Raw genomic sequence first — 115343 nt, 5'->3', positions numbered from 1 at the left:
CGACGGCCGCCTGCTGTTCGGCCCCCAGGGCGAAGAACTGAAAGTCTTCAACACCCTGGACGGCCACGGTCTGAAAAAGCTGGCCGCCAGCGGCGTGACCCTGGCCATCATCACCGGGCGCAACTCCCCCATGGTGGCCAAACGCGCGGCAGACCTGGGCATTGAACATGTCATCCAGGGTCGCGAAGACAAAGGGGTGGCACTGGAAGCGCTGGCTGAATCACTGAGCATCGCCGCCCATGAAACCGGTTATGCCGGCGACGACGAACCCGATGTGAGCGCCCTGCTCTGGGCCCGGCTCAGCTTTGCCCCGGCCAACGCCCACGACTGCGCCAAGACCGCCGCCGATCACGTTACCGAACGCCGCGGTGGTGAAGGCGCAGTACGGGAAATCTGCGATGCCATTCTCGCCCTGCGGAGCCAGGCATGAAACGACAGGGACTACTCAGCGCCACCGGCATTCTGATGCTGGGGCTGGTCATGCTGATGACGCTCCACGAGTGGGACAGCACCCTGCCCGGCCAGGACAACGCCGTAATGATGGCGCCGGCCATTATTGCCGACGACGTGACCGCCCGCGCCTTCAGCGAAAAAGACGGCACCCTGCAATATCACCTGACCGCCGACAACCTGGTGCAGTTTGACCACAATCCCCTCACCGAAATGGAAGCGCCGGTGCTGGTCATGGCGAACGACAAGGGCAGCTGGACCATCACCAGCGAGCAAGGCACCGTGGAAGACAATGGCGACCTGATCACTTTTCTCGGCAAGGTCAATGTGGACAACCCCACCCAGAAAGTGAACCTGGACACCGACGAACTGCGCTTCAACAGCGACACCAATATCGCCACCACCCCCGGCGATGTGGAAATGACATTCGACTCCGGCCAGACTCGTGCCGGCGCCCTGGAAGCCGATCTCGACAAGGGCATTCTGAACCTGAAACAAGGAGTAAAGAGTGAGTTTGAAGCACCGGCTTCATAGCACCCGCCGCCTCGCCGCACTGGCATTGCTGGCGACATTGCCCCTGGCCGTTCAGGCCGCCCCCATGGAAGGCCCCATCCAGGTCACGGCAGACAGTGGCCGCTTCGAACAGGATGCGGGCAGCGGCCTGTACCGGGGCAACGTGGAACTGATTCAGGGCAAGCGCAAACTGTTTGCTGACGAAATGCGCCTGTTCACCAAAAATGGCGACCTGGTCCGGGTGGAAGCCACCGGCTCCCCCGTGCGCATGGAGGAAGGCGAGGGGCTGAATGCCCACGCCGAAAACCTGGTATACGACATTAACGCGCGCACTCTGGTCCTCACCGGCGACGCTTACATCGAGCATCAGGGCAATACATTTGAAGGCGCCAAGGTGGAATACAGCCTGGACTCCAAACGTGTGGACGCCAGCAGTGAAGGCGACCAGCGCGTTCGCCTGGTGATCCCGGCCGAGAATCAGACCAACGCCACCCGCAACGACGACGATGCTGCCGGTGACGAAGACACCAGCAACTCAAACGACACCCCCGGTGACGGTAACGACACCGCCTCACCCGACGCGGAGCCCAGCACACCATGAGCCACTTACGCGCCCACCACCTGGCAAAAAGCTACAAGGGCCGCCGGGTCATCGAGGATGTCTCCCTGGACGTGGAAGCCGGCCAGATTGTCGGCCTGCTGGGCCCCAACGGCGCCGGCAAGACCACCTGCTTCTACATGATTGTCGGGCTGGTGGAAGCCGATGCCGGCCGCATTGAGATCAATGACAGCGACATCACCCACCTGCCCATGCACGGTCGCGCCCAGCGCGGGATTGGCTACCTGCCCCAGGAGGCCAGCATCTTCCGTCGCCTGACGGTGGAAGAGAACATCATGGCGATTCTGGAAACCCGCAAGGAGCTGAGCAAGGCAGAGCGCCACGAGCGCATGGAGAGCCTGCTCAAGGAATTCCACATCGGCCACATTCGCGATTCGCTGGGGATGAGCCTGTCCGGCGGCGAGCGGCGCCGGGCGGAGATTGCCCGTGGCCTGGCCACCGACCCGGACTTTATCCTGCTGGACGAACCCTTCGCCGGGGTGGATCCGATCTCGGTGAACGACATCAAGGGCATTATCCGCCACCTGAAAGACCGCGGCATTGGCGTCCTGATCACTGACCACAATGTGCGTGAAACGCTGGATATCTGCGACACCGCCTATATCGTCAGCGCCGGCCACATCATTGCCTCCGGCGATGCGGACATCATCCTCGCCAACCAGCAGGTGCGGGATGTGTACCTGGGCGCCGACTTCAGGCTCTAAACAGACTGCCAGCGACGCCGTGAAAGCACGGACCGGCCTGAAAGCAAGGCAGCCGCGCCCAATGCCTGGACGCGGCTGCCTGCTGGCACACTCCCATTGCTGCTCGCCTCGCCACCAACGGCCCACTATCTACCGCCAACGTCACTCACCTAGCACACAAAGGCCAGTGGCACAATTCTTGCTTGTTGTGTGATCAGCTTGGTATTCTCGTGTTTTGGGGATCCGCAGAATACCGAGCAGTATGAAGCCCACACTACAACTACAAATTGGCCAGCAGCTCACCATGACGCCGCAGCTGCAGCAGGCCATCCGCCTCTTGCAGCTGTCCACGCTGGACCTGCGCCAGGAAATCCAGCAGGCCGTGGAGAGCAACCCTCTACTGGAACTGGCCGACGATTTCGGTGACGACAGCCTGCCCGAACATGACGAAGAACGTCAGGACGAGGAGCTGGACACCGAGCGTGACGACGCCCTGGAAGAACTGGTGCAGGACGAACCCGGCGCAGAAACCGAGTGGGACGATGTCTATTCCGGCCAGACCAGCAGCGCCACCGCCTCCCTCCCCGACGATGCAGACGAATGGCAGCAACGCCACGCGGTCTCCGGCAATCTTCAGGACCACCTGCTCTGGCAGCTGAATCTGACGCCCATGAGCGATGTGGACCGCATTATCGCCATGACAATCATTGAATCCCTGGACGACCGCGGCTACATCACCGTGCCCCTGGATGACATCGTCGACATGGTGAACGCCCAGCCGGAGCTGCTCACCGAAGGCGATGAACTGGAGCGCGACGAAGTGCTTGCCGTGCAGCACCGTCTGCAGCAATTCGACCCCGTCGGCGTAGCCAGCATTGATCTGGCGGACTGCCTGGGCGTGCAACTGCGCCAACTGCCCGCCGATACCGCCCTGCGCGACGAAGCCTGCGCCCTGCTGGCTCATCTGGACCTGCTGGAAAAACATGACTACGCCGCCCTGCGTCGCACCCTGCAGACCAGCGAAGACGTCCTGCTGGAGGCCCTGTCCCTGCTACGCACCCTGGACCCGGCCCCCGGCGAGCAGATCGGCGAGCCCCAGGTGGACTACGCCGTTCCCGACGTGATCGTCCGTCAGCATCAGGGCCGCTGGCAGGTCAGCCTCAACGACGACGTGCTCCCCCGGGTCAACCTGCAGCAGCAATACGCCAACATCGCCCGCAACACCAGCGGCGAAGACGGCCAATATCTGCGCAATTGCGTTCAGGAAGCCAAATGGTTCATCAAGAGCCTGCAGAGCCGCCACGACACCCTGCTCAAGGTAGCCACCCGTATTGTCGATGTGCAGCAGGGGTTCTTCGATTATGGCGATGAGGCCATGAAACCCCTGGTTCTGGCGGATATTGCCGATGCCGTTGAGATGCACGAATCGACCATCAGTCGGGTCACCAACCAGAAATACATGATGACACCCCGCGGTGTCTTTGAGCTGAAATATTTCTTTTCCAGTCACGTGAGAACAGACGGCGGCGGTGAGTGTTCCTCCACCGCTATTCGTGCCATTATTAAGAAGCTGGTCGCTGCCGAGAATCCCCGCAAGCCGCTCAGCGATAACAAGCTGGCCAGCTTGCTGAATGAGCAGGGAATCAATGTAGCGCGCCGGACCGTCGCCAAATACAGAGAGGCGATGCGAATACCGTCTTCCAGCGCCCGCAAGCGTTTGGTGTAGGGCGCCAGGACGGATCCCAAACAGGTAAAGGAGCCAGCCATGCAAATTAATATCAGCGGTCATCACCTGGATATTACCGATGCCTTGCGTGCCTATGTGGGTGATAAGTTCTCCCGCCTGGAGCGCCACTTCGATCAAATTACCAGCGTCCAGGTCATTCTCTCTCCGGAACCGAAAACCCATAAAGCTGAATCCACAATCCATATTTCCGGGGCCGATGTCTTCGCCACCGCTGAGGCCGGAGACATGTATGCAGCGATCGACAAGCTGACGGACAAGCTGGACCGCCAGATTCTCAAACACAAGGAAAAGGCCGTCAGCCACAAGCACGGTCACTAACCCAAAGCGACAATTATGCGAGTTCGCGAACTACTGACTCTGGCCCGCACCCATCATGGCGTGCAGGCCAGCAGCAAGAAACAACTGCTGGATCAGGTTGCACAGCTGGCCGCGGCCAGCTGTGACAGCCTCAATGAACAGGAGGTCTTCGATGCTTTGGTCGCCCGGGAAAAACTGGGTTCCACAGGCATTGGTGAAGGCATTGCCATTCCCCACTGCCGGCTCGGACATTGCCAGCAAGCAGTAGGCCTGTTGTTGAAACTGGAAAGCCCCATCGATTTCGACGCCGTTGACGGGCACCCCGTGGACCTGGTGTTTGTATTGCTGGTCCCCCAGGACAACCCGGAACAGCACCTCAAGACACTCAGCCACCTGGCATCCCTGTTCAACGACGACAGCTACCGTGCGGAACTGCGCCACAGCACCGATAACCAACACCTCTATCAAACGGCCGTAGAGTCCGAAGCGGAGTTGCGACTGGCATCATGAAGGAACGCAACAAGCTTTCACGCATCATGCAACACGCCCCAAACGCCCCCTTGTCTATCGATCTTGCGTGCCAGCGTGCTACGTGTGGCGTGCCAGCGGTGCAATCATGAAACTCACCATTATTAGTGGCCGCTCCGGGTCCGGGAAAACCACCGCGCTGCAAGCGCTGGAGGACCAGGGATTTTATTGTGTCGACAACCTGCCCGCCGGCATGCTGCCGACACTGGCGAAACAGCTCAGCGAGGGCGAGCCCCCGATTGAGCGGGTCGCTGTGGGCATTGATGCCCGCAACCTCCCCGCCCAGCTACTGGCTTTCGACAACATCCTTGAAGCCTTGAACGAACAACAGGTGGGCAGTGAAATCATCTACCTGGACGCGGATGACCACACCCTGCAGACCCGCTTCAGCGCCACCCGTCGCCGTCACCCGCTGGGCACCGGCGAGCGCTCACTGGCCGACGCCATCGGCCATGAACGGGAACTGCTGGCCAACATCCGCCAGCGCGCCGATCTGGTCATCGACAGTAGCAACCACGACGTGCACACCCTGCGCAACCTGATGCGCGAACGGGTGGCTCGCCGTGAAGCCGCCCTGTCGCTACAGCTGGAATCCTTCGGCTTCAAGAATGGCCTGCCCACCGACGCGGACCTGGTGTTCGACGTACGGGTATTGCCCAACCCGCACTGGCATGCAGACCTGCGCCCCTTTACCGGCAAGGATGACTGCATCATCGATTTCCTCAGCCAGCATCAGGCCAGTCACGACATGCTCAAGGACATCGGCGATTTCGTGGCGCGCTGGTTACCGGCGTTTGCCCACAGCGATCGCAGCTACGTGACAGTCGCCATCGGCTGTACCGGCGGGCGCCATCGCTCAGTCTTTATCACCGAACAGCTGGCATGGACTCTGCGCGCCAAAGGCATTGCCCTTCAGGTTCGCCACCGGGAACTGCCCAGAGAGCAATAACGCGGCCATGACCTGACACCCGGCCTTTTCCCTTTCAGATCACTTCTGACCACAAGACACCCGATGATTGAAAAGAAGCTCGACGTAATCAACAAACTCGGCCTGCATGCCCGCGCGGCCGCCAAAGTGGTCAGCGTGGCCTCCCGCTACGACAGCCGCATTCTGGTCCTGCACAAGAGCCAGACCATCGACGCAAAAAGCATCATGGGCCTGCTCATGCTTGGCGCAGCGAAAGGCAGTAGCGTCACTTTTCAGGTGGAAGGGGAAGACGAACAACACGCCATGGACGAATTGGAAGACCTGTTCGCCCGCTGTTTCGACGAAGGCGAGTAGCCTTCTAATCACCGGGAAATTTACCACTCTTTACCGCCATCCCACCGGCGACGCTTCGGCCTTCACACCGCCTCGTGTAAACTCTCTTCCAGCAAGGAGGAGCCATGCCCGCTGATAGCAGCCGTAGCCAACAGCATTTAAAAGCCATTAACCGCGCCCTGGCCAGCGGTACCTATACCCAGGTACGTCAGCTGATCAACAATTTGCCCGGCGCGGAAGCGGCGCATTTACTGGAATCCTCCCCGCCACGGGAACGGGAAATTCTCTGGCAGTTGCTGCATAAAGACCAGGAATCCGAAGTCCTGCAATACCTGGGCGAAGAGGTCCGGGTCGAACTGCTGCGTAACCTGTCCACCGACGAACTGGTCTCGCTGGTCGAAGAACTGGACACGGATGACCTGGCGGATTTGCTGCAAGAGCTGCCGGACCATGTCACCTCCCAGGTGATGGCCAGCCTGGACGAACAGAACCGCGAACGGCTGGAGCATGTGCTCAGCTACCCGGAAGACACCGCCGGCGGCCTGATGAATACGGACGTGATCACCGTGCGCCCGGAGATCACCTTCGAAGTTGTTCAACGCTACCTGCGTCGCCGCGGCGAAATTCCTCGCACCACGGATAACCTGGCCGTAGTGAACCGGAAAAACCAGTTCATCGGCCTGCTGCCACTGACCAAGGTACTGATCAGCGACCCGGGCACCACCGTGCGCGAAGCCATGATCACCGACACGGAATCCATTACTGCCACCCTGCCCGCCCACGAAGTGGCAAAGATCTTCGAACGCCACGATTTGGTAACCGCCCCGGTGGTGGATGAAGACGGCATGCTGGTGGGCCGGATCACCATTGATGACGTGGTTGACGTAATCCGCGAAGAAGCGGATCACTCACTGATGAGCATGGCCGGTCTGGATGAAGACGAAGATACCTTCGGCTCCGTGTGGCAAACCGCTCGCCGCCGGGCCCTGTGGCTGGGCATCAACCTGCTGACCGCGCTCGCCGCCTCGGCCGTCATCGGCCTGTTTGAAGCCACCCTGGAAAAAGTCGTGGCGCTGGCCATCCTGATGCCCATCGTGGCCAGCATGGGCGGTATCGCCGGCAGCCAGACACTGACCCTGGTGATCCGCGCCATGGCGCTGGGCCAGATCCAGTCCAACAACACCCGCTACCTACTGTTCAAGGAACTGTCCGTGGGTGCGATCAATGGCCTGCTATGGGCAACCGTGATCGGCATTACCGCCGGGCTGTGGTTCAACGACCCCAACCTCGGACTGGTCATCGCCGCCGCCATGGTGATCAACCTGGTGATGGCCGCCAGCGCCGGTGCTCTGCTACCTATCACCATGAAACGTCTCGGCATCGATCCGGCCCTGGCCGGGTCCGTGGTGCTGACCACCATTACCGATATTGTCGGCTTCTTTGCCTTCCTCGGCCTGGCCACGGTGCTGTATGCACACCTCCTCACCTGAGCCGCGATGGTGATAACTTGCAGCATGCTGCTGCCGCAGCGCGGCATAAAAAAGGTTCATCGCGGAATTGAGTAATCAGCCGGCTTCAGAACTTGTCTCATTATCCCGCCTTGGCTAGCCGCTGGACGCCAGATGCCAGACGACGGACGCTTGCATTCAAAACCTGAACACCTTGGCCGCGATGCTCTCTGCGCAAAATGCATTACCCGATTACGACCTTAATGATGGCCCTGAAACCCCCACAATAACGACAGCCGCTCAGGCCAGGGGTTTTACGTCAGGCATTCGGCGTCAAGCGTTTGGCAAAGTGCCGGGCATTCGCGATAACCCAATTAAACGTTGAGAAGCGTGTTCTTCACTCCAGTCCGCGAAGAACCATAAAAAAAGGCGCCGTACCCGGCGCCTTTTTTTATCACTGCATCATTGCCCGTCGCGCTTATTCCACAAACAGCTGCTTGAACGATACGTAGTAGGCACCGGCCAGAATCGGCATCACGAACAACCACCCCAACAGGAGCGGAATCGCTGCTACCACCAGGATCAGGGAGATCACCAGGGTATAAACGATGAAGGGAATAATATTTTTCAGGCAGGCATCCAGGCTCAGCTTCATGGCGTCGACCACCCCTTTTTGCCCCAGAAAGATCAGCGGCACGACGAAGTAAAACAGGAACATGAAGACAAACATGGCTACCGTGGCCAACAGGCCAAGCACCACGATGGCCGCAGTACCGCCGTCACGGCCGAGCAGGAAAAACAGGCCACCCAATACGACGCCCGCCACCAACAGCACCACCAACTGCGCCACTGCGGTCATGATCAGTGGACTGGTACGGTCAGAAAACCCGGCGAACAGATCCGAGAAATCAGAACGGTTTTCCGTATCGATACGATGAAAGATTTTCACAATGCCCGCGTACAGCAGCGGTGTCAGCAGTATCTGGGCAATCGCACCCAGAAGCGGAATGATCTGCAAGGCAGAAGTGATCAGCACAGTCACTACCAGCGCGCCCAATACCACACCCCAATGCCCGCTGAGCATGCCATGGCCTTTGCCAATCCAGCCCATGGCATCACCCACGCTAATTTTGCGTGGCGCGATGATGGTGAACTCATTGGCGCTGGCTGGCGCCGCATTGGCCACATCCGATTGCGGCTGTTGATACGGATTCATATCACTCATTAGCTGGTTCCTTCCCTTTCCCAAGTCAAAAAAATAATCGAATCACACCGGAGGCCATTACCGGCCGGCAATCTTAATGGGCGACAACAGCAGGGACCCACAGGCAATATTCCCGCGGTAATCCACATCCGTGCCACTACCCTGAATCCCCAGCAGCATCTCCCCCAGGTGACCGGCAATAGTAAACTCTTGCAAGGCACCTTGTATGACACCGTTCTCAAACCAGAAACCGCTTGCTCCCCGGGAGTAATCTCCGGTGACCAAATTGATGCCCTGCCCCATGACCTCAGTGATCAGAATCCCCTTCGGCACCTTGGCCATCAGCTCCGCCAGCGAATCACCGGTATCAGTAATACGCACATTGCGAACACCGCCACCATTGCCGGTGGGCGCCATCTCCAAACGCCGGCTGGCGTACAGGCCCAGCGCATACTGTTTCAGCACACCGTCTTCCACAAACGCCTGAGCCCGGGTGGGCAAGCCGTCACCATCGAAAGGCGCCGACGCGTTGCCCGCTGCCAGGTGCGGATTTTCCGTGAGCTGAAACCCGGCCGGTAACACCGCCTTGCCCAGGCAGTCCTGCAGAAAAGAGCTACGGCGATACAGTGCTCCGCCGCTGATCGCAGAAACCAAATGTCCCAACAGACCCGACGCCACTTCCGGGGCGAAGATCACCGGCAGCTCACCGGTTTCCGGCACCTCAGCACCCAACCGGGCCAGGGCGCGCTCACGGGCCTGCTCCCCCACGGCTTCGGCAGACGCCAGACGATCTCCCACACGCCCACCGTCATACCAGTAATCGCGCTGCATGCCGGCCTCATCTTCCGCCACCACACTGCACACACGGCTGTGATGGGTGCCACGGTAGCCATGCAAAAACCCTTCCGAGGTGGCATACACCCGCAGGCTGGCACCGCTGTTAACGGAGGCACCTTCGGAATTGACGATACGCGCATCGTCACGGGCCACGGTTTCACAGCGCAATGCCTGCTCAATGGCAGACTGGGTATCCATGGCCCAGGGGTGATACAGGTCCAGGTCTGTCACTTCCCTTGCCAGATCAGCCGCTGGCGCCAGCCCCGCATAACGGTCTTCTTCGGTGTAACCGGCAATAGCCGTGGCAGCAGCCAGGGTGGCGCGCAAACTGTCCCGGTTATCATCGGAACTACTGGCGTGACCTTTACGCTGCCCCTTGTACACGGTCACCGACACACCCCGGTCACGGTGAAATTCCACTGTTTCCACTTCGCCCTGCCGCACGTTGACCGAATAGCCCTGGGACAGGCTTACTCCCACTTCCGCCGCATCAGCGCCCTGCCGTTTGGCCTCTTCTATCAGCCAGGCAGCCGTATCTTTGGCCTGTTGTAACTGCGTATTGTCGAGTTCGGCTGTCGTTGGGGAGGAATCAGACATAAAATAGCGGTTCCATTGATGGGTATTAAACAGTTATGACCGAGTATAGCGACGACCAGATCACCAGCAAGGGCCAGCAAAAGCGCGAAGACAATGCCTTGCAAGAGCTGGGTCTGTTACTGATGGACATGAAACAGGTGGAGCGCGAGCGCCTGCCCCTGCGTGACGATCTGCAATACGCGCTGGTTGAAGCCACACGCATCACCAGCCACGAGGCACGCCGCCGCCACGCCCAATACATCGGCCGGCTCATTCGCGAAACCAACAGCGAACAGATCATTCAGGCGCTGGAGCAACTCAATGATCCGTTTCGCCAGCAGCGTCTCAGCAACTGGGTGGAGCAGATTGTAATCTGCGAACAGCCCAAAGATGCGGAAAACACCGTGCAACAAATTCTGGAATTCTTTCCCCACGGTGACCGCCAGCAGCTGCGCAACCTGACGCGCAATGCACTGAAGGCCCGGGTGAAAGATCCCGCCGACGCGCCCCCCGCGGAAAAGGAAAAATTCAAACGCGAGCGCCGCAAGCTAATCAATTACCTGAACCAGCTGGACAAGACGGCACCGCTGTACTGACATCGGCGCGTTGCCCAAAGCCATATCAAGGCCGTCCCGGAACCACCAGGGCGGCTTTATCCGCTTGCCACCAGCGTAAAAAACGCCCGCCCACGGATTTCTGTGGCTGCGAATGGGCGTCACCCTCGATGCCCTGTTCTTTCTCCATCAGCGACACTTTTTCGTTGGCTGCTTCGAACCAGGCTTGCGGATCATTGACCCCGGCGGCCATCACCTCGCCATACAACGCCTTGCTGAACCAGGTCCGTTCGGAATCATCGCCACAACCGAACGAGGTGCGATCTGCCGCCGCAGAGGAAAACACCACTCGCTCCGGCGTCGCCAGGCCTTCCACCCACTTGCCCGAATAACAGGCCGACACAATCACCCACTGATGCCGGGCAGACAATCCATTCAACCATTGCTTGCCATCGGCCACGGTGAGGTTGTTGAGCTTCAGGCTTTTGTCATCCAGCAGCAGATCACCGTCGGGAGAGCCATGGCTGACAAAATGCACCAGCAATAAATCTTCCTCAGGGTCCAGCAAGGCATCCAGCGCCTTGAGACTTTCCTGCACACTGGTACGGGTGGCCAGCGGCAACTCATCGCTGCCACCATTGATCAGGCGTACATGGCGGCGCTTCAAATCAAACACCGAGCCCAACCGTTCAGCCACCCAGTCCACCTCACGGGCAAACACCGCTTCGGTGCCATCACCGCCGACTACCAGCAAATAGACATCGCGCACACCGGGTCGCTGGGGTGCCAACGAGGACAATACCGACTGCAATCGGCTGGATTCGGTATACAGCCGCGCCTCCATGGCCGCCGCCTGCTGCTGCTTGCGCTGTCGCCAGGCTTTTTCACTGGGGTAGTAATCGCCCCGTACAAAAAAGCCCTTTTCCACCACGGGCTCGCCCTCATCACGGGGCCGCGTGCGCGTCCCCGGGCCTTCCGCGTGGCCGTTTTCAAACGTGGCGCGGATCACCACGCCGTCCGGACGGGTCAACTCCCCTTTGCCTTCAAAGGTGAAGAAATCGAACTCGCCCTGATAGTGGTAACCCTCTTCGTTACGGTAAGTCCCCTTGACCATGTAACCCTCGGCAAAGGTGCCTTCAAACTGTTCTGCTGATGCGGTGACCCAGAGCCCTTGTCCGTGCGGTTGAAAATCACGGAATTCCCCCTGATAGGAATTATCGTCCAGATACGCCACCGAGCCTTTGGTCAGCTCCCCATTGGTGAACTGCCCCTGATAGGACGCATCCGGGCAGGTATAACTCCCTTCACCATTGAGGACACCATTCACAAAGTGGCCTTCCTGCACACAACCATCCCGGCCTTCCAGGCGCCCCTCACCGGTCATCAAGCCTTCCTGGAATTCTCCCTCGTAATGCCGACCGTCCGGCCAGGTCAGGCTCCCCTGACCGTGGAACAGGTTATCTTCTGTGTCGCCGTCATACACGGCGCCATCAGGCATGCGCACATCCGCCGGCAATTGCACCGGCTCACAGCCAGACAGCAGTCCCAGCAATACCAACAGACACAGGTTTCTCATAAGCGACAGGCTTTCATTAGCCCACTGGCAGCTTGAACTGAGCCAGCTGGGACGAGGTACGGCGCAGGTGAGTGCATAACAGGCGGGCGATATTTTCCATCACCAGACTCACCGCATGGGGGCTGCGTTTTCGCAACTGCTCGATACCCTTGCGGGTCAGCACAATCAGGGTAGCGTCTTCCGCAGCGCGCACGGTTGCCGAACGGGGCTCGTGGTCCACCAGCGCCATTTCGCCCATGGAATCACCAGGGCGCAGATGCGCAATCACGACTTCGCCACCGCCGTCATTATCCTTGACGATATCCAGGCAACCGCGCACCACAAAGCAGACAAAATCACTGCGGTCGCCTTCCCGGCAGACCACGTCGCCCACCGGCACCCGGTTCACGAACACCAGCTTTTCCAGCACCGCCAGCTCCTCATCACTGAGGCCGGCAAACAGGCGCATGCGCGACAGAATATCCAGAACCTGGGACATCAGGCGGTGCCTCCCACGGTGAGCGCATCCACGCGCAGGGTCGGCTGGCCCACGCCCACCGGCACGGATTGGCCATCCTTGCCACACACGCCGATGCCCGAATCCAGCGCCAGGTCATTACCCACCATGGAAATGCCACGCATGACTTCCGCGCCGCTGCCAATCAGGGTGGCACCTTTTACCGGACAGACAATCTTGCCCTTCTCCACCAGGTACGCTTCGCTGGTAGAAAAGACAAAACGGCCAGACGTGATGTCGACCTGGCCGCCGGCAAAGTTCACCGCATAGATGCCACGATCCAGGCTGGCAATAATATCCTGCGGATCGCTCTCGCCCGGCAGCATGTAGGTATTGGTCATACGTGGCATGGGCAGGTGCGCATAGGATTCACGGCGACCATTGCCGGTGGGGGCAACCCCCATCAGGCGCGCATTGGTCTTGTCCTGCATGTACCCCACCAGCTTGCCGTTCTCGATCAGGGTATTGCAGGCAGAAGGCGTACCTTCGTCGTCCACACTCAGGGAACCCCGGCGATCCATCAGGGTGCCGTCATCCACAACCGAGCACAGTGGCGAGGCCACCAGTTCGCCCATTTTCTTGGCGAACATGGAGGTTCCCTTGCGATTGAAGTCCCCCTCCAGGCCATGGCCCACCGCCTCATGCAACAGCACGCCGGGCCAGCCGGGGCCCAGCACCACCGGCATGGTCCCTGCCGGTGCCGCTTCGGCCTCCAGATTCAGCAAGGCACCGCGTACCGCCTCGCGGGTCCAGGTTTCGATGCGCTCTTCCTGCAGCAGCCAGTCATAGGCCACGCGGCCACCGCCGCCAGCACTGCCCCGCTCACGGCGGCCTGCCCGCTCGGCAATCACACTCACATTGCAGCGAATCAACGGGCGCACATCCGCCGCCAGGGTGCCGTCACTGGCCACCACCATCACCACATCCTGTTCTGCACTGAGGCTGGCGGTGACTTCGACAATGGCCGGGTCCAGGGAGCGGGCCATGGCATCAATACGCTGCAACAGTGCGACTTTTTCCTGGGCGGGCCAGCCCAGCAAAGGGTCGATGGCGGTGTAACGGGCGGTTGCGGCGCGGCTGGCCAGTTGGATCTGCCGATCCTGCCCCTGGCGGGTAATCGCCCGCGCGGCGCCGCTGGCCTGCTGCAATGCCGCCAGAGTGATGTCGTCGCTGTAAGCAAAGCCGGTCTTGTCGCCCTGCACGATACGCACACCGGCGCCGCGCTCGGTATTGAAACTGGCATCACGAACAATGCCATCCTCCAGCACCCAGGCCTCATGGCGGCTGTGCTGAAAATAGATATCGGCGTAATCCGCCTGCCCGGTCAGTTTGCCATTCAGCAGTGACGCCAGTTGCGGGGTGTGCAGATTGGCCGGAGCCAACAGCACGGATTCGGCAATAGAAAGAGCGTCATCAGTTTGCGTCATAAGGACCTTCAATACGTAATCGTTGATGCTGCTGTACAGGCATTCGCTGGCGAAGCTCGTCCATGGTAGCAAGGTCCAGCGGCGCCACAAGCGCGCCGGGCTCATTCTCCAGACTTGCCACCACGTCCCCCCAGGGGGACACCAGCATGGAGTGGCCGTAACTGGCACGACGCGGGCCATGTTGTCCGCATTGGTTGGCACCCAGCACATAACAACCGGTCTGCACCGCAGTAGCACGCAGCAGCAGCTCCCAATGGGCGGCACCGGTCACGGCGGTAAACGCCGAGGGATAGACCAACAACTGGGCGCCGGCACTCACCAGGCGCTGGGCAAGGGCCGGAAAGCGCAGGTCATAGCAGATGGCCATGCCCACCTGCACACCCGCCAGGGGCACGGTGACGATGGTTTCACCGGGCTCAAAAAGATCCGACTCCCGGTATTGGCCCTGGGCGTCCTGCACCTGAGCGTCAAACAAATGCAGCTTGTCATAACGGCCAACGATCTCGCCATCCGCCGTTACCGCCAGGGAGCGCGTGCGTACCCGTGGAGCGGGCACAGGCTCACCGTCCGGGCGATGCAACGACGGCACACTACCACCAATGATGGCCATGCCCAGCCGGGACGCCTGCTCACAGAGCCACTGCTCCAGCATGGTGTATTCTGCCGCCAGCACCCGGTAATCACCGCCGTAGCCCGCAAAATTTTCCGGCAACACCGCCAGGCTGGCGCCCTTGTCCCGGGCCGCCTGCAACAGCTCGGCAGCCAGCTCCAGGTTGGCCTGCGGCGTTTTACCGCTGGTCATCTGTATTGCGGCAACCTGTGCCGCTGCGTTAGGCACCGTCATTCGAAAATCCCTTCGGTTTCAGACACTTTCGGGTTCGACCAACTGCCGCTCACGCGATATTCCATGGTCGCAGTCTTGTCCAGTTTATCGCCCCAGATGCGCTCCACCACAAAGATACCGGCACAGGCGGCAGGCCCGGCCAGACACCCGGCATACAGGTTGCTGGACAGGGGTAACGTGACTTCCATCTGATGGTTCAGGGTTTCTTTTTCAAGGTCGATGGCCCCTTTCACACGAATGGCGGCCGAGGGTGAATCAATGGCCAGATTGCTGGTGGACACCTGGGGGCCGTCGATGGCGAAGTCCCCGCTGATGCTGTCGCAACTCAGCCCCTTCTTGTACAGGTCGGAGAAATCCAGCCGCAATCGGCGCTGAATGGTGCCCAGATTGAGGATACCCAAAAGCCGCAAAAACGAGGTCTTGGTGTCGGTATCGGGAATCCGGCATTCACCGATATCCACCCGCGCCTGACCATCCAGAGCAAGGTAATCCGGCGCCAGCGGCCACTGCGGCCAGCCCAGCGACACCTTGGCACTGGCGTCATCGGATTCAATCATTTCCGGCAGCCCCCAGGCACTCAGGGAACGCCCCAGATTATCGGACGCCAGCGATCCATTGAAGCGGGTGTACTGATTGCCGCTGTCTTCTGTCCAGTCCACCGTGCCCTGTATCCGGCTGGCCCGCCAGCGGCCCTGCAGATTGTTGATGCGCACCCCTTGCGCCGTGGGACGCAGGTCCGCCTGCCATTCACCGAAGTCTTCACCGTTGATACGCAGGTTGGCCAGGCGGGCATCCACGGCAGGCAGACTCATCGGCGACAGCGGCGCCCCGGATTTCGGATCCGCACTTTCCGGCAAGGTCAGATTCATCCGCGATACGGATAAATTCAGGGGCGCGTCTCCCCGGGCCGAAAACCCTTCTGGAATAGTCATGGACCCGGCCACGGACGGACTGCTCAGGGCCAGGTCCCAACCTTTGCCGCGGGGCAGCACCGACAGGCTCGCTCCGGGCACATCCACGCCGAACAAATCCAGCGTGGCTACCTGCACATTTACCTTGTTCAGCCCGCCTTGCTGGCCGCCATTACCGCCACCATCCGACGCATTGCTCTCCATGGCCGGCGCCAGCTGGTCGCTGACAAAATCGATCCAGGGTTCCACGCTGGCGCGGGCCAGGCGCCCATGCACATCGATGCCAGACGCGGGAATGCGCGGCGTCCCAGCCCCCAATCGAAGGTCGCCCCGCACCGTTTCACCCAACGCAAAGGCGCCGCGCACGACATCGCCATACTGCAGCCCCAGTCGCTGGCCATTGCCGGTAAGGTCCAGCGTCAGCGCCCGGGTCTGCGCCGCACTTTTGCCCAGAGGCGCTGGCGCCTTCACTGTCACGCCCTTGAGGGAGGAGGTCGCGTGCAGGGCAAAGGGCGTGCCCTGCCAGGGCACCTGAATGGTCAGCGCCAACGGCAACGAACCACTGGCCGGGGCCAACCAGTTGAAACCCAGCCACTCACGCACCGACTTCACTGGCACCGCCCCCTCCAGGGCGAGGGTGCTCTTGCCCGCGTCGGTGGTCCATTTGCCGGTCACCTTGCCACCCAGCGTGGAGGCGCTGAGCTGCGACATCTGCAACCCGTCGCGCAGATGGAAATACACCGGCGCCTGCACCTCAGTCAGCAGCAGGTTGCGTTCCGTATTTTCCACCCGGCCATCGGCCACGGACGCATCCACGATCACCATGGGCGCGCCTTCACCTTTCTTGAGCGGGATATTCAACGTCAGCTGCCCCCCCATGGTGCCGGACTGATAGCGCCAGTCTTTCACCTCGTCGGGCAACTGTTCTGTCAGCGGGGTGTCCTGAAACACCGTATCCAGGTCACTGAGCGGGCCGTGAACCTTACCGGTGACAATCACGCGGGGGCCGGTCTCATCATCAAACGCCGGCACGTCCACGTGCACATCCGCCACCTGGCTATTGAGCAAATTTCCCCTGCTGGCCACCCCCTGCACTTCCCGGCCATTAATCCACACATCCGCGTTAACCCCAGTGGCCTGCGGCCAGTCAGGCAGAAACGACAGGCGCACGTCCTCGCCCTGATAACGCATCTGGAAAGTCCGGTCCTGCTGCCGGCTTTTATCGATTTTCACCGGCCCTTGATAGAGCAGCTGGCCCCGCTGCAAATGACCATCGCCGATGGCCTGTCCCAGCCAGCCGGACAGGCCATCGGGCAACCGCTTCAGCGGAATGTAGTGGTTGGCACGGGCACCGTTGCCATCGTAAATCTCTGCCGCCAGACGCAGCTCGGGCACCTGCTCCGGGCGCACGGTCACCGCAACCATGGCCTCACCGTGGGCATCCGGGTTTACCACGCGCAGGCGGCTGGAGCGCACCGTGAGCGCATCGCCCTGGCGCTGCCAGCCAAACACCCCGGCCATCTGTCCACCCAGTTCGTGGTCATACAGGCGCGGCAGACGCAGCGCCAGATCATCGCTGTACAGATGCGCCAGCCCCGCATCCGGCGACCCTGCAATCCACCCGTTCAGACCTTTGACGCCGGGAATTCGGTCGTCCGCCTGGCTGGCCAGGCCGGCAAAGCGCACCTGAAACTGCTCCAGATCCCGCGCGTGGCCACTCAGGTACACCCCCTCCACCACACCGCGCGGGGACAACACCGACAATTGCTGACGCACTTTGTCGGCGGGCGCCGGCAGGCTGAATGGCCAGCTCTGGAATTGCTGGCTGATGGCATGCACGGGCAGTTCATTGGCGCGCAGCTGCCACTGGCGCAGTTCGCCCCGGGCCTCCCAGCGCAACGCCATGTCACCCAGCGTGAGCGGGCCGGAGGGTGTCTTGCCGGACAGATTGGACAACGACAGGGTGGCCTCATCATCCTCACGCAGCAGCGATGCGCGCAGGGACAAACCGGTTAACGGCCAGGCCGTATCTGCCTCGGTAAGCGTCAACGTGGGCACATCAACCTGCAGCTGGCCGCTGATCGGCTCACCGCCTTCCAGGGTGCCCCACAGCGCCACGGAGGCATCCAGCGAGCCAAGGTCCAACGGCATTTTGTCTATATCGGGCAACCATTCGTGCAGGCGCTTGCCCTCGAAGCGGGTATAGATATCCGCATCCACCTCATCCAGCGCGTAGGCATCATCGTGCAGGTGTATTTTTGCCAGCAGGGAAAGAGGCCGGTCCCGGGCTTCCACACGCACCGCCAGCCGGTGTTCGCCACCCGTGTTGGTCATGGTGGCATCCAGCTGCGATGCCGCCAGCGGTGGCATGCCCGGCCATTCCAGGGACAAGCGGGCATCGCTGATCGACAACAATTGCTGGCGGTAAAACAACTTGAGGATACGCTCCAGCGGCGGCCGGGATTCAGGGTCACTCTGGCCGAGCACATCCAGGCCACGCAGACGAATCTTGCCGTCTTCACCGCGCACCAGATTCAAATCCACCCCGCGCACACTGAATTCCTCAAGCACCAGGTCCCGGTGCCACAGGGAGCGAAACACATCAATGCTGAGCACCACTTCATCCAGCACCAATGGCGACTCCCCTTCCGGGGCGGGCAGGCGAATCTGGCGGGCCACGAACTGGGGCACCAGGCCGGACATGGTGCCGTTCAATTCGGCGATGGTCAGCGGGGTCTGAATGCGTTCTTCGAAGAGATGCTCAAGGCGCTCACGGTAATCCGGCACCAGCAACATCAGCTGACGGCCTACCACCACATAGGCAGCCATCAGCAATAAAATGATCGCGGCTGCCCACCACAGGGAAGGAAGCAGTCGGCGCCAGCGTGAAGTGTGGGTCGATGCCATAAGTCAGTCGACTTGCCAGTAAGGAATGTCGGCCCATTCAAGCAACGCCACCGTTTGCTCCAGGGGCAGGCCAACCACTCCACTGTAACTGCCAGACAACGATGCCACCAGTGCGCCGCCCAGCCCCTGAATGCCGTAACTGCCCGCCTTGTCGCGTCCTTCACCTGTGGCCACATAGGCCTGCAGGCGCGCGGAATCCAGTGGCCGGAAGTGCACGGTAGTCACCGAATGGCGCACGGCTTGCCGACCCTCAAGGCAAAGACAAACCGCCGAGATGACCTGATGGGACTGTCCGCTCAGCTGCGCCAGCATCGCCAGGGCATCGGCATCATCGGCAGGCTTGCCCAGAATACGCTCCCCCAACACCACCGCCGTATCTGCACCCAGTACAGCACCCGGCAACGGCATGCGGGTCAGACCCACGGCCGCCTTTTCGCTGGCCATACGCTGCACATAGTCCAGCGGCACCTCACCGGGACGGGGCGTTTCATCGATGGCCGGAGCGGGCAACACCGTAAAGGGAACGGCAATCTGCTGGAGCAATTCCGCCCGGCGGGGAGAGCCGGAGGCAAGGTAAAGAATCATAGAATTAGTTGCTAGTTGATAATGGACAATTGATAGCTGCGCGACCCAGTGATGCCGAGAACTGAAAAATTGAAGCCGCGCCCAAAGTAATCCGGGGTTTCGCTGTCAACGATCAATTATCAACTGCGAACGACGCTTTTATCGTACTAGAAATCGCAACTGAACCCAGCGTAACGCCGCACATACCGGACGCCACAACAGCGCGCTGGTCACAGAAGAGTAGAGAATGGTGTAAGGCGGGTACAGGGTACGTCCCACGGATTCCTGCACCAGAAACGCCAGCAGGCTCACCGTGCCCACCAGCAGGAAGACCACCGCACACTGCTGTAGCGCGGTGAATACGCGCATACGCTTGTAAGCCGCCAGCATCACGAAGGCGCCCAGCGCCGTGGCCAGCCCCCACTGCCCCAGCGTGGTGCCCACCAGCACGTCGTGATAGAGCCCCACAAAAAAGCCCCACAACACACCAATGCGATGCGGCAGGGACAGCACCCAGTACACCAGCACCAACAGCATCCATTCCGGGCGCACCCAATCAATGCTCGCCGGCAGCGGGATCACTTCCAGCAGTGCCGCCAGCAACAGGGTGACGATGATAACGCCGGTGCCGGCGGGACGATCACTGATCATTGTCGGCCTCCGCAGGGGTGGGCGCACGTACCGGGGTTTGCGTGGGCTGCACCAGCAACACATGGCTGGCACGATCCAGCTGCGCAGTGGGGCGAGCAGCAATATGCGCGAAGGGGGTGCCCGCCTGATGATTCACCGAGGTGACGCTGGCCACCGGATAGCCGCGGGGGTATAGCTGGCCGAGCCCCGTGCTGACCAGCAGATCGCCTTCCTGGATATCTGCCGTGTCGGGCACATACAACAATTTCAAACCGCTGGATTGCCCCACCCCGGCCAATACGGCGCGCACCCCATTACGGTTTACCTGCACGCTCATGGCGTGGCTGGCATCGGTGATCAGCAACACCCGGGAACTGAGCGGGCCGGCATCCACCACCTGGCCAATCAGGCCCTGGGAATCGAGCACCGCCTGCCCCCGGGAAACATTGTCTCCCGCCCCTTTGTTGATAACGATTTCCTGCCGGTTAGGATCAGGGTCCACACCGATGATTTCCGCCACCAGCACATTGGCATCCAGATCCGCCGAGGAATTGAGCAGCTCACGCAACCGCACATTCTCGGCTTCCAGCACGGCCAGACGCTGCACCTTCTGCTCCAGAATCAACGCCTGGCGTTGCAAGCGGCGGTTTTCGTCAAGCAGGGTGCCGCGACTTTGGGTCTGTTCGGACAGCCACTCACCACTGTCCACCGGCAAGTGGGCAAGATAATGAATGGGCGCCGTCAGGTAGCCCAGTGCATGGCGCACGGGCGCAGCCCAGGGGGTACGCTGGTCCAGCACCATCATGACGACAGCCAGGACCAACGCGATAATGAGTCGGTAGGAGGGTTTGGCCGGGGCCACCATGGGAGTTAACCCATGGCCAGCATGTCAAAGCCCTGGCTGTCCATCAGCTCCAGCGCCTTGCCGCCACCTCGGGCCACACAGGTCAAAGGATCATCGGCAACAATCACCGGCAGGCCGGTTTCTTCCGACAGCAAACGGTCGATATCGCGCAACAGGGCGCCACCACCCGTGATCACCAGGCCGCGCTCGGCAATATCCGAGGCCAGTTCCGGCGGGGAGGCTTCCAAAGCATTTTTCACCGCATTGACGATGGCCGCCAGCGGTTCTTTCAGCGCTTCCAGAATTTCTTCGGAGTTCAGGGTAAAGCTGCGCGGCACCCCTTCGGCCAGATTCCGGCCACGCACATCAATTTCACGGATTTCAGCACCCGGGTAGGCAGTACCGATTTCGTGCTTGATACGTTCAGCGGTGGATTCACCGATCAGCGAGCCATATTCCTTGCGCACGAACGCCACGATCGCTTCGTCGAAGCGGTCGCCACCAATACGTACGGATTCGGAATACACCACACCATTCAGGGAAATCAGGGCGATTTCCGTGGTACCACCACCGATATCCACCACCATGGAACCGCGGGCTTCTTCCACCGGCAGGCCGGCACCGATGGCAGCGGCCATCGGCTCTTCAATCAGATACACATCACGGGCTCCGGCCCCATAGGCGGAATCCTGAATGGCGCGGCGCTCCACCTGGGTGGACTTGCACGGCACACACACCAGCACCCGGGGTGCAGGCGGGAAAAACCCGGTGTCGTGCACTTTCTTGATGAAGTACTGCAGCATCTTCTCGGTCACATCGAAATCGGCGATCACGCCGTCTTTCATGGGCCGGATAGCGGTAATGTTGCCGGGGGTACGGCCCAACATGCGCTTGGCATCCGCGCCAACGGCCGCCACACTTTTCTGGGCGCCATGGTGACGAATGGCAACCACGGAGGGCTCATCCAGCACGATGCCGCGGCCGCGTACGTAAATAAGGGTGTTTGCGGTCCCCAAATCGATGGACAAATCGGTGGAGAACATCCCCCGAATACGCTTGATCATGGACATCCTAGCCAGTTTCCTGAACTTTTCGCGAAAAAACGATGCCTGGCGGGAAAAAGCCGGGCATCTCATAAGATGGCGCAACTCTAGCAACGGCAGGGGCATTGGGCAAGCTGGCGTGCTCTGCGGACAGTGGCCCCGGACGGGCGGTCTATGGTACTTTTTGCGCCTTTCAAGTCCCTTACCTCCCCTCCGCCAGCCTTCGGCGCAGGGTGCCTACGGAAAGAACCCCGGAGAGAACCATGGCCATTGATTCCAAGGTGGTTGCCCAGGTAGCCCATCTGGCGCGCCTGAAAGTGGACCCCCAGGACAGCGACGCCCTGTCCAACCGCCTGAATGACATCCTCGCAATGGTGGACCAGCTGCAACAGGCCGACGTGGACGGCGTGGCCCCCCTAGCCCACCCGCTGGACGTCACCCAGCCCCTGCGCGAGGACGTGGTCACCGAGCCCAATATCCGCGACAAGGCACTGGAAATAGCCCCGGCAGCCGAAGATGGCTGCTTCCTGGTTCCCCGGGTCATCGAATAACGACGACCGCATAAAGGCGACTGACTGACCATGCATACCAAGACCCTGACCGAACTCAAGGCTGGCCTGGCCAACCGGGACTTTTCCTCCCGGGAGTTGACCGAGCACTTTCTGGCCCGCATCCAGCAATACGACGGCGACCTCAACAGCTTTGTTACCGTCACCGACGTCCAAGCGCTGGCCCAGGCCGATGCCGCCGACGCAGCCATTGCCGCTGGCAAGGCCGGCTTGCTCACCGGCCTGCCCATCGCCCACAAGGACATTTTCTGCACCGAGGGCGTACGCACCAGCTGCGGCTCAAAAATGCTGGACAACTTTATTGCCCCCTACACCGCCACCGTGGTGGAAAAAATGGCCGCCGAAGGCGCTGTCATGCTGGGCAAGACCAACATGGACGAGTTCGCCATGGGCTCCTCCAATGAAACCAGCTACTACGGCCCGGTGAAGAACCCGTGGGATCTGGAGCGAGTTCCCGGCGGCTCCTCCGGCGGCGCCGCTGCCTGCCTGGGCGCCCGCCTGGCCCCTGGCGCCACCGGCACCGACACCGGCGGCTCTATCCGCCAGCCCGCTGCCCTGAACAACATTACCGGCCTCAAGCCCACCTACGGGCGGGTGTCCCGCTGGGGCATGATTGCCTTTGCATCCAGCCTGGATCAGGCCGGCCCCATGGCCCAGAGCGCCGAAGACTGCGCTCTCATGCTGCAAGCCATGGCGGGGCACGATCATCGCGACTCCACCAGCCTCAACGAAAAGGTGGGCGATTACCTGGCCGCCCTGAAAGATGACATCAGCGGCCTGACCATCGGCATCCCGGAAGAATTTTTCCCGGACACCCTGGATGGCGCCATCGCCGATAACAGCCGTGACGCCATTCGCGAACTGGAAAAACTCGGCGCCAAGGTAGTGTCCGTATCCCTGCCCAGCATCAAGCTGTCGGTGCCGGCCTACTATGTGATTGCCCCGGCGGAAGCCAGCGCCAACCTGAGCCGCTTTGATGGCGTGCGTTTCGGCCATCGCTGTGACGACCCACAAGACCTGGAAGACCTGTACAAACGCTCCCGTTCCGAAGGATTTGGCGATGAAGTAAAGCGCCGCATCCTGGTCGGCGCCTACGCCTTGTCCGCCGGTTACTACGACGCCTACTACCGCCGCGCCCAGCAAGTCCGTCGCCTGATCCGCGACGACTTCGCCCGCGCCTTTGAAAAAGTGGACGTACTGATGGGCCCTACGGCGCCGGAAACCGCCTTCAAACTCGGCGCCAAAAAGGACGATCCGGTCAGCATGTACATGGCTGACGTTTTCACCATTGGCGTTAACCTTGCCGGTTTGCCAGCGCTGTCCATGCCCACCGGCTTTATCAACGGCCTGCCCACCGGCACCCAGATCATCGGCAATTATTTCCGTGAAGGGCAGATTCTCAACGTGGCCCACAAATATCAGCAGGCCACTGACTGGCACAAGCAAGCGCCAGCGTTTGGAGGTGCACAATGAGTTGGGAAGTGGTTATCGGTCTGGAAGTGCACGTCCAGCTCAACACCGTCAGCAAACTGTTCTCCGGCAGCAAGCTGTCCACCGGTGCAGAACCGAACACCCAGGCCTCACTGGTTGATCTGGGCCTGCCTGGCACCCTGCCAGTGGTAAACCGGGAAGCGGTACGCAAGGCCGCCCTGTTCGGCCTGGCCATCAATGCCGACATTTGCCGCCACAGTGTTTTTGAACGAAAAAATTATTTTTATCCGGACCTGCCCAAGGGCTACCAGACCACGCAACTGGCCGAGCCGGTTGTCGGCGCTGGCGAAGTCGAAATCCAGCTGGCCCCGAAGGGCAACAAAGGTGGAGAGGGCGAGAAAAAAATCGTTCGCATCCATCATGCCCATCTGGAAGAAGATGCCGGCAAGTCTTTACACGAAGACTTTCATGGCATGACCGGCATCGACCTGAACCGCGCCGGCACCCCGCTGATTGAAATCGTCAGTGAGCCAGACATGGCCAACGCCGAAGAAGCCGTGGCCTTTGCCCGCAAGTTGCACGCCATCGTCACCTCCATCGGCATCTGCGATGGCGACATGTCCCAGGGCAACATGCGCTTCGATGTGAACATTTCCGTTCGCAAACCCGGAGAGCCACTGGGCACCCGCACCGAAACCAAAAACCTTAACTCTTTCCGCTTCATGGAAAAGGCCATCGCCCTTGAAGTAGAACGGCAGATTGACGTTCTGGAAGATGGCGGTGAAATCGTTCAGGAAACCCGCCTGTACAATGGCGACACGCACACCGCCCGCTCCATGCGCAGCAAGGAAGACGCCAACGACTACCGTTACTTCCCCTGCCCGGACCTGTTGCCCGTCGCAATTACCGATGCCGACATCGAAGAGCTGAAAGCTGCCATGCCAGAGCTGCCGGATTCTCGCAAGGCACGCTTCATCAACGACTATCAGCTGTCAGAGTACGATGCAGACCTGCTGTCCGGCTCCATCGCCACTGCCGCGTTCTTCGAAGCAGCAGCCAAAGCCGGCGGTGACGCCAAGCTGGCCGCCAACTGGGTCATGGGTGAACTGGCCGCCAAACTGAACGCCGAAGAAAAAGATATTGCCGACAGCCCGGTTAGCGCCGAACAGCTGGGCCAGCTGATTGCTCGACTGAAAGACGGCACCATCAGTTCGAAAATTGCCAAGCAGGTGTTCGAGGCCTGCTGGGCAGGCGAAGGCAACCCGGACGACATCATTGAAGCCAAGGGCCTCAAACAGATGAGCGACACCGGCGAACTGGAAAAAATTGTCGATGACATCATCGCCAACAACGCCAGCCAGGTGGACGATTACCGCAACTCTGACGACGCCAAGAAAAAGAAAAAAATCGGCTTCTTTGTGGGCCAGGCCATGAAGGCCACACAGGGCAAAGCCAACCCACAACAACTGAACAAACTGTTGCAGGAGAAACTGCAATGAGCCTGATCCATGACCGGGTAAAACTGGAAAAGAAAGACGGCATTGCCTACGTCACCCTGAGCCGGGCCGATAAATATAACGGCCTGGATTTCCCGATGATGGAAGGGCTGGTGGAAACCGCCCGCCTGATTCGCAAGGACCGTGAATTACGCGCCGTGATTCTTCAGGGCGACGGCAAGGCATTCTGTGCCGGGCTGGATTTCGGCACCGTCATGAAACAGCCGGTAAAACTGCTGCGCAGTTTCACCAAATACGGCATCAAGAAAACCAATCTTTTTCAGGAAGTGTGTTGGTGCTGGCGCGAACTGCCCATCCCGGTGATCGCCGTGCTGCACGGCTACTGCTACGGTGGCGGCATGCAGATTGCGCTGGCAGCGGATTTTCGCATCACCACCCCGGACTGCGAAATGTCCATCATGGAAATCAAGTGGGGCATGATTCCCGACATGACAGGCACCGTGACCCTGCGTGAACTGGTGCCCATGGACGTGGCCAAGGAATTGACCATGACCGGGCGTTTGTTCACCGGTGACGAAGCCAAAACCATGAACCTGGTCACCCGCGTGGCAGCCGATCCCCTGGAAGAAGCTGAAAAACTGGCACAGGCGATCAAGACCCGCTCACCGGATGCCATCAGCGCCAGCAAGGCCCTGTTTCAGCAAAGCTGGAACGTGCCGGAAGCCCAGGCTTTCGACGTGGAAAGCAAACTGCAATTCAAAATGCTGCGCAGCAAAAACCAGCGCCGCGCCATGCAGGCCAACATGAAAAAAGAAGCGCCAACATTCGGCCCTCGCGAACGGGATTACTGAACCGATTCGCACACACCGGGGCGCCTTGCCCCGGTGTCTTTCCCTCCTCATCGATCTGCCAAGCGAGTCCTGTTTCCTCTCGGGATCTTGCGGCATACTCAATGCAGAAACCGACCATTATTGAGGCAGCGTATGATTTCTGTAGCCGAAGCCAGCGGCGGCTTTTCCGCCCTGACCCGCCTGTACAAACGTCTCGTCAACGAACTGATCGGTCAGCTACCGCTGCAGCCACAAACCCTGCCCCTGGCGCCCACGGACGATGCCTTGAAATACGGCATGTGTCGCGACACCACCTATGTGGTGAAAGGCGGCATGCTGGGTATGCGCTGTCAGGACCGCAAGCTGTTCACCTGGGACGAGGGCGACCTGATTCTCCCCGACGCCGGCAACGATGAAATTACCTATTACGCAGAAAGCTCCGTGCTGCTGGCCGCCTACCCCACCGTCGAACTGGTGGATGCGGTTCTCGCCGACGAACAGATGGCACGGCTGTGGACCCGGATTCTTACCACCCAGCAAGGCATGCTGACACGGCTTCTCGCCGCCCATGTTCCCGAAGAGCACCACACCACACCGGGTTTCGCCTATTTTGAGCCCGGCAATATCATCATTCACCAGGGCGAACCCGCCGACTATGTCTTCAGCCTGTTCGAAGGTGAAGCGGATGTGCTGGTGGATAATGTGGTCGTCGGTCATGTCAGCGAAGGAGAAGTGCTCGGCGCCATCGCCCTGCTCACGCATTCACCACGCAGCGCCACGGTGCGGGCAAAATCACGCTGCTCGGTGGTCAAGGTTCCCAAGCACCAGTTCAAGAACCTGATCCGGACCAACCCCGGCATGATCCACAGCCTGCTGACAGACATGGCCCGGCAGGTAAAATCATTGAATGGTCAGGTGGTGGAATTGTCGGCCTGATCCGGCGACGTTCGCCTCCAGGCCCGAAAGCGCAACCTCAGCAACCCCCAGGGAGGGCGGCTCACCATGAAACATCTCATCGGATGGGCGTTTCTGATTGTGGTCATTGTTCTGGTTCTGATTGGCGTCATGGCGGAAGACCCGCCGATCATGGCCGAAGGCATGCAGGACACGCCGGCCGCCACGGACAATCAGCCCGGCAACTGACGCGCCGTGCAAACCGGGCATTGAGGATCGCGGGGAATCGCCACCTGGCGCCAACCCAACGTCCGGCCGTCGAACAAATGCAGCACCGATGCCACCGACGCACCGGACAGCGTTCGTATGGCAGCCAGAGCCTGCAAGGTTCCCACCACACCGACCACCGGCCCGAGAATCCCCGCCTCGCTACAGGCCAGATCACCGTCCGTGCCGTCCCCGTACACACAGGCGTAGCAGGGGCTGTCCGCGGCGCGCAAATCAAACACTGCCAACTGGCCATCCATGCGAATAGCGGCGCCACTGACCAGAGGCTTGGCATGGGCCACACAGGCACGGTTGATGGCCTGTCGAGTGACGAAGTTATCGGTGCAATCGAGTACCAGGGTCGCCTCCGCGACGGCGGCGTCCAGCCAGGCATCATCCACGCGCACCACCGCCGAGCGCACGTCCACATCCGCGTTCAATAGTTGCAGCTGATCTCGTAGCGCCTCAGCCTTGGGCTGGCGGACCTGGTCACCGCGAAACGCCACCTGCCGGTGCAGGTTGCTCAGCTCCACCCGGTCGTCATCCGCCAGCACCAGCTGCCCGACACCGGCGCCCGCCAGATATAACGCCGCCGGATTGGCCAGACCACCACAACCGACGATCAATACCCGGGCGGCTGCCAGCGCCTCCTGCCCGTCCAGATCCAGTTCATCCACCATCAATTGGCGGCTGTAGCGATTGAGTTGCTCGTCGTTAAACATGAAAAGACTCGCTGCATGCAACACGCTTCACGCTGACACGCAAAGCCGGTCTATGAAAGTGACGGCAAAAGCCTGAAGATCGCAAGCAGGCTTTCGCCTACACCGGGTGCTGCCCAAAGGTGACCCGGTCGTTGCCACCCAGATCCTGCGCCGTACCCACCTGCACGAAGCCGGCCTGCGTCAACAGGGTACGCACGGCCTCACCCTGCTCAAAGCCATGCTCCAGCAACAGCCAACCGCCGGCAACCAGTTTGCCGGCGGCTTGCTGAGTAATGGCAGCCAGATCCGCCAACCCGTTATTGGGCGCAACCAGTGCCGAGCGGGGCTCGAAACGCACATCCCCTTCATCCAGATGATGGTCGCTTTCCTCGATATAGGGCGGGTTGCTGACGATCAAATCAAACGGCCCCGGGCAGGGCGACAGCCAGCTGCCCTGCAGACAGGTCACCGCGGCCCCCAGCCGATGAGCGTTGTCAGCGGCCACCTGCAAGGCGGCCTCACTCAGATCCACCAGGGTGACATGCCAATCCGGCCGCGCCAGCGCCAGGGAAACGCCGATGGCTCCGGTCCCCGTGCCCAGATCCACCACCCGCGCCTCGGCGGGCACATCCAGCGACAGGGCTTTTTCCACCAGGGTTTCCGTATCCGGGCGGGGAATCAGGGTATCGGCGGTCACCCGAAACAGGTGGCCAAAAAACTCCCGCTCGCCGATCAAATGCGCCACCGGCTCGCCCGCCACCCGGTGGCCCAGCAAGGACGTAAAGTCGGCCTGCTGCGCAGTGCTCAGTTCGCGTTCGGGCCAGGTAAAGAGATAGCTGCGCGGCTTGCCCAGCACGTGGCAAAGCAGCAACTCCGCATCCAGTGCGGCGCTCGGCGAGTCGCTCAACCGGCTACGCGCATCGCGCAGGGCCGCGTCAATGCGCATGGTGATCAGCTCTCGCCCAGCGCGGCCAGCTGATCGGCCTGGTACTCCGCCAGCAAGGCACCCAGCAATTCATCCATGTCCCCCTCCATCAGCTCGCCCAGGCGATACAGGGTCAGGTTGATGCGGTGGTCGGACACCCGGCCCTGCGGGTAATTGTAGGTCCGGATGCGCTCGGAACGGTCACCGGAGCCCACCAGGGACTTGCGCTCCGCCGCCTGCTCCGCGTGGGCCGCGTTCTGCTGGGCATCATAGAGTTTGGCACTGAGCAGGCTCATGGCGCGGGCCTTGTTCTTGTGCTGGCTGCGCTCGTCCTGACATTCCACCACCACACCGGTGGGCAAGTGCGTAATACGCACCGCGGAATCGGTGGTGTTAACGTGCTGCCCCCCGGCGCCGGAGGAGCGATAGGTATCGATACGCAGGTCTTCGTTGCGAATGGTGATATCGCCCAACTGCTCGGCTTCCGCCATGATCGCCACCGTACAGGCGGAGGTATGGATACGCCCCTGGGATTCCGTGGCCGGCACCCGCTGCACCCGGTGGGCACCAGATTCAAATTTCATGCGCGAATAGACGCCATCACCGATCACCCGTGCGATCACCTCCTTGTACCCGCCGTGCTCGCCCTCACTGGCGCTGACCATCTCCACTTTCCAGCCACGCTGATCGGCGTACTTGGAATACATGCGGAACAGATCGCCGGCAAAAATGGCCGCCTCGTCGCCACCGGTGCCAGCGCGGACTTCGAGGAATACGTTGGCACCGTCGCGGGGGTCTTTCGGCAGCATCAGTTTCTGCAATTCTTCGGCAAGCTCCTCCATGCGCGCCTGGGCATCACGGGCTTCTTCCGCGCCCATTTCGCGCATATCCGGATCGCTGTCGTCCTGCATGGCCCTGGCCGCGTCCAGGTTATCCGCAGCCTGCAGATACGCCTGATAGCATTTCACCACCGGATCGATTTCCGCGTACTCCCGGGACAAATCACGAAACTGGTTCTGATTGCCGATCACATCCGGGTCAGACAGCAACCCCGCCAGTTCTTCGAACCGGTCTGCGAGCTTGTCCAGCTTGCCTTGCAATGACGCTTTCATAGAGTCCTCTAAAGCACAGCGCTTTATTCAGGGGTGTATTCGGGTGAGCTATTCGTTTTCTTCGGACGAGGAACCCGGATTTTCGAGCAGCAGCTCGCGGGCCAGCAACAGGGCTTCGGCGCGACCATCTGCCGCCATTTTTCGCAAGGTCACACTGGGCGTATGCAGCCACTTGTTCACCAGCGAATGCTGAAACTTGCGCAGCACCTGTTCCGCATCGCCACCATTGCGTAACTGCTGAAGGGCTTTTTCCAGTTCACTCTCCGCCATGCTGGTGCGTTGCTCACGGTAGTCGCGCAACACCTTGACGGCATCCTGCTCACGACGCTGACGGCGATGCCGCACAATGGCATCACGGATCAATTCCGAGGCTTCCTGGGCCGCCTGCTGACGGGCACGGACATTTTCCTGAATGGCTTCCTGCAGGTGATCCACCGTGTACAGGTAAACGTCGTCCAGCTCACCCACCTCCGGTTCGATATCCCGAGGCACGGCGATATCCACCATGAACATGGGCCGGTGGCGACGTTTTTTCAGGGCCCGCTCTACCATGCCCTTACCCAGAATCGGCAACGGGGCGGCAGTACAGGAAATCAGGATATCGGCACTTTCCAGCGCCACCGGCAATTCTTCCAAGCTGATGCCCCGGCCGCCCACGGCCGCTGCCAGCTCGCTCGCCCGTTCCTGGGTGCGGTTGGCAATGGTAATTTCCTGCACCTGTTGCTCGCCCAGGTGACGGGCCACCAGCTCGATCATTTCACCGGCACCAATCAACAACGCCCGGCTTTTTTTCAGGTCCGCAAAAATGTGGCGCGCAAATGAAACCGCCGCATAGGCCACCGATACCGGGTTAGCACCGATGCCGGTTTCCGTGCGAATGCGTTTGGCCACCGAAAAGACTTCCTGGAACAGGCGCGACAGTTCGCCATTGAGCAGGCCTGCCTCGTGGGCACGGGCATAGGCTTCACGCATCTGCCCCAGGATCTGGGGCTCGCCCAGCACCAGCGAATCCAGGCCGCCCGCCACCCGCATCATGTGCTCCAGCGCCTGCTCCCCGGAGTGCTGATACAGCACCGTGGACAACCGCTCGGCGGACAGGTTACGGCTCGAGGCCAGCCATTGGGTAAAATTCGGGGAGACGTCGTCGGTGAGGCAATACAGCTCGGTGCGATTACAGGTAGACAGCAAGGCAGCCTCCCGCACACCGGGCATCTCACGCAAACTGGCCAGCGCCGCTTCCGCCTGCTGCGTTGAAAACGCCAGACGTTCGCGTAACTCCACATCCGCGGTGGTGTGATTGACGCCAACAGCGACTAGATTCATACATTCCTGTGCGCGACAGTGACAGCGGGCGATCGTGGCCAGCCCGAAAACCCCGAAAAAGCCGGGGCGCAAGGGTGTGGCATTTTGCGCGAAAGCGCCTGCCAAAACAATGTCGGCCCGGAGAGCAAACCGTTATGGTAGCGCACACCACTTCACGGTTTGGGCAATGGCCAATCGCTGTGCCATGATAGCCCAAACAGAAAACAGGCATACCGACCTTAATGACCCGTTACGCGATTCTGCCGCTCTGCGGCGCACTCCTGATCCACGGCTGCGCCAGCCAGACCCCAGCTCCTGAGCCCACCCCGGAACCCACGGTGCCGGTGGCCAGCGCCCCGAATTATGACAGCGAGACCCTGTCCGACCTGCTCGTGGCAGAAGTGGCAGCCCAGCGCCAATCCCTGGGCGTGACCCTTGGCTACTACAGCCGGGCAGCGGAAAGCACCCGTGACCCGGCCGTCATCAGCCAGGCCGCCCGGCTGGCCCACTATCTGGAAGATCCCCAGCAAGCCCTGGCCATGAGCGAACTCTGGCTGGACACCACGCCGGACAGCGAGGACGCCCTGCAAGTGGCCATCCTCTCGGAGATTCGTCTGGGCAACACTTCAGCGGCCACCCGACATCTGGACCAGTTACTGAGCGCCCATGGCGAAGACGCCCTGGGTCGTCTGGTCAACCAGGCACGCGGCCTGGACGAGCAAGGCAACCTGCAACTGGTCGAGGCCCTGGCCCAGCTCACCGACAGCTATCCGGATCAGGCACCTCTCTGGTACGCCCGCGCCCTGTGGCTTGAACACGAAAAACAGCCCGAACCGGCCCTGGACGCCACCGAGCGCACACTCAAATTAATGCCCCGCCATGAAGATGCCCTGCTCCTCAAGGCGCAGCTGCTCTACGAAACCGGCGAGCCCCAAAAAGCCCTGCGCCACCTGAAAAAGCTGGTCCGCAAATACCCGCAAGCGCGCCGCCCCCGCATCGCCTACGTTCGCATGCTGCTGGCCACCGGCCAGCTGGAAGAGGCTGGCGAGCAACTCACCATCATGGCAGAGCAAAACCCTCAGGATCTGGACCTGCGCTTCTCGCTGGCCCTGCTTGCCCTGGAGGCTGGCGCCAGCGATGCCGCGCAGACCCAGCTTAACGTCCTGCTCGCACAGAACTATCGCCCCGACGATATTCATCTGTACCTGGCCCAGGCCGCCGAGCAGAAGATGGACACAGACAGCGCCATCGACCATTACCTGAAAGTCGGTGGCCCCCAGGCCATCCGCGCGCGAGTGCAAGCCGCCCGCCTGCTGTACCAGCAAGGTAATGCCGGCCAGGCCCACGCCCTGATGCAGGATCTGGCCCAGCAACAACCGGAACTGCAGGACAGCCTGACCATCACCGAAGCAGAAATGCGCAGCAGCAACGGCGACCCTCAAGGCGCCATCGCCCTGATCAACGACGCACTGCGTGACCAGCCCGACAATACCGAGCTGCTCTACAGCCGTGCCATGACCGCCGAAAAGGTGGGCGACCTGGCACAGCTGGAAAAGGACCTGAAGCGCATCATCACCCTGAACCCGGACGATGCCAGCGCCCTCAATGCCTTGGGGTATACCCTGGGCAACCGGACCGATCGTCTGGACGAAGCCTATCAATACGTCTCCCGGGCACTGGAGCTGCGCCCCGACGACCCGGCCATTCTCGATTCCATGGGCTGGGTACTGTACCAGCGCGGCGAGCCGGAAGCCGCCCGGGACTATCTGCGCCGGGCCTATGAAAAATTCCCCGACCCGGAAGTCGCCGCTCACTATGGTGAAGTCCTGTGGGTTCTGGGCGCCCAGAACCAGGCCCGCCAGGTCTGGCGCGACACCCTGGAAAGCGACCCGGACGCCCCCCACATCCGCGAAGTCATGGAAAAACTCGGAGCCCGCCTGTGACCCTGAGCCTTACCCGCCTTATTGGCCTGGCGCTGATAGCCCTGGCATTAAGCGCCTGCCAGCTACGCCCCACCACGACCGCCCAGTTCGAACACCCCGGCCAGATCCAGCAATGGCAGATAAGCGGCAAGCTCGGCTACCGCACCGCCAACGACGGCGGCAGCGCCACCTTTGACTGGCGCCAACAACCCCAGCGGGGCGATATTCATTTTTCCGGACCACTGGGCTTTGGCAGCGCAGACCTCCATTGGGATAGCGGCCGCGCGGAACTGGTCACCACCAAGGAAACCTACCAGGCCCGCAGCCCCGGCGAACTGGCCTGGCACCTCACCGGCTTCTGGCTGCCCGTGTCTGCCCTGCAATACTGGGCTCGTGGCCTGCCCTGGCCCGGCGCACCAGCGGATGCCGAATACGATGACCAGCAACGCCTGATTTCACTGGAGCAACTGGGCTGGTCGCTCAGCTTCGATCGCTACGCGCCCATCGCCGGCGTCGCCCTGCCCTACCGCATCAAGGCCCAGCAGAACAGCAACCGTTTCACCCTGCTGATCAAGGACTGGCAACCCGGCAGCAGCGCCCCGTGACCCGACCAACACCCGCCCCGGCACTGACACTGCCGGCCCCGGCCAAGCTCAACCTGTTCCTGCACATCACTGGCCGCCGCGATGATGGCTACCATCAACTGCAGACCGTGTTCGCCCTGCTCGACCATGGCGACACCCTGGCATTCTCCCCGGCAGACGCCCTGTCGCTGCAATGCCACACGGAAAACAACCAGGACGCCCTCCCCACGGATGACAGCAACCTGATTCTGCAAGCCGCCAGAGCACTGCAGGCGCACACCGGCAGCAACAAGGGGGCGGCGATCACCCTGACCAAGCGCCTGCCACTGGGTGGCGGCGTAGGTGGCGGGTCCTCCGACGCCGCCACCGCCCTGCTGGGTCTGAACCAACTCTGGGAGCTGGGCCTGACACTGCCGGAGCTGGCCGATATCGGTCTGGCGCTGGGCGCCGATGTGCCCGTCTTTGTGTTGGGGCACAGCGCCTGGGCAGAAGGTGTCGGCGAACAAATTTCCCCCGTCACACTACCAAATGACGCTTTTTTGGTCGTTCACCCCGGAATTCATGTATCAACTGCTCGAATTTTCGGCGACCGGCAATTGACAAGGGATACACCCATCAGTAAATTACCGGCCTCGCTTGAGGCGGTGCTGACCCGCGACTTTCACAACGACTGTGAAGCGGTGGCAACCCGGCACTTTCCGGAAATCGGAAAAACGCTGGACTGGCTCAAGCAACATACGGGCAATGCTCGTATGACCGGCACAGGCGCTTGCTGTTTTTCCCGCCTGACCGGATTGCAACAGGGGCAGCAATTGCTGCAACAGTTGCCACAACACTGGACAGGTTTCGTCGCTCGAAGCTGTAATACTTCTCCTCTCCACCAGATTCTGGGAGAGACACTGGCGAAGTTTCGAGAGACAAAGAATTCAGGCAAACCCGCTTAAGCGGGCCTGAGACCGAGTGTTGGGGTATAGCCAAGTTGGTAAGGCAGCGGGTTTTGATCCCGTTATTCCCAGGTTCGAGTCCTGGTACCCCAGCCATTTTCTTCTGAGGAACCTCTTACCCTTCCCCTTAGCGGTTCCCAAATTCACGACGCAAGACCCCAGGGGGCGCCAGTGTCCAAGCTCGTCGTTTTCACCGGTAACGCAAATCCCGAATTGGCCAAAGCCATGGTCAACAACCTGAACCTGCCGATCGGCAATGCCGATGTGGGCACGTTCAGCGATGGCGAAGTTGCCGTGGAAATCCAGGAAAACGTGCGCGGCAAAGACGTCTTTATCGTGCAATCCACCTGCAACCCGACCAACAACAACCTGATGGAACTGCTGGTCATGGCCGACGCCCTGCGTCGCTCCTCCGCAGGCCGCATCACCGCTGTTGTCCCCTACTTTGGTTATGCCCGCCAGGATCGCCGCGTGCGCTCCGCCCGTGTGCCGATTACCGCCAAAGTGGTCGCCGACATGATCACCGCCGTTGGTATTGATCGCGTGGTTACCGTGGATCTTCACGCCGACCAGATTCAGGGCTTCTTCGATATCCCGGTAGACAACGTCTACGCCACCCCGCTGATCGTGGCGGACATCGAACGCCAGAACCATGACGACCTGATGGTGGTCTCCCCGGACGTGGGCGGTGTAGTCCGTGCCCGCGCCCTGGCCAAGCAGCTCAATGACGCCGACCTGGCCATCATCGACAAGCGCCGCCCCAAGGCCAATGTGTCCCAGGTGATGCATATCATCGGTGAAGTGGAAGGCCGCACCTGCGTACTGGTGGACGACATGGTCGATACCGCCGGCACCCTGTGCAAAGCCGCCCAGGCCCTGAAAGACCACGGCGCCGCCAAGGTGATTGCCTACATCACCCACCCGATCCTGTCCGGCCCGGCCATCGACAATATTGCCAGCAGCGCCCTGGACGAACTGGTTGTCACCGACACCATCCCCCTGTCCGAAGCCGGCCGCGCCTGCGCCAACATCCGCGTCCTCAGCCTGGCCCCCATGCTGGCCGAGACGGTACGCCGGGTGAACAACGAAGAGTCCCTGAGCGCCATGTTCGACCGGCTGGAGCTGGTATAGAACGCCTGACGCCAGATGCTCGACGCCTGACGCTGAAACCCGCTCTTCGAGCGGGTTTTTGCTTTTTAGCGCGTCCGTCATCAGGCATCTGGCGTCTGGCGTGCTTTTCATGCATAATCGCGCCCCCGCGGAATCCTCCGTGGCTTTATCAACCTCTCTGGCCGACCTGGTCGCGGGAAGCCCGAGAGCATACTGGAGACAGACCATGTCCAATGAATTCCTGCTGAATGCAGAAAGCCGCAGCGATACAGGGAAAGGTGCGAGCCGCCGCCTGCGTCGTCTGCAAGAACGTGTTCCCGGCATCCTCTACGGTGGCGAAGCCGAGCCGCAGATGATCAGCGTTGAACTGCGCGAGCTGAAAAAAGCCCTGGAAAACGAAGCGTTCTACAGCCACATCCTGACCCTGAAGCTGGACGGTGCCAGTGTACAGGCCGTACTGCGTGACATGCAGCGTCATCCTGCCAAGGGCCACCCGCTGCACGTGGATCTGCTGCGCGTCGACAAGACCCACAAGATCACCATGAACGTTCCCCTGCACTTCATCAACGAAGAAAGCTCTATCGGCGTGAAGAAGCAAGGCGGCGAGATTCAGCACAACTACGCGGAAGTGGAAGTGAGCTGTCTGCCCCAGCACCTGCCAGAGTTCATCGAAGTGGACATGGCTAACGCTGAGCTGGAGACCGTTATTCACCTGTCCGATCTGAAACTGCCGAAAGGCGTGGAACTGACCCAGCTTGCTCTGGGCGACGACCACGACCAGCCGGTAGCTGCGGTTCACCAGCCGAAAGTCCGTGCGTCCGCTGATGACGATGCCGACGAAGCGGCAGGCGAAGAAGCCTCAGGCGAGGAATAAGACGCACCGTGGCGGAACCTGTTCGACTGATCGTGGGCCTGGGCAATCCGGGCCGCGAATACGAAGACACCCGCCACAATGCCGGCGTCTGGTATGTAGACGCCCTGGCCCGACGCCAGGGCGTCTTCCTTACCGAAGACAAGAAATATTTCGGCCTCACCGCCACCTTCTCCTTTGAAGGCGAAACGATCCGCCTGCTGGTTCCGACCACCTTCATGAACCGCAGTGGTCAGGCAACCGCCGCACTGGCAAATTTCTTCAAGATTCCCGTTACGCAGATGCTGATTGCTCACGACGAGCTCGACCTGCCCCCCGGCTGTGCCCGCTTCAAGCAAGGCGGCGGCCACGGAGGCCACAATGGTCTGCGCGACATCATCAGCCGACATGGCAACAGCCGCGACTTTTACCGGCTACGCCTGGGCATCGGCCACCCCGGCTCTGCAGACCGGGTTACCCCCCACGTGCTGAACAAACCCTCCAAAGCCGACCGGGACCTGATCGATCGCGCCATCGATGAAGCCGCCCACTACACCGCCGACATGCTCCGCGGCGACCTGAACGGCGCCATGAACCACCTCAACGGCTTTAAAGCGTAAGATCAGCCACACGCACGCGACAACGCGAGAGCCGCTTTCTTTGATTTAAAGCAACGAGCCGCGCCCTGACCATGAGAGCGACCTCATGGCGTACACGCCTCCTCCATAGCGGCGGCGCGTTGTAGCTTGTCGCTTGCCGCTCATGTAGCATTGCGGCCTCGAAAAATGGAGGTCTGTCATGGGTTTCAAATGCGGTATCGTCGGTCTGCCCAACGTGGGCAAATCCACCCTGTTCAACGCGCTGACCAAAGCGGGTATTGATGCCGAGAACTTCCCGTTCTGCACCATTGAACCCAACACCGGCGTGGTACCGGTGCCAGACCCGCGTCTGGACAAACTCTCCGCCATCGTCAGCCCGGAGCGGGTGATGCCCGCCACCATGGAATTCGTTGACATTGCCGGCCTGGTCGCTGGCGCCTCCAAAGGCGAAGGGCTGGGCAACAAATTCCTGGCCAACATCCGTGAAACCGACGCCATCGCTCACGTGGTGCGCTGCTTCGACGATGAAAACGTGATCCACGTATCCGGCAAGGTATCCCCGCTGGACGATATCGCCGTGATCAACACCGAGCTGGCCCTGGCCGACCTGGACACGGTAGAAAAAGCCCACCTGCGCGCCACCAAGGCCGCCAAGGGCCAGGACAAGGACGCCAAAGGCCTGCTGCCGGTACTGGACAAGGTACTGCCCGCCCTGAACGAAGGCGACCCGGCCCGTTCCGTGGAGCTCACTGACGATGAGCGCAAGGCAATTAAAAGCCTCAACCTGCTGACCCTGAAACCCACCATGTATATTGCCAACGTGGACGAAGGTGGCTTTGAGGACAACGCCCTGCTGGACGCTGTGCGCGAGCTGGCCGAGAAAGAAAATTCCTCCGTGGTGCCGATCTGCGCCAAGATTGAATCGGAAATTGCTGAGCTGGACGACGAAGAAAAAGCCGACTTCCTCGCTGACCTTGGCATGGAAGAACCGGGCCTGAACCGGGTGATTCGTGCCGGCTTTGACTTGCTCGGCCTGCAGACCTACTTCACCGCCGGCGTTAAGGAAGTGCGCGCCTGGACTGTTCGGGTTGGCGCCACCGCCCCCCAGGCTGCCGGCGTGATTCATACGGATTTCGAGAAAGGTTTCATTCGTGCCGAAGTCACCGGCTACGATGATTACATCGACAACAACGGCGAGCAGGGTGCCAAGGAAGCCGGCAAGTGGCGCCTGGAAGGCAAGGAATACATCGTCAAGGATGGCGACGTGGTGCATTTCCGTTTCAACGTATAAGAACGCTGCACGCACCACGCTTCATGCAACACGCGAACAAAAAAAAGCCGCCCTTCCAGGGCGGCCTTTTTATTTAGCTATTAATTATTAACTGTTAACTATTCATTGCCCTTTTAGTCCGTACCGCCCGCATTCACCGGCTCGAAGTCTTCATCCTTCAGCTCCGGCAGCTTCTCATCGCAACCCTGAATGCCCTGCTTTTTCAGGTTGGTGCAGACCCGATCCAGCTTGTTGTCCACCGCGTGCATGTGATCCAGCAACAGGTGAATCGCTTCCGCCACCGGGTCAGGCATGTCGTTACTGACACCATAGGCCTGGAAGCCGATCTTCTCGGCCATTTCCTGGCGAGTCTTTTCTTTCTCGGTCAACGGATGGCTAATCACCCGGCCCGGGATACCGACCACTGTCGCCCCTTCCGGCACCTCCTTGGTAACCACAGAATTGGAGCCAATCTTGGCATTCTTGTGCACCGTAAACGGCCCCAGCACCTTGGCTCCTGCACCAACCACCACACCGTCTTCCAGGGTCGGGTGGCGCTTGCCCTTGCTCCAGCTGGTGCCACCCAGGGTAACGCCGTGATACAAGGTCACGTCATCACCGATTTCTGCGGTTTCACCGATCACCACCCCCATACCGTGATCGATAAAGAAACGACGGCCAATTTTGGCACCGGGATGAATTTCGATACCGGTGAGCCAGCGCGAAAACGTGGATAACAACCGTGCCAGTTGCTTGAAGTTGCGCGTCCATAGCCCATGGGCCAACCGATGGAAAAGCACTGCGTGCAAACCGGGATAGTTGAGCAACACTTCCAGCGTATTGCGGGCCGCCGGGTCCCGGTGAAAGACCGAACGGATGTCCTCGCGCACTTGATCAAACATAACTACCTCAACATCGAAGCCTTGGGCCTGGGCCCGTTAGGATGACGCCAATAACCGTTTGTTACGGCACATCAGCCATCATCTCGCGGCATTTTTTTCTCCAACGCCACCAATACGCCCCGCAAAATGCTCATTTCCATTTTGTCCGGTCGGGCGCGCATAAACAAACGGCGCATGCGCGTCATCACCTGCCCGGGCTGCTCCGGATTCAGGAATCCACTCTGCGCCATCACCTTTTCCAGGTGGTCCAGAAACCCCGATACCGCTTCGTTGGTGGCCGGCGGCTCATCCCAGAACATTTCCGGCAACGGCATGACCTCGCGACGGGAACGGGATTCCTGCAGCTCAAAGTCGTCCCCCAACAACGCCAGGCGCAGCTCGTAACTGATTAATTGGACCGCCGACGCCACATTCAAGACCCCATACTCCGGGTTGGTGGGCACGCTCACATGAAGATTGCAGCGGCGCAGCTCGTCGTTGGTCAGCCCCCGGTCCTCACGGCCGAACAACACCGCGATGCGGGTATTCTGCGGCGCATTGGCCAGATCGTGAGACAACTGAGCCGCCAACTGGCGTGGTGTCAGGCAAGGCCACGGAATGCGCCGCTGACGGGCGCTGGTGCCAATCACCAGAGTGGCGCCTTCCAGGGCCTCGTCCACGCTGTTGCATACCTGTGCAGCCTCCAGCACATCGCCGGCACCGGAGGCGCGCGCCGTCGCCTCCACACTGGGGTAGGCCTGCGGCTGCACCAGACGCAGATCCGACAGGCCCATGGTTTTCATGGCCCGGGCAGCCGCGCCGATATTGCCGGGGTGGGAGGTTTCCACCATCACAATGCGCACATTTTCCAACATGGGAGGCCTCTCGTTAAAAAAGGCGCTAATCTTAACACGGCGGCTGCCCTGATCGCGCGGGCTCTGCTACAATCCGCGCCCCGGAACGGGAACCCCGAGTTTCCCTGCCCCGCGCTCTTTAACACTGTTACGCCACACGCCATATTGAGGATAGATGCCATGCATGCGCCGCAAGTGAATATCGCCCTGCGAGCCGCCCGTCAGGCGGGAAATCTGATTCGCAGAGCTGCTGAAAGCAGTGATCCCGTGTCTGTCACGAAAAAGGGCATGAACGACTTCGTCACCGAAGTGGATCGCGCTGCAGAAGCGCGCATCATCGATGTGATTCGCAAGGCCTACCCGGACCACAGCATTCTGGCTGAAGAATCCGGTATGCTCGAAGGCAGTGGCGACGGTAAAGACTACCAGTGGATCATCGACCCACTGGACGGCACTACCAACTTCATCCATGGCTTCCCCCAGTACTGCGTCTCCATTGCCCTCAAATTCAAAGGCAAAATCGAGCATGCAGTCATTTACGATCCCAACCGCGACGAAGAATTCACCGCCAGCCGTGGCCGTGGCGCTGCCCTCAATGGCCGCCGCATTCGCTGCACCAACCGGGCTAGCCTGGAAGGCTGCCTGATTGGCACCGGCTTCCCGTTCCGCAAGGACCAGGCCCCGCATATGGACGCCTACCTGGGCATGTTCGCGGATATCGCGGCCTCCACCGCCGGCCTGCGTCGCCCCGGTTCCGCAGCCCTGGACCTGGCCTGGCTGGCCGCCGGCCGGCTGGACGGCTTCTTTGAATTCGGCCTGGCAGAGTGGGACATGGCCGCAGGCGTACTGCTGATTACCGAAGCCGGCGGCCTGGTTGGCGACCTGAGCGGTGGCCACAAGTACCTGGAAAGCGGCGGTATCGTCGCCGGCAGCCCGAAAGTCTTTAAGGGCTTGCTGCAAAAAATCAAACCTCATCTGAACGACAGCCTGAAGCGCTAACCCCCGCACAGCCTCACCTTCCCCCTTCCTCCCGCTGCGGAGGAAGGTTTTTTCCTGCCTGTCCCCTCACCCCGTTTTGTAAAAACTCCTTAGACTTCAATACGAAAGTGCTGTCTGTGGCATGGACATCTCGGCACGCTTTGCTAGCGTGTCAGGTATAACGGTTCAGCAAGGAGACGCTTCATGGCAACGGTTTCTCTCACGGACAGCACCCTGTTCCGCCAACAGTGCTACATCGATGGTCAGTGGTGTGATGCTGACGACGGCGCCACCTTTGCGGTCGACAACCCGGCAAACGGCGAAGACATCGGCACCTCGCCCCGCATGGGCGAAGCCGAAACCCGCCGCGCCATCGACGCCGCCCACCAGGCTTTTCCCGGCTGGCGCGACAAGACCGCCGCCGAACGGGCCAACCTGCTGATGGCCTGGCACGACCTGATGATGGAGCACCAGGAAGACCTGGGCCGCCTGATGACGCTGGAACAGGGCAAGCCCCTGCCCGAGGCCAAAGGGGAAATCGCTTACTCTGCCTCTTTCCTGAAATGGTTTGCCGAAGAAGCGCGCCGGGCCTATGGCGACACCATTCCCGCGTCCAAACCCGGCCAGCAGATCGTGGTGATCAAACAACCCATCGGGGTCACCGCCGCGATCACGCCCTGGAACTTTCCCTCCTCGATGATTACCCGCAAAGCCGGGGCGGCCCTGGCCGCAGGCTGCACCATGGTGGTCAAACCCGCCAGCGCCACCCCGTACTCCGCACTGGCGCTGGCCGAACTTGCCGACCGCGCCGGCATTCCTGCGGGGGTTTTCAACGTTATCACCGGCAGCGCCGGCGCCATCTCCACGGCAATCACCGACTCCCCCAAGGTTCGCAAACTGAGCTTCACCGGCTCCACCGAAGTGGGCAGCCAGCTGATGGCCCAGTGCGCCAAACACATCCAGAAGGTCTCACTGGAACTGGGCGGCAACGCCCCCTTTCTGGTGTTCGACGATGCCAACCTGGATAAAGCCGTGGAAGGCGCCATGGCCAGCAAGTTTCGCAACACCGGCCAGACCTGCGTGTGCGTGAACCGTTTCCTGGTACAGGAAAGCATCCACGATGCCTTTGTGGAGAAATTCAAGGTTGCCATCGAAGCCATGAAAGTAGGCGATGGCTTTGAAGAAGGCGTTTCCCAGGCTGCCCTTATCAACCGGGGCGCCTCCGATAAAGTCATGGAGCATCTGGAAGATGCACTGGGCAAGGGCGCCCGGGTCATCACCGGGGGCCAGCGCCACGAACGGGGCGGCAGCTTCGTTCAGCCCACGCTGATCACCGGCGTTTCCACCGATGCCCAACTCTGCCAGGACGAAACCTTCGGGCCGCTGGCGGCCATCATTCCCTTTAAAACCGAAGAAGACGCCATCCGCATTGCCAACGACACCCCTTACGGGCTGGCAGCATACTTCTACAGCGACAATATCCACCGCTGCTGGCGCGTGGCAGAAGCACTGGAAAGCGGCATGGTCGGCGTCAACGAAGGGTTGATTTCCAATGCCACCGCACCATTTGGCGGGGTCAAGGAATCCGGCCTGGGCCGCGAAGGCTCCCACCAGGGCATGGAAGAGTATCTGGAAACGAAATATCTGTGCATGGGAAGTTGAAACCAGGAGCGAGTTGAAAGTTAAAAGTTGAAAGTCGCGACAGAGTATCGAGCACGCGAAGCATCGGTGCCCGCCTGCACAGACCAAGCTGCGCGAAGATCAACAGGCCGAGAACACAATTACTGTTCTCCGCGTTTTAACTTTCAACTTTAAACTCGCAACTCGGAGTTAAGGATGACGAAACGGCTAAACATCGCCCTGCTCCCCGGCGACGGCATCGGCCCTGAAGTCATGGCCGTGGCCGAACAAGCGTTAACACTGCTGATTGACCGCTTTCAGTTGCCGCTGTCCTGTCACTCTTTCCCCTGGCCGTCTCACGCCTGGCACCAGCAACACGGGCAGATGATGCCGGATGATGGCGTCGACCAGCTACGCGCCTTTGATGCCATTTTGTTGGGGGCCCTGGGCGACCCGGGGCCACTGGATGATCCGGACCGTTTTGTGCTGCCCGACAGCATTTCTCTCTCGCCGCTGCTGGCACTGCGCAAACAACTGGACCTGTGGGCCTGTGAGCGGCCAGCCCGCTGGCAGCCCGGCGCGCCCCAATACCTCAGCGATCCACGCGCCAACGATGTGGACATGCTGGTGATTCGCGAAAACAGCGAAGGTGAATACAGCAACCAGGGCGGTCGCCTGCGAGCCGGCACGCCCCACGAAGTGGCCACGCAGGTGGAGGTATTTACCGCCTCCGCCACTGAGCGTTTGATTCGTCATGCCTTTGAGCGCGCCCGCCAGCGGGCCACCCAACGTCATCGGCCGCGCCAGTTCAAGAACGAAAAAGCCTCACAGGTCTGCCTGATCACCAAACGCAACGCCCAGCCCTTCTGGGGCGACCTGTACACCGAAACCTTTCTGCGCCTGGCCCAGGAGTATCCGGATGTGGACACCCACCACGAACTGGTGGATGCGGCCTGCATGAAATTTGTCCAGTGCCCCTGGCGTTTCGATGTGGTGGTGGCCAGCAACCTGCACGGCGACATTCTCACCGACCTGGCGGCGGTGCTCTGCGGCGGCCCCGGACTCGCCCCCTCCGCCAACCTGAATCCGGCCGACAACAATATTCCCGCGTTATTCGAACCGGTCCACGGCAGCGCACCGGACATTGCCGGGCAGAATCTGGCCGACCCCCGCGCCACCCTGCTCAGCCTGGCCATGACCCTGGAATGGCTCGCCCCCCACCACCCGGCCCTGGGCAATGCGGCACAACATCTGCATGACACGGTAACGGCGGACCTGGCCAAGGGAAATGACCCCACACTGACCAACGGGGCCCAGGCCACCGGCACCCGGGAAACAGGACAACGGCTTTACGCATTGCTGGCTCCGTAACACGGGCCGGTAACGTCATAGCACCGGCGGGGCGTATTTTCATCCCGCTGGCATCAGACAACGACGGCAATGAGCGATGAGAAAGGAGGCACCATGAGTCATTTGTCCCCCTTACTGGTTCAGTCCAGCGGGATTTGCGCAGAGCGCGGCGAAGGTAGCTGGCTCTATGATGAAAAAGGCAACCGCTGGCTGGACTTCACCTCCGGCATCGGCGTGACCTCCACCGGCCACTGTCACCCCAAAGTGGTCGCCGCCACGCAGGCTCAGGTCGCCAAGCTGGTTCACGCCCAGTACGCCACCGTCACTCACCCCAACATGCTGGCCCTCACCGACCGGCTCTACGAACACCTGCCCAAAGGGCTTGATGCGGTGGCCTTTTCCAACTCCGGCAGCGAGTCTGTGGAAGCGGCCATTCGCCTGGCGCGCCAGGCCACCGGCCGCACCAATCTCATCGCCTTTCGCGGTGGCTTCCACGGCCGCACCCTGGCCGCGGCCTCGCTGACCACGTCCACCAGCAAGGTACGTACCGGCTGGCAGCCGCTGATGGCCGGGGTCAGCATTGCCCCGTTCCCGCACGCTTATCGCTATAAGCAGGACATGGATCAGTGTGTCACCGACTGCCTCAACGAGCTGGACCATATCTTCGCCACCGAGTGCAACCCGGCCGACACCGCCGCCATGATTATCGAACCGGTGCAGGGCGAGTACGGCTATTACCCCGCCTCGGCCGCCTTCATGAAAGGCCTGCGCGAACGCTGCGACAAGCACGGCATCCTGCTCATTGCCGATGAAATCCAGGCCGGTTTTGGCCGCACCGGCAAGTTCTGGAGCCACGAACATTTCGATGTAAAACCCGACATCATCGTCACTGCCAAGGGGCTGGCCAGCGGCTATCCACTCTCCGCCATCGCCGCCAGCCGCGACCTGATGACCCACGGCTACCCCGGTTCCCAGGGCGGCACCTATGGCGCCAATGCGGTGGCCTGCGCCGCCGCACTGGCCACCCTGGACGTTATTGAGGAAGAGCAGCTGGTGCCCCGCGCCGACAAGCTCGGCCAGCAGCTACTCACTCACTTGCAGGGCCTGCAAAAACAGCATGACTGCATTGATGAAATTCGCGGCATGGGGCTCATGCTGGGCTTGGAAATTGTCAGTGCCTCACACACCCCCGATGGCGACCGCGCCGGCAAGCTGCTCAAGCATTGCGAAAATAACGGCATGCTGATGTTGCGCTGCGGCACCCAGGGCCAGGTGGTACGCTGGTTGCCACCGCTCACCGTCACCGAAGCGGAAATCGAAAAAGCGGTAGAACTGTTTGATGCCGCACTGAAAGAAACATGAGTTAAAAGATGAAAGTTAAAAGTTTAAACGCGATCCCGGCATAGGGTTAACAGGCCCCTATGAAGCCGCGCGTGTACTTTGAATATACGCGGGCAAGGCTTTTGTCTTACGACAAGCTACCCCGGATCTTTCAACTTTGAACTTTTCACTTTCAACTCAAAAGGAGATTCGATGACCGACACCACCATCACCGTCCTGCTGGCCGAAGACGAACCGTCCCTGCCGGGCCTGGACTCCCTCAGCGACCACGCCCGGGTGCGGGAAGTGCGCACACCTGATGCACTCCGGGCCGCGCTGCCGGACACCCAGGTACTGGTGGTCACCGATTTCCGCACCGACCTGCTGGAGGAAGTGTGGCCGGATAACTGCCCGGTGCGCTGGGTCCATGCCACCAGTGCCGGCGTGGATGCGCTGATGATCGACCCGATCAAACACAGTGACATCGTGGTCACCAACGCCCGCGGCATTTTCGATCGCGGCATCGCCGAATACGTGCTGGGCGCCCTGCTGATGTTCGCCAAGGACACGCTCGGCAACCTGGCACTGAAAGAACAGCACCGCTGGCAACACCGTGAAACCCGCATGCTGCGCGGCGCCAATGCACTTATCGTGGGCGCCGGCTCTATTGGCCGGGAAGTCGCCACGGTGCTCGGCGCCATGGGCATGAACGTGATCGGCACCGCCCGCCATGCACGCCAGGACAGCGCCTTTGATCGGGTCCACCGACAGCAGGATCTGCCTGCCCTGCTCGGTGACGCGGACTATGTGGTGATCACCGCACCGCTGACACCGGACACCGACGGCCTCTTCGACGCCGCCACCTTCCGGCAGATGAAGCCCGGCGCGGCTCTCGTCAACGTCGGTCGCGGCCCCATCGTGCGCACCGACGCCCTGCTGCAAGCCCTGCAACGCGGCCGGCTGGCCGGGGCAGCACTGGATGTGTTTGAAGCGGAACCCCTGCCCGCCGACCACCCACTATGGAATCACCCCAAGGTGATGATCTCGGCGCATATGGCCGGGGACTTCATTGGCTGGCGCCAGGCGCTGGGCCAGCAATTTGTCGATAACTTCCACCGCTGGCGCCGGGGTCAGCCACTGGACAACCCCGTCAGCAAGGAACACGGCTATGTAACCAATCGGTGAGCCCGCCGCGACGGGCCACCCCAGGAGGATCGTCGATGAGTAAGGAATTACTGACCATGAGCGCCCAGGCGCTGAAAGCCGCTTACCAGACCGGCGCCCTGTCACCCGTGGAGGTGTGCAACACCCTGCTGGATCATGTTGAGCGCCATGATGAGGCGCTCAACGCCTGGTGTCTGATCGACCGTGATACCACCCTGCAATGGGCTCGCGAAGCCGAACAGCGATACCAGAACGGCAACGCCGACGGCCTGCTTGACGGGGTGCCGGTTGCGGTCAAAGACGTCTTCCTTACCCCCATGTGGCCCACCCTGAAAGGGTCGAAAACCATCGATCCCGCCAGCACCCTGGAAAAACGCTCCCCGGCCGTCGCCGCACTGGAACGCCACGGTTATGTGCCGCTGGGCAAGACCACCACCCCCGAGTTTGGCTGGAAAGGGATTACCGACAGCCCCCTGTGTGGCCCCACCAACAACCCCTGGGACCCGAGCAAAACTGCCGGGGGCAGCAGTGGCGGCAGCGCGGCCGCCGTATCCGCCGGCATGGCGCCCATGGCACTGGGCACCGACGCGGGCGGCTCCATCCGTATTCCCGCCGGCTTCTGCGGCATCGTCGGCCACAAGCCCACATTCAGCGAAGTCCCCCACTGGCCCGCCAGCCCCTTCGGCACCCTGGCCCACGCCGGCCCCATGACCCGCACCGTGGCTGACGCCGCGCTGATGATGACCGTCATGAGCGAAGCCGATGCCCGCGACAGTCTGGCCGCGCCACGCCGCGGCATTGATTATGTAGCCGCCCTGCAACAGCCCATCAAAGGTCTGCGTATCGCCTTGAGCACCACTCTGGGTTATGCCGACGTGAACCCGGAAATCGAAAAAGCCACCCGTGAGGCCGCCCGAGTTTTCGAATCACTGGGCGCCACTGTCAGCGAAGTCGACCCGGGCTTCAGCAACCCGCTGGCGGCATTCAGCCACCTGTTCTACAGCGGCGCCGCCAATGCCATGCGCGATCTGGGCGAGCGCCAGCGCAGCCTGATGGACCCGGCACTGGTGGAAGTGGCCACCAAGGCAGAAAAGCTGAGCATGCTGGATTACCTGGGCGCCATGAACGAGCGCATGGCGGTGAGTGAACGTATGGCCGTATTCCACACCAAGTACGACCTGCTGATCACCCCCTGCTTGCCCATCGAGGCCTTCGACACCAACCGGGAAGTGCCGGTGGACTGGCCCAGCACCCGCTGGCCCACCTGGACGCCCTTCACCTACCCCTTCAACCTGACGGGCCAGCCGGCATTGTCTGTGCCATTGGGGCTCAGCAGCAACGGCCTGCCCATGGCGCTACAAATTGTCGGTGCCCGTTTCGACGATGCCCGGGTGCTCGCCGCTGGCCACGCCTTTGAACAGGCGCAACCGTTTACCCAGCGACCACCGATGCTACAGAACTAGGAGCGCGACGGTGCGCATAGGGCTATCTTTTAGCGTCAGGCGTCCAGCGCTTGGCGTCCGGCGTTTGATAAGGAGCAGATGATGGGAAACAGCAATCTGGACACGGATTTCTACGAAAGCGAAGACCCGATCTGGAACCCGGCCCTGTTGACCATTCCGGTGCCGGGTATCCGCCGCATGGTGAATCTGGCTGCCGACCTGGACGATGTGATTCATCTGTCCATCGGCCAGCCCGACTTCAAACCGCCGGAGCACGTTATCCAGGCCGGGGTGGATGCGCTTTATGCTGGCCAGACCGGTTACACCATGGACGCCGGCCTGCCGGAGCTGCTGGAATCGCTGGCGGAGTACTACAGCAAACGCTATCAACGCACCCTGGTGCCGGAAAACTTCATGGTGACCACCGGCGCCACCGAAGCCCTGTATCTGGCGTTAACGGCCACCTCGGCCCCCGGCCGGGAGTTCATCGTGCCGGACCCGTCTTTCATGCTCTACGGCCCACTGATACGCATGAACGGTGGCATCGTGCGTAACATTGCCACCCGCGCCGAGAACAACCATCAGCTGGATCCCCAGGAAGTGATTGATGCCATGGGGCCCAATACCTTCGCGGTCATTCTCAACTCCCCCAGCAACCCCACCGGCACCATCTACCCGCGGGAAACCATCGAAGCCATTGTCGAAGAAGCGGCCTATCGCGGCATTCATGTGATCAGTGACGAGGTCTACGACCACCTGATCTACGACGGCAAGGATTACCCCAGCGTGCTGTCCTGTTGCCCGGACCTGGACCACGTCATGGTGATCAGCAGTTTCTCGAAAACCTTTTCCATGGCCGGCATGCGCATCGGCTGGCTGATCGGCAGCCAGGGCGCCATCAAGAAACTGCGCCGCTACCATATGTTCACCACCACAGTGGCCAACACGCCTTGCCAGTGGGCCGGCGTCGCCGCACTGCGTGGCAGCAACCAGTTTATCGACAACATGGTGGAGGAATATCAGCGCCGGCGGGATCGGCTGGTGGAATTGGTGGAACAGACGCCACACCTCACCGGCTACAAACCGGATGGCGCTTTCTATCTGTTTCCCTCGTTACCGGAAGGCGTCGACGGGGCCAACGTGGCGCTGAAACTGTTGCGCGAGACCGGGGTCTGCACCATTTCCGGCGATACCTTTGGGGACGCCGGGCGCAATGCCCTGCGCATCAGTTACTCCACCTCGCTGGATCAGATCGAAGAAGCCTTCAAACGAATTATTCCCTGGATGGAGAAACAGAACTTCAGTTAAGGAAAGCCGCAAAAAAAACGGGCCGGCTTGGGCGTAAACAACGCACCCAACCGGCCCGCGATCGTCCTGAGTCCAATGCCGGATTACGACTACACCTGGTTCGACCCATACCCGCTTTTTCGATTACGGTTTCTGCGCACCTTTTTGTGCGTCTGCCTGGGCCAACTCCGCTTCCATATCGGAAAACATCTGCTGCAGGGACGGCATCACATGCTGCATCTGGCGCTGGGAAATCTGTACTGATTCAGCCATTACCTGGGGCATTTTCTTCATGATCGCCCGGCCACTGTCTGACTGATAAAACTCGGCCATGTCCCGCAGCTCCTGCAGGGAAAAGGTACGCTGATAAATGGCCAGCATCTGCTCTTCCATGGCGCCCCAATCCAGTCCCTCCTCAAGAATGGTCTGCACTCGTGAGGTATAACGCTCCATCATGGCCTTGTTGTCAGCCGGGATAGTCTGCGTCAGGGCCTGGTCGGTCATGCCTTCAATCTGTCGCCGGGCTTCACTGAAAATGGCTTTGGCATTACTGGCTTCCAGCACCTCTTTGGCGGCAGCCGTCTTGTCCGCCTGTTCCGATGCCTGTGCGGTTACCGACAGGAAAGACAGCAACAGTACGGTCAGTATTTTTTTCATGATTATCTCCAACATTGCGGCGCCAACACCGCCAGCCTGAAAAGCAAAAAGGCCGTGACGAATCACGGCCTTTTACTATCAATTAACCACTATCAATGATCAATTGCCGTTATGGCATTTCATCCACTTCTTCCGGTTCCGGAACCATGAAGTCTTCCTTGCTGACCTTCATCATGAAGAGGATATTGCTGACCACATAGATGGACGAGTAGGTACCCACGAAGACCCCTACCAGCAAGGCTTCCGAAAAGGAACGCATCACTTCGCCACCGAAGAAATACAGCGCCACCAGCACCAACAAGGTAGTCGCGGAGGTGTTGATTGTCCGGGTCAACGTCTGGTTCACCGCACCATTGATGATGGCCACCGGGTCCGTCTGCCGTGAATTGCGGAAATCTTCCCGAATACGGTCAGCCACTACAATGGAGTCGTTAAGCGAGTAACCGATCAGCGCCAGCACCGCCGCCAGCACGGTCAGGTCGAAAGGCCACTGAATCAGCGAGAACAATCCCAACACGATGATCACATCGTGAAACAATGCGACCACGGTGGCCACGCCGAACTTGTTGGAGAACCGGAACCACACGTAGACCATCATCAGACCCAGCGCCAACAACATGGCGGTGCCCGACTCGTCACGCAGCTCGTCCCCTACCTGCGGGCCAACGAACTCCACTTTCTGTTTTTCCAGGTCCGGGTTGTGGTTTTTCAATACCGCGACCACATTCAGGCCAACCTGGTCTGCATCCTTGCCGTCCCTGGGGGCGACTCGAATATTGACCTCTTTTGGCGAACCGTAATGCTGAACAACCGCATCACCAAACCCCGCATCGGCCAAATCCGCACGGACTTCAGACAGTTCCACATCTACCGGGCTTTTGACTACCACGGTCGTGCCACCGGTGAAATCCAGCCCCAGGTTCAGACCCCGGGTCAACAGCAGCGCCACGGAAATAACGACTAGCGCCAGCGACAGGACACCCAGCGGTTTGCGGGCGGCCATAAAATTGATGTTCATGGGTGCTTTGCTCATAACCGCCTCAGATGCTCAGTTTGCTCGGGGCGCGGGCGCCTCGACCGTAAATCATTTCTGCCATGGCACGGGTACCGATAATCGCCGTGAACATGGAGGTGAGGATGCCGATGAACAGCGTAACCGCGAAGCCCTGCACCGAACCGGTACCCGCCGCAAACAGAATCACCGCCACAATCAGGGTGGTAATGTTGGCATCGATAATGGTGGTGAATGCGCGCGCGTAACCTTCTTCAATGGCCTGGCGCGGACTGAGCCCCCTGCGCAAATCTTCACGAATACGCTCGAAGATCAGCACGTTGGCATCCACCGCCATCCCCACGGTCAGCACGATGCCGGCGATCCCCGGCAAGGTCATGGTGGCCCCGGGGATCAACGACATGACGCCGACAATAATCACCAGGTTCCCCAACAGGGCCACGTTGGCAATCAGGCCAAACAGCTTGTACCAGATCACCATGAAGACCAGCACCAGCGACAGACCCAGCGCCATGGACTTGAGCCCGGCTTCGATGTTTTCCGCCCCCAGGCTCGGGCCCACGGTGCGCTCTTCCACGATGCTCACCGGCGCCGCCAGAGAACCCGCGCGCAGCAGCAATGCCAGTTCGGAGGCTTCCGCGGGATTATCCAGCCCGGTAATACGGAAACGGCTACCCAGAGTGCTCTGGATGGTAGCCACGTTGATCACATACTTGTCCGTGCTGCTGGTCATCTGATCAACGCTGTTGCCGTCTTCGTCGATCACCTTTTTCACGTCGGTCTTGGTTTCGATAAACAGCACGCCCATGGGGTTACCCACGTTCTTGCCGGTAACACGCTGCATGCGACGGGCGCCATCGGAATCCAGCGTCACGTTCACTTCCGGCTGACCGTTCTGCTGATCAAAGCCCATCTTGGCATCGATCACCTGATCACCGGTGGCAATGCTGGATTTATTCAACGCGACGATACGGCCCTCTTGTCCCTTGAACGGGAAGAATTCCAGGCCGGGAGGCGCCATGCCGGAACGCAGGCGGGCAGAAGACACACTGTTGTCTACCAGACGGAATTCCAGGGTCGCGGTGCGGCCCAGAATCCGGCGGGCGGTGGCCGCATCCTGAATCCCCGGCAGCTGCACGACGATGCGGTCTGCACCTTGACGCTGCACCACGGCTTCCGCCACACCCAGTTCATTGACCCGCTTGTTCAGCGCGGTACGGTTCTGGTCCACGGCGTAATCCTGCATTTCCTTCAGGGCCGTTTCGTTCAGCGTCATGACAATCTTCGGGCTGTCACCGGCCGGCTGCATGGCCAGCTTGTCCAGCGCCTGACGCAGCGGTGCACGGGCTGCGTCAGCAGCTACCTGATCGCCAAAGGTGGCGGTCAGGGTGGTGCCATCCACAGACACCGCGCGGTAACGCACGCCCGCATCACGCAGGGTCAGCTTGGCGGTACCTTCCCAGGCTTCCATGCGGCTCTTCACCACCGAATCCATGTCCACCTGTAGCAGGAAGTGCACCCCGCCACGCAAGTCCAGGCCCAGGTTCATGGGGCTGGCGCCGATCTCACGCAGCCACTGGGGCGTGGTCGCCGCCAGGTTCAAAGCCACCACGTAGTTATCGCCCAGCGTCGCCGCAGCGATGTCCTTGGCGCGCAGCTGCGCTTCGGTATCGCCCATACGCACCAGCAGTGAGTTCCCCACCACTTCGCCGTCACCGTGGCTCAGGCCTGCATCATCCAGGGCGCCGAGCACTCGCTGCCTGGCCACATCAGACACTTCACCACCCGCCTCGGAATGGCTGATCTGGATAGCGGGGGCATCCGGGTACAAATTAGGGAGCGCATAAAGGCCGCAAACAACAAGGGCAGCCAAAAGCAGGAAAAATTTCCAGCGTGGATAGCGGGTCATAGTTCTTTCCGGTAGTGCCGGTTTTTTAATAGTGCGACAGTGCGTCGAGCGCCGAAAAAAGGCGGCCGGCATGCACGATTAATCAACCGCTCGATACATTGGGTTTTGCTGGCGTTACCGCAACAGCAAAAGCCCCGCTCAAGACGGGGCTGCTATTCTTCTAGATCGACTTGATGGTGCCTTTGGGCAGAGTGGCCTGGACGCTGCTTTTCTGCAGCTTGATTTCCAGGTTGTTGCTGATTTCCACCACCACAAAATCATCGGTCACTTTCGCTACCTTGCCCAGAATGCCACCGCTAGTGACCACTTCATCACCCTTGCTCAGGCTCTGGACCAGGTTTTTGTGTTCCTTGGCACGCTTCTGCTGCGGGCGAATCAGGAAGAAATAGAAAACCACCATCATCACGACCAGCATGATCAGCTCGACACCGCCCGGGCCGGCAGGGGCAGCAGGGGCTGCAAACGCCGGAGAAACCATGGCAGTGGCCAACAGGGCCAGCAGGGAACGCATTGCGATGTTCATTACATACTCCAATCGATAAATAGCTACAGCGCTGGCGTAGTCTGGCCACGCGCCGCATAGAAGTCGTCCACAAAGGCGGACAATGTACCCCCTTCAATGGCCCCCCGCAATCCAGCCATCAGCCGCTGATAGTAACGCAGGTTATGGATGGTATTGAGCTGGGAGCCCAGCATTTCGTTGCAGCGATCCAGGTGATGCAGATAGCTGCGGGAGAAATGCTGGCAGGTATAACAGTCACAATCCGCCTCCAGGGGAGCCAGATCATGACGGTGTCGGGCATTTCGGATTTTCACCACCCCTTCGGCGATGAACAGGTGGCCATTGCGGGCATTACGGGTGGGCATGACGCAGTCGAACATATCCACCCCACGGCGCACCGCTTCAACGATGTCGTCCGGCTTGCCCACGCCCATCAGGTAACGGGGGCGCTCTGCAGGCATATGCGGGGTCAGGTTGCCCAGGGTGCGTAGCATTTCTTCCTGGGGCTCGCCCACGCTGAGGCCGCCCACGGCGTAGCCATCGAAGCCGATATCTACCAGCCCGGCCAGGGATTCGCGGCGCAAATCGTCGTACATGCCGCCCTGAACAATGCCGAAACACGCCGCATCATTGCCTTCATGGGCGTCTTTTGAGCGTTTCGCCCAGCGCAGGGACAGTTCCATGGAATCGCGGGCCTGTTTCTCGGTGGCCGGAAACGGCGTGCATTCGTCAAAAATCATGCAGATATCGCTGCCCAGTGAGCGCTGCACCTGCATGGCCTTTTCCGGACTCAACTCCACCTTGTCGCCATTGATGGGGTTTTTGAACACCACACCCTGCTCGGAAATCTTGCGCATATCGCCCAGGCTGAATACCTGAAAACCGCCGGAGTCAGTGAGAATCGGCTTGTCCCACTGCATAAAGCCGTGCAGGGACCCGTGGGCTTCGATGACCTCGGTACCCGGGCGCAACATCAGGTGGAAAGTATTCCCCAGACAGATCTCGGCACCGGTCTCGACCAGATCTCGGGGCAACATGCTTTTTACCGTCCCGTAGGTCCCCACCGGCATGAACGCCGGCGTCTGGATGGTGCCCCGCGGAAACGTGATCTCACCACGGCGGGCGGCACCATCGGTGGCGTTGAGCTGGAAGGTCATTCGGGACATGGGTAAGAGCTCGCTTGCACGCGGCATGCTTCACGCAGCATGCCAAAAAACGGGAAACACAGGATCATTCGTCAGCTCCACCCGCGTGTTGCGTGTCGCGTGATGCATGCTGCGTTCCTTCAATAAACATGGCATCGCCGTAGCTGAAAAAACGGTACTGGGACTCAATCGCCGCCTGATAGGCGTTCATCACCCGATCACGGCCCGCGAAGGCACTGATCAGCATCAGCAACGTCGATTTGGGCAGGTGGAAGTTGGTCACCAGGGCATCCACCAGCCGGAACCGGTAACCCGGATAGATAAAGATATCCGTCTCGCCCTGCCCGGTTTGCAAACCACCGGACTGGCTGGCCGCTTCCAGCGCCCGCAGTGCGGTCGTTCCAACCGCCACCACCCGGCCACCCCGGGCATGGGCCTGGGCCACTTGCTCAACCAGGGAATCGGGGATCTGGTAACGCTCACTGTGCATGTGATGGTCTTCCACCTTGTCCACGCGCACCGGCTGGAACGTCCCTGCTCCTACATGGAGGGTGACAAAACCGATATCAACCCCGTGCTGCTCCAGGGCCGCCAGCATCGCATCGTCAAAATGCAGGCCGGCGGTTGGGGCCGCCACAGCGCCAGGTTCGCGGGCATAAACCGTCTGGTAGCGCTCCATATCCCCATCCTCATCCGGGCGGTCGATATACGGCGGCAACGGCACATGGCCGATTTTCTCCAGTGCGGTCAGCAGGGTGTCGCAGCCCTGGCCCGGCAGCGAGAACTGCAAGATGAACAGGGCGTCACGACGCCCCGTCACCTGGGCACGAATACCCTCATCAAATTCCAGCCAACTTCCCGGTTTCGGTGACTTGGAGGCGCGCACGTGGGCGAGTGCCTCGTGGTCATCCACCACCCGCTCGATCAACACTTCAACCTTGCCACCGCTTTCCTTCTGGCCAAACAGCCGGGCAGGAATCACGCGGGTATCGTTGAAGATCAGCAAATCGCCGGGGTGCACATGGGAAAGCAGATCAGGAAACTGCTGATGCAGTAGCGCATCGCGGGTAAGCGCCAACAGACGCGCATCACGGCGCTCAGCAGGCGGATGGCGGGCAATCAACCCGTCGGGGAGCTCAAAATCAAAATCGTCGACGTTCACGTACTGTACCGGCACGGAAGTTCAAGGGGTGGCAAGGATACCTGCTAAACCCCCTCACACCAAGCGGTCTGCGTCACCGGCTCGCTAGGAAGCAAGGTGCGATTCAGGGCGTCTTGGGTTTCTTCGACAGCTGCACCGTCGCCGTAGCGGACAGGCGATCGTGAAGCGTTTGATGCGGCGCGATCAGCACCACCAGATAGCCCGCCCCGAACAGACCCCATGACACGCAGGCACCCAGGAAGCGAGCCAGTGTCTGCCAGAGCTTAACCGGCCCACCGCGATAGTCCCGCACCTGCAACCGCCAGGCACGCATGCCCAGGGTCTGGCCACCACGCATCCAGAACCAGGCATAGAACAACCAGGTTTCCACCAGCAGCAGCGGCAGCAAAATCCCCTTCAGGTAGTCCGGAGCAGCGCGGGTGACGCCATTAATATCTTCCATCGGCAACCCGGTTTTGGGGTAGACCAGCACGAAGATACCCGTGGTCACAAACCACAAGGCGAGCACCAAAAAGCCATCATAGACCAGCGCCATGAGGCGCTTAAGCAAACCGGCGGGCGGGGCATAGTCGGTCATGATCACTCTCCTGGACAGACGAGTTTGAGCTATCGAGAGCCTGCGACGCCCGACATAAAAAAGCCCGCTGGAAGCGGGCTCTTTTATTGTTTGGTACAGAGGCCGGACTCAAATAGATCCCCAACCATCTGATTTACAAGATAATAAAAAAACCAAAAAGGGTGTTGACCACACTGTTGGCCCCACTAAAAACCACCTAAAAATGGGACCCGAACCCTTCGTGGGAGGCAGTATAACGCAGCCGCCTGAGGCAAGTCATGGAGAGGTCAAAAAACCCCAGTGGCAGCCCTCCACTCGCCGTGCACGACAGAAACCTCAGGCCTCCTTATCCAGAATGGCGAGATACTGCCGGCAGACCCCTAGAACGCGCTCTACCAACTCAGCCAAGCTCTGATCCACTGCCAACCGCCCAACACCATCTGCACCATCAAAAGCGGCAGGATCCAATTCCTTGATCGTCACCCAGCTCAACCACCACTGATTGCTGTTATGACCTGGAATAACCCCAAAGCGGTCACCAGAAACAACATTGTCCTGGTGCTCACCATCAACAAAGTGGCCCAACCCAACCCAAAACATGTCTGCAGCATCGAGCCCGATCAACAAATGCACATTCTGCAAGGCTGGATCGGAGACACTCTGAACCTTAAACAAAAGGGTCCCTTTGGCCGTTTTCCCTCCAGCCCATGCCTCATAAACACTCCAGTCGAGCCTGTCCTTTCTGGCGGCATTCTCCACCGATACAAGAGACGACTCAGACTTCAGTCTTTCTTGAACAGCGTTTACAAGATCCTCCAGCAATTTAGCATGCAGAAAGCGAACAGAGCGGGTCAGCCCTGCCAGAACCGCAGCGTCCCCCGGATTTCGCCGTATATGCTCCAAAAGACCACTCTGCTTCAGCTCTTCCATAGCGTCTTTGCGAGAATGCATCCCCGTCACCTCCATCACGATTTCAAGATATTGTTCTAGGCTATGTCGGACTCTGGAGTTCTCCTCCGAAACCTCTGAGATCAGCTCTACCAGCCAGCCCAGTATGTCTGAGCAATAACTGATGCAGTGGTAGTCAGGCGCTCGATGATCACCTTGCTGGCCCTCTGGAGCCGCACAGGACACATCCGACGGCTCAGAGCCATCGATGGTGAGGTAATACAAGCTGCCTGGTTCTGGGCAGATCAGCTCATCCAGGACCTGCTGATACCGCGAAAGCTGGGCTTCCTGGTCAGCCGCATACAGCTTGTTTTCGATAACAATGGCGCGCCCCTGATACTCAACAATCAGATCAACCCGGCCATATCCCGGAAAATACCTCTCCCTCCACACGCTAACTGACTGGTTAGCGCAGGCATCCGGGATAGGAGCCCCCAATCTTTCCAGGAAGCGCGTTAAGGGCTCCATACCCAGACCATGGTCACCTTGTGGATCCAGTAACCAGCCAATCATTGGTGTATGCAGCCTCACCTCATCGTGCGCAGAGAAAAGAAGCGACAATACATTTGATGGCTTCGAAGGCTTTGCTCCCCGTAAGCGCTCACAGAGATCTGATTTCCAGAACCATTCGCTCACACTGTCATAACGACTCAACATCAAACTCCTTTGCCTATATCCCACACTCGAGACCGGCCCCCATTCGCACGCGATGTTCCCGGAATGAAGCCCATCACCACGAAAATTCACCATTAATGCAAACTATTCGCTATTTATGCCCAGCCCAAGGCCCTTCCGTAACGAGAGGGTCCAGATCATCCTTAAGAGAGGGACCCCAGCACTGTCCCTCCCATCGCTTAGCGTTTGGATTGAAGGGGTTCAGGCAATCCCTTCTGGGCCGTTTTTGGTTGTACATGAAGAAAACCGTCTTTTCTTTACATTAGCCGATCATAAAGAAGATTTACCTCTGAGATGTTCATCCGGTAATCCTCACTGAAGATTAGCTCATCCCCATCAACAGGCGCCCCTCCCAAAAAATCCACCAGTCATATTTGTAAAACTCTGGAACTGGGTGAACGTTGTTGCCATACATGAACCAACAAATAGCAACGTCACTCATATTGCGATAGCGTTCAATATCAGCAAAGCGGACGAGCCAGCCAGGCTCGAGCATTTCATCTAAAGCCACAGCCCCTCCTACCGAATCACCACGATGGGCGATCTCAGAGCATAGAGATGACAAAAAATGTCGCCTCCAATCCAGCTAACAGAGAAAATCATGCTGATTTCCTGACCAATAGTATCGAGAGGTTATCCGGCACCCCCACATCAATCACCGCCTGCCGCCACAGCTCTACCTGATCAGCAGCCGTCAGGCCCGCTTGATACAGCTTGCGGATATCCACATCGCCGATGGCATCATGCAGCCCGTCACTACAGAGCAGCAGGCCGCTCCCGTTCTCAAGTGCCGATTCCTGAAAATGAAGGGCAAAACCGTACTCCTCTGTATCAGCTGTCAAACAGTGCGCCAACCCTTGATACATCTGGGCATACTCAACCCCCTCCTCAGGAATAATCTCTCCGCTGGAAATCAGGGCATTCAGGATGGTGTGGTCTTCACTCAGCTGACGGCATTCGCCTTCCGGATTGAAGAGATAGGCGCGGCTATCGCCCACATTGACGATCTCGCAGCTGTTTTCCGTCACCCTGGCCCCCACCAGCGTCGTGGACGCCCCATGGGCCTTACCACCTGCATACTTTTCTGAGAGCAGCGCCTGTACTACGCGAACCTGTTTACCGGTCAAGCGTTCGCGGCATGTAAGGCGCGACAGGGCTTCAACCACAAACCGGCTTGCTCGTGCTGGACGAGTGCTGGCTGCCACGCCGTCGGCAACAGCCAGAATTACAGGCGCCTTACCACGGTAACCGCTAACCGGAGCATCTCGTGTTTGCAGGATGGACTTCCCTGTCCAGATGGCATCTTGCTGTGGCCGAGATGAACCTCCGCTATGCTGGGTGTAAGCAGTGTCTAACATGAGCACTCCATCACAATGGAATCGGGGGAAATTAGGATGCGGCAGCGCTACAGCACTTAATGCAGCGACGCCATGAACCCTATTGGCTGTGATGGTTTCTTCTTGTAGCGGAGGCAGTCACGCAGCATACCCACCAATTCAGCAGCATCCGGCGGATTCTTGAGCACCCGGACGCGACGATAGGTGGCCGCAAAATCACCGGGAGTCAACATTTCCATTCCATCCAGCATTGCCCGCTGCACCTTATTCGCTGGCAATTTGATTCCGTAGGCATCGGCCAGGTCCTTCAGCAACAGCAAGGCTCCTTCCTGGTCTAGGCAATCAAAACGCACGACGAAGTCGAAACGGCGCATGGCCGCCTCATCAACTCGCTCCAAGAGGTTGGTGGTGGCAACAAAAATGCCATTGAAGCGCTCAAGTGATGCCAGGAACTGATTGACATGCGACACCTCCCAGCTTTGCTGCGCATTGCTTCGGCTACCGATAAAGCTATCCGCTTCATCAATCAGCAGTACCGCACCCTCCTGCTCGGCCTCCTCAAAAGCATAGGCGATCTGCTTTTCGGTTCCTCCCACAAACATATCAAGCAAATCTGACGCCCGGCGGACAATCAACGGACGCTGGATACGCTCGGCCAGCTCACGGCCCCAAGCCGTTTTTCCGGTACCTGGTGCCCCATGCAAACAAAACCGCACCGGCACATCAGGGTTGATCTGGTCGATGAGACTTGCCACATCTTCAGAGGCGCGCAGACACTCCCCACGCCAAGGGAACCCCTTGTGCTTTTCCACCTTCAAACGCTCAGACACCCCCATGGCATTGAATCGGGCATTGAGGCTGTGAGTGATAAGACTTTCCGTATCCTTGCCGCTCTCCGTAGCTAGACGTGAAAAATGCAGGCTGCTATGCAGAATCGCGGGGGAAAGCGATTCCAGCTTGCTAGCTTCATTGATAAAGCCTTCAGAGACAGCTTCCCCGGCCATCGCTTCGCGGACCAAACGCTCACGCCGAGAAGGCCCCGGATTGTCCATATGGACCACATGGGAAAAACGGCGCAGGAAAGCCGGATCCATATCCACTCGATTTGAAATCCAAATCGTAGGGCGCGGGTTATTCTCCAGCACACGCGTCATGCTGGACTTTTCCGTCTGTCGTTTAGACGGCATAAAAAACATGAATGGGCTATCACACAGGCAGTCCTCTGCTTCATCAAACACCACGAGGGTACGAGAATCATGTGCGATGGCTCTTTGACAGCCGTTATAGCGCCCCATACGCCCTTTCACAGTAAGAGCGTCACCATCCCGCTCTTCTTCCGGGACAAAAGCCATGCTCATCTGTAACGATTCACCGATCACCTTTGCAAGCTCGCTTTTCCCGGTTCCCGGAGGGCCATAGAGGAGCACATTGACACCTTTAATTCCCTCTTCTACTGACCGGGTCAGAAAGCGGGACAGCATTGCCACTTCCTCTTTGAGCTCCTTATAGTCCTGCAGCCCCAGCTGAGCCTTATCTGCCTCCCTGTAAAAAAGGCTAACGAGATGAGCATCAGAAGCATCCGGAACATGTAGGCTTTCGTGTAGCTCATCCTCCACTTCGATCATGCATGACAGATCCTTGCCACGAAATCCGGACGCCATATGGAGTGTAAGTAACTGCGTCGCCCTTAACACGCCCGTGGGCTTCAAAGCGGCCTGTACGTCCTGCTCCGGGGCATCAACGATACGAGCCAAAAGCGCGGTAAGCTGTCGCATAGAGCTGCCTTTTACCAGGCAACAAACCTCGTTAAGTATTTCGCTCGAATCCTTATAGCAGAACAGAACTAGCAACCGGCGCTCCGCTTCCGTCAAGGAAAGCCGATCACCCAGCTTAACCACGTTCTGATAGAGGTCATCTCCAGCAAGTAACGCGTCGAGGTTATGCTCACCGATAACTTTTTCAAGAGCCTGGGGAGGCCGGCGCAAACGAGCCTCTCTGGATGGCAGGAACCCCAACAACTCAAGAATATCGTCATTCTCAAAGCGTTTATCCTGGCGACACCAGCCGGCATGCCATGCCGACGAATACGCGAGGAGCCGGGCAACCCAGTGACGGATCAGCAGGGCACTCTCCATGGTCCCTGTTTGTGTTGCAAAGCGGCTATCCAGTTTAAAGCGCATCCCCTTTCTCCTGACACTGCGACATTCGACACACCCATTATTACTTTTGGGCGCGTCAGTTTCTGTCGCGCAAAATCAGCTATATGAGGATTACAGATGAGGCCGGCGGGTCTGAGTTATGAGAGTGAGGGCATAAAGGCTAGCGCTTGCTAGCCGTATCTCTTCGCGCCCCTCAACATTTCATCTCTGATCTCATCCCTGAGCTTGATCGGCTTGAGGACTTCTACGTTTGCCCCAAAGCCTAATATCCACCATTTCAGCTCCTCTGTGCTATTAACCTGCACGCGCAATTCCGTAACATCGGCGCTCACCTCACGCAGCGTTTGGGATCCGTTTACTGGGGTCTCGTACAAATGATCAGCAGCACGACCATAGAGGCGCATGACTAACTCGATACTCTCACCGTAAGGCAAATTCATATTCCCTTCTTTGAGATACCTGTCGAGGTCAAAATCTGAAGCTCTCTCTACCTCTTCATCGAGAACATGCACTTTACGCAACCGGTGCAAAGCCAAGTGCCTGAAATCCTTATAATTCCAAAAGCGAACAATCAAATACCGAACAGCCCCTCTGTCTACCAAAGCAAAGGGGTGAACACGGTGGGATTCGCCCTTATCCTTATACCAAATTTCTATCTGCCGATTTCGGTACAACGCATCATAGACCTGATCCGCTATACCTCTCGACACGGCTGCGGGCTCCAAATGGAACCCTCGGGGTACATACGCCACCTTGTCTGACCAGTAACGCTTGCCCATCGGGCGATGACGCTCAAACCACTGTCTCGCTTCACTGAAGACTGGCTCGAGCTTTGCCAAAACATCCTTAGCCATCAGTGGCGTCAGGTACCGGGAGACCAAATCCCAAGTAGCAGCCATCTGTGCGTCCATTCCCGGAATGGACAGGCTTTGCTTCTGAGCGATGGACCAACCGTAGGGGGTCGCAGAGTCATCGCATTGAACTAAAGCGCGAAAAGCCTGGGACTCGGACAACTCCTTGAGATAACGCTCAATAGATCGGCGCGTGATATCATGCCCTTCGCTGATCAGTCGTTGGTGGATCTCGTTGCTAGTGACCTTGTATGGATGTCTAGGTAAAGCTTGAAGTAGAGCAATCACTCGATAGGTTTTATTGCTAATTGTAGCGCTCGCCGCCATCATCAATCCTTTACATTATGCTCGTGACAGCTTACCCGACAGGAGTTTCACATGGCCCTGAGGAGTTACCAAATCAAACAACCGATATGAATATGAGAATTTTGCCACCCCTTCCATTCTCCGGGGGTCGGCATATAGGAACTTTCATATTCCAATGCTGCACCAACACCAGCAGCAGCCTCAATTATTCCTTTCATTATTAAAGGAACTTCATTTCCTTCAGAGATAAACACAACAATATATACCCTTTTGACCTGATGACTGCCATTTGTCTCGGGGAGTTGAGCAAGCTTCTCTATATCCGAGACAAGCTCATTCCGAGAATATCTCGTATTAGAGTATGCTACCTTCAGCTCAAGCCAATATATTGATTTCCCCCGCTTGAATCTTAGATCGCATGATCTCGCCCTTCCTTTTTTAGACCGATGATCTGGAGGATATAAAACCTCTCTTTCGATGCCATCAAAACCAAGATTATACAATTCAGATTCCAACCAGTAACGATACAAGAACTCTATGAGCGCAGATGCAGCGAAATTCCCTTCCCCACATTCACTATCTCTAAGAAGTTGCTCCTTCTTAACTCTTTTAAGTAGAGCCCTTGCAATACCGCCATGAGGCATAGCCTGATCCTCTTTAATGCACTATATCGAGTCCGAAATAGCAAGAAGGCTCATCAGAGGAACGGTAATCAACGATTACCCCAGGATGGCACCTGCATTCGGCGAACACGCAATTTATGACTTCACCAGCTCAAGATCACCCTCTATACCAAACTGACGACAAGATGCACCTGCGAAAGCTTCACCGCGTTCAATTAGGCTACCTTCTATTGATAAAAATTCGCCATCCAATCGAGCTATTACATTCATTATTGACTCACAGGGATCATACCCTCCGACGTATTGAAAGCGATCCACCCCCGAAAACCGCTCACCATCTACGCGCCTCAAATTGAAATCACCTGTGAAATGACCGCCATCCTTGACCCCCGAATACTGAACCCGAATCATCTCCTGATCGGCCATACAGTTTTCAACAATGTACCGCCATTCGTTACCATCCGTTCCAAACACCCATATCTCACCAGTACATTTCATCGCTCTCTCCTTCGTTAGTTAGGAGAACACACTTTAGACGGCTTGTGATTCTCCAACACATCCCAACAGGAATAGCCATCGATTGTGCTCCGGTCGTCAATCAGCGGAATTTCACAACGTCTATTTTCATGTTATTTCAGGGAGACCGTAATAATGGCTAAATACAAACCCCAAGAAAGCACTCCCTCTAAACACCAAGAACAGCATAAAATTCAGCCAACCGCCTGACACCACTCACATCAACCTTGGCATTTCTTGTATTCCAGGGAAGATTCTCGACCTGAAGAATGTCATGCTCAATGGACTTCGATATATTGACCTCCCTCTCATTGATCATCACGTAAACATTTTTCGCCAAGTAGAAATCCACCCTTCTCCCTGAGTTGACCTCTTCAACAATCAACAGGTCTTTGTTATGCCAAATATAGTTTCCGCTCCTTAGCCACCGGGACTCAAGGGTCCGTGAATACTCACCGACATACACAGGAACACCGTCAACCGTCACCAGATATACGCACTCTCCGACCTTCTTAATATCTTCGTGGCACAGCTCCAGCTCCATGGTCACCTCATCGTCCTTTCCCTCAAACCTCACCTTGAGGGGCGTTTTGCTTTTCACAAAGCGGCCCACTTTCACGAACTCGTATTTTGAGTTCTCAAGAGTAATCGTCTCCATAGCTCCTTCCCCTAGATATCCCCGGTAGCAGATGTATCAATTGCCTCATAGCAACCCTAACTAGCGACAATACCTGTCGCACCATTCCGACTCACTCTCAACCTAATTGACCTCACAAGCAATTTAAAGCAGATTTCATTGATGCATATTCAGGATCACTGACCACTGCCCAGCCCAACGGGCTCACAAACACTATAACCACTTGCTAATGAGCCGATCTCGGAGTTATGGCCACTCACCAATCTCAGCAACCAATTGCCAGGCGATCTACACGTCTTCTAGCCGCCGTCCACGAGCTCCACAAACAAGGGTTCCATAATCTGGCCATCTATACGTCTATGGTGCCCTCAGGACTCCATTGGCGATGCCAGCTGATCCCGCTGCATCATTTGGCGATTGAAGGTGATTGCGTTGAGGTGATTGCCGATAACGGCTCATATGAACCCGCTCATCACAGCTCTGCTGATGGTGGGAATCTGTACTTTGGGTGGGAGGATGCCCGGCCCGACACGGCCAGAGAACTGGCAGATAAGATCAAAGACCGCTTTCCTCGGCTGATGGCCGCATCAGAAAACCGCAATTATCGCTATGCCGGCTGGTTCACTGAAATGCTGGGCATGGCTGAGACTGGTGCACTGCCGGTGTGTGGCAGGAGCATTACTCTTCCACACCCGGCCAAATAGACACCACCAACAGCCGCATTCAAGTCCCACTACCGCCAGTCCCACAAAGCTGGGAGTTCCAAGACAAGCGCTTTGCTTACCAGCCTGGCCCACACCTGAAGCCTGGCGATGACTGGCACACCTCCTACCAACGCATTATCAACAGCTGGCGGTCATCAGAAGTCACCCTGCTACCGGCCTACCCCGTCGATACATTCAGCCAGTATGAACATGGCGCCTACTGGGAAGGGGCTATCTACTACATCCAGACCATCCTGGGATTCACTCGAATCGATGATTTCCTAGCGGCACTGGAGAGACCAGATCCAAATTCGGAACGCTGGGCCTGCCTCCGCTGGACATGGGATAATCAGGGGCAGTTTATTTACCTCAAGGCATTTCTCGTCAAGCACATGCTTCAGGACAGACAGAAATACCCTCTAGACCAGCCAACGCGCATTACATGGAAAGAATGGCTTTTAAAGTTCGAGGCTGACTACGCCCACACTGAAGGCACAGGACGCCCCCTGCCCAACCCCTGCTTCGGTGGTAGCAATCCGCTTCATCTCGGCCTCGGATCAAAGCATGAACCAAAGCGGCTAGTTTGCAGCTGAGACCGCGTAGAACCATGTCTCAACTAAAAGAGCGCACCCTTGAGAAAATGACCACGCTCGCCAAGCTCACCCAAGTACAAACTGAGCTTCTAGCCGATTCAGCAATTGAAATGTTGTGATGTATGGGACATCGAAGGCCTCGCATACATTCGGTATTTTTACCTTGGTACTATTATCCGGCACGGGCGTTTCATGGGTAACCACCGTGCCGCCATTGACTGCTGCAACAGCAATCAGCCATGGGTCCGCTTTTGCGAGAAACTCGGCAACAAATTCAGGCTTCTTAACGGGCATGTCATCTACGAACTGCGCGATTTCAGCAAATTTTTCCTGGGTTGCATCATCAGAAACTGGCAGAAAATGCGCTTGCCGATCCTTCACCCATTCCGAAAGCTCATCATCACCATCCGCCAGCTCATCATAAACTGTGCTAATGCTGGCAAGTGAGGACAACGCATACTGCTGGTCCAGCCAAGACCAATACGCTGGGCAAAAACTCATCTGGTAATGGAGATTCTTCGCCTGAATGTAAGTATTGGCATCAAGCAAATACATTATAGCCCCAGCTCCTTGGCAAACGCCGTAATCCGGTAAGGCTTCATATTGAGAAGACTCCCTGCATCACGAAGAAGAACCCTACCGCTCAAAGCCTCGCTCACCAACGCTCGAGAGAAGGTCTCACTGATATGCCCTTTCTGAGTCCGGTAATAAGTCGGGCCACCTTGGCGCTTCTCACGATTGCGGTACTCTGCCTGTATCTGATGGATATAACGCAGGTAGTCATCACGGCTAATTTTTCGCAGGGTCAGTGCCCGGCGGGCAGTTACCCATGTGCTTACCTTGAAACGAGAGGCCAGCTCTCCAACAGTAATCTCCCAGTCCTGATCGTCTCGCCAGTTCGCCAAAAGCTCTTCTTCTGGCACCAAAAATTCGGCTGCGACCGCATTGCAGAAAACCTCCTCTCTGCGACTGGAGTCCGGGCTTGCATCGGAGATACCGCTTTGCCCAATCCACACATGAGCCAGCTCATGAATTAAGGTGAATAAGCGGGCACTCGGTGCATCCGCCTGGTTAATGAATATAACCGGCGCTAGCGGATCTGCTATTGCAAACCCTCTAAACTCATCAACAGACAGCGGGCGGGTGTAATGTCGCAAAAAACTCTGGCGCATCACCAGAATGCCGGCATCTTCAATTTTCCCGATCAGCAACCGAAGATAGTCTTCCCATGTTCCCCGCTCAGGATGGGCCGGAACGTCTAATACCAAACGCATATCCTGAACCACATCAGCCACGGAAGCCTGCACGGAAAATCGCCCCACATTGGGGTTCGCCTTCCCGCCCTGATCACGCAGATATTCCGTGTACCATTCTTGGCGCCTGAGAACGATTTGCGCCATTTCAATAAGTTCAGAGGATGGTCGCTGTGGTTGGCGGCCACCTACTGTTCGCAAATCTGGCAAGGGAAGCAACTCTTCGGGAGGCTGCTTCAAGTAAAGATAACCAAATGGGATATGCGTTCTGGAAGCAAAACGTTGGGCCTGCTTAAAGGTGGGCGGCTGCTCCCCTCGCTCCCAAGTCCCAAGCTTCTCTTCCGTCACATTCATCCTGGAAGCCAGCACAGGTACGCTCAACCGCGCCCGCTCACGGGCCCAGACCATGATATCCGGGTTGATTTTCGCGTAACTGGTTGCCATAGCCGGCGCTCAATTGGTTATATTTCAATCGCTTAGTGTAAGGGATACAGACATACTGGCCAACCTCTCGTCAACCGACTTCCCGCGCCATCCGTCGTCCCGAAGTCCCCGCAACGCCACCAACCCACGGGTAAGATCAGGCCTTATCACAAGATTCCAGTTTTTTTCACCCACATATCACCTCCATGAAGCCAGGAAGGAATGGCCTTCCTGACCCCATCTCATGGAGGTTTCATGATCATTCAATGTCCGTCCTGCCGCTCCATCCGGGTCGTTCCCCTGCAGAATGGCCGCAAGGTCGGTGGGACTGTCGGCACGGCTGCCGGCGCTGCCAGTGGGTTTGCCATGGCGACCAGTGGTGCTCGGGTCGGCGCTACGGTCGGCCTGGCGTTTGGCCCTGCCGGGTCCGCCATCGGCGGTATCGCTGGTGCTGTGTTCGGCGGTCTGGCTGGTGGCGTTGCCGGCGGTGAAGCTGGTGCTGCGCTGGGCGCCAAGCTCGACGAGACCTATCTCGACAACCTGGAATGCCTGGACTGCGGTCACCGCTTCCGCCTCGATTCTGAATAATCCCCTCTTCTCTACCCACTACTCCGAAGCCCGCCCTGTGCGGGCTTCTTTATGCCCCTTTGGAGGCCTGAATGGATATTCCCACTTTCGTAAAGAACGAGCAGGGCCTGTACCACGTACAGGGCTGCGTTAAACCCGAGGAGATTGTCAGCACCGCTGCCGCCATCCTGCTGGATGAACTTACTGACCGGGAAGCGCTGACCGCGCCTACCGATGTCGCCCAGTTCCTGCAGCTGGCTCTGGCACAGGAGAAGAACGAGGTCTTCGCGGCCATCTTCCTCAACAACAAACACAAGGTGCTCAGTTTCGAGACCCTGTTCACCGGCACCATTGATGGCGCGGCGGTGTATCCCCGTGTGATCGTACAGCAGGCCCTTGCCTGCAATGCAGCCGCCGTAATCTTTTCCCACAACCACCCCTCCGGCTGCTGTGAGCCCTCACGGGCAGATCAGCAAATCACCAAGCGCCTTACCGATGCCCTTGCGCTGATTGATGTGCGGGTGCTCGACCACTTTGTGGTGTCCCGTTCCGAGTGGGTCAGCCTGGCCGAACGCGGCATGGTTTAACCCCTTTCTTTCTCATCACCCTCTCATTATTAATTGGAGATTCACCATGGCACATCTTGTCGAAAACATGGCCTATGTGGGCCGCACACCCTGGCACGGACTGGGCAACCAGCTGGCCAGCCAACAACCGCTGGAAGTCTGGATGCGCGAAGCCGGCATGGATTGGGAGATCCGTGAGACTCCGGTTCGCTTTATCAGTAGCGAGGCAGGGGCTCTCGGGCAGATCTCCTCCTTCTCGGATCAGAAGGTGCTGTTCCGTTCTGACAACCAGGCCCCTCTGTCGGTAGTAAGTAACCGCTTCAAGGTGGTTCAGCCCCGTGAGGTACTGGAGTTCTACCGCGATCTCACCGAGCAATCCGGCTTCGAGCTGGAGACTGCAGGGGTGCTTAAAGGGGGCCGCAAGCTGTGGGCGCTGGCTCGCACTGGGCAAACAGGCTCCTTGGCAGGCAATGACCAAACCAACGGCTATGTGCTGCTGGCCACCGCCTGTGACGGCACCCTGGCGACCACGGCGCAATTCACCAGTATTCGAGTCGTGTGTAACAACACCCTGGCCGTAGCGCTGAATGGCAACACGCATGCAGTGAAGGTCCGCCACAACACCACCTTCGATCCGCAGGCCGTGAAGAAGCAGCTGGGGATTTCCGTTTCTGCCTGGGATGACTTCATGTATCGCCTGAAGGCCCTGAGCGAACGACGGATCGCCCGCAAGACGGCCGAGAAGGTCATGCGCTCGGTCTTTACCGATGTGAACTATCAAGCCGGCGACATGCTGGTGAAGCCCAACGAACAGGCCATGAAGAAAGCCATGGCCCTGTATGACGGTGCGGGGCGCGGTTCTGAGCTAGCTTCCGCCAAGAACACCGCCTACGGGCTACTCAATGCAGTCACCGAGTTCGTGGACCATGAGCGTCGTGCCCGCAGCACCGACAACCGGCTGGATTCCGCCTGGTTCGGTAAAGGTGCCCAGATCAAGCAGCGAGCACTGAACCAGACCCTGGAATTGGTGGCCTGACTGATTTCCTTCTCACCCTTTCCCCTCGACTAAAGCCCGACCCGCTCTGTGCCGGTCGGGCTTTTTATTGTTTGGAGCCTGACCATGACTGACCATCATCACGGCAATAGTGCGGCACCTTCAGTGAAGCGCTCTGCACAATCATCCTCTTCTCCATTCTCTCAACCCCCACTCTCCTCGCATTTGGCCGCCCTCTGGGGCGCCTTTTTGTATGAAGGGCTGATGCTGAATCCGGAGCGCCACACCCGACTGCTGGAAATCTGGGGCAATGGCTGTATCGAGCTGATCAGCACCCTGTGTGACTTCATCCCTGATATCTGGAAGCAGGTACAACCCTACTGGTACGGCCCTCAAGGGTTTCCTGGGGTGTTCGAGTACGAGGTGGTGTCCACCCTGGGCGAACAGCTGGGTACCTATCTGCTGGAGAATGACGGCAATTTACCGTCTCACTCCGACATCCAGCAAATGATCACCGAGCTGGTGGTTACCTTTTTCAGCCAGGGCGGTAGTCATGAGGTCCCCACGGACCAGACGCCACAGACCCACCGGCTGATCAATCTCCATGATCGCTTTACCGAACGACTGACCCAGCTGAAAGGAGACCAACCATGAGTACACCCCGCGCTATCAAACCCTCACCCCGCCCCGCTCTGCGCCTGGTCTCCACCAAGCAGATGAGCCGGGAGGACTGGCTGAAGATCCGCAAGCAAGGCATTGGCGCCAGTGATGCCGCTGCCGCTGTGGGCATCAGCCCGTATCAATCACCGCTGGAACTGTGGATGATCAAGACCGGGCGCGACGGCCTGCTCCCTGCCCCTGATCCGGATGACATTCAATCACCACTCTACTGGGGCACCCTGCTGGAGCCCAAGGTGGCTGAGGCCTATGCCTGGATCACCGGCAACAAGGTTCGGCGGGTGAATGCCGTGCTGCAGCATCCGGATGACAATAAACCCTGGATGCTGGCCAATCTGGATTACTCAGTAGTTAGCAACGATGACGTGCAGATCCTGGAGTGCAAGACCACCGGCCAGTACGGCGCCAAGCTCTGGGCCGATGGGGTTCCCGAGTACATCCAGTGCCAGGTGCAGCATCAACTGGCGGTCACCGGCAAGCAGGCTGCGGACGTAGCCGTGTTGATCTGCGGGCAGGAGTTGCAGATTCATCGCATCAAGCGTGACGAGGCATTAATCGCCCACCTGTACGAGCTGGAGCGGGAGTTCTGGCAGCTGGTGGAAGCGGATACGCCACCGGACCCGGATGGCTCCGACTCTGCCGGGAACGCCCTGCAAGCGCTCTACCCCCAGGACAAAGGGGAAACCGTGGATCTCACGGATAACCCGGCCATGGAAGGCGACTTCAATGAGCTACTGGATTTACGTGACACGCTGAGCCGACTGACCGAGCGGGAATCCACCCTCAAGCAGCGCATTCAGCAATCCATGGGACTGGCCAGCAAGGCTACCTTCACGGAGGGCTCCGTGACCTGGAAGCGCAGCAAGGACTCCACCACCCTGGACACCAAGGCCCTGCTGCAGGATCAGCCGGATCTGCTCAAGCAATACACCAAGCACAAGGCGGGCAGTCGCCGGTTCCTAGTGCGCCTCAACCCCTAACTAACCCCAAGCGGCATAACAGCCGGGCCAGGCCCGGCTGCGTGCCTGTGTCTGCTATCAGGAGAATCCCATGATTAAAGGACTCGCGATTACGCCACCCGTGATCGGCCGTATCAGCATTGGCCGTGTGGTGGAGAAGAACGGCAAGCGTCTGCCGGAGAAAGACGACCAGTTCACCATCACTACCCAGATCCAGACCAAGGAAGGCTGGCTGCCGCACCCACTGGATGAGGCCCTGCGCCAGGAAGTACAGGGCAAAAAACTACGAAGCATTCCCGTCACCCTGCCCTTCAATGACCCGGACCTGAATCTGCGGGCGGAGTACACCTTCTTCGAGCGGAAGAGCGGCAGGCCGCTGTGTGCCGGAAACGGAGAGACTTGCCGACGCCATACCGAGAATGGCTTGGCTACTCTGCCCTGCCCGTCACCGGATCTGTGCGACTACGGCAGCCACGGGCTTTGTAAACCCTATGGCCGCCTGTATGTCCGTATCGGGAATGACGATGAATTGGGCTGCTTTGTGTTCCGCACCACCGGCTACAACAGCATCCGTACTCTGGCAGCCCGGCTACGCTACTTCCATGCCATCAGTGGCGGCAACCTAGCCACCCTGCCACTGGAGCTCAAGCTGCGCGGCAAGAGCACTACCCAGAGCCATCGGGCGCCGATCTATTACGTGGACCTGACCCTGCGGGCCGATCAGCCCCTGAAAGAAGCCGTCACCCATGCCAGGGAGGAAGCCAAGGGGCGAGAGAATCAGGGGATTCACCAGACGGAGCTGGACAAGGTTGCTCAGGCCGGGCTCATGAACGCCTGGTTCGAGTATGGGGAGGATGAGGGGTTACAGATGGTGGAGGAATTTTCTGGCGAGGGAGCCACTCAAGCCAAGGACTCACGCCCTCAATCCACCACTGGGTTGAGTAACAAGCTGGCGGGAAAACAAGCTGCAGGGTAATCCAGCAGACGAATCCGGCATCAGCTTAAGGCCCATGCGCCACCTCATAAGCAGATAAAAGCCTGATCCGGCTGATGCGGATCAGGTTTCTCTCCAATCGCCAGCAAAGAAGTCAAAACCAAAAACCACAATAAAAACATGGAGCTAAGCCAACCCCAGCGGGATCCCAGGAGGTGATGTGATGTTTTAAATAAATATAACGTCACACCAAACAAGTTTCCGTGATGTTTATTGCCCTGTAGGCTGACCTTCATTACTAGCGAGGAGGCAAACACCGTGGCCAAAAACTTCGATTTGGACAAAACAATTCTCAGAGAGACCAGAAAGAGACAGGGCTATCCAAAACAAGCCCCTCTGGCTCTAGAGATTGGAATCTCGCGTGAAGCCTATACCCGCATTGAACGCTCAGGCAGCACCAGTAAGCGCACAGCACAGAAGCTAGCCAAAGCCTTGGGCGTGTCCATTGACTATCTGACCGGTGCGGACAAGGGCGACTTGCTCTACTCGTCGTTTTATTGCGAGTTCATGGAATCCGGTGCCCCTTCACAACAAGCAAGAAGACAATTATTCAACACTGAATTTGATCTCCTGACATTCCTGGACCAACGGATTTATGAAGAGCGACCAATTCGAATCGGAGGAACAAGTGCCGAGGAATACTCGGATTTTCCTACTACGTCATTACCAACATATTCCATTGAAGGCGTGGACTGCACGCTCACAATTCCTCTGAGGGAAGAAATACCTGATCCAGAATCGAATGCTGGCAAAACGCTGACCTTCACTTTTCGTGAGCTGCAACACCAGGAAAAGGTCGGACTCACCTGGAAGCCACTAACCAAATGGGCTTCCATTTACATAAACAAAGCCCTCAGCAGCGCACTCAATCGTTACTACCCGGAATATATCTTCCTGGGTGAGCACAAAGGAAGGGGCGCCCAATTTCTTGTCGTTCTCTGTGATGACATTCAAAAAACACAATCAGAAACGCTCCTGTTAGAGGACCTCTGGACAGTACGCCAGTTTTCAAACTGGTTCAGACACAACCTACCACCGTTAACTGCATACACAATATCGACAGACAACAAGCTCTCCTTCGAACTTGTTCCACAAGATGGTTCCTCAGCCGCAAAAAGGCTTGATGTCATTCGTGTTGATCCCGAAACAAACACCGAGGCCCCATTCCCAGCGCCTTGGCAAGAAGCTGTCTTAGCCGCATTTTCGTGGAACGAGAAAATAATCAAATCAGGTGCAACAACAAATTCAGCAGTGCCAACGCTCGAAGCATTCTCAAAGGCAATAACGGCTTAGACCGCTAATAAGTCAAAGCTTAATACATAGAAAATCGAAAAATAGAGAGAGAAAAAGCCATGGAAATCAACTTCATCGGCCCACTGGGAAAGGTAACAGGCTCCTGCACCTGGATGCGGGATCATAAAAGGGGATGGAACTTCTTGGTCGACTGTGGGATGCAGCAAGGCGAAATCACTGCCGACGTGTGGAATCATCAAGAATGGCCATTCGACCCATCCGAAATTCAGTTCATCGTGCTGACTCATGCTCATATGGACCATAGCGGGCTCATCCCCTCGCTCTACGAATCCGGCTTTAACGGAAAGGTTTACTGCACTGAAGAAACAGCCAGGATCGCGGAAATTCAGTATAGCAACGCAATGCCTTTGAACCCTGAACTATTCACGAAAGCGAATATAAATAAGGTCAAATGGAGTCATTTCAAAAAAGCACCAGTTTTGGGTAATTATCACCCCGTAGACCAAGACCTTTTTGTCCAGTTTCAAAGAAGCGGCCATATACTCGGTGCGGTATCTGTAAGCATTTACTGGGGAAAGCCAATGTCTCCAGAACAAAGAAGCATCGTTTTTTCAGGCGATATTGGACCTCAGCCTCAAGATAATGAAGTGCTACCCATCATTCGCCATACAATGAACCCAGGCCATCATAATTATGCCGTCATGGAATCCACTTATGGGTCCACAAACCGCAGTCCTTCGGATAAAGAACCCGTGATTCGCAGGGACCACCTGAAGTCGCTCATTGACAGGACCATCAACACTCAGGGGACACTCCTCATGCCAGCTTTTGCTCTAGGCAGAAGCCAGGATGTCCTGTTCGATCTTCACGCTATTGCTGCGGAAAACCCTGAGTACCACGAGCAAGTCGACTTTTATTACGACTTCCCTCTTGGCAGAGAAATCATGGATGAAACGATCAGATTCTGGGCTAAAACGGAAAGCAACAGAGAGAAGACAAGGCTGTTGTGGCTCGGCAAACAGGTATTCGATCTTCTTGGACTAACCAAAAACGATCCAGACCATCTTCAACAGGCCGTAAGCGCCATGAATGCCACAAGCCTGTATAAAGACGACTGCAACTGGAAGGCGCTGCAGGAAGGCAACCAAATAGCCCACAACTGGAAGCCCATTATATCCCGAAAAATTCCCTCACGGGAGGAACTAGCCACCTCAAACCGTCCGACCGTGATCGTCACAGGCTCCGGAAACGGTGACGCAGGGAGGGCGGCTTACTGGCTTCCCTTGCTGTTGACTAAAAGCAACACCATCCTGGCAACAACGGGATTTAGCGGAGCAAACACTGTTTGCGGGAAGCTGCTATCCATCCGGGACCTTCCAATCCCTGACAGGAGAATGAACAGCAACATAATCCACTGGCCTAATAGCAAGCAAAGCATCGCTGTCGCTGACATTATGGCTAACATCGAGAAAATTAAAGGTTATTCAGCCCATGGAGACCAAGAGGATCTTTTGAATTGGGCGCTGCGCAACGCAAAAGAAGGCTATTTACCCGCCGGGGACACCATTTTTCTTCAGCACGGCGATGATAGGAACAGGTATGCGTTAAGAGATGCACTTTCCTCGAAATCAGCAGAGCCTGGCATGGACCTAGACATACAGATACCCGTAGAGGAATCCGGTTGGATCTCACTGGAATCTGAGGGCAGCACCCCAGTAGACGAGGATCTCAAAAAATTAATGGCCATCCTTAAGGAACGGCCGGACCTAAAGCAACATATCGGGAATTAAGCGGAATGGTTATGACTCGATCTGACAGATCTATTCAAAAGTAAGGCGCCTACCGGCTCTTCAGAAGACGTCTGTCAGATCGAATCTGAACTACTGAACATCACTCCACGCCCAAAGCCTTAAACACCGCATCAACCGGATCAGAGTAAAAACTCACCTGATACTTGGAGAACAACTCAGCAGGCACCGTCGGGATATCCTGGGCATTGGCCATGGGGAGCAACACCTTCTTCGCTCCTGCGTCCATGCCCACCTGTAGTGCCTCAGCCATATTTTCAGCCGGGATAATGTTGCCACCCAGGCTCATGTCGCCCAGTACGATCATCTGGTTCTGGGTTGGCCTCTTCATGGTTGCAGAGCAGTAGGCAATAAAAGACGCCAGCGTCATCTGCTTCGATGGACCGGTGTTGTGCAGCTCGATCATATGCAAATGCAGGTCAAAGTCTCCGGCCTTTGTCATCGTACTTACCCGATTCACATTCGCCTTGAAGTAATCATGAGCGACTTTCAGGCCTTCTTTGGCCCCAGAGCTAGAGCCTAAACCCGAGGTGTTGAGCTTGCCATTGCCTGCGGTAGCCTGGGTTTCCAGCCGGTACAGGCCCAAGTGACCGCTGGTGGCGCCAGTCGAAACCGTATAGACAGTACCCGGCTTGGCCTGTCCCTCTGGAATCAGTCCTCCACCCCCTTGCTCTTTCACACTGACGTATTGCTCTTCCAACGTTTCGACATCGATGTAAGAGAAATGGACATCGAAGAACTCCATCCCGCCAATTTTTTTAAGCTGCTCTTTCACGCGACGACGCACTTCGAGTGCATATTGCAAACAACGCTCCACAGCAGCCTTGTCGTAATCGCCATGGGGGTACAACAACTTCAGTAAGCCAGACACCGTGCGCCGCACCGCGATGCTGTCGCGCTGGTTCAGGTTATTGCCGAGTTTGTAGTACTGGTCGATAGCATCGGAGAACGTACGCTTACGCATCTCGCGCATGTACTCCGCCAAGTAATCCACGATCAGCCCATACTGGTTGGTGAAAAACTCAGGCCGCATCTTGGGGATTTCCCAGCCCGGCACATAGGCATGGAAACGGTCGAAGAAGGCCGAATCGATCATGGCCTCAGGGAAAGGCGACAACAGATGGCTGGTTTTCACCAGCGTTTCCACGGAATGATTGATATTGCCGACAAACACCATACTGGCACTGGCAGAGATGGAATCACGACCACGGGCAAAGGAGCCTGAAGCCATGTAGTCCTTCATTATCTGCACGCCGTCTTTGTCTTTGAACGAGATCCCGGCGACTTCGTCAAACGCGACCACATCCCACATTCCCACCAGCCCCACCTGCCGGCGTGACATGTTGTAGAACAGGTTGGCAACGGTAGTCTGCCCACCAGACACCAGGATGCTGTTCGGGCTGCATTCCTTGTAAACGTGGCTTTTACCCGTACCACGCGGGCCCAGCTCGCAAACGTTGTAGTTGTTCTCCACAAACGGAATCAAACGCGCGAGCAAGTGCCACTTCACGCGGGTATCAAAATGCGTCGGCTCCATCCCGGTGGAGCGCAGCAGCACATCCAGCCACTCATCCTCGGTAAACTGTTGCCGTGCCTCCATCAAGGCATTCATATCCATATTCGGCATCTGGATAGGCTTCAGTTCCTTGATGGTAAACGGCGAACTACTCTGGCCATCCTCGTAATCGTACTTGATGGAGATAATTGACCAGATCCCGCCGACCAGCAGCTTTTCGTAGTCATGAACCTGGCGGCTGTCGATATTGGCGTTATTGATGCCCAGATTGGAGAGAATGGCTTCGTACTGGTCTTTCTTCTCGTTAAGGCGAACCGTCACCTTGTCGATGATTTTGAAATTGCCACTCTCGCGGATACGGGCCTTGATCTTCTCTGCCTCATCGGGCCGCACATAGTTCTGTGACAGCACCTGCTTGACCCGATCCATGCCCTCGGCAATCTGCTCTTCATCCGCCGAGGAACAGTACATGCCCAGCAGGTACTCCAGCACATACACCGGCACGTTGGCGCCTTCTTTCAGCCGCTTGGTCAGATCCTTGCGAACAATCTTGCCGGGGAAGTGCTCGACCAGTTTGGCGTCCAGATCCAGCACGTTATCCGTCTCATTTTGCATGTCAGAAGTCGAAGTCATTCTCTATTGCCAAGTCGATGCGCACCGGAATGCGCTGAAGTTCGATTTCGCTCTCAGCATCGCTGAGCACCAGAAAGTGGTCATTACCAGGCTTCACCGCCTGAGCGGCCAGGCTTAAAGACACTTTGCTTTGCCGCTCACCCAGCTCAGTAGCATCGCTGTCCAGATTCAAGATCTCTCGGGAAGAAATACCCTCCCCGTGCTGATTCACCAGTTCAATGGTAATCCTTGTCGCCAACACCTTTTCACTAACCGGCTCGGTCTGCAGCAAAGTAAAGACATGAAAGTTGGTCGTGATGCGATGTTGCTGGCCCAATACATTCACGCCCACCTTGGAAACACGGGCGCTTTCTGCAGACTTACCGTATTTCTGTCGGATCTCGATGATCGGCACGGCCACCTCCTGCAAAGCGGCACCACCGTGAACAAAGCGCGCCCCACCCACAAAGTGGAACCGGCCAACACCACGGGGCAACCAGAACTCAGTTTCACAGCCCGTTCCAGCGGTGACGGCCGTTTTGCCATGGTGCGCGTACTCGGCCTCGCCCAGGTCATTCCCGACCAGATAGCGCTTCTTGGCGGTTATCGTCCCGGCGGGCTTGCTGGCCATGGCACTCTTTTCCAGTGCATCCGGTGGCGTTTCACGGAACAGGAAGCCATGATCCGCCGTCACCGTGATTGCTGTCGCACTGGCATTATTCACCAGCCGTGACACCAGATCTGCCAGCTCATTGATCGCCTGGCGACAGGCGATCCAGGTGCTCGATTCTGTACTGGCGGAATCACCCACCGCATCGATGGTGTTGTGGTAAATGTAAATCACACGATGCGGCCTGACGAATTCCCGCAGGGCCTGCTTGCCCATATTGGCCAGGGTTTCTGCCTTCACCGCAGTGCCGCCGACAGCCCCCAGAATCTTGTTGCGGTTATCCAGGCCCTCAGAGGAGCGGCCATCCACATCCACAGACCCTTTCGCGTTGTAGGTCAGGGTCTTGTGCGGCAGCAGGCTGGCCATACCCAGCTTGGTATAGCTGGGCAGCACACCCAGCTGGCTACGCAGGGTGGCATCAATCCGTTCGCGACCATTGATCTGGGTCTTCAGCTCATCGGCCACTTCATAGCGCAGGGCATCGCTGATAATGACAAACATGCGGCGCTCATCGCCTTTTGCCAGGTAGGGCGCCACCACTTTCTGGTAGAAGTTCTGCTGATTGACGACACCCTCCAGCTTCCACTTCTCCAGCAAACCATTCTGGAGATGCCCATCCCAATGGGTGGCCAGCTTGTTCAGGTAGCGGTTGAGGTAGGCCGCCTCCACCTGATCAGCCAGAGGGGCAATGGCATCCGGGAAGCGGGCAGACACCACATCCGCTGCCTCGTGGAACAGGCGATAGAACTGATCAATTTCGAACAGAGACTCGGTATAAGCGGTATACGCCTGCTCCGGGCTGGTGAAGCCAAAATGCTGGGCGCGGGTTTCAATGGCCTCAAACAGATCGGTCGCCGATAACAGCGCCTGATAATACCCCCGCCAAATACTGCGCTTACCCACCTCTGTATCAGGATAGCGGTCACTCACCCAATAACTGGCTAGGCGGCTATTCACCGTGCGGCGCACATCGGCCATGACACTGCTGGCCATATTCCCCAGCAGCTGATCGCGCAGCGCATTGGCGACAATGCGCTCCAGATCCACAAAGGTCGCGCAGTTAGCGACATCGGCGGGTGTCAGATTAGAAAGGTGATGGGTAAGTTGCAGGTCACTGGCCAACCGGGCGGACAGTGCGTCGTAATCCTTCTGCCGCGCCGTCGAATCCCGCCATTGGGACAACAGCACCGCCACGTTGCCGGCTTTCGCTTGCGGCAACGCAAGCTTGATCAAGCCGGTCGGCAAGGGCTTTTTCAGGCCCCGCCCAAGATCAGTCACCAACAGCCGGGGAATGAAACGTGCCAGGCTGGGCGCGTCATCCCGGTAGCCGAAATGCCGCTCAAGCAGGGCCCAGGCGAACGGTTCCAGGCCATACTTGACCAGGTTCTGCCACAAAGGGGAATCATCAAAGGCCACGCCCTCGTCGAGCTGAGCCACGTCACAGAGCAAATCCAGCAGCAGCGTAAAAGGATCCGCCGAGCCACTTCGGGACAGCACCGCCCAGATCTTGGCATCGATGTCCCGCTCCATATCATCCGCATGCAGCAAGCTGGCCAAACGCGCGGTGCGGTCTTTACTGGCAAAAAAGCGGGCACGGTCTTTCAGGTAGTGGCGCAGGCTGGCATGTTGCAGCCCCAAATCCTGTTGCAGCATGGAGGTGGCATCGGCAGCAAACGGCTCGGCATAAAGGCGAATATCCAGCAACCAGTCCTGTTCTGGGTCAGGTGCTTCCTGGCCTTCGTAAAGCACAAAGGGGCTCGCGGGCGACTCCAGCTCAATCTGTCGCTTCACGGCCAGTGCCGGGGTATCGCCCAAGGAGACCACGTCTGCCTCCTCGAGGGAAAGGTCAGCCACGGCATCAGCAAATTCGCCGTCAGGATCAGACCACCAGACAATCCGGTTGCCTGCCTGCAGCAGCTTGGCCAATCCCTTCTCTATCCGCTCTATGGCGCTTGTTCCGCTCACTCAAGCGTCTCCCTCAAAATTCGCATCATACCCCAGCGTGTCACTGATAGCCTGCCGACCCAAACAGGTCATTCTGGGTCACCGGCCAGCATCGTAAACCAAGAGAACCGGATCATCGCGCGGGCATTCGACTTTCTTTCGCCCGCACCAGCCCCTCACCCATAGCCCTACTCGCCCTTATCCTCAAGCTGCTCAAACGCCGCCTTCATCGTAGGATTCTTGCGGGTCAGCTTCTTCACCGTCACATCTTGCGCCTTGTCGTTTGCCAATCGAAGATTCCGATCCGTGCTCATCAGCGCGTCCTTGGTCTTTTGCAGGTGATTGATGGATTTGTCGATCTCATCAATCGCCGTCTGGAATTTCCGGGACGCCACATCATAGTTCTTGGCAAACGCCGTTTTGAATGTATCCAGATCACTCTCAAAGTTGGTGATATCAATGTTCTGGGCTTTGACCAACGCCAGCTCCTGCTTGTACTCAAGGGAATTCATGGCGGCATTGCGCAGTAGCGTGATCATGGGAATGAAAAACTGGGGACGGATCACGTACATCTTGGGGTAACGGTGAAAGACGTCGACAATGCCGGAATTGTAGAGGTCACTGTCGGGTTCCAGCAGGGATACCAGGATGGCGTATTCGCAGCCCTTCTCGTTACGATCCTTGTCCAGCTCCTTGAGAAAGTCTTCATTTTTCTTCTTGGTCGCAGTGGCATCGCTCTCGTTCTTCATCTCGAACATGATCGAGACGATGGGCGTATCGTTCTCGTCAACATCGCGGAAGATGTAGTCACCCATGCTGCCGGAGCTGGCGTCGTTGTCCTTCTCAAAATAAGCCCGTGGGAAAGCCGTCGAGCGAATCCGGTTGAACTCGGTTTCGCAGTGCTGCTCCAGGGTCTCACCCACCATCTTGGTGGACAGCCGCGCCTTCATATCCCGCAAGCGCTCAATGGCATCGTCCCGGTCTTTGATCTGAGTCTCGTATTTGTCCTTGAGCGAGCGCTCGGCAGCCGCCTTCTCTAGCTCGGCCTGACTCAGCTTATGCTGCAGCGTATCGCGCTCTTTTTCTACGACAGAGACCGCTTGGGTAATAGCGAGCAGCTTGCTGGTATCCGTGGCATCAAGTTTGGATTTCAGCTCTTGGATTTCCTGGTTAAGCTTGGCTTCAATCAACTGCGTGGCCGATTCGTTATCACTCTTTGCCTGCTTGAGGTCACTTAACAGGGAATCGCGCTCTTTCTCGACCACTTTCAACGCTTCTGAGATGGCAAGTTTTTGGGCAACCTCGCCGGCCTCCAGCTTGGACTTCAGTTCCTGGAGCTCCTTATCCTTAGCTGCTTCCGACTTCTGCATTTCACTGGCTGCCTGCTCCCTGGCCAGAGCGAGCGCGCTGTTTTTTTCTTTTTCGGCCAGCGTGAGCCGTTCCTGCAGCTGCTCCTCGAAAGCATGGTCTCGAACCTGTTTGAGGATATCCGCATAACCGGCTTCATCGATTTTGAAGGCCTTGCTGCAGTGGGGACAGATAATCTCGTTCATGCCAAATTCCTTTTTATAATTGGACGAGCTTGCGCCCCTACAACGACGTCAAAAACCGAACGGAGGCTATTGCACTTGCGGATATGGTTTCACCGCCTGCATCAAAACACGTAATCCACGATGAAGAAGGCCCTTCTCGCTTCCGGCACCCATACAGGTATGCACAAGCAGTTTCTAGCGTATCTTGGCCACGGTCATGCGCATTGTTTACAAACTTCACAATGCAGGGCTTCAATAACTCCCTGAAGTGGTCGAACAACTGGAAGCCAGCACTCTCATTTAAACCATTACAGATATCCTCAACAATTTCCGGCATACCCAGATAGTCATGCTGCGACAATGACTGGCTATGTAGAGCTATCGCAGGTACAAGATATGCAAACGGCCCCCAATGGAATGAATCAGGAGCTTTCAGATTATACTGAAAGTCTGACACTCCATTTTTTTGCATCGACTGAAGCTCTCTAGCAATCTCGGCTGATGGGGCAGTGTCAATCAGTAGTTTCCAGATTTGAGGCAAGACTTTTCCTAACGGCAAAAGACCTTCAGTGAATTCATTGCCGGGGAGTGTCCTAGTGAAATGGAACCATGAAACTTGCTCTGGCAACTCCGGTCGGTTCAATTCATCACTAAGCCGCTCAAGAAGGTATTTATTAGGTTCTTCATCAGGACTTTCGGCTGATGCGTAAATCAAATCGAGATCCAGACTGTCAAAAACGTCATAGAGATCCTCTGGCATGCACCTAAATGCTGCCGACAATGACCTCTCAGTGCTCTCCTCTGTTTCGCAGTCAAGTACAAAGCCCACTTAATTAACCCTTTTTACCGGTCACAGCCTTAACCTCAGCCAACAAATCACCAAACATGCCGTAGTTGGCCTTCACCCCATCATCGAGATCCAATGTAATGCGCTGGTCGGCGTAGTGGCGGAGGTTTTCGTCGAAGCGGCGGAGTTCGTGGAGTTGTTTGATGAGCTTGTCTTTTTGCTTCTGAAAGCGTTTTTGTTCGGCGCTGGAGGTGGAGGCCTGGATGTCCTGATCCAGGTTGTCGATGCGGGCCTGCATGCGGGACTGGAGAGGCACGACGTATTCCATGCGCATGCGCGACAGCGTACCGGCGTTGTAGCGGTGCAGGTAGACAAGGGCTTCGAAGGCTTTGTGTTTGCCGGAGCTGAACAGCCAGTAGATGGGCCGTTTTTTGTAAGTTTGCAGGTGGTCTTTGTAGAAGTCGCGGCTTAAGTAGCGGCGGATGGTGTCGTCAGCGGATTCGCTGGCTTTGCTGCCGAGGGATTCGGCGAGCCAGGCCATATTTTCAGCTTCAGTGTCTTCGCCCCAGACGACGCGGACGAATTCGCGGATGCGGTTGGCACCGTCGTCGTCGAACCAGGCTTCATCGGTGATCGGAACGATGCCGTCGCCGTCGGCCGGGAAGGTTTCATAGCAGCTAGGGTCGAAGCCTTCGTTGCCGGCATGGGCGTAGATCAGGCCGGGGGTGTCGAGGCTGTAGCGACCCATCATGCAGCCGATGGCGTAGGAAGCTAGCTCTTCGGAGACCAACTTCCTATGTTCTTCCGCGCCGCTTGATCGATTCTTCCCTTTCCCGCGATAGGCCAAATTTCCAGTTAAAGAAATCTCAGATAGCGGAACTTTCGGAGACACATGATCTGATAAACCCAATCGATCAATGATTTCCTTATTGTTCTGCTCTTCCAAATTTCTGAGTTCATTGGTGCGATCTTGACGACCCTGAATAAGCGCTCTCGCACAATCACTAATTCGACAAGAGACACTATTTATCTGAACGAGAGGAGAAGATGAAAACTCCCCACTAACTTCATATGAATCCCAGTCGTCCTTTGCCAAATGGATAGCTTTCTCTGCTGTGTTCGGATCCCCGCTGAGTAGGTTAGGTAGCTTCAATACCTCGCCCGGGTTCGCATGTAAGCCAGGATTTAGGGCAGACATCACCCATTTCGAAAGACTGCTATTGAGCAATAGCAAGATCCTCAAATCCAGCTTCTCTCCAAGCGGGAATATCGTAGGTGATACAGAGCTATATTCAGTATCTTCAAGCTTCAAACGGAAGCCACTTTGGATGCCAATATCAGACCAAGTGATACCTTGCCTATTCCAGTACATTTCCCTCGTAAGGCCACCCTTTCTTGCATAATAAGCCCTTGCCGTCTCTGACCAATCAACCACGAAGAGGCGATTGCCATACCATTTCCTGAAGTCCCCACCCTTCTCGTAATATCTCCAACGGTTGTTCGGGCCGACGCTTCCAGATTCCAGCTCCCAGTGGAACCGAACAAAGTTCTCGTCATTGTGAGTCTTACAACGCCCACCAGACTCGTAGAAGTCGTTTAGCGGTGAATACTTAAAAACGCGTTCGTATGGTGCCCAGTAAGCAATTGGAGAGTCAGGAATTTTTTGGAAAGCTTCTTGCCCAACGAAAAACACAATATTATCGTCGCGATCTCGAAATACAGATCCCTTGTCTGCTGAGCGCGGAGCGCTATTGAGATTTACAAAAGTTCCGGTCGCGAAAGGAACATTTGACCGAAAAATGGAAAAGGCTGCTCCAAGGGCAACTTTAGAATTTAATTCCGGGAAACTGTTGAATCCTATTTGCACCAGAGAGTCGATTGTGCTTTTTTTTAGAAGTCGAGAACGTAATTCTGAAAATGTAGATTGAAACATCCAGCTCTGCAACGTGACCATACTGTTGAATCCAGCAGGTTTACACCAACCGAAACCCCGTTCGATGAACATAGCAAACAAATTCGACTTGCCGGCCGGAAACGTTTTCTTGGCCCATGCCTTGAGGTCATCGCCCATGCCCTTGCTGTCCATGTACGGCGGATTTGCTACCACTGTATCGAACTTTTTGTCTAGAATTTCCGCCTGTTCTACCAGTTTCAGCAGGGTCTCAGCCGCGTCGCGCCCAAGCAAATCCCCACTCCCTCGAATTGTTTCAATCTCCCGTTTCAGTTCAGGGAGAGTATCGGCCAGTTCGTTGGGAATTTGAATCAGCGACCCAAAGGTCTTCGCCTGCTCGAAGGTCTCCACAAGCTGGCTGACCTTCCTATATTCAATCTGCGGCGCATTCAGCGCACTGTGTAGATCCGCCGCACTGCCTTCCTTCGCTTCCTGCAAGGCCAGTAAATTCAACGCCACCGGCTGCCCAAACAAGCACCGATCATCCGCCCGCGCCTTCATCAACAAGGCAAAGCCGGCGAGTTGAGCGGCACGGTCGTCGATGTCCAGCCCGTAGAGGTTCTTTTCCAGAATCAGCCGGGGGATGTCCTGCCGGCGGTAGCCGCGTTCGAGGTAGATGTCGCGCAGCAGGTCGTAGGCTTCCACCAGGATGTGGCCGGAGCCGCAGGCCGGGTCGAGCAGCGTGAGGGATTCGGGGTTGAGGGTGGCGCCGTCCTCGTCGATGCGAGTCTGGATGAGCGCGTCCAGCTGGGCGTTGACTTTATCCGTCTGGTCTGCGGGCTGTATATAGTACTCCCACTTGGTTGCCAGTGTGCTGGTGGGGCTGGCCATCAGCCAGAGACGGCCGAGGCTGTTCTGCACCAGGTATTTGACGATCCAGTTGGGGGTAAAGAGCTGGGTGGCGGCGGGGATGTCCTCGCTTTTCACCACCTTGCCGATGACCTGATCCTTCTTCTCGCTGATGTAGAACTGGTAGAGCCAGCCGATGATTTCCACGTCCTGCCAGTCGGCCTCATCGATGGCGGTGACGAGCTTGCCCAGAATCGAATCGGTGCGCAGCAGGCCGTCGGGCAGCAGCAGCTCGGTGGCGTCGTCCAGGGATTCGAACAGGAAGGGCATGGCCTGATGCAGAGCGTGGCATTGGGCCAGCAGCACCTCGCGGTACAGCTCTTCATCTTTATTGCCCGCCAGTTTGAGTTCCAGCGCGACGGACTTATCCAGCCCCGGCAAGTCCAGGTCTGCAATATGGTCTAGGATCTCGGGCTGAGTATGACCGGTTTCTGTATTGGCAGGATGGCTGAGCACCCGATAACCATGATCCAGAAAACCGTGCAGCTCCATATAGCGGACGGCCACCAGGCGGTTGAACCAGGTATAGGCCATGGCCTCCATCACCTGCGCAAAACCTTGCTCCCGAATGCGAGCTTCAAGGGTAGTGCGCATTTGGCCATAGGCTGCCGGGAAGGCACGACCATTGATGAGCAGGGCTTCGCCCTGCTTTTCAACTTTGGCGGGACTTTCAGGATTCAGCCCCAGCAGCTCGGCACGGCGAGTAACGGTAGCGATAAAATCGAGTCGCGCCTGGGGAGCGTACTTCTTGAGTGCGGATTTATTCATGCTTTCGCTCACGTCCCAACTTTTTAGCGGATTTGCACGCGGCAGTCTTTAGCCAGTGCATCCATCATTTCTTTGCGCAGCGCTTCCAGATATTGCTCGGCACTTTCCGCATCTTCGATGTAGGTGCTGGTAAGCCGGCTGGCGTGGATCGCTTTCACTGGCTTTACTGCTGGCACGGTTTCGACCGGATACTCGCCGGTTTCTTCCGCTACCTTTTTGGCTTTGGCGGAAATTTTGGCGAGTTTGTCTACCGCATCGTCCGCTGCATCGGTGGACTGGGTGGATAGCTGATGGAGGTGTGCCAGGCTGGTTTGTGTTTCTGCCCGTTGGCGCAGGGTTTGAAGCGGGTGCAGGCATTGGTTGCGGGTATCCGCATCGGCCTTGGCGGCATCCAGATCGGCGCTGACCCGTGCAATTTGGCTATCGATATAGTCCAGCGCATGGGTGCGCACCCTGGCGATCTCCGCGCTGTTCACCTGGTCGATTTTGCTCACTAGGGCTTCCACCTCTTGCAGCAGGCCAAAGGGCGAAGGCGCCGTGCGGATGGCTTCCAGCCGTTGCAGCGCGGTTTTTGCGCCGTTGTCTTTTTCCAGCGCGGGGCGGTTAGGGTCAAACTCGCGCAGCGCCTGGATGAGCTTGTCCCAGACCGGCTTCTGGTTGGTGAAGAAGTGGCCAAGCTCTTGATGATTATCGGCGGCATCCAGCAGGTCATCTTTGTGGCCGGTGAACTGCTGTATGGCCGTAAAGCTGTCGGGTGGGGACAGCAGCTTGTCGCACAGGGCCAGGCCTTCATCCGCCAGGGACTTGCCGGGGTAGCCGGTGTTGCTGAGGGTGTTCCACTGCTTGAAGTCTTGCTGCCAGTTTTGCAGATGGCCTTTGATGGCCGCATAGAGGCGGTCTTCATCTTCAGGGGGGAGCTTGCCGAAGATGTCACGGGTGAGGTTTCTGGCTTGCTGAAGCTCACCACTACCAATGGCTTTGCGACGCTCTACCTCAATGGAGCGCCAGCGCGACGGCGGGTTGAGCTGCTCGTAGACCTTCTCGATAGGCAATACGGTTTGATTGAGCTTGAGGCTGAGCTCCCCCGCCCTGACCAAACGAATCACCAGCAAAACGGTTTCCCATTCCGACCAGCCATAGGGGCGGCGGGCAAAGTGGGTATTGGCTAGGTCATGCAGGATGATTTGGCGGTGGCTGGCACTGGCCAGTTCGACGTATTGCTGCACTTCTTTCAGGGCGCGGGGGTTGACGGTCTCGCCTTCGCCCAGATCCAGGGCCAGCGTTGACGGATCATCCAGCAGAGCTTTGATCTCGGCCTGCGGATCCCCGGTGAGGTGTTCGATATAGGCCAGTTTGCCAAAGCTGTTGCGCACCAGGTCATGCAGGGCTTCATTGACGATGGCCTGGGCGGTGGAGGCTTTGAGGACTGGTTGATGGCCGGCAGCAAACGCCACGGCGTTTTGCAGGAGCTTTTCCAGGGTGATTTTGAGGCGATCACGGCGCTGACGATTTTCATCGGCGCGGTCTTGCAGGATACGCCTGGCGGTGGATGGCAGGCTGCCATCCGTACGCTTCATCACGTATTTGTCGGTCTGGATGTACTGCCGCAGCTCGGTGGCCAGCTGACTATCGTCTGGCAGGCGCAAAATGACCTGGCCGTCGCCGTCGGTACTGCGCATGAGGGTTTTGTCGTCGCGCCATTCGTCGCGGTCGTCAATCAGCGGGGTGATGACCTGGAGATTCAGGGCACCCTCATTGCGATTGCCGTAAGGGTGTTGGTCACAGCTGAGGTTAAGGGCAAAGTCATTGCCGTTGTCGGTAAAGCGGAATTTGCGCATACCGCCAAGCAGGTCTTCAAAAATCAGCTCCCCCAGCTTCTTGGCTTCTTCTGCGGCGGTGAGGTCGACCGCTTTGATCTCGCGGCTGATATCACGCTCTTCATTGGTGAGGAAGAAGAAGTTATCGCCGTTGCGGCTGACCAGGGTTTGACCTTCCAGCCGCTGCAGGCTTTCCTCGATTTGCGTGCGCAGGCCACGACGGTCGGCGTCGATCTGGTCGATAAACAAGGTAATGAGGTTATCGACATTGCCTGGGATCTCGTCCACATAGCGGATCAAGAACAGGGTTTGCAGCACGTTGACATCGAAATCCTGCAGCGAGGGGTTCTTGGCGGCGTTTTCGATGGTGGATTTCACCACCCCTTCGAGGAAGCTTTCAATGGAGGGGTAAAAACAGTACAGCGGCACCAGTATACCCGGCTCCTGCTCTACCACCGCTTTGGCAGCAGATTGGAAAGCATCCAGCAGCGAGCGCTCACCCCGCGCCAGGTGCAAGCCAGTGGCGCCGGCCTTGCGCACGGATTCAAAGATGCTTTGCACCAGGGTGAACTGGTAGGGCGCAAAGGGGTACACCTCCGCGAATTCATCTTCATCGGCGTAGGCCTTGAAGGTGCGCCCGGTGTTGGTGAAGCTGAGCTGGTTTTTGAGAATGTCCGCTTCTTTGCGGAATAGCTCGCGCAGGGTGTCTGCGGCTTCCGGGCGCTTTTTCAGCAAGCGCTTTTGGATGACCTCATCGACGTTGGCAGACGACAGCGACAGGCGGGTGCGAAAACGCCCCTGAATTTTGGAGAAGTCGTTGGCGCTGCTGGCTTTGAGCTGACCGACAACGGCGTCGATATCTTCCTGGGAGGTGACAATAACCCAAGCGCGGCCATCACAGATGGTGCCCAGGTTTTCCGTGATGGTTTGCAGGTTCAGCATCAACTGGGTGTTGCCACCAATGAACTGTCCTATCTCGTCCACCAGAAAGACGATGCGGTGCTGTTTACCGCATTTGTCCAAGTACTCCTTGATCATCTTGCCGACGTTTTCGACCGAGAGCCAGTTGTCGAAGTCGCGCTCCAGGCGCTCCAGCCAAACATCGGGATCGGATACCGCTTGCCCCATGGCTGCGCCATAGGCGGTGGCGACGGCATCAGAGTAGAAGGTGTAGCCGTCACGCTCATCCAACCAGGGGGAGCCTGCCGCTTTTTCGAATTCGGCTTTGAAGGTGTCGAACGCGCCTTTTTCCTCCAGCTCCTGCTCCAGGCGGGCAATATGTGGGTGATCCGGGCTGAAGCCGCGCATTTCGTTGAAGACTTTCAGGAACACCTTGAGGATGGCATCGCGGGAGTTATCGGCATCGGCTTTGCTGTCGATATTGAACAGCAGCACGTCGGTGTCACCGGTAATGGCGCGGGCAATGTCGCCCGCCAGCATGGGATCGGTGATTTTGTCCTCGAAGAAGTCCTGGGCTTTGCGGGTTTGCCCTTCCTGGCTGACCTGCCGATTGGCGAGCAGGTAGGAGAGGATTTTGATGAAGTGCGATTTACCGCTGCCGAAGAAGCCGGAGACCCAGACCCCCACATTGCCGCTGGCCTCAGCGGGGTTATCCAGGGCAGAGAGATAGCGCTCGAAGAAACCGCGCAGGTGGCCATCCAGCTCTTTGGTGATGACGTATTCGTCGAGCTCCTGCCAGACGTTGGCGTCGTCCTTTTGATCCGCCTTGATGACGCCGTTAATGCTGCGCTGGATGCTGCGCTCGAACATATCCCCTATCGGCATGCTTTATCTCCCTGTTTATATTTTGTTTTCAATCGACCAGCCGAAAGGCACGGTAATATGGTGTGTCGCTTAACTGACCGAACAGGCGCAGCGACTGGCCGTCGTATTCGCCTGGAAAGAACAGCACCAGTGGCGTTAACCCGGTGTAGGGCTGCAAGACGTTGAGCAATTTGTGGGTACGGATGATCGGATAGGCACTGCCGACTCCATCGATCAGGTAGGCGTCGTAGTCATCGACCGGCCATTTTGCGGTGATAAAGTCTGCTACCTTTTCTGCCTTTAACGGCCCCTTAAGCTGTTTCAGTAACGCCTCGCCACCCTTGGCGGCTTGCAGCTTCACGGCCTTGTCGTAGAAATTGCGCTCTTCCAGCATATCTACCAACACCTGGAACAGGTGAACGCGGGCAACCTTAAGCAACGGCTTGGATTTGGCAAGCTGTGCAACCAAGAAGTCAACATGCTCGCGCACCTGCACCTCACTTTCTGCCGGGTAATCGAAGGCATAAAACGGCACTTCATTACCCAGACCTTGGTTTTCCCTGAATTTAGTTGACGTCAGGGTGGGCAGTATTTTGTTCAGTCGTTCGTCAAGGCGGTTCACGCCGGTCTCCCTTTCAATGCGCGCAATCCATGGCTGACAGAATGTCGTTATGGCCATGTGTGGCCAAATAATGACGGACTTCAGGCAGCACACGCACATACTGCAAGGATTTCGTTTTATTTTTAGCCAGATAGCCGGCCTCAGTCAGTATGCGGTAGGCATTCTGGCGAAGCTTGGCTTGGGTGCCCTCGGAGACCTCGGCCAGGTTGGCGTGCACGAGAGTCATGTCTGCAAAGAAGCTTCGCCAGATACGGTCTTCCAGGCCAGGGCTCATTCGGCGGTACTCATCACTTAACGCGGTGCGCATGAACTCGGCCAGCAACGGCGAAAATTTCAGGGCGCAGGCCAGAATCGCCTGGGTCGCCGTTGGGCGTTCTGCATTGGCAACAATCTCCCAGAGCGTCTCATCCATGGTTTCCAGGCGCATGCGGGCTATAGTGGCGTAGCTTTTGGCGGTATTGACCGTTTTCGCCTGAAGGACATTCTCTGCCTCGATTGCCTGCCGCCACCGCTCGACATCCGGGTGCTCCAGCAACAGACGAGCGATAGCCTGCGTTTCAGGAACGATCAGCGATGCCTTGGTAAAATTGGCTAGCAATGGGGCTCCTTGTCTGGCTTGGTACAGCGATGGCCGGTGAGATTGCAGGTCGGGCTGGTGACCTATTCCGCAACCGCCCGATTTTATTGGCATTTTAGCGGTGCAGCCTCCGATTGTAACCCGCATAGAGAGACATACGCAGGGGGCGCTAACGCGAGCTGAACTCCACCATTGTTGCAACATCTTCCCCCTCTCCTATCCCCATGAGGTTGCACTTCACAGCCTCGCAAAGCGCAACGTACAGCAATGGGGGCCTGGGCCAGAGCCGTCGCGCCACCCGTCACATTACAGGAATACTGCTGGCCTACCTGATCCCGGGCGAACCTAATAACTTTTCCGTATGTTACCGGCCGGAGCTATCCAAGTCCCTACCCCACCTGAATCATGTTCTCTCCATTCTGTCGGTGGCCGGTTTAATCAACTCCATACTGCATTTTCAGCTCCGCCAGCCGGTTACGATCTCGCTCGCTGAAACCTCTAGTGGAATACAGGGCTTCGCCATCCGGCCCGTCCAGCTGTTCCACCATCACAGTAAAGATCGCATCTGCAGGAGCATCCACTTTGCCCCAATCAGAATAACTGTTCGGTGCCAGCGTCCAGGAGGCATCCTCACCCGGCTCCAAGCCACCGGAAATGCTGTAATTGAACTGGTCTTCATGCCAGGGCACGCTCCGGCCAGGGCTGGCGATGGTGCCGGAGAAATAGGCACGGGAGATGGCTTGATCCGTGCCGTTCTTGACCGTTAGCTCAATGATCGGCTGCTCGCCAAGGTATTGCCGTTCTCGCATATAGAAGCGGGAGCGAACCACTTGGAACTGCTCCAGCTGCTGTTTGGCCTGCTCAGCCTTGTCCCGCTTGGCAACAAGTTCGCGGATCTCGGCCAGTGCTTGCTCTTTCTCCCGGGCTTTGCGCTCGGCCTGAATTTGCTCTGCCTGGGCCAGCACCTGCTCCGCCGTCTTGCCGTTCAGGGCGTCCCGCATTTTGCCTTCCATATCACCCGCACCAGCTCCGCCATTGGCAAACAGGCTTTTCATATCGATCTGACTAAAGGCGATCAACTGAACCGCCTGATCAAACTCTGACCGCTTCGCCTCAGGCAATGACTCCCGGGCCTTGGCCACAGACTCTTTCATCTTGGCCTCACTGGAGGCATCAATGGTGGGGTCGGAACAGCCGGTAAAGGCCATGGTCGCCAGGACAAGCATCAGTAGTGCATAGACTTTCATTGTTTTCTCCTTCGCCACTTTTCCCTAAGTCAGATGCGGCATCCTGCCGCTGTTGTCTCGTCCATGATGACACCCAAAGGCTATTTACTTATTATCGTCATGTCGATACTGAATACATGAACACGTCGCCTTTTGACACATATCGCTTTTTGGAGCATATCCATGGCACGGACAGCAGGTAAAAACGCAGCGGACTGGCCGCTGCGCTGGGATCTGTTATTGCGCTACAGACTGATCGAGGTGATCGCCCTCTGGGAAGGGAGACTGACGACCAACCACCTTCAGCGGGCGTTTGGCATTGGTCGGCAGCAAGCCAGCAAGGACATTAACCACTATCTTGCTGAATATGCGCCGGCCAACCTGGTTTACGACCGCTCCCTTAAGGGCTACAAGCCCGCCAGCACCTTCAAGCCCGTATTCACACGGGGCGTGGCCGATGAATACCTGCAGATGATGCATGCCCGGGAGGACCTCAGTTGTGCCTTTGAGGCCCTGGATGTGCGCGAACTCAATACCGAAGTGCTACTTCCTCCTTCCCGTGACCTACGCCCGAGTGTGCTGCGCCCGATTCTCCAGGCCTGCCGGGATAAACTCCGCGTGGAGGTCCAGTACGCCTCCTTGAGCAACCCGGAGCCTGAGTATCGCGTTATCCAGCCCCACACAGTGGTGCACAGTGGCATGCGCTGGCATGTCCGTGCCTGGTGCGAGAAGAGTAGCGGCTACCGGGATTTCGTATTAAGCCGGATTCAGGATGAACCCGAGCTGACGCTTCCAGGCGAGTACCACGCTGAACAGGATGATGCCTGGCAAGAGCGGCTTACTCTGCAGGTCACTCCAGACCCCCGTCTTTCTGCGTCTCAGCAGGAAGTGATTGCGCTGGATTACGGCATGACCGATGGGGCGCTGACTATTGAGTGCCGGGCCGCCATGGCCAATTACATTGTGCAGCTGCTTAGGCTGGATGGGCCGCACCACCGAGACCCCGAGGCCCAGCAGGTGGTGCTGGCTAATAGGGATGAGGTGAAGGGCTGGCTTTGGGGGGCTGGCTAGCGACCAGCCCGTTTCGCCCTCACCCTTTCAAAATGGTTCGTAATCAGGGAAATAGGCTTCACTGCCGGGGACCCGGCTAGACCCGTAACAGTCGGCTCCCGCTCGATAGTCTTTTGTGCGAATTTTCGCCATATAGCTCAGACGTCCGAACAGATCTGCAAACGCAAAGGGAAAATCGATATCGTGTGCATCTAGGTGGTACTCAGCGTTGCGCGGATAATCCACTAATCCCACCCCCTGCTCCTCAAAAATCCCCAACGCCGTGGCCCAAGCCCTGGTCAAGCGATGATGGAGCGACCCTGCGCGGGGCCTCCCTGGAGCAAAGAAATCATAGCCTTCAAGGCACCACTGTAGCTCATAGTTACCAATTGAATTGTACACATCCCGATTCAGAAAGATCGCGACATGAAAGTGACAGTTTTCTGCCCCACTCTTCTCCCTGGCCCAGAGAAAGGTAACGTCGCTTTGAAGCCGCCGCCCCGACTCAGTTGATCGAGCATTCAGGTCAGCCTGAACCTGAGCCTTTAGGGATTTCATGAATCGGCTGATCAGGCCTTTAGCTGGCATGGCGTATCCGTAGGGAAGACGGAGAACGAACAGCACTACAAAGCTACGTCTGTGCCTCTCTATGGCGCTCCTCATAACGTTCAAATTGACTTCAAGGTAGCGCTCTCCATACGGAGCTTGCTTCCCTAGAGGAAGACCTCTCCATTCATCTCCATAGATGAGCTTCAGGTTTGGGTAATCGTGATGACGTGACATTTAGCATTTCCTATTTTGGTTTCACCATAGGAAATGCTTGGCTGTAAATTTATATTTGTGGATTGAAGAGAGATCGGGCTTATTTAATTTTAACTATTAAACAGGAAACACCCATTCCACATATCTATTACCGGTAAAGACAGAAGCCTCCATCCCAATCGAAAGCCTGGCACAGCAGTGAAATTGGTGCTGCAAACACGGAATATTCCACTATCCAAATAAATAGGTAGAGGTGCGGGTGAAGAATCGAAAATGCGACTTTCCGCATCAAAAAAACTGCGATTCCCGCTACGCGTCGCAGGAATCGCAGGTAAAATTGATCAATGATGTCCGTTTTGCACTCCCCAAGGCAGAGGGAGCAGCGGGCAAAGATCCAGACATTGCGCGTTGCTCATGTCCACGTAGGAGCGAATGACTCCTTCGCGCAGCAGAACATCCAAAGCCCGGAAGAAGCGCCCTCCGGTTCGTTGAGCGTTCGGGCAACGCTTGTGCAGGTAAGTCTTACGGATGAACCGCCAGCCATCATCGCGAATCCGGTTAATGAGTTTATTCAACTCAATTGCATCTCTGATCTCTTCCGGCGGAGGAACGAACAGCTTCAGAAAGTCATCCGAGCACTCCGCACAGATGTCCGCTGCGACATTGAGCGTTTCTACGGAGATCGCATCCCCGTCCTCCTCAAAGTAGTGCAGCAGCGCGGCCACCCGGGCGATATTTTCACCCAGCTTGGACGCGTGATCGGAAGCATGCTCGAACTGACCGCCAGGGAGAATTGCCTCCTCAATACGGTCCGCCAACTTGTACCATGCCGCTGCGGCCTCCTCCGAGAATCGGATTTCCTCACGCTCAACATCCCCCACAATCCGTGCCATTCTGGCCTTACTCAGGATTTCACGGATTCGACGGTCGAACGCATCCAGATGCTCCCAGGAATTGGCCTGTCGGGTGGATAAACGAGTCCCCTGTGTCGATTCTGGGTTAATCACCAGGTACCTGGCCCAATGGCCCGAACCACGGATCTTTTCCCCTTTCTTTCCGGTTTGGGGCTTGAATATTTCCGGCTGCAGCATAATCGACACAGTAAGCCTTGCATCACTGATATTCAGAGAGGGCTTGCCAACCCGCGCGACAGAGACCTTGTCTCCACTCCAGAGGGAGTTCAAATGCGGCACGGCATCAAACGACTTACCATCCACGATGATGCCACCTTCGCTTGAAACCAAGGTGCCCACCCCTGTTTCATTCAATGCATTCAACATTGCCATGGGGGAGATGTCTTCGTAGACTATCTTCGCTCGCTGGGGTTTGGTTGGCTCAGTAGCCAGCAACTCACGCAGCGCCTCTCGGATGCTGGTCAATTCATGGTCGTCGCTACCAGATTTAGCCAGTTGCTTTTCGAGTTGCTTTTTCCGCCCCTTCCACTCCAGCATTTTGACCTTGTAATCTGCCAAGTTGCTGTTGTGCTCTTCCTCAAGGTTGTCATCGAGCGCCTTGATTTCTTTCATGAATCTTCGCTCGACTGTCGATTTACGTTCGCCAGAAAGCGCAATCCCCACCAAAGAAAGACTAATTGGCACTTTTGCACCATATGGCATAACCACATCAGCCAGGGACTGGGCGGCTGACGACAGCGCCGCCAGCCCTCCCATTAAGCACAGTCGGTACGGTGCCTGGTAATTTTGATGTGCCTGGCGCACAGCCTCCCCTAAGAGAGGTTTGGATTGGCAGAATGCTGCGGGATTGGGCTCACCCTTCATGTGATACGCCATGATCAAGCCCCCCATGTCGCAGAAGTTGGCCGGGACTCAACCCATTCGACGACCTCATGACAGTACCACCCCACGGATCTGGGACCGAGATTCACTTTCTTCGGCCAATCAGGGTCGTGATAAGGCGAACAGGGATCCATTTTGGCATAGATGGTGGACTTCGAGAGGCCAGTTATCCGCTGCACCTCTGGCAAGCGGATAACCTGATACTGAAGCGTGGAGAGACAGCTTAGCGCACCATTGCCAGCCACATGGGTGTTGCTTTTTTGAACAGAACGGTCCATTTCGGACTCCTTCGTAGTTAAGAGGAGAACGAAATGTAGAAAAGATCAGATCGGTTATCGGAAATAAGAAATAGCAGAGCCGATATTCGCGAACAAAAGCATGTAACTGCATGTTTTTATTAAGTTAAAATAAACAAATTATCCTTGTCTTCATCGCTCAGCAACACATCCGCCACAGCGGAGAAATAGTCAGTTTTAATTTGATTGCGCCCCAGGAAGACATACAAATCACTTTTCCACTCTTGCCTCTTTTCTTTCCTGGCCGTTCTGGCGCGGCCAAACACAAACTGTCTCCATGCCTCAATCAGAATCGGCAATGAAGTCTTCTTCAAAATATCTACATCCTTACTCCTTACCTTCAAACCCCTCCCTTTTCCGGCAGAAGTTTTTGTGGAGCTCTGAAAACGAAGGGTGATTAATCTCACAAGTTTCTTGGAATAACTAGGATGCGTTTTCGGTAATGCATGCATAAGCTGGAGGCAATAATCTGTATCCGCCTTCCCACTTATAAGAGGCTGCTTCCATGTGCAGATTGCAATGGCCACATAATCAATAAGTTTGTCCGCGTTCAATAACTGGTTTTCTTTGACATCTGCAACCTCACAAATCCACTGAATAGCCATAACCCTACTTTCAGAAAATCCATCAACATCCTTGAGACTATCGTAACAGGGGGTGGCTGTGGCTGGCAGGACTTCCTGCCTTTCAGAGAAGCTCTCCTCCTGTGCATTTTCTCTACACTCGGCATCGTGCTCTTCAATTGCTTTACAGTTCAACATCTCCCTATCTCTAGCCAGAAAAAGTAGCTGTGACGCCCGTACCGTTATTCTTCTAGGCTCAGGAACGATAGATGATAAAGCACCATTTTCGAGATGGTCGGCATCAAGAGCGTAATCGCATAACTTGTATTCATGCCTGACTCTGGGCCGGCAAAGCATTTCCTTTCCGGGAGGAGCATCAAGGAAAATCTCACTGCCATGCCATGTAGGTCGATAGCTTGGAACCCGCCAATACTGATCGCCAACTCTTGCCGATAGATAAGGAAACGAGAAAACACCCACGGATTTTATATGCTTCTGCACTTCGGTATGAAACGACGCTCTTTTCGATACATTTACAGGTTCAACTCCGGGTGACCTCAAAGCACCAATCAACAAATCGATAAACTCTACCGAAAATGCAAATATCCCGTCTAAAGGCTGCTCATGAGACAGGCGACCTACAGAAAGTCCCGAGATATTGCTCTCATAGCGAGTCTTAGGGTAAAGAGCAAGGTCGAATCGAGATTCGCACTCCTCATCTCTGTAAACGCCTCCTCCTGCCAGGCTTTCAAGTTCATCTTTGGGTATTGGCATATCAGAGAAGATACTTTTCGCCCCGGGAACATAGTTACGCGTTATTGTTAAATATCTAACAGCCCTTCCTTCTTGATCAAAGCCAAGCCCCTCCTCAAAATACTGGCAATCGACCTCTCCCAATCTGGCAAGCTTTTCGATCGCCTCATGATCCAAGCGAAAGGCAACAACATTGTTTTGTTTCACCGGCTCGTAGAGGAAGTAATTATCCGATTTGCGGATTTTTTCACCAACAAACCCATGAATCACAGAGTGCGGGTTGCTTACTTTAATAAAAGCCCAGACATCCCCAGCTAACAGCAATTTCATTACCCTGCTCTGGGTATCGATGTCGCCTTCAACGACCTCATCATACCTAAACAGCTGTCTTTCCATGCCTCGCCTCTAAATACACTTCCTGCTTTACTTGCACTCCACTAGAGCAAGTCCCTAGCTGACATCGCTCCACTTCTATGGCGATTATTCTGCCAGCCCATATCCGAATGCCGTCATTTACGCGCTTTCAATTTATCGAGGTAATCAGCCCACAGCTGCATCATGCCAATACGCCCCTCCAGATGAGAGGTTCGGTTGTACGCCCGGCCATTGGCATCCCTGACAGAGTGCGCCAGCTGGTGCTCAATCCAGTCCACTCGAACATCAAGCACTTCATCAAGCAGGGTTCGTGCGATAGCCCGCCAGCCATGTTGGGTCATCTTACCCTTATACCCGAGAGCTTTGAGCAGCTTGTTGAGGGTGTTATCGCTAATTGGCTCCCCCGGTTTGGTGCCTTCAAAGACATAGCCTGAACTGCCTGTGAGAGGCTGGATTTCCTTGAGGATGGCAACAGCCTGTCGGGACAAGGGAACTACATGTGACTCCCTCATCTTCATCTTCTCTGCCGGGATGCTCCAAAGCGCCTTCTTCAGATCAATTTCTGACCACTCGGCATGACGCAATTCCCCCGGCCTGACAAATACCAAAGGGGCCAACCGGGCTGCTGCCTTGGTGGTGACTGCTGCCTGACAGCCATCAATCGCCCGAAGCATCTTGCCCACCTCATCCGGCTCCAGGATCGCCAGACGGTGCTTTTCCTTTTTGACGGCGATTTGCCCCTGCAGAGGCAAGGCGGGATTGTTGTCCGCACGACCAGTGGCCATGGCGAAATTGAAGATCTCGGAGGCCATGCCTCTCAGGCGGTTTGCGGTATAGCCGCTGGTCTTTTGGGTGTGCTGGAGGACGCCCCACAGCTCCGCAGTGGTGATTTCCGATATTGGCCGACTGCCCAGATAGGGCATAAGACCGTTATCCAGCCAGATGCGTCGCTTCTTCTCCGTTGTCGGCGTCCACTTCTCACTCCGAACCTTGTTCTGTGCCCACTCTTCCGCCACCCCGGCAAAGGTATTGCGCAAGGCCGTTTCTGTGGCCAACTTTTCGGTTTTACGCTGTTGCGCGGGGTCAACTCCGGAGGCGAGCAGCTCCCGGGCTTGCTGTCGCTTGTCGCGGGCCGCCTTGAGACTTGTGCTGGGATAGGTACCGAGAGAGAGCCGCTTCTGTTTGCCATTGAAGCGATATTTGAAGCGCCACCATTTGCCGCCTTTGGGGGAAATCTCCAGGAACATCCCTTCACCATCAGAGATGCTGTAGAGCTTGTCCTGGGGCTTTGCCGCGCGGATTTTGACGTCGCTGAGTTTGTTGGTTTCCATGGCTTTCGCCGTCTTTGGGCTTGGTGTTGGCCCCAAAGTTGGCCCCAGGAGGGGCCAGATGTCAACAAACTCTATCGGACGGTAGCGGAAGAGATCCTCAGATAACCCACTGTTTTTATAGCTTATCGAGGACTCCCTCGGATGCTACCGCACTGCCATTTGGTACCAGAGGCCGGACTTGAACCGGCACGCCCGTGAAGGCAACGGATTTTGAATCCGTCGTGTCTACCAATTCCACCACTCTGGCAGTGGGGCGCGAGTATACCAGCCCTTCACGGCTTTTCCAGCCTTTACGTTAACGCAATTTTGATCGCGGTCACGTTATCCCGGCTGCCCGCGTTCAAGGCTGCCTTGAGAATGGCAGACTCGCTGGCGCCCTCGACCAGCAATTGATGTATCTCAGGCACCCGCAGCACGGAATGGACGCCATCGGTGGTCAACAGGAATTGCTGATCGGCCTCCACCACAAACCGGGCCTGCTCCAGTTTCAGCTTGTCACCATTGCCGATGGCCTGATAAATCACGTGACTACGGGGATGGCGCATGGCTTCTTCTTCGTTGATCTCACCTGCGTCCACCAGTGCCTGCACAGGGGTGTGGTCCTTGGTGATGGCACTGGTTCGCGATGCTTCATGCCGGTAAAGCCGGGCATCCCCGGCCCACAGCACACCGGCCTCGCCATCATGAATCAGCAGCACAACAACCGTCGCCCCCATGGGCTTGCTGCCCAGGTGCATGGCGGCGTGGTGACGGATCGCATGATTGGCGCTTTGCAGGGCGGCATCCACCGCCAGCAACCGATGGGCAATGCTACCCCCGAGGGCAAGATTCTCCAGTGCATGACGGATCATGGTGGCGGCAAGGTCGCCGGCGTCATGGCCGCCCATGCCATCAATAACGGCCCACAACCCCTCACCGTCACGGCACACCAGCGCATCTTCATTGGCCGGCCGGCGGCCTGCGTGGGTGCGTCCCTGCCCCCGCCAGCAGCTCATCTCATCGCACTCGCTGCAGTAGCCAGACACCCAGCACCAGACACAGGGACGGCGGCAGCATGGCAGCCAGAAGCGGGTCAGTATGGAATACCAGCGACAACTGGCCGAAGAATTGCTGGCCGTAATGGAAGATCAACCCGGCGACGATACCCGCCGTCAGCCGCAGGCCCATGGTGACTTCCCGCAAGGGGCCGAACACAAAGGAGATGGCGATCAACACCATGCCGATGGTTGCCAGCGGCATGAACAGTTTCTGCCAGAAGCTGAGCATATAGTCTGCGGTTTCCAGACCCTGGCGCTTCAGATAGCGGGTATATTCCAGCAGTTTGACCAACGCCAGATTGTCCGGTTGAAGCACCACGATGCTGAGCAACTGCGGCGTCAGCTCCGTTTGCCATTCGCCCTGATCTTTCTGGTAGGTTTCGGCGTGATCATCGAACAAACGAGTGCCGTGGATCCCCTCCAGCGACCAGAAATCCCCTTGATAGATCGCCCGATCCACATACTGGGTTTCTGTCAGTTTCTGGTTGTCGCTGAAGCGATAGCGGGTCAGACCGTGCAACACGCCGTTGGGCTGCACCGCATTGATATGAATGAATTCGGGCCCTTCCCGATGCCAGTAACCGTACTTGGAGCGCAGCGCTTCACCGCCGCCCTCGGCCATGGAGCGGTTACTCTGCGCCACCTGCTCGCTGTAAGGCGTCAGGTATTCCCCCAGGGGAATCGACAGAATGATCAGCACCAATACCGGGCGCAACACCAGCCAGCTTACTTTCAGGGTGGAAACCCCGGCCGCACGAATCACCGACAGCTCACCACTATTTGCCAGCAGCCCCAGACCAATCAGGGTGCCCAGCAAAATAGCCATGGGCATGTACTCGTAAAACCGCCGCGGCGTGGTAGTCAGGATAAACTGCAGAGCTTCCATGACCTGGTAATTGCCGCGGAGAAACTCCAGCTCATAAACAAAGCCGAACAGACAATCCAGACCGACAATAATAAACAGGATGGCCAGGGTCGGGATCATCACTGCCCGCCAGAAGTAGCGCTTGAGCAATGTCATGAGCGCGCCCTCCGCCGGAACAGGCGCCCGCCAAAGTAGAGCAGGAAGACCACTGCTCCGGCACTCAGGTGGATCCAGACCATGCTCAGGTACCAGGGCAGCGACCCTTTATGGTCTTCGATGGCGCTGCGGCATACCAGCAACATACCCACGTACAACATGTAGCCCAGCACCGCGGGGATAAGGCGATAGAAACGGCCTTGCCGTGGGTTGACCCGCGCCAGCGGAATCGCCGCCAGCGCCATGATCGGCACGGTGAGAATCAGCGAGAGGCGCCACTGCAGCTCCGCCAGCGCCGCCTTGTTGTCGGCTCGCTGATCCACCAGTTCCTGGGTAGAGCGCCCCCGCACTTTGGGGGGGCGACTATCGGTTTTTTCGCCACCAATACGCACACGAGCTTCCTTGAAGCCCACTTCCTTGTAGTCCAGCTGACCCGGCTTGCCCTGATACTGGAAACCGTCCGTCAGCAACAGGTAACTGATACCTTCTTCCACCACCAGCTTGCCGCTTTTCGCCCAGACGGTGAGCAAGCGGCCGGCCTCGCCCTGGCTTTCAAAACGGGCATCGGCCACGAACACATTTTCCAGAACCCCCTTTTCCCGGTTCAGGTGTTCCGCATAGGTGGCGCGCTGGGAATCGCTGGAACCTTTGACATGAAACCGTCCCGGGGTAAGCAACTCCAGCACCGATCGGTCTTTCTGCTCCTCAAAAATCCGGTTCACCTCTGCATCCCCGCGCGGCGTGACGTAGAGAGAAAACATGCCCACCAGAGTGGTGGCCATCAAAATGGGCACCACCAGCGAACGCACCACCCGGCCGTTACCTTGACCACCGGCCTGCAGCACTACCATCTCGTTATCCATGTGCATCCGCCCCAGCACCAGTAGCAAGGCGATATACAAACTCAAGGGAACGATCATCTGCAGGAATTCCGGCATCCGGAACGCCATCACCAGGAACAGCGCATCGGCGGCTATTTCACCGGCCGCCGCTTCCGCCAGGTATTTGATAAAGCGCCCACTGACCAGCACCATCACCAGAATAAAGGTGACCAGTACCGTGGTCATGAACACTTGCCGGTTAATATATCGATGAAGAATCAAGGGCAGGCCCACTCATTGCTGTCTGCAAAAACGCACCGGGCACAATAAAGGCAGGCGAATAGCCGGCGGCTCGGCACACACCGCCGGGCAAAAAACGCCTGCGGCAGCAGTGAATGCCACCTAGTGTAACTGAGTGCTCGACCAAGGTGATAATTCCGTGTGAATAAGGCCACCGATGGAAAGCGCCGAACGGATTGCGTTTCCGTGCGTGACGGCCCACTATTTCCTTTATTTATCGGGTGAATAGCGCCCCCACCCTTTTATTGATCTGGAGACAGCATGGACTTCGCAGTAAGCAACAGGCCCCTGGAAAAAAGCAAGGCAGACGCCCTGATCGTACTGTTGAGCAAGAAAAGTGACCTTCCCGAGGCCCTGCCAGACAGCACCCGCGAACACATTTCCCAGTTCATGAAGGCCGGCGATTTCAGCGCAAGCAAAGGTCAACTGGGTTGGCTGCATGCCCCTCAGGGCATCAATGCGGCCCGTCTGCTACTGGTCGGCACCGGTGACAGCCCACTCAGCGACCACAGCTGGCTCTCCCTGGTGCAAAAAACCGCCAAGGCACTGACGGCCGCCCCGGTGAAACAGGCCCTCTGGCTGCTGGATGACGCCCAGCCCCAGGCACTGGAATGGCAGGTTCGCGAAGGCAGCCGGGTAGTGGAAGAAAGCACCTACCGTTTCGACGCCTACCGCAGCAATCCGGCGCCGGCCAGCAAACTGGCCAAGCTGACTTTCTGGCACGCGGAAAAAGACGCCGCCCTCGCCAAGGCCCACAAAACCGGCAAGGCGGTCGCCGTTGGGGTGAACCTGGCCCGGGATCTGGGCAACCTGCCCCCCAATGATTGTTTCCCCGAATACCTGAGCGGCGTGGCCCGCGATCTGGCCAAGGATTACGAAAAACTCACCGTAAAAGTGCTGAGCCAGGCACAGGCCGAAAAGATGGGCATGGGCGCCTTCCATGCGGTGGCCAAAGGGTCCGAACGCCAGGGCCAGATCATCGTGATGGAGTACAAAGGCGCCAAACCGACCAAACAAGGCCCCGTGGCCCTGGTTGGCAAGGGCATCACCTTCGACACCGGCGGCATCTCTCTGAAGCCCGGCGCCACCATGGATGAAATGAAATACGACATGGGCGGTGCCGCCAGCGTTTTCGGCTCCGTGAAGACCGTGTGTGAGTTGGGCTTGCCGATCCATCTGGTCGCCGTCGTGGCCGCCGCCGAAAACATGCCCGACGGGCGGGCCGCGCGCCCCGGCGACATCGTCAAGACCCTGTCCGGGCAGACCGTGGAAATCCTCAATACGGATGCCGAGGGCCGGCTGGTGCTGTGTGATGCGCTGACCTATGTGCAGCAGAAGCACAAGCCACATACCGTCATCGACATCGCCACACTCACCGGCGCGTGCGTGGTTGCACTGGGCGCCCATGCCCAGGCGGTTTACGCCAACGATGATGCCCTCAGCGAAGCCCTGCTCACCGCAGGCAAGGAAACCGGCGACCGCGGCTGGCCCATGCCCCTGTGGGACGAGTACCAAAGCCAGCTGGACAGCCCCTTCGCCGACATGCAGAACATTGGCGGGCCCAAGGCCGGCTCCATCACCGCCGCGTGCTTCCTGTCCCGCTTCACCAAAGACGTGAAATGGGCGCACCTGGACATCGCCGGCACCGCCTGGGTCAGCGGCGGCATGAGCAAGGGCGCCACCGGCCGCCCGGTGCCCATGCTTACTCGCTATTTGATGAACCAATGCTGACAAGCCTCACGCAACACGCCGCACGCGAACCAAACGCACTCGGCGTGTTGCCTGCAGGCGTGTCGCATGGAGCCTTTAATTGACTGAAGTCACGTTCTATCTCAGCAGCAAGGTCGGGGACGGTGTACGCCAGGCGCTGGCCTGGCGAATTGCCGATAAAGCCCTGAAGCAAGGTCGCCAGGTTTATGTGCATTGCCAGAATGAGGCCCATGCACGACAGGTGGACGCACAATTCTGGCAATCTCCTGCTACGGGTTTCTTGCCCCATGCCCTGGGCGGGGAAGGCCAGGCACCGGTGTTGCTCGGGTTCGGCGACGATCCCGGTCATCATCACGATGTGCTGATCAACCTCACCGACCAGGTGCCGGACTTTTCGTCCCGCTTCCAGCGAGTGGCCGAAATGATCAGCGGCGCCGATACCGAACGACAACAGGGACGAGAGCGCTTCCGCTTCTACCGGGACCGGGGCTTTCCCGTTACCACTCATGAACTGGGCTGACCACTGCGAGCGACACGGCGATGAGCAACAACAAGGAGACGGCAAAACACGCGCTACTCAAGGAACTGGATGATGTTCAGTCCCTGCTGGATGATGCTGACACCCCGACTCAGCCGCCCCTGCTGAAGCCCTCAGCAGAAGACACCACAGCTCCGGATTCTCAGCGGATCCGGCAGCTCGCCAGCGAACGGGCCAATCCATTCCTGTCCGGTCGCCCGGCGCCCAGCACATCACCAGCGCAACCGGCCCCCTCCGTCCCCACCCCTGCCCCACAGACGGCAGCCCCGCGCCCGACGCTGACCAACCGCGATATCGACGCCGCCATTGATGAACTGGTGGCCGAGGCCCTGCCCAAGCTCGAAAAGGCCCTGCGCCTGAAGCTACGCGCGGCCCTGCGCAGGAAGACCTGACGCACCTCAGCCCAGGTGCCTTTGTGAAAGTGAGCCGCCTTTTCTGTTTGCCTCGTCAGGCATCCGGCGCTCGGCGCCAGGCGTTTTCTCACAACCCGCGACGAACCCGCCCCGCTTCGCTATAATTCGCCCTCATTTTTTCTGGTTTAGAAGCGGTGATCATGGACAAAACCTACCAACCCGATCGCATCGAGCAATCCTGGTATGAACACTGGGAAAAGGCCGGTCATTTCAAGCCGAGCGGCCAGGGTGATTCCTTCTGCATCATGATCCCGCCCCCCAATGTCACCGGCAGCCTGCACATGGGTCACGCCTTCCAGGACACCATCATGGACACCCTGGTGCGCTACCGCCGCATGCAGGGCCGCAACACCCTGTGGCAGGTGGGCACCGACCATGCCGGCATCGCCACCCAGATGGTGGTGGAACGCAAACTGGCCGGCGAAGGCACCAACCGCCACGAACTGGGCCGGGAGAAGTTTCTCGACAAGGTCTGGGAGTGGAAAGGCGAATCCGGCGGCACCATCACTCGCCAGCTGCGCCGCATGGGCGCCAGCGTGGACTGGACCCGCGAACGCTTCACCATGGACGACGGCCTCTCCAACGCCGTGCGCGAAGTCTTTGTGCGCCTGCACAAGGAAGGCCTGATCTACCGTGGCAAGCGCCTGGTCAACTGGGATCCTGCCCTGCACACGGCCATCTCCGACCTGGAAGTGGAGAACGTGGAAGAACAGGGCCACATGTGGCACTTCCGCTACCCGCTTTCCGACGGCTCCGGCCATCTGGTGGTTGCCACCACCCGCCCGGAGACCATGCTCGGCGATACCGCCGTGGCCGTGCACCCGGAAGACCCGCGCTACAAGGACATGATCGGCAAGACCATTCGCCTGCCGCTGGCAGAGCGCGACATCCCCATCATCGCCGATGATTATGTGGACCCGGATTTTGGTTCCGGCTGCGTAAAAATCACCCCCGCCCATGACTTCAACGACTATGAAGTGGGCAAGCGTCACGACCTGCCGATGATCAACATCCTGACTGCGGATGCGGCCCTCAATGAAGAAGTGCCGGAGGCCTATCGCGGCCTGGACCGCGTGGATGCCCGCAAGAAAGTCGTGGATGATCTGGATGCCCTTGGTCTGCTGGAAAAGGTAGCTGACCACACCCTGCAGGTGCCCCGTGGCGACCGCTCCGGCGTTGTCATCGAACCCTACCTGACCGATCAGTGGTTCGTGGCCGTGGAAGAGCTGGCCAAGCCCGCCATTGCCGCCGTGGAAAATGGCGACATCCAGTTCGTGCCCAAGAACTACGAAAACATGTACTTCTCCTGGATGCGCGACCTGCAGGACTGGTGTATTTCCCGGCAGCTCTGGTGGGGCCACCGCATTCCTGCCTGGTATGACGCCGACGGCAATGTCTATGTGGGCCGCAGCGAGGAAGAGGTCCGCGCCGAACACAATCTTGGTGACACACCGTTGAGCCAGGACGATGACGTTCTGGACACCTGGTTCAGCTCCGCCCTGTGGACCTTCTCTACCCTTGGCTGGCCGGAAGACACCGATGCCCTGCGCACCTTCCATCCCACCGATGTGCTGGTGACCGGTTTCGATATCATCTTCTTCTGGGTTGCCCGGATGATCATGATGACCCTGAAGTTCACCGACCAGGTGCCCTTCAAGAAGGTTTATGTGCACGGCCTGGTGCGCGACAACGACGGCCAAAAGATGTCCAAGTCCAAGGGCAATGTGCTCGATCCGCTGGACATGATCGACGGCATTACCCTGGACGCGCTGATCGACAAACGCACCAAGGGGCTGATGCAGCCGCAAAAAGAAAAGCAGATTACCAAGCGCACTCACAAGGATTTCCCGGATGGCATCAACCCCTACGGGACCGATGCCCTGCGTTTTACTTTCCTGTCACTGGCCTCCACAGGCCGGGACATCAAGTGGGACATGGGCCGGATCGAAGGCTACCGGAACTTCTGTAACAAGATCTGGAATGCCGCCCGCTATGTGATGATGAATACCGAGGGCGAAGATTGTGGCGTCACGGCTGACAGCGACATCGAGCTGTCCCTGGCGGACCGCTGGATTATCTCTGCCCTGCAACGGGCCGAGCAGGAAGTCAGCGACGCACTGGACAGCTTCCGCTTTGACGTGGCCAGCCATGCCGCCTACGAGTTCATCTGGAATGAATACTGTGACTGGTATCTGGAGCTTTCCAAACCAGTGCTCTGGGGCGACGAGTACTCCGCTGCCCAGAAACGAGGCACCCGCCGCACCCTGGTCACTGTTCTGGAAGCAATCCTGCGCCTGGCTCACCCCTTCATGCCATTTATTACCGAAGAAATCTGGCAAAAGGTTGCCCCACTGGCAGGCAAAGCAGCAGACAGTGAAGGTGAAAACAGCAACACCATCATGCTGCAAGCCTTCCCGGCCAGCGACCCCGCCAAAATCGATACTGATGCTGAAACCGGTGCAGAATGGGTGAAAGCGGTGATCAGTGCGGTACGCAACATTCGTGGCGAAATGGGCATCCCGCTGGGCAAGGCGCTGCCAATCTACCTGCATAACGGCAAGGACTCCGACCAGGCCCTGCTGGAGGCCAACCGCGTCTTCCTGAGCAAACTGGCCAAACTGGAATCCATTACCTGGCTGGCAGCGGAAGACTCCGCCCCCGCCTCCGCCACGGCACTGGTAGGCGACATGGAAATTCTGGTGCCCATGGCCGGGCTGATCGACAAGGAAGCGGAAATAGAGCGGCTATCCAAGGAAACCGACAAACTACGCAAGGAAGTGGGCCGCGCGGAAGGCAAGCTGAAGAACCCCAAGTTTGTCGATAAGGCGCCCCAGGCGGTGGTCGATAAGGAAAAAGCCAAGCTGGATGACTATCGCTCCCAGCTGGCCAAGCTCGACGAGCAGCTGGAAAAAATCAAATACCTGTAAGGACGGCCATCATGGATGATCCCCGCCGCGCCCGCATTCTCACCTGCGCCCAGGAAGTCTTCGCCAGCGAAGGCTTTCGCAGTGCCGAGGTAAAGACTATTGCCGAGCGGGCCGGCGTGGGCAAGGCCACCATCTATAAATTCTTTCCTTCCAAGGAAGCCTTGCTGCTGACCATTGTGAAGGAAAACCTGAACACCATCCGCGATCTGATCCTGTCCGAACTGATCGGTGTTGCGCCTCCCCTGGAGCGGCTGGAAAGCCTGTGCCGAGCCGTGGCTCGCTACCTGGAACAGAATCAGGATTTTTCCCGGGTGCTGATTCAGGAGGCCGGCGACTTCATGGGCGACATCCAGCGCCAGTATCTGACCCTGATGGAGCAAAACCTGCCCGTGGCCGATGCTTTTTTCAATGAACTGCGCAAAGACGGCTATTTTGTTGCCCTGCCTACTCGCGATACGATTCTGATGATGGTAAACCTTGTCACCGGAACCACGTATACATGGGCCCTCACAGGTGAGGGCAGCCTCGAACAACAAGCCGCAGACTACATGAAGGTGTTGATCCGCGGCCTCAGATAGGACGAGCCGAGATCATGCGACTTATGGTTATCTTTACCGCGTTGCTTTCCACCACCCTGATTCACGCCGGAACGCTCGATCAGCTGACCGACGCCCCCCACCGCACCCCGCAGGAAAAGGCCCGTGACGAATACCGCCACCCGGTGGAAACCCTGAAATTTTTCGATGTCGAAAAAGACATGACGGTGGTGGAAATATGGCCCGGCGGCGGCTGGTACACCTCCATTCTCGCGCCCTGGCTTTACAAGTCCGGCACCTATTACGCCGCCCACTTTCCTGAAGACAGTGACATCCCGTTCTATCGCCGCTCGGTGACCCAGTTCAAGACCAAGCTGGCAGAGCACCCGGAAATTTACGACCATGTTCGGGTCACGGCACTCAATCCCCCCACTTACACGGTTATCGCCCCGGCGGGCACCGCAGACCGCGTGCTGACTTTTCGCAACGTGCACAACTGGGCAAAAGCGGGGAAGACGGAAGCGGTGTTTGCCAGCTTTTACCAGGCCCTTAAACCCGGCGGCATTCTCGGCATCGTGGAGCATCGTGCACCGGAGGTCCGCCCGCTGGAAAGACAAATCGAAACGGGCTACATGAGCGAGGGATATGTGATTGCCCAAGCCGAACAGGCGGGGTTCAAGCTGGTGGATCAATCGGAAATTAACGCCAACCCCAAGGATCAGGCAAACCACCCGGCCGGGGTCTGGACACTGCCCCCCAGCCTGCGTCTTGGCGACAAGGACCGGGACACCTATGAAGCGATCGGGGAAAGTGACCGTATGACACTGAAGTTTATCAAGCCGGAGTAACCCGGCTCGATAGAATCGTTACGGCGCCGGGCGCTCCAGCATGCCCGGCGTGACTTCACCCAGCACCAGAGATTCAGCCACCCCCACCGCTACCCGCAAGCACTGGTCGAGGCGTTCCTGGGAAAAACCACCGTCCTCGAAAATATACAGCGAGTAATTTTCCAGCATCCAAAGCATAGTCAGGAAAACCAGCGGCTCGTAGTTCTTGCCGGTAAACCGGTTAATCTGTACCGCAAGCACTTCCGACGCCAGCGTCTGGGCACGAGTACGGTGTGGCGCAAGGGCCGAATCAGAAGAACGGGCCTCTTCCATCATCAGCTTGATCACCGGCCCCATGCTCACGTGATAATCGAAATACACCTTGGTGGTGTTGCGGATGATGTCATTGGCAGACGATGCCTGCTTCACCTCTTTGTGGAAGTGCAGCAGCATGTTATCCACAAAAATACGGTAAATGCTTTCCAGCACATCCATCTTGTTGCGGAAGTACTTGTAGAAAGTTCGGCGCGACACGTCAGAAGCATCCAGCAGGTGTTGAACTGTCGTACGCTGCAACCCGCGCTGGGCAAAAACCTGCATGGAATGGATCAGGATCTCCGCCCGCGCCTGGGAGCGTTGCCCCCCTTCTTCGCGGGCATGCACTTCCAACACCTGATTCACCACCTGGCGAATCGCATCAATGTCACTGCTTCCTGTCTGCACCTGACAAATACCCCTTACAATGTATACTTTGCGGTAGCTTAACCAACGGTCATCACAGAGTAAACACCGAGTTTATCCTAAGCCATGACCGTTCCGCTCACCGCTTCAGGGTCTCGGCGACGCTTCCAGACCTTTTCGTGGAAATGGTAAGCCACCGTATTCACACAAGGTTCCACCAGCGCCGTCAAACCACCGATACGCCAGTCGCCGGTCATCGCCCAGACGACCAGAAACGCCACTGAAATATGCATTACTCCGAAACTGATTGTCTTGGCCATGAGATGCCCTCCTTTTCGACTATCATCGCCAACCCTATCCCTATAGAGAAATGCTATTCCCATATCCCAGCAATAGCTAATAGCAATCATTATCACTACGCGATTATCAAGGATTGTTAACTTGCCCCCTAAATCATGCGCCAGTCACGCTCAGTGCTTTACTCTATGGCATTCGCCAACGACAGGGTTTACACCATGAGCAAGAAAGCCTTCCTGATTCTCCACGGTAAACAGGCCGCGAATCAGGCCGTTCGCGACGCAGTCATGAACTGGCGTGATCAGGGCCACGAGCTGGCTGTTCGAGTCACCTGGGAAGGCGGCGATGCCGAGCGTTATGTCCAGGAAGCCCTGAATAACGGCTTTACAACGCTCATTGCCGGCGGTGGTGACGGATCAGTACGCGACATCACCCAGGCCTTGATGGAAAGCGGCCAGCAAGATCTGGAGCTGGCGATCCTCCCACTTGGCACGGCTAACGATTTTGCCACTGCTGCGGACATTTCACCGGAGCCGTCAGACAACCTTCGCTTGCTCGAAAACGACCCTCACCCCTGCGATGTCATACAGGTTAATGACCATTATTTCCTCAATATGGCCACCGGCGGTTTCGGTACGGAAGTCACAACCCAGACATCGGAAGACCTGAAGAAGATGCTTGGCGGGGCAGCCTACCTGCTCACCGGCCTGAGTCGATTCTCGGAAATCGAATCCGCCAAAGGGCACTTCAAGGGCGAAGACTTTGAATGGGAGGGCGAATTTCTCGCCCTGGGTCTGGGCAATGGTCGCCAGGCAGGTGGTGGACAGCGTCTATGCCCTGACGCCCTGGTCAATAATGGCCTGTTCGATGTGGCGATCCTTCCCGCAGACATGGACTTGCTCGCCGGCGTGAAAGAGCTGTTCGACAGCGAAGCCCGTCAGGACCCCAACCAGGAAGGATTATTCATACGTACCCGGCTCAGTGAAATGCACATTGAAACACCAACGCCAATGAACCTGAACCTGGACGGCGAGCCCATTCAAAATACCACCTTTCACATCCGCTCCATTCCAAATGCACTTCGCTTGTACCTGCCAGAAAACAGCCCGCTGTTAGGCTGATGCCTGCTGCCCGCCGCAACGCTGGACAAACTCGCGAACTTTCTGCCGACGTTGATCCAGCTTGTGGCCGTACAGGGGGAAATGCTCCCACACCCCCAGATCCTTGACGCCGTAACGACGTGTTGCCACTGCCACCACCATCATTCCGGTTCGAATGACGCCCATCTCGCAGTGCACCAGACAGCGGCTTCCACCGCGATCAATCTCATCCATAAACTGCAGGATCTGCGCTTCCGTTGGCGGTGTGTCCTGGGCCATGGGGATATTGACCAGCTTTAATCCATGGCGGCGACAATAAGCGAGCTGCCGTACATACCATCCCTTCTTGCTGTACTCCGACTCCAGGCGCAAATTGACAATCGTGTTGATCCCCAATACCCGATGCATGATACGCAAGCCTACCGGCCCCAGAGTCCCACTACGGTAAAGCTTGCCGGGTTTGACCACACGAAAGTGATACATCAGCTTGCGATACCGGTAAATAAATAAAACAGCAAGAAGGACCGCAACGACGGTATAGAACAGCATGGCAAAAACTCCGCAACGTGGATATCGCTGCAGTGTGGCGTGTCTTTTTGGCAAGGGTATTACAGGGAGGGGGGCGGGGGCCTGGCAGAGCTAGGCTGTGACAAGAAGCGCGCTTCTGCCCAGCCTGAACACAAAAAACCCCCGGCGCTTTCGCGACGAGGGTTTTCTGTTTGTTTAAGAGCCTGACGATGACCGACAGTGCGTGACGAGCATGCTCGTCATCCCTTCGGGACGCCTGCGGCGCACCAAGCTGGCTCCTGCGGAGCATCGCTTGTCACATGGCGGCTTCGCCGCGAGGTAGGGAGAATAATTCACCGTATCCTAAATACAAAAAAAGCCCCCTAGCATAACGCTAGGGGGCCTTTTTTGTATTTAAGAGCCTGACGATGACCTACTCTCACATGGGGAAGCCCCACACTACCATCGGCGATATGTCGTTTCACTTCTGAGTTCGGCATGGGATCAGGTGGTTCCAACATTCTATGGTCGTCAGGCAAACTGGTTTGGTTGCCCTGAATAATCAGGATGACCAAATAGGTTGCCTTACCGGTGTTCTCTACCGAAGTAGAACTGCTTGCTCACCGGCAAAGCCAAATTGGGTAACGAGAAGTTTGCTATTCAACTGCAAGGTTAGTATCTCTCACACCGTATCTTTGCGTTACCTGGCTTGATGTGCCGAGTAACTGCTTTGGTGTTATATAGTCAAGCCTCACGGGCAATTAGTACTGGTTAGCTTCACGCCTTACAACGCTTCCACACCCAGCCTATCAACGTTGTGGTCTTCAACGGCCCTTCAGGGGAATCAAGTTCCCAGGGAGATCTCATCTTGAGGGAGGCTTCCCGCTTAGATGCTTTCAGCGGTTATCCCGTCCGAACGTAGCTACCCGGCAATGCCACTGGCGTGACAACCGGAACACCAGAGGTTCGTCCACTCCGGTCCTCTCGTACTAGGAGCAGCTCCTCTCAAATCTCCAACGCCCACGGCAGATAGGGACCGAACTGTCTCACGACGTTCTAAACCCAGCTCGCGTACCTCTTTAAATGGCGAACAGCCATACCCTTGGGACCGGCTTCAGCCCCAGGATGAGATGAGCCGACATCGAGGTGCCAAACACCGCCGTCGATATGAACTCTTGGGCGGTATCAGCCTGTTATCCCCGGAGTACCTTTTATCCGTTGAGCGATGGCCCTTCCATACAGAACCACCGGATCACTAAGACCTGCTTTCGCACCTGCTCGACTTGTAAGTCTCGCAGTCAAGCACCCTTCTACCTTTACGCTCGTTGCACGATGTCCGACCGTGCTGAGGGTACCTTTGTGCTCCTCCGTTACTCTTTGGGAGGAGACCGCCCCAGTCAAACTACCCACCACACAATGTCCCCGATCCCGATAAGGGACCCAGGTTAGAACCTCAAACATGCCAGGCTGGTATTTCAAGGACGACTCCACAATGACTAGCGTCACTGCTTCAAAGTCTCCCAGCTATCCTACACAAACAGGTTCAAAGTCCACTGTGAAGCTATAGTAAAGGTTCACGGGGTCTTTCCGTCTAGCCGCGGGTACACAGCATCTTCACTGCGATTTCGATTTCACTGAGTCTCGGGTGGAGACAGCGCCCCCATCATTACGCCATTCGTGCAGGTCGGAACTTACCCGACAAGGAATTTCGCTACCTTAGGACCGTTATAGTTACGGCCGCCGTTTACCGGGGCTTCGATCAAGAGCTTCGCCGAAGCTAACCCCATCAATTAACCTTCCGGCACCGGGCAGGCGTCACACCCTATACGTCCGCTTACGCGTTTGCAGAGTGCTGTGTTTTTAATAAACAGTTGCAGGGGCCTTTTCACTGCGACCGCCGATAGCTCAGAGAGCAAGTCTCATCACCGTCAGCGGCGTACCTTCTCCCGAAGTTACGGTACCACTTTGCCTAGTTCCTTCACCCGAGTTCTCTCAAGCGCCTTAGAATACTCATCCCAACCACCTGTGTCGGTTTGGGGTACGGTTCCTTATAACCTGAAGCTTAGAAGATTTTCCTGGAAGCATGGCATCAACCACTTCCCGGTCACAAAGGACCAGTGGTCTCGACTCTCAGCCTTAAGGTGCCGGATTTGCCTAACACCTCAGCCTACAGCCTTTCCCCGGGACAACCAACGCCCGGTAGGCATAGCCTTCTCCGTCTCTCCATCGCAGTTATAAGAAGTACAGGAATATTAACCTGTTTCCCATCAGCTACGCATTTCTGCCTCGCCTTAGGGGCCGACTCACCCTGCGCCGATTAGCGTTGCGCAGGAAACCTTGGTCTTTCGGCGTGGGAGTTTTTCACTCCCATTATCGTTACTCACGTCAGCATTCGCACTTGTGATATCTCCAGCATGCTTCTCAACACACCTTCACAGACTTACACAACGCTCCCCTACCCCGCATACATAGTATGCAGCCGCAGCTTCGGTATCCAGTTTGAGCCCCGTTACATCTTCCGCGCAGGCCGACTCGACTAGTGAGCTATTACGCTTTCTTTAAAGGGTGGCTGCTTCTAAGCCAACCTCCTAGCTGTCTGAGCCTTCCCACATCGTTTCCCACTTAACTGGAATTTGGGGACCTTAGCTGGCGGTCTGGGTTGTTTCCCTCTTCACGACGGACGTTAGCACCCGCCGTGTGTCTCCCGGATAGTACTCACTGGTATTCGGAGTTTGCATCGGTTTGGTAAGTCGGGATGACCCCCTAGCCGAAACAGTGCTCTACCCCCAGTGGTATTCGTCCGAGGCGCTACCTAAATAGCTTTCGGGGAGAACCAGCTATCTCCGAGCTTGATTAGCCTTTCACTCCGATCCACAGGTCATCCGCTAACTTTTCAACGGTAGTCGGTTCGGTCCTCCAATGCGTGTTACCGCATCTTCAACCTGCCCATGGATAGATCGCCCGGTTTCGGGTCTAATCCCAGCAACTATACGCCCTATTAAGACTCGGTTTCCCTACGGCTCCCCTAAACGGTTAACCTCGCTACTGAAATTAAGTCGCTGACCCATTATACAAAAGGTACGCCGTCACCCCACAAGAGGGCTCCGACTGCTTGTACGTACACGGTTTCAGGTTCTATTTCACTCCCCTCTCCGGGGTTCTTTTCGCCTTTCCCTCACGGTACTGGTTCACTATCGGTCAGCCAGGAGTATTTAGCCTTGGAGGATGGTCCCCCCACATTCAGTCAAAGTTTCACGTGCTCCGACCTACTCGATTTCACTTGATCAGATTTTCGGATACGGGGCTATCACCCACTATGGCCGGCCTTCCCAGACCGTTCTCCTAATCATTCACAAGCTTAAGGGCTAATCCGCGTTCGCTCGCCGCTACTGACGGAATCTCAATTGATTTCTGTTCCTACGGGTACTTAGATGTTTCAGTTCCCCGCGTTCGCCTCACATACCTATGTATTCAGTATGTGATACCTGCCTTATGACAGGTGGGTTTCCCCATTCGGAAATCTCCGGATCAAAGTCTGTTTGCCGACTCCCCGAAGCTTATCGCAGGCTACTACGTCCTTCATCGCCTCTGGCTGCCAAGGCATCCACCGTGTACGCTTATTCACTTGACTATATAACCCAAAACAGTCACTTCCAG

The 115343-nt window shown here is 57.6% G+C and carries 103 protein-coding genes, 2 tRNA genes and 2 rRNA genes (1 of these 107 only partly in view); 50 read left to right on the top strand and 57 right to left on the bottom strand.

The window, feature by feature from the left end; genetic code table 11:
• The 10 genes from ADG881_RS14570 to mgtE form a co-directional block, all read left to right on the top strand.
• Positions 1-430 carry the 3' portion of an HAD family hydrolase gene (locus ADG881_RS14570; RefSeq protein ID WP_039926890.1) on the top strand. The gene continues 74 nt to the left of window position 1, outside the view, so the window shows 430 of its 504 coding nt (coding positions 75-504); the start codon falls outside the window, past its left edge; it ends in the stop codon at positions 428-430.
• Positions 427-984 (top strand): LPS export ABC transporter periplasmic protein LptC, encoded by a 558-nt coding sequence (gene lptC, locus ADG881_RS14565; protein ID WP_007149333.1) that lies wholly within the window; start codon positions 427-429, stop codon positions 982-984. Before ADG881_RS14570 ends, lptC begins: the two co-directional genes overlap by 4 nt.
• Positions 959-1564: a lipopolysaccharide transport periplasmic protein LptA gene (lptA, locus tag ADG881_RS14560; RefSeq protein ID WP_156790432.1), complete on the top strand. Its 606-nt coding sequence runs from the start codon at positions 959-961 to the stop codon at positions 1562-1564. The genes lptC and lptA overlap by 26 nt, the downstream gene beginning before the upstream one ends.
• Entirely contained in the window at positions 1561-2286 is a 726-nt protein-coding gene (lptB, locus tag ADG881_RS14555; RefSeq protein WP_007151483.1) for an LPS export ABC transporter ATP-binding protein, read from the top strand. Before lptA ends, lptB begins: the two co-directional genes overlap by 4 nt.
• Before the next feature lie 241 nt (positions 2287-2527).
• Positions 2528-3991, top strand: a complete 1464-nt coding sequence (locus tag ADG881_RS14550) for an RNA polymerase factor sigma-54 (protein WP_007150048.1) — start codon at positions 2528-2530, stop codon at positions 3989-3991.
• 39 nt (positions 3992-4030) lie between these two features.
• Complete coding sequence (hpf, locus tag ADG881_RS14545; RefSeq protein WP_007151194.1) at positions 4031-4330, top strand: ribosome hibernation-promoting factor, HPF/YfiA family; 300 nt, start codon at positions 4031-4033, stop codon at positions 4328-4330.
• Positions 4331-4345: 15 nt separating this feature from the next.
• Positions 4346-4819 carry a PTS IIA-like nitrogen regulatory protein PtsN gene (gene ptsN, locus ADG881_RS14540; protein ID WP_007151552.1) on the top strand — a complete coding sequence of 158 codons (474 nt, stop codon included), beginning with the start codon at positions 4346-4348 and terminating at the stop codon, positions 4817-4819.
• Positions 4820-4925: 106 nt separating this feature from the next.
• Positions 4926-5786 (top strand): RNase adapter RapZ, encoded by an 861-nt coding sequence (gene rapZ / locus ADG881_RS14535; protein ID WP_007151424.1) that lies wholly within the window; start codon positions 4926-4928, stop codon positions 5784-5786.
• A 63-nt stretch (positions 5787-5849) separates the two neighbouring features.
• A complete protein-coding gene (locus tag ADG881_RS14530; protein ID WP_007150503.1) occupies positions 5850-6119 on the top strand; it encodes an HPr family phosphocarrier protein in 270 nt (89 codons plus the stop codon).
• A gap of 104 nt (positions 6120-6223) precedes the next feature.
• Positions 6224-7588 carry a magnesium transporter gene (mgtE, locus tag ADG881_RS14525; RefSeq protein WP_007148384.1) on the top strand — a complete coding sequence of 455 codons (1365 nt, stop codon included), beginning with the start codon at positions 6224-6226 and terminating at the stop codon, positions 7586-7588.
• Between the two features lie 436 nt (positions 7589-8024).
• Here mgtE and ADG881_RS14520 read toward each other — a convergent pair whose 3' ends face one another.
• The gene (locus ADG881_RS14520; protein WP_007151509.1) at positions 8025-8771 is read right to left on the bottom strand and encodes a BPSS1780 family membrane protein; all 747 of its coding nucleotides are present in this window, start codon (positions 8769-8771) and stop codon (positions 8025-8027) included.
• A 57-nt stretch (positions 8772-8828) separates the two neighbouring features.
• Positions 8829-10184 (bottom strand): metalloprotease PmbA, encoded by a 1356-nt coding sequence (gene pmbA, locus ADG881_RS14515; protein WP_007150663.1) that lies wholly within the window; start codon positions 10182-10184, stop codon positions 8829-8831.
• A 35-nt stretch (positions 10185-10219) separates the two neighbouring features.
• On the opposite strand from pmbA, the gene yjgA reads away from it, so the two are divergent.
• Positions 10220-10759 (top strand): ribosome biogenesis factor YjgA, encoded by a 540-nt coding sequence (gene yjgA / locus ADG881_RS14510; RefSeq protein WP_007150158.1) that lies wholly within the window; start codon positions 10220-10222, stop codon positions 10757-10759.
• A gap of 25 nt (positions 10760-10784) precedes the next feature.
• On the opposite strand, the gene ADG881_RS14505 is transcribed toward yjgA, so the two are convergent.
• The 9 genes from ADG881_RS14505 to ADG881_RS14465 all read right to left on the bottom strand — a co-directional run bounded on the left by ADG881_RS14505 (position 10785) and on the right by ADG881_RS14465 (position 21980).
• A complete protein-coding gene (locus ADG881_RS14505; protein WP_007149653.1) occupies positions 10785-12293 on the bottom strand; it encodes a C13 family peptidase in 1509 nt (502 codons plus the stop codon).
• Between the two features lie 16 nt (positions 12294-12309).
• A complete protein-coding gene (locus ADG881_RS14500; protein ID WP_007151180.1) occupies positions 12310-12771 on the bottom strand; it encodes a Crp/Fnr family transcriptional regulator in 462 nt (153 codons plus the stop codon).
• Positions 12771-14216, bottom strand: coding sequence for a metalloprotease TldD (gene tldD, locus ADG881_RS14495; RefSeq protein WP_007149760.1), 1446 nt, complete (start codon positions 14214-14216; stop codon positions 12771-12773). The genes ADG881_RS14500 and tldD overlap by 1 nt, the downstream gene beginning before the upstream one ends.
• Positions 14203-15060 (bottom strand): carbon-nitrogen hydrolase family protein, encoded by an 858-nt coding sequence (locus ADG881_RS14490; RefSeq protein ID WP_007151281.1) that lies wholly within the window; start codon positions 15058-15060, stop codon positions 14203-14205. Before ADG881_RS14490 ends, tldD begins: the two co-directional genes overlap by 14 nt.
• Positions 15057-18878 carry a YhdP family protein gene (locus tag ADG881_RS14485; RefSeq protein WP_039926885.1) on the bottom strand — a complete coding sequence of 1274 codons (3822 nt, stop codon included), beginning with the start codon at positions 18876-18878 and terminating at the stop codon, positions 15057-15059. The genes ADG881_RS14490 and ADG881_RS14485 overlap by 4 nt, the downstream gene beginning before the upstream one ends.
• A gap of 3 nt (positions 18879-18881) precedes the next feature.
• Positions 18882-19463, bottom strand: a complete 582-nt coding sequence (locus ADG881_RS14480) for a nucleoside triphosphate pyrophosphatase (protein ID WP_007151156.1) — start codon at positions 19461-19463, stop codon at positions 18882-18884.
• Positions 19464-19601: 138 nt separating this feature from the next.
• The gene (gene mreD / locus ADG881_RS14475) at positions 19602-20093 is read right to left on the bottom strand and encodes a rod shape-determining protein MreD (RefSeq protein WP_007150669.1); all 492 of its coding nucleotides are present in this window, start codon (positions 20091-20093) and stop codon (positions 19602-19604) included.
• On the bottom strand, positions 20083-20937 hold the full coding sequence (gene mreC / locus ADG881_RS14470) for a rod shape-determining protein MreC (protein ID WP_007150294.1): 855 nt from the start codon (positions 20935-20937) through the stop codon (positions 20083-20085). The genes mreD and mreC overlap by 11 nt, the downstream gene beginning before the upstream one ends.
• Before the next feature lie 5 nt (positions 20938-20942).
• Positions 20943-21980 (bottom strand): rod shape-determining protein, encoded by a 1038-nt coding sequence (locus tag ADG881_RS14465; RefSeq protein WP_039927492.1) that lies wholly within the window; start codon positions 21978-21980, stop codon positions 20943-20945.
• Positions 21981-22222: 242 nt separating this feature from the next.
• Between ADG881_RS14465 and gatC the strand changes: the two genes are divergently transcribed.
• The 6 genes from gatC to ADG881_RS17630 all read left to right on the top strand — a co-directional run bounded on the left by gatC (position 22223) and on the right by ADG881_RS17630 (position 27389).
• The gene (gene gatC, locus ADG881_RS14460; RefSeq protein ID WP_007150089.1) at positions 22223-22510 is read left to right on the top strand and encodes an Asp-tRNA(Asn)/Glu-tRNA(Gln) amidotransferase subunit GatC; all 288 of its coding nucleotides are present in this window, start codon (positions 22223-22225) and stop codon (positions 22508-22510) included.
• Between the two features lie 30 nt (positions 22511-22540).
• Positions 22541-24001 carry an Asp-tRNA(Asn)/Glu-tRNA(Gln) amidotransferase subunit GatA gene (gene gatA / locus ADG881_RS14455; RefSeq protein WP_007148893.1) on the top strand — a complete coding sequence of 487 codons (1461 nt, stop codon included), beginning with the start codon at positions 22541-22543 and terminating at the stop codon, positions 23999-24001.
• Positions 23998-25458, top strand: coding sequence for an Asp-tRNA(Asn)/Glu-tRNA(Gln) amidotransferase subunit GatB (gatB, locus tag ADG881_RS14450; RefSeq protein WP_007150868.1), 1461 nt, complete (start codon positions 23998-24000; stop codon positions 25456-25458). Before gatA ends, gatB begins: the two co-directional genes overlap by 4 nt.
• Positions 25455-26267: a crotonase/enoyl-CoA hydratase family protein gene (locus tag ADG881_RS14445; RefSeq protein WP_007150888.1), complete on the top strand. Its 813-nt coding sequence runs from the start codon at positions 25455-25457 to the stop codon at positions 26265-26267. Before gatB ends, ADG881_RS14445 begins: the two co-directional genes overlap by 4 nt.
• A gap of 132 nt (positions 26268-26399) precedes the next feature.
• Entirely contained in the window at positions 26400-27182 is a 783-nt protein-coding gene (locus ADG881_RS14440; RefSeq protein WP_007149823.1) for a cyclic nucleotide-binding domain-containing protein, read from the top strand.
• 66 nt (positions 27183-27248) lie between these two features.
• Positions 27249-27389, top strand: a complete 141-nt coding sequence (locus ADG881_RS17630; RefSeq protein WP_155133440.1) for a hypothetical protein — start codon at positions 27249-27251, stop codon at positions 27387-27389.
• On the opposite strand, the gene ADG881_RS14435 is transcribed toward ADG881_RS17630, so the two are convergent.
• The 4 genes from ADG881_RS14435 to hemA form a co-directional block, all read right to left on the bottom strand.
• Positions 27374-28129 carry a molybdopterin-synthase adenylyltransferase MoeB gene (locus ADG881_RS14435; RefSeq protein WP_007148337.1) on the bottom strand — a complete coding sequence of 252 codons (756 nt, stop codon included), beginning with the start codon at positions 28127-28129 and terminating at the stop codon, positions 27374-27376. The genes ADG881_RS17630 and ADG881_RS14435 overlap by 16 nt on opposite strands.
• Before the next feature lie 97 nt (positions 28130-28226).
• A complete protein-coding gene (prmC, locus tag ADG881_RS14430) occupies positions 28227-29054 on the bottom strand; it encodes a peptide chain release factor N(5)-glutamine methyltransferase (protein WP_007151095.1) in 828 nt (275 codons plus the stop codon).
• A gap of 5 nt (positions 29055-29059) precedes the next feature.
• Positions 29060-30145, bottom strand: a complete 1086-nt coding sequence (prfA, locus tag ADG881_RS14425; protein ID WP_007150265.1) for a peptide chain release factor 1 — start codon at positions 30143-30145, stop codon at positions 29060-29062.
• Positions 30146-30193: 48 nt separating this feature from the next.
• On the bottom strand, positions 30194-31468 hold the full coding sequence (gene hemA, locus ADG881_RS14420; protein ID WP_007148964.1) for a glutamyl-tRNA reductase: 1275 nt from the start codon (positions 31466-31468) through the stop codon (positions 30194-30196).
• A gap of 221 nt (positions 31469-31689) precedes the next feature.
• On the opposite strand from hemA, the gene ADG881_RS14415 reads away from it, so the two are divergent.
• From ADG881_RS14415 to ychF, 8 genes are all read left to right on the top strand, one after another.
• Positions 31690-33390 carry a tetratricopeptide repeat protein gene (locus tag ADG881_RS14415; RefSeq protein ID WP_007149861.1) on the top strand — a complete coding sequence of 567 codons (1701 nt, stop codon included), beginning with the start codon at positions 31690-31692 and terminating at the stop codon, positions 33388-33390.
• Positions 33387-33974, top strand: a complete 588-nt coding sequence (lolB, locus tag ADG881_RS14410) for a lipoprotein insertase outer membrane protein LolB (RefSeq protein WP_007150623.1) — start codon at positions 33387-33389, stop codon at positions 33972-33974. The genes ADG881_RS14415 and lolB overlap by 4 nt, the downstream gene beginning before the upstream one ends.
• Positions 33971-34897: a 4-(cytidine 5'-diphospho)-2-C-methyl-D-erythritol kinase gene (gene ispE / locus ADG881_RS14405; RefSeq protein ID WP_007150983.1), complete on the top strand. Its 927-nt coding sequence runs from the start codon at positions 33971-33973 to the stop codon at positions 34895-34897. Before lolB ends, ispE begins: the two co-directional genes overlap by 4 nt.
• Positions 34898-34917: 20 nt before the next feature.
• A tRNA-Gln gene (locus ADG881_RS14400) sits at positions 34918-34993 on the top strand.
• A gap of 75 nt (positions 34994-35068) precedes the next feature.
• Positions 35069-36028, top strand: a complete 960-nt coding sequence (locus ADG881_RS14395) for a ribose-phosphate diphosphokinase (protein ID WP_007149324.1) — start codon at positions 35069-35071, stop codon at positions 36026-36028.
• Between the two features lie 205 nt (positions 36029-36233).
• Positions 36234-36881: a 50S ribosomal protein L25/general stress protein Ctc gene (locus tag ADG881_RS14390; RefSeq protein WP_007149641.1), complete on the top strand. Its 648-nt coding sequence runs from the start codon at positions 36234-36236 to the stop codon at positions 36879-36881.
• 8 nt (positions 36882-36889) lie between these two features.
• On the top strand, positions 36890-37477 hold the full coding sequence (gene pth / locus ADG881_RS14385; RefSeq protein WP_007149289.1) for an aminoacyl-tRNA hydrolase: 588 nt from the start codon (positions 36890-36892) through the stop codon (positions 37475-37477).
• A gap of 178 nt (positions 37478-37655) precedes the next feature.
• The gene (ychF, locus tag ADG881_RS14380; protein ID WP_007150675.1) at positions 37656-38747 is read left to right on the top strand and encodes a redox-regulated ATPase YchF; all 1092 of its coding nucleotides are present in this window, start codon (positions 37656-37658) and stop codon (positions 38745-38747) included.
• A 113-nt stretch (positions 38748-38860) separates the two neighbouring features.
• Here ychF and cysE read toward each other — a convergent pair whose 3' ends face one another.
• Positions 38861-39628 (bottom strand): serine O-acetyltransferase, encoded by a 768-nt coding sequence (gene cysE, locus ADG881_RS14375; RefSeq protein ID WP_007148881.1) that lies wholly within the window; start codon positions 39626-39628, stop codon positions 38861-38863.
• 71 nt (positions 39629-39699) lie between these two features.
• Complete coding sequence (locus tag ADG881_RS14370) at positions 39700-40482, bottom strand: RNA methyltransferase (protein ID WP_007148326.1); 783 nt, start codon at positions 40480-40482, stop codon at positions 39700-39702.
• A gap of 159 nt (positions 40483-40641) precedes the next feature.
• On the opposite strand from ADG881_RS14370, the gene suhB reads away from it, so the two are divergent.
• The 7 genes from suhB to ADG881_RS14335 all read left to right on the top strand — a co-directional run bounded on the left by suhB (position 40642) and on the right by ADG881_RS14335 (position 49643).
• Entirely contained in the window at positions 40642-41460 is an 819-nt protein-coding gene (gene suhB / locus ADG881_RS14365) for an inositol-1-monophosphatase (protein ID WP_007148721.1), read from the top strand.
• A gap of 183 nt (positions 41461-41643) precedes the next feature.
• Positions 41644-43101 (top strand): NAD-dependent succinate-semialdehyde dehydrogenase, encoded by a 1458-nt coding sequence (locus ADG881_RS14360; RefSeq protein ID WP_007149127.1) that lies wholly within the window; start codon positions 41644-41646, stop codon positions 43099-43101.
• 174 nt (positions 43102-43275) lie between these two features.
• On the top strand, positions 43276-44430 hold the full coding sequence (locus tag ADG881_RS14355; protein ID WP_007150576.1) for an isocitrate/isopropylmalate dehydrogenase family protein: 1155 nt from the start codon (positions 43276-43278) through the stop codon (positions 44428-44430).
• A gap of 93 nt (positions 44431-44523) precedes the next feature.
• On the top strand, positions 44524-45771 hold the full coding sequence (locus ADG881_RS14350) for an aspartate aminotransferase family protein (RefSeq protein ID WP_156790430.1): 1248 nt from the start codon (positions 44524-44526) through the stop codon (positions 45769-45771).
• Between the two features lie 171 nt (positions 45772-45942).
• Complete coding sequence (locus ADG881_RS14345) at positions 45943-46914, top strand: D-2-hydroxyacid dehydrogenase (RefSeq protein WP_007148450.1); 972 nt, start codon at positions 45943-45945, stop codon at positions 46912-46914.
• A 35-nt stretch (positions 46915-46949) separates the two neighbouring features.
• Positions 46950-48356: an amidase gene (locus ADG881_RS14340; protein ID WP_007148374.1), complete on the top strand. Its 1407-nt coding sequence runs from the start codon at positions 46950-46952 to the stop codon at positions 48354-48356.
• An 81-nt stretch (positions 48357-48437) separates the two neighbouring features.
• Positions 48438-49643, top strand: a complete 1206-nt coding sequence (locus ADG881_RS14335; protein ID WP_039926881.1) for a pyridoxal phosphate-dependent aminotransferase — start codon at positions 48438-48440, stop codon at positions 49641-49643.
• Between the two features lie 123 nt (positions 49644-49766).
• Here the strand turns inward: ADG881_RS14335 and ADG881_RS14330 are convergent, their stop codons facing one another.
• From ADG881_RS14330 to ADG881_RS14265, 15 genes are all read right to left on the bottom strand, one after another.
• Positions 49767-50279 (bottom strand): DUF2059 domain-containing protein, encoded by a 513-nt coding sequence (locus ADG881_RS14330; RefSeq protein ID WP_039926879.1) that lies wholly within the window; start codon positions 50277-50279, stop codon positions 49767-49769.
• 109 nt (positions 50280-50388) lie between these two features.
• A complete protein-coding gene (secF, locus tag ADG881_RS14325) occupies positions 50389-51312 on the bottom strand; it encodes a protein translocase subunit SecF (protein ID WP_039926878.1) in 924 nt (307 codons plus the stop codon).
• Positions 51313-51319: 7 nt separating this feature from the next.
• Positions 51320-53200 (bottom strand): protein translocase subunit SecD, encoded by a 1881-nt coding sequence (gene secD / locus ADG881_RS14320; RefSeq protein ID WP_007150143.1) that lies wholly within the window; start codon positions 53198-53200, stop codon positions 51320-51322.
• Between the two features lie 160 nt (positions 53201-53360).
• On the bottom strand, positions 53361-53723 hold the full coding sequence (yajC, locus tag ADG881_RS14315; RefSeq protein ID WP_155133407.1) for a preprotein translocase subunit YajC: 363 nt from the start codon (positions 53721-53723) through the stop codon (positions 53361-53363).
• 23 nt (positions 53724-53746) lie between these two features.
• On the bottom strand, positions 53747-54859 hold the full coding sequence (gene tgt, locus ADG881_RS14310) for a tRNA guanosine(34) transglycosylase Tgt (RefSeq protein ID WP_007150620.1): 1113 nt from the start codon (positions 54857-54859) through the stop codon (positions 53747-53749).
• Positions 54860-54932: 73 nt separating this feature from the next.
• Positions 54933-56009 carry a tRNA preQ1(34) S-adenosylmethionine ribosyltransferase-isomerase QueA gene (gene queA, locus ADG881_RS14305; protein ID WP_039927491.1) on the bottom strand — a complete coding sequence of 359 codons (1077 nt, stop codon included), beginning with the start codon at positions 56007-56009 and terminating at the stop codon, positions 54933-54935.
• Between the two features lie 103 nt (positions 56010-56112).
• A complete protein-coding gene (locus ADG881_RS14300; protein ID WP_039926877.1) occupies positions 56113-56586 on the bottom strand; it encodes an RDD family protein in 474 nt (157 codons plus the stop codon).
• 315 nt (positions 56587-56901) lie between these two features.
• Positions 56902-58170, bottom strand: coding sequence for a PD-(D/E)XK nuclease family protein (locus ADG881_RS17275; protein ID WP_050760174.1), 1269 nt, complete (start codon positions 58168-58170; stop codon positions 56902-56904).
• Positions 58171-58510: 340 nt separating this feature from the next.
• Positions 58511-58699 (bottom strand): hypothetical protein, encoded by a 189-nt coding sequence (locus ADG881_RS14290; RefSeq protein ID WP_039926875.1) that lies wholly within the window; start codon positions 58697-58699, stop codon positions 58511-58513.
• 88 nt (positions 58700-58787) lie between these two features.
• Positions 58788-59546 (bottom strand): PP2C family serine/threonine-protein phosphatase, encoded by a 759-nt coding sequence (locus tag ADG881_RS14285; protein ID WP_050760173.1) that lies wholly within the window; start codon positions 59544-59546, stop codon positions 58788-58790.
• A gap of 56 nt (positions 59547-59602) precedes the next feature.
• Positions 59603-61705 carry an AAA family ATPase gene (locus ADG881_RS14280; RefSeq protein ID WP_007150254.1) on the bottom strand — a complete coding sequence of 701 codons (2103 nt, stop codon included), beginning with the start codon at positions 61703-61705 and terminating at the stop codon, positions 59603-59605.
• A 149-nt stretch (positions 61706-61854) separates the two neighbouring features.
• Complete coding sequence (locus tag ADG881_RS14275) at positions 61855-62862, bottom strand: YafY family protein (RefSeq protein ID WP_232211733.1); 1008 nt, start codon at positions 62860-62862, stop codon at positions 61855-61857.
• Between the two features lie 65 nt (positions 62863-62927).
• A complete protein-coding gene (locus ADG881_RS17625; RefSeq protein WP_156790429.1) occupies positions 62928-63485 on the bottom strand; it encodes a hypothetical protein in 558 nt (185 codons plus the stop codon).
• A gap of 114 nt (positions 63486-63599) precedes the next feature.
• Positions 63600-63962, bottom strand: a complete 363-nt coding sequence (locus ADG881_RS14270) for a hypothetical protein (protein ID WP_039926873.1) — start codon at positions 63960-63962, stop codon at positions 63600-63602.
• A gap of 187 nt (positions 63963-64149) precedes the next feature.
• On the bottom strand, positions 64150-64638 hold the full coding sequence (locus tag ADG881_RS14265; protein WP_039926872.1) for a hypothetical protein: 489 nt from the start codon (positions 64636-64638) through the stop codon (positions 64150-64152).
• A gap of 227 nt (positions 64639-64865) precedes the next feature.
• On the opposite strand from ADG881_RS14265, the gene ADG881_RS14260 reads away from it, so the two are divergent.
• A complete protein-coding gene (locus ADG881_RS14260) occupies positions 64866-65321 on the top strand; it encodes a hypothetical protein (protein ID WP_156790428.1) in 456 nt (151 codons plus the stop codon).
• On the top strand, positions 65282-65914 hold the full coding sequence (locus ADG881_RS17690; RefSeq protein ID WP_007150628.1) for a hypothetical protein: 633 nt from the start codon (positions 65282-65284) through the stop codon (positions 65912-65914). Before ADG881_RS14260 ends, ADG881_RS17690 begins: the two co-directional genes overlap by 40 nt.
• Positions 65915-65980: 66 nt before the next feature.
• On the opposite strand, the gene ADG881_RS14250 is transcribed toward ADG881_RS17690, so the two are convergent.
• Together ADG881_RS14250 and ADG881_RS14245 are read right to left on the bottom strand one after the other, a co-directional pair.
• The gene (locus tag ADG881_RS14250) at positions 65981-66469 is read right to left on the bottom strand and encodes a DUF4411 family protein (RefSeq protein ID WP_007148781.1); all 489 of its coding nucleotides are present in this window, start codon (positions 66467-66469) and stop codon (positions 65981-65983) included.
• A complete protein-coding gene (locus tag ADG881_RS14245; protein WP_007150403.1) occupies positions 66469-67611 on the bottom strand; it encodes an XRE family transcriptional regulator in 1143 nt (380 codons plus the stop codon). The genes ADG881_RS14250 and ADG881_RS14245 overlap by 1 nt, the downstream gene beginning before the upstream one ends.
• A gap of 234 nt (positions 67612-67845) precedes the next feature.
• On the opposite strand from ADG881_RS14245, the gene ADG881_RS14240 reads away from it, so the two are divergent.
• The 8 genes from ADG881_RS14240 (at position 67846) to ADG881_RS14205 (ending at position 75392) form a co-directional block, all read left to right on the top strand.
• Positions 67846-68178, top strand: a complete 333-nt coding sequence (locus ADG881_RS14240; RefSeq protein ID WP_039926870.1) for a membrane protein — start codon at positions 67846-67848, stop codon at positions 68176-68178.
• Positions 68179-68249: 71 nt separating this feature from the next.
• Complete coding sequence (radC, locus tag ADG881_RS14235) at positions 68250-68744, top strand: DNA repair protein RadC (RefSeq protein ID WP_007151578.1); 495 nt, start codon at positions 68250-68252, stop codon at positions 68742-68744.
• Between the two features lie 46 nt (positions 68745-68790).
• Positions 68791-69759: a DUF932 domain-containing protein gene (locus tag ADG881_RS14230; RefSeq protein ID WP_007151128.1), complete on the top strand. Its 969-nt coding sequence runs from the start codon at positions 68791-68793 to the stop codon at positions 69757-69759.
• An 84-nt stretch (positions 69760-69843) separates the two neighbouring features.
• Positions 69844-70371, top strand: a complete 528-nt coding sequence (locus ADG881_RS14225; RefSeq protein ID WP_232211732.1) for a hypothetical protein — start codon at positions 69844-69846, stop codon at positions 70369-70371.
• Entirely contained in the window at positions 70368-71375 is a 1008-nt protein-coding gene (locus ADG881_RS14220; RefSeq protein ID WP_007150368.1) for a YqaJ viral recombinase family protein, read from the top strand. The genes ADG881_RS14225 and ADG881_RS14220 overlap by 4 nt, the downstream gene beginning before the upstream one ends.
• Positions 71376-71445: 70 nt before the next feature.
• Positions 71446-72330 (top strand): hypothetical protein, encoded by an 885-nt coding sequence (locus ADG881_RS14215; protein ID WP_039926868.1) that lies wholly within the window; start codon positions 71446-71448, stop codon positions 72328-72330.
• A 276-nt stretch (positions 72331-72606) separates the two neighbouring features.
• A complete protein-coding gene (locus ADG881_RS14210) occupies positions 72607-73641 on the top strand; it encodes a helix-turn-helix transcriptional regulator (RefSeq protein ID WP_039926867.1) in 1035 nt (344 codons plus the stop codon).
• A 59-nt stretch (positions 73642-73700) separates the two neighbouring features.
• Positions 73701-75392 (top strand): MBL fold metallo-hydrolase, encoded by a 1692-nt coding sequence (locus ADG881_RS14205; protein WP_007151494.1) that lies wholly within the window; start codon positions 73701-73703, stop codon positions 75390-75392.
• 100 nt (positions 75393-75492) lie between these two features.
• Here the strand turns inward: ADG881_RS14205 and brxL are convergent, their stop codons facing one another.
• The 9 genes from brxL to ADG881_RS14160 all read right to left on the bottom strand — a co-directional run bounded on the left by brxL (position 75493) and on the right by ADG881_RS14160 (position 92066).
• On the bottom strand, positions 75493-77541 hold the full coding sequence (brxL, locus tag ADG881_RS14200) for a protease Lon-related BREX system protein BrxL (protein WP_007148488.1): 2049 nt from the start codon (positions 77539-77541) through the stop codon (positions 75493-75495).
• Between the two features lies 1 nt (position 77542).
• Positions 77543-80173, bottom strand: a complete 2631-nt coding sequence (gene pglZ / locus ADG881_RS14195) for a BREX-1 system phosphatase PglZ type A (protein WP_156790427.1) — start codon at positions 80171-80173, stop codon at positions 77543-77545.
• 167 nt (positions 80174-80340) lie between these two features.
• Positions 80341-81705, bottom strand: coding sequence for a DUF2130 domain-containing protein (locus ADG881_RS14190; RefSeq protein WP_007150002.1), 1365 nt, complete (start codon positions 81703-81705; stop codon positions 80341-80343).
• Positions 81706-81742: 37 nt separating this feature from the next.
• Positions 81743-82444 (bottom strand): hypothetical protein, encoded by a 702-nt coding sequence (locus ADG881_RS17270; protein ID WP_050760171.1) that lies wholly within the window; start codon positions 82442-82444, stop codon positions 81743-81745.
• Positions 82445-82517: 73 nt separating this feature from the next.
• Complete coding sequence (pglX, locus tag ADG881_RS14180) at positions 82518-86039, bottom strand: BREX-1 system adenine-specific DNA-methyltransferase PglX (RefSeq protein ID WP_039926863.1); 3522 nt, start codon at positions 86037-86039, stop codon at positions 82518-82520.
• A 23-nt stretch (positions 86040-86062) separates the two neighbouring features.
• Entirely contained in the window at positions 86063-89641 is a 3579-nt protein-coding gene (gene brxC, locus ADG881_RS14175; protein ID WP_039926861.1) for a BREX system P-loop protein BrxC, read from the bottom strand.
• A gap of 28 nt (positions 89642-89669) precedes the next feature.
• Positions 89670-90242: a DUF1788 domain-containing protein gene (locus tag ADG881_RS14170; protein ID WP_007149489.1), complete on the bottom strand. Its 573-nt coding sequence runs from the start codon at positions 90240-90242 to the stop codon at positions 89670-89672.
• A gap of 13 nt (positions 90243-90255) precedes the next feature.
• Positions 90256-90840 (bottom strand): DUF1819 family protein, encoded by a 585-nt coding sequence (locus ADG881_RS14165; protein ID WP_007151172.1) that lies wholly within the window; start codon positions 90838-90840, stop codon positions 90256-90258.
• A 413-nt stretch (positions 90841-91253) separates the two neighbouring features.
• Positions 91254-92066, bottom strand: coding sequence for a DUF6694 family lipoprotein (locus ADG881_RS14160; RefSeq protein WP_007149778.1), 813 nt, complete (start codon positions 92064-92066; stop codon positions 91254-91256).
• A gap of 162 nt (positions 92067-92228) precedes the next feature.
• On the opposite strand from ADG881_RS14160, the gene ADG881_RS14155 reads away from it, so the two are divergent.
• Positions 92229-93116, top strand: a complete 888-nt coding sequence (locus ADG881_RS14155) for a YafY family protein (protein ID WP_007148490.1) — start codon at positions 92229-92231, stop codon at positions 93114-93116.
• Positions 93117-93143: 27 nt separating this feature from the next.
• Here ADG881_RS14155 and ADG881_RS14150 read toward each other — a convergent pair whose 3' ends face one another.
• From ADG881_RS14150 to lptF, 9 genes are all read right to left on the bottom strand, one after another.
• Positions 93144-93878 (bottom strand): inovirus Gp2 family protein, encoded by a 735-nt coding sequence (locus ADG881_RS14150; RefSeq protein WP_039926859.1) that lies wholly within the window; start codon positions 93876-93878, stop codon positions 93144-93146.
• Between the two features lie 320 nt (positions 93879-94198).
• Positions 94199-95647 carry a YfjI family protein gene (locus tag ADG881_RS14145; RefSeq protein WP_198005012.1) on the bottom strand — a complete coding sequence of 483 codons (1449 nt, stop codon included), beginning with the start codon at positions 95645-95647 and terminating at the stop codon, positions 94199-94201.
• A 2-nt stretch (positions 95648-95649) separates the two neighbouring features.
• Entirely contained in the window at positions 95650-95931 is a 282-nt protein-coding gene (locus tag ADG881_RS17895) for an AlpA family phage regulatory protein (RefSeq protein ID WP_083787487.1), read from the bottom strand.
• Between the two features lie 119 nt (positions 95932-96050).
• The gene (locus ADG881_RS14135; protein ID WP_007149265.1) at positions 96051-97661 is read right to left on the bottom strand and encodes a hypothetical protein; all 1611 of its coding nucleotides are present in this window, start codon (positions 97659-97661) and stop codon (positions 96051-96053) included.
• Between the two features lie 113 nt (positions 97662-97774).
• Complete coding sequence (locus ADG881_RS14130; RefSeq protein WP_007149573.1) at positions 97775-98971, bottom strand: integrase arm-type DNA-binding domain-containing protein; 1197 nt, start codon at positions 98969-98971, stop codon at positions 97775-97777.
• A 160-nt stretch (positions 98972-99131) separates the two neighbouring features.
• Positions 99132-99218: transfer RNA gene (locus ADG881_RS14125), tRNA-Leu, on the bottom strand.
• A gap of 43 nt (positions 99219-99261) precedes the next feature.
• Entirely contained in the window at positions 99262-99966 is a 705-nt protein-coding gene (locus tag ADG881_RS14120) for a PP2C family serine/threonine-protein phosphatase (protein WP_007149148.1), read from the bottom strand.
• A gap of 1 nt (position 99967) precedes the next feature.
• Positions 99968-101029: an LPS export ABC transporter permease LptG gene (lptG, locus tag ADG881_RS14115; RefSeq protein ID WP_007149880.1), complete on the bottom strand. Its 1062-nt coding sequence runs from the start codon at positions 101027-101029 to the stop codon at positions 99968-99970.
• Positions 101026-102144: an LPS export ABC transporter permease LptF gene (gene lptF, locus ADG881_RS14110; RefSeq protein ID WP_007149372.1), complete on the bottom strand. Its 1119-nt coding sequence runs from the start codon at positions 102142-102144 to the stop codon at positions 101026-101028. The genes lptG and lptF overlap by 4 nt, the downstream gene beginning before the upstream one ends.
• 267 nt (positions 102145-102411) lie before the next feature.
• Here lptF and ADG881_RS14105 point away from each other — a divergent pair, with 267 nt between their 5' ends.
• The 6 genes from ADG881_RS14105 (at position 102412) to ADG881_RS14080 (ending at position 109122) form a co-directional block, all read left to right on the top strand.
• Positions 102412-103881, top strand: a complete 1470-nt coding sequence (locus tag ADG881_RS14105) for a leucyl aminopeptidase (RefSeq protein ID WP_007151539.1) — start codon at positions 102412-102414, stop codon at positions 103879-103881.
• Between the two features lie 79 nt (positions 103882-103960).
• Positions 103961-104380: a DNA polymerase III subunit chi gene (locus ADG881_RS14100; RefSeq protein ID WP_007149654.1), complete on the top strand. Its 420-nt coding sequence runs from the start codon at positions 103961-103963 to the stop codon at positions 104378-104380.
• 20 nt (positions 104381-104400) lie between these two features.
• Positions 104401-104790 carry a hypothetical protein gene (locus ADG881_RS14095; protein WP_007149488.1) on the top strand — a complete coding sequence of 130 codons (390 nt, stop codon included), beginning with the start codon at positions 104401-104403 and terminating at the stop codon, positions 104788-104790.
• 161 nt (positions 104791-104951) lie between these two features.
• Complete coding sequence (locus ADG881_RS14090; RefSeq protein ID WP_007150891.1) at positions 104952-107738, top strand: valine--tRNA ligase; 2787 nt, start codon at positions 104952-104954, stop codon at positions 107736-107738.
• Between the two features lie 11 nt (positions 107739-107749).
• Entirely contained in the window at positions 107750-108316 is a 567-nt protein-coding gene (locus ADG881_RS14085) for a TetR/AcrR family transcriptional regulator (protein ID WP_007151575.1), read from the top strand.
• A 14-nt stretch (positions 108317-108330) separates the two neighbouring features.
• Entirely contained in the window at positions 108331-109122 is a 792-nt protein-coding gene (locus ADG881_RS14080) for a class I SAM-dependent methyltransferase (RefSeq protein ID WP_039926855.1), read from the top strand.
• 18 nt (positions 109123-109140) lie between these two features.
• Here ADG881_RS14080 and ADG881_RS14075 read toward each other — a convergent pair whose 3' ends face one another.
• Positions 109141-109824, bottom strand: coding sequence for a TetR/AcrR family transcriptional regulator (locus ADG881_RS14075; protein WP_007149631.1), 684 nt, complete (start codon positions 109822-109824; stop codon positions 109141-109143).
• Positions 109825-109901: 77 nt separating this feature from the next.
• Positions 109902-110102, bottom strand: coding sequence for a DUF2061 domain-containing protein (locus ADG881_RS14070; RefSeq protein ID WP_007151059.1), 201 nt, complete (start codon positions 110100-110102; stop codon positions 109902-109904).
• A gap of 195 nt (positions 110103-110297) precedes the next feature.
• Between ADG881_RS14070 and yegS the strand changes: the two genes are divergently transcribed.
• Entirely contained in the window at positions 110298-111200 is a 903-nt protein-coding gene (yegS, locus tag ADG881_RS14065) for a lipid kinase YegS (protein WP_039927478.1), read from the top strand.
• On the opposite strand, the gene ADG881_RS14060 is transcribed toward yegS, so the two are convergent.
• The 3 genes from ADG881_RS14060 to ADG881_RS14050 form a co-directional block, all read right to left on the bottom strand.
• Complete coding sequence (locus ADG881_RS14060; protein WP_039926854.1) at positions 111192-111728, bottom strand: tyrosine-protein phosphatase; 537 nt, start codon at positions 111726-111728, stop codon at positions 111192-111194. The genes yegS and ADG881_RS14060 overlap by 9 nt on opposite strands.
• A gap of 378 nt (positions 111729-112106) precedes the next feature.
• Positions 112107-112222 (bottom strand): 5S ribosomal RNA (rrf, locus tag ADG881_RS14055).
• A 204-nt stretch (positions 112223-112426) separates the two neighbouring features.
• Positions 112427-115317: ribosomal RNA gene (locus tag ADG881_RS14050) — 23S ribosomal RNA — on the bottom strand.
• Positions 115318-115343 lie beyond the last annotated feature (26 nt).

The sequence above is a fragment of the Alcanivorax sp. DG881 genome (genome assembly GCF_000155615.1).
In the GTDB taxonomy this organism is placed as follows: domain Bacteria; phylum Pseudomonadota; class Gammaproteobacteria; order Pseudomonadales; family Alcanivoracaceae; genus Alcanivorax.
Note: the sequence above shows the minus strand (reverse complement) of the source record. Positions and strands in the feature narration are given on the sequence as shown.

Coding starts and splice junctions, on each gene's coding strand:
- ADG881_RS14500 (WP_007151180.1), bottom strand. CDS start 12,771: ATGTCCCAGGTTCTGGATATTCTGTCGCGCATGCGCCTGTTTGCCGGC.
- prfA (WP_007150265.1), bottom strand. CDS start 30,145: ATGAAAGCGTCATTGCAAGGCAAGCTGGACAAGCTCGCAGACCGGTTC.
- ADG881_RS14370 (WP_007148326.1), bottom strand. CDS start 40,482: ATGTTGGAAAATGTGCGCATTGTGATGGTGGAAACCTCCCACCCCGGC.
- ADG881_RS14230 (WP_007151128.1), top strand. CDS start 68,791: ATGGCACATCTTGTCGAAAACATGGCCTATGTGGGCCGCACACCCTGG.
- ADG881_RS14530 (WP_007150503.1), top strand. CDS start 5,850: ATGATTGAAAAGAAGCTCGACGTAATCAACAAACTCGGCCTGCATGCC.
- mgtE (WP_007148384.1), top strand. CDS start 6,224: ATGCCCGCTGATAGCAGCCGTAGCCAACAGCATTTAAAAGCCATTAAC.
- ADG881_RS14145 (WP_198005012.1), bottom strand. CDS start 95,647: ATGGCGTATCACATGAAGGGTGAGCCCAATCCCGCAGCATTCTGCCAA.
- ADG881_RS17630 (WP_155133440.1), top strand. CDS start 27,249: ATGAAACATCTCATCGGATGGGCGTTTCTGATTGTGGTCATTGTTCTG.
- ADG881_RS14070 (WP_007151059.1), bottom strand. CDS start 110,102: ATGGCCAAGACAATCAGTTTCGGAGTAATGCATATTTCAGTGGCGTTT.
- lptG (WP_007149880.1), bottom strand. CDS start 101,029: ATGACATTGCTCAAGCGCTACTTCTGGCGGGCAGTGATGATCCCGACC.
- ADG881_RS14120 (WP_007149148.1), bottom strand. CDS start 99,966: ATGAGCTGCTGGCGGGGGCAGGGACGCACCCACGCAGGCCGCCGGCCG.
- ADG881_RS14270 (WP_039926873.1), bottom strand. CDS start 63,962: ATGAAATGTACTGGTGAGATATGGGTGTTTGGAACGGATGGTAACGAA.
- ADG881_RS14090 (WP_007150891.1), top strand. CDS start 104,952: ATGGACAAAACCTACCAACCCGATCGCATCGAGCAATCCTGGTATGAA.
- ADG881_RS14130 (WP_007149573.1), bottom strand. CDS start 98,971: ATGGAAACCAACAAACTCAGCGACGTCAAAATCCGCGCGGCAAAGCCC.
- secF (WP_039926878.1), bottom strand. CDS start 51,312: ATGAGCAAAGCACCCATGAACATCAATTTTATGGCCGCCCGCAAACCG.
- ptsN (WP_007151552.1), top strand. CDS start 4,346: ATGCGAGTTCGCGAACTACTGACTCTGGCCCGCACCCATCATGGCGTG.
- ADG881_RS14480 (WP_007151156.1), bottom strand. CDS start 19,463: ATGATTCTTTACCTTGCCTCCGGCTCTCCCCGCCGGGCGGAATTGCTC.
- rapZ (WP_007151424.1), top strand. CDS start 4,926: ATGAAACTCACCATTATTAGTGGCCGCTCCGGGTCCGGGAAAACCACC.
- ADG881_RS14095 (WP_007149488.1), top strand. CDS start 104,401: ATGAGCAACAACAAGGAGACGGCAAAACACGCGCTACTCAAGGAACTG.
- ADG881_RS14300 (WP_039926877.1), bottom strand. CDS start 56,586: ATGACCGACTATGCCCCGCCCGCCGGTTTGCTTAAGCGCCTCATGGCG.
- tgt (WP_007150620.1), bottom strand. CDS start 54,859: ATGACCTTCCAGCTCAACGCCACCGATGGTGCCGCCCGCCGTGGTGAG.
- ADG881_RS14245 (WP_007150403.1), bottom strand. CDS start 67,611: ATGGCAACCAGTTACGCGAAAATCAACCCGGATATCATGGTCTGGGCC.
- radC (WP_007151578.1), top strand. CDS start 68,250: ATGGATATTCCCACTTTCGTAAAGAACGAGCAGGGCCTGTACCACGTA.
- ADG881_RS14085 (WP_007151575.1), top strand. CDS start 107,750: ATGGATGATCCCCGCCGCGCCCGCATTCTCACCTGCGCCCAGGAAGTC.
- secD (WP_007150143.1), bottom strand. CDS start 53,200: ATGACCCGCTATCCACGCTGGAAATTTTTCCTGCTTTTGGCTGCCCTT.
- tldD (WP_007149760.1), bottom strand. CDS start 14,216: ATGACGCAAACTGATGACGCTCTTTCTATTGCCGAATCCGTGCTGTTG.
- ADG881_RS17275 (WP_050760174.1), bottom strand. CDS start 58,170: ATGTTGAGTCGTTATGACAGTGTGAGCGAATGGTTCTGGAAATCAGAT.
- ADG881_RS14435 (WP_007148337.1), bottom strand. CDS start 28,129: ATGTTTAACGACGAGCAACTCAATCGCTACAGCCGCCAATTGATGGTG.
- ADG881_RS14350 (WP_156790430.1), top strand. CDS start 44,524: ATGAGTCATTTGTCCCCCTTACTGGTTCAGTCCAGCGGGATTTGCGCA.
- ADG881_RS14335 (WP_039926881.1), top strand. CDS start 48,438: ATGGGAAACAGCAATCTGGACACGGATTTCTACGAAAGCGAAGACCCG.
- ADG881_RS14465 (WP_039927492.1), bottom strand. CDS start 21,980: ATGATCAAGCGTATTCGGGGGATGTTCTCCACCGATTTGTCCATCGAT.
- ADG881_RS14440 (WP_007149823.1), top strand. CDS start 26,400: ATGATTTCTGTAGCCGAAGCCAGCGGCGGCTTTTCCGCCCTGACCCGC.
- ADG881_RS14390 (WP_007149641.1), top strand. CDS start 36,234: ATGTCCAATGAATTCCTGCTGAATGCAGAAAGCCGCAGCGATACAGGG.
- ADG881_RS14330 (WP_039926879.1), bottom strand. CDS start 50,279: ATGAAAAAAATACTGACCGTACTGTTGCTGTCTTTCCTGTCGGTAACC.
- brxL (WP_007148488.1), bottom strand. CDS start 77,541: ATGCAAAATGAGACGGATAACGTGCTGGATCTGGACGCCAAACTGGTC.
- ADG881_RS14215 (WP_039926868.1), top strand. CDS start 71,446: ATGATTAAAGGACTCGCGATTACGCCACCCGTGATCGGCCGTATCAGC.
- gatB (WP_007150868.1), top strand. CDS start 23,998: ATGAGTTGGGAAGTGGTTATCGGTCTGGAAGTGCACGTCCAGCTCAAC.
- ADG881_RS14485 (WP_039926885.1), bottom strand. CDS start 18,878: ATGGCATCGACCCACACTTCACGCTGGCGCCGACTGCTTCCTTCCCTG.
- ADG881_RS14250 (WP_007148781.1), bottom strand. CDS start 66,469: ATGTATTTGCTTGATGCCAATACTTACATTCAGGCGAAGAATCTCCAT.
- ADG881_RS14550 (WP_007150048.1), top strand. CDS start 2,528: ATGAAGCCCACACTACAACTACAAATTGGCCAGCAGCTCACCATGACG.
- yegS (WP_039927478.1), top strand. CDS start 110,298: ATGAGCAAGAAAGCCTTCCTGATTCTCCACGGTAAACAGGCCGCGAAT.
- mreC (WP_007150294.1), bottom strand. CDS start 20,937: ATGGTGGCCCCGGCCAAACCCTCCTACCGACTCATTATCGCGTTGGTC.
- cysE (WP_007148881.1), bottom strand. CDS start 39,628: ATGTTTGATCAAGTGCGCGAGGACATCCGTTCGGTCTTTCACCGGGAC.
- yajC (WP_155133407.1), bottom strand. CDS start 53,723: ATGAACATCGCAATGCGTTCCCTGCTGGCCCTGTTGGCCACTGCCATG.
- ADG881_RS14240 (WP_039926870.1), top strand. CDS start 67,846: ATGATCATTCAATGTCCGTCCTGCCGCTCCATCCGGGTCGTTCCCCTG.
- mreD (WP_007150669.1), bottom strand. CDS start 20,093: ATGATCAGTGATCGTCCCGCCGGCACCGGCGTTATCATCGTCACCCTG.
- pglX (WP_039926863.1), bottom strand. CDS start 86,039: ATGAATAAATCCGCACTCAAGAAGTACGCTCCCCAGGCGCGACTCGAT.
- ADG881_RS14080 (WP_039926855.1), top strand. CDS start 108,331: ATGCGACTTATGGTTATCTTTACCGCGTTGCTTTCCACCACCCTGATT.
- ADG881_RS14190 (WP_007150002.1), bottom strand. CDS start 81,705: ATGAACGAGATTATCTGTCCCCACTGCAGCAAGGCCTTCAAAATCGAT.
- ADG881_RS14260 (WP_156790428.1), top strand. CDS start 64,866: ATGGCCACTCACCAATCTCAGCAACCAATTGCCAGGCGATCTACACGT.
- ADG881_RS14160 (WP_007149778.1), bottom strand. CDS start 92,066: ATGAAAGTCTATGCACTACTGATGCTTGTCCTGGCGACCATGGCCTTT.
- ADG881_RS14135 (WP_007149265.1), bottom strand. CDS start 97,661: ATGGAAAGACAGCTGTTTAGGTATGATGAGGTCGTTGAAGGCGACATC.
- ADG881_RS14505 (WP_007149653.1), bottom strand. CDS start 12,293: ATGAGAAACCTGTGTCTGTTGGTATTGCTGGGACTGCTGTCTGGCTGT.
- ADG881_RS14220 (WP_007150368.1), top strand. CDS start 70,368: ATGAGTACACCCCGCGCTATCAAACCCTCACCCCGCCCCGCTCTGCGC.
- pmbA (WP_007150663.1), bottom strand. CDS start 10,184: ATGTCTGATTCCTCCCCAACGACAGCCGAACTCGACAATACGCAGTTA.
- hemA (WP_007148964.1), bottom strand. CDS start 31,468: ATGAATCTAGTCGCTGTTGGCGTCAATCACACCACCGCGGATGTGGAG.
- gatC (WP_007150089.1), top strand. CDS start 22,223: ATGGCCATTGATTCCAAGGTGGTTGCCCAGGTAGCCCATCTGGCGCGC.
- ADG881_RS14345 (WP_007148450.1), top strand. CDS start 45,943: ATGACCGACACCACCATCACCGTCCTGCTGGCCGAAGACGAACCGTCC.
- ADG881_RS14415 (WP_007149861.1), top strand. CDS start 31,690: ATGACCCGTTACGCGATTCTGCCGCTCTGCGGCGCACTCCTGATCCAC.
- ADG881_RS14285 (WP_050760173.1), bottom strand. CDS start 59,546: ATGTTAGACACTGCTTACACCCAGCATAGCGGAGGTTCATCTCGGCCA.
- ADG881_RS17270 (WP_050760171.1), bottom strand. CDS start 82,444: ATGCCAGAGGATCTCTATGACGTTTTTGACAGTCTGGATCTCGATTTG.
- gatA (WP_007148893.1), top strand. CDS start 22,541: ATGCATACCAAGACCCTGACCGAACTCAAGGCTGGCCTGGCCAACCGG.
- ADG881_RS14490 (WP_007151281.1), bottom strand. CDS start 15,060: ATGACGGTGCCTAACGCAGCGGCACAGGTTGCCGCAATACAGATGACC.
- ADG881_RS17895 (WP_083787487.1), bottom strand. CDS start 95,931: ATGGACCGTTCTGTTCAAAAAAGCAACACCCATGTGGCTGGCAATGGT.
- ADG881_RS14225 (WP_232211732.1), top strand. CDS start 69,844: ATGACTGACCATCATCACGGCAATAGTGCGGCACCTTCAGTGAAGCGC.
- ADG881_RS14445 (WP_007150888.1), top strand. CDS start 25,455: ATGAGCCTGATCCATGACCGGGTAAAACTGGAAAAGAAAGACGGCATT.
- ADG881_RS17625 (WP_156790429.1), bottom strand. CDS start 63,485: ATGCCTCATGGCGGTATTGCAAGGGCTCTACTTAAAAGAGTTAAGAAG.
- yjgA (WP_007150158.1), top strand. CDS start 10,220: ATGACCGAGTATAGCGACGACCAGATCACCAGCAAGGGCCAGCAAAAG.
- ADG881_RS14105 (WP_007151539.1), top strand. CDS start 102,412: ATGGACTTCGCAGTAAGCAACAGGCCCCTGGAAAAAAGCAAGGCAGAC.
- ychF (WP_007150675.1), top strand. CDS start 37,656: ATGGGTTTCAAATGCGGTATCGTCGGTCTGCCCAACGTGGGCAAATCC.
- hpf (WP_007151194.1), top strand. CDS start 4,031: ATGCAAATTAATATCAGCGGTCATCACCTGGATATTACCGATGCCTTG.
- ADG881_RS14280 (WP_007150254.1), bottom strand. CDS start 61,705: ATGCGCTTTAAACTGGATAGCCGCTTTGCAACACAAACAGGGACCATG.
- lptB (WP_007151483.1), top strand. CDS start 1,561: ATGAGCCACTTACGCGCCCACCACCTGGCAAAAAGCTACAAGGGCCGC.
- brxC (WP_039926861.1), bottom strand. CDS start 89,641: ATGCCGATAGGGGATATGTTCGAGCGCAGCATCCAGCGCAGCATTAAC.
- ADG881_RS14360 (WP_007149127.1), top strand. CDS start 41,644: ATGGCAACGGTTTCTCTCACGGACAGCACCCTGTTCCGCCAACAGTGC.
- ADG881_RS14150 (WP_039926859.1), bottom strand. CDS start 93,878: ATGTCACGTCATCACGATTACCCAAACCTGAAGCTCATCTATGGAGAT.
- ADG881_RS14340 (WP_007148374.1), top strand. CDS start 46,950: ATGAGTAAGGAATTACTGACCATGAGCGCCCAGGCGCTGAAAGCCGCT.
- lptC (WP_007149333.1), top strand. CDS start 427: ATGAAACGACAGGGACTACTCAGCGCCACCGGCATTCTGATGCTGGGG.
- ADG881_RS14355 (WP_007150576.1), top strand. CDS start 43,276: ATGACGAAACGGCTAAACATCGCCCTGCTCCCCGGCGACGGCATCGGC.
- ADG881_RS14060 (WP_039926854.1), bottom strand. CDS start 111,728: ATGCTGTTCTATACCGTCGTTGCGGTCCTTCTTGCTGTTTTATTTATT.
- ADG881_RS14275 (WP_232211733.1), bottom strand. CDS start 62,862: ATGGCGGCGAGCGCTACAATTAGCAATAAAACCTATCGAGTGATTGCT.
- ADG881_RS14205 (WP_007151494.1), top strand. CDS start 73,701: ATGGAAATCAACTTCATCGGCCCACTGGGAAAGGTAACAGGCTCCTGC.
- prmC (WP_007151095.1), bottom strand. CDS start 29,054: ATGCGCATTGACGCGGCCCTGCGCGATGCGCGTAGCCGGTTGAGCGAC.
- ADG881_RS14265 (WP_039926872.1), bottom strand. CDS start 64,638: ATGGAGACGATTACTCTTGAGAACTCAAAATACGAGTTCGTGAAAGTG.
- suhB (WP_007148721.1), top strand. CDS start 40,642: ATGCATGCGCCGCAAGTGAATATCGCCCTGCGAGCCGCCCGTCAGGCG.
- ADG881_RS14520 (WP_007151509.1), bottom strand. CDS start 8,771: ATGAGTGATATGAATCCGTATCAACAGCCGCAATCGGATGTGGCCAAT.
- ADG881_RS14155 (WP_007148490.1), top strand. CDS start 92,229: ATGGCACGGACAGCAGGTAAAAACGCAGCGGACTGGCCGCTGCGCTGG.